Source organism: Qipengyuania aurantiaca (assembly GCF_019711375.1).
Lineage (GTDB): Bacteria > Pseudomonadota > Alphaproteobacteria > Sphingomonadales > Sphingomonadaceae > Qipengyuania > Qipengyuania aurantiaca.
On sequence record NZ_CP081295.1, the window covers coordinates 2481657 to 2594970 of the forward strand.

Sequence of the window (113314 nt, forward strand, 5' to 3'; positions counted from 1 at the left end):
CCGCAACCTCTATTCCGATTACGAGATCTGGCGCGATTTCCCCTATGAGTACGAGTTCGACCGCCTCGCTATCGACGTGATCAACGGCGGCCCGGCCTTGCGCGAATGGGTGGACGACAGCGAAGCCGAACCGGGCGATCTCGAAGCCATCGCCCATGCTGACGAGGAAAGCTGGCGCGAAACCATCGCGCCGCACTTGCTCTACGGTTGATCGTCAGTTGAGCTTGCGCAGCTTCACCTCGTCTTCGACCTGAGGAAGTGGGCGGACGTCGGTAGTGTCCTGCCGCAAGACCATCACCGCGCAACCGTCGATACTCTGGTCGACCGCCGCGATAAAGTAAGCCTCATCGGGCGAAGCCGGCGTGGCATCCAGTTCGGGCTGGCCGTTGGCGGAGCGTACCTTCGTTATACGATCGTCACAGTTGGGCTGCTCCGCTTCTGCTCGCGGTTCAAAATCTTCGGCATCGCGTTCCGTCGGTTCAATCAACTCGGTCTGGGCGAGCGCAGCGCTGGCGATGAGGGAAAGGGCACCAAGAGCTAGCAGTTTCATCCTGTCTCTCCTTCGAGCCCGTTATGCCAAAGTTACCTCTTCATCTCAATCGCCTGGCGGCTTTACCGGCTGCACGAGGCTGACCAGCACGAAACTGATCAGCATGAGCAGGTACCAGCTGCCGAGCTTGGCTAGGCTGACCATTTCCCAACCGTCCTCCTGCCCCGGATAATTCCAGGCGTTGGCGAAGGTGGCGATGTTCTCCGCAAACCAGATGAAAAGCGCGACGAGGAGGAAGCCCAGCAGGAGCGGCATCCAGCGGTGCACGCGCCAGTTGCGGAAGTGGACTCTGGTCTTGCGGAACAACCAGAAAGTGATCGCGAAGAGCAGCAGCCGGATGTCCGGCAGCCAGTGGTGCACGAAGAAGTTGACGTAAATCGCCGCGGCCAGCGCATAGGTTGCCCAGCGCGGCGGGTAGGCCGAATAGCGGAAGTCGAAGATGCGCCAGACGCGCGCGATGTAGCTGCCGACGCTGGCGTACATGAAGCCGGAGAACAGCGGGACGCCGGCGATGTGGAGGAAGCTGTCCTCGGGATATATCCACGAGCCGGCAGCGGTCTTGAACAACTCCATCACCGTGCCGACGACATGGAAGATCAGGATGACTTTCGCCTCGTCCCAGGTTTCCAGCCGGAATAGCAGCATGCCGACCTGTATCGCCAGCGCCGCCAGCGTGAGGAAATCGTAGCGATGCAGCGCGGCGTCGTCGGGGTAAACGAAGTGGGTGAGGAGCAGCAGAGCCAATAGCAGCGCGCCGAACAGGCACGCCCAGGCCTGCTTGAAGCCGAACAGCAGGAATTCGTAGAGCCACAGCTTCCAGCCGCTACCCGGATCAAATGTCTCGAGGCGCTGGCGGATGCCCTCGAAGCGGGTGTGCCTGCGACCGTTGGCTTCAGTCATCCCGGTTGTATTCGCGCGACAGGTGCTTCCTCGTGTGCCGCTCGTATCTGCGATCCTCGCGTTCGGCATAGGCGCGAAAGCCCGTCCACAGCACGAAGCCTCCGTAAGCCAGGCCGGGTATGCCGAACAGGATCATAAGCACGAAAGCGATCTTCACATATCCGAGCGATGCGGCTGCGATGATCGGAAACAGGGGCAGAAGTCCTAGGGCCGCGTCGGGCTCGATACCGTGCAGGCCAGCGGACCTTCGGTTTGAAAAGATCTTGCGGCGGATGGCTTTGCGCCGGGAGGCCAGGAACTCGCCGATCATTACCCCTGCTTGCGACTCAATTCGCGCATGGCGTCGTCCAGCCCGTCGAGCGTGAGCGGATACATACGGTCGTTGACGAGGTGCTTCATGACCTTGGTCGACTGCGAATAGCCCCACTGCTTCTCAGGCACGGGGTTCAGCCACACGGTGGCGGGATAGGTGTTCACAACGCGCTGCATCCAGGTGGCGCCCGCTTCCTCGTTCATATGCTCGACGCTGCCGCCCGGATGGGTGATCTCGTAGGGGCTCATTGCCGCATCGCCGACGAAGACGACCTTGTAGTCGTGCCCGTATTTGTGGAGCACATCCCAGGTCTTGGTCCGCTCCTGCCAGCGGCGGCGGTTGTCCTTCCAGACGCCCTCGTAAAGGCAATTGTGGAAGTAGAAGAATTCGAGATTCTTGAACTCGCTGGTCGCGGCGCTGAACAGCTCTTCGGTGACCTTGATGAAGGGGTCCATCGATCCGCCGACATCGAGGAAGAGCAGCAGCTTGACCGCGTTATGCCGTTCGGGTCGCATGCGGATGTCGAGCCAGCCCTGCTTGGCTGTGCCGCGGATCGTCGCATCCAGATCGAGCTCGTCCGCCGCGCCCTCTCGCGCGAAGCGGCGCAGGCGGCGCAGCGCCATCTTGATGTTGCGCGTGCCCAGTTCCTTGGTGTTGTCGAGGTTCTTGAACTCGCGCTTGTCCCACACCTTGATCGCGCGCTTGTGCCGGCTTTCCCCGCCGATCCGCACGCCTTCCGGGTTGTATCCCGAATTGCCGAAGGGCGAGGTGCCGCCCGTACCGATCCACTTGTTGCCGCCCTGGTGGCGCTTTTCCTGTTCCTCGAGGCGCTTTTTCAGCGTCTCCATGATCTCGTCCCAGTCGCCCAGGCTCTTGATCTTCTCCATCTCTTCTTCGGAGAGGAATTTCTCGGCCACCGCTTTCAGCCAGTCTTCCGGCACGTCGACCGGGTTCTGGCCGTAATCGGTCATGATGCCCTTGAAGACCTTGGAGAAAACCTGGTCGAACCGGTCGAGCAGGCCTTCGTCCTTCACGAAGGTGGCGCGGCTGAGGTAATAGAAGCTTTCGGGCGACTGGCCGATGACCTGCTTGTCCAGCGCTTCGAGCAGCGTGAGATGCTCCTTGAAACTGGCCTGGATCCCTGCGGCGCGGAGCTCGTCGACGAAATTGAAGAACATGCCGTTTCCCTATCGCGGCGCGGTCAGCTGCGCCACCCTTTATCATTTCCTGTAAAATCCCGACAAACTTAACGGTCCGCTAACCATTCTTCCCTAGGAGGCATCCTCGAAGAAGACCAAAAAGGGGGTCGGGTTTATGGAAGCCAGTGCAATCGACGTGAAAGGCGCCTCCGCGCTTGAGCGTATTCCCGAAGCATGCGGCAAGGTTACGGTCGGCTGTTCCGATGTTGCCGGTATCGTCCAGGCGGTGCTCGACAGCTCGGGAATCCTGCGTGCCGAACACGTGGAACTGCAAGGGACCGTCAAGGAATTGGAAGCGGACCAGCGCAAGGTCGCCGAAGCGAGCGACGAGGCGCGTATCCTCTCGGCCCGGGCGATCGAACGCCTCAACATGGGCACGAGCCAGATCCAATCCTCGCTTTCGCAAATCACCAACCTGCTCGACCTCGTCGAAACTCTGGCGACGCATGTCACCGGTTTCGCCGCGGCGATGGACCAGGTGAAGCGCTGTTCACAGGACATCGAGCAGATTGCCGAGACGACCAATATCCTCGCGCTGAACGCCACCATCGAAGCGATGCGCGCCGGCGATGCAGGCCGCACTTTCGCCGTGGTTGCCAACGAGGTGAAGACGCTCGCCGGCGAAACCCGCAAGGCCACCGACGAGATCGCCGAAGTGATCGAGACGCTGGGCAGCGAGGCTTCGACCGTGATCGAACGTATCGAGGCGGGCGCCAAGGCCTCCAACGAGGCCAAGACTTCGGTCGCCAGCATCGATGCCACCATCGCCGGCGTCAGCCAGTTGGTGGAAGAAGTCGACCAGCAGAACGACCAAATCACCCGCGCCACCGGCATGATGACCGAACACGTCGACCGCGTCTCGGCCGTCATCGACAGCTTCGACCGGGCGGCCAATGAGAACGAGCAGCGTCTCGAAACCGCGCATGAGCGGATCGAGGAGCTGGAACTCACGGCAAGCGAAATGTTCGACCGCATCGTACAGGCCGGACTTTCGCCGCAGGACAGCGCGATGGTGGAAGCCGCGCAGAAGCGCGCGCGCCAGGTCGAAGAACTCGCCGAAAAGGCTATCGCCGAGGGTAAGCTCTCGCTCGATCAGCTGTTCGACCAGAACTATGTGCAAATCGAGGGCAGCAACCCGATCCGCTATCGCACGGGGCTGATGGACTGGGCGCATGATCACTGGCGCCACGTGCTCGACGATGCCGCCGAAGGCGACAGCCGCGTCATGGCCGCCGCCTGCACCGATATGGCTGGCTACCTGCCGACGCATCTTACGCGCCATTCGCAGGCACCGACAGGCAATTACGAAGTCGATGTGCGCAACTGCCGCAACGGTCGCAAGATCCTCGACCCGATCGATCAGCGTGCCAAGAACAGCAGCGCGCCTTACATGATGGCGGTCTATCGCCAGGAAAACGACGGCAAGACCTATCGCGTGGTGCGCAACGTCTATGTTCCGGTCACCATCGGCGGGCGTCGCTGGGGCGATTTCGAGCTCGCCTACAGCTTCGGCTGATGCCTCAAAGTTACTCCAAGAAAAAGGGCCGGGAAGCGCAGTGCTTTCCGGCCCTTTTTGTGTGCGACGAAGCCGGTCACGTCTGGCGGCGCGCCATGAATGCTAGGCGCTCGAACATCATCACGTCCTGCTCGTTCTTGAGCAACGCACCGTGGAGCGGCGGGATGGCCGAGTTTGGGTTGCTGTCCTGCAGCACGTCGAGCGGCATGTCCTCGTTCAGCAGCAGCTTGAGCCAGTCGAGCAGTTCGCTGGTGCTGGGCTTTTTCTTCAGGCCCGGGACTTCGCGCAGCTCGTAGAAGATTTCCATCGCCTTGCTGACGAGGTTCTTCTGGATGTCGGGGAAGTGGACCTCGATGATCTCGCGCATCGTGTCGCGGTCGGGGAACTTGATGTAATGGAAGAAGCAGCGGCGCAGGAAAGCGTCGGGCAGTTCCTTCTCGTTATTCGAGGTGATGACCACGATCGGGCGTTCCTTTGCCTCGATCCGTTCATGCGTTTCGTAGACGTCGAAGCTCATGCGATCGAGTTCCTGCAAGAGGTCGTTCGGGAACTCGATATCGGCCTTGTCGATCTCGTCGATCAGCAGCACGGGCAGCTCGGGGGAGGTGAAGGCCTCCCACAGCTTGCCCTTCTTGATGTAGTTGGAAATGTCGTGAACGCGCTCGTCGCCCAGCTGGCCGTCGCGCAGGCGGGCGACCGCGTCGTATTCGTACAGGCCCTGCTGCGCCTTGGTGGTCGACTTCACGTTCCACTCGATCAGCGGGGCGTTCAGCGCCTTCGATATTTCATGCGCTAGCACCGTCTTGCCGGTGCCCGGCTCTCCCTTCACCAGCAGCGGGCGGCGCAGCGTAACCGCGGCGTTCACCGCAACCTTCAGGTCCTCGGTGGCGATATAAGATTGGGTGCCTTCGAAACTGGTCGGTTCTGACATCGGTTTTCCCTTGCAACTTTCCGAGCAGCGTTAGGGGGCGGGCACGGTAAGGGCAAGGGGGCGTTGTAACCGCAATAGGCGCTGCGCCGAAGGAGGGTTCATGCCGACCGAGAATATCACCATCCCCACCGACGCGGGCCATGAGCTGACCGGCTCGCTGGAGCTGCCCACTGGCCTCGTGCGCGGTGCGGCGCTGTTTGCGCATTGTTTCACCTGTACGAAGAACAGCAAGGCAGCGGTGGCTATCTCCCGTGCCTTGGCGCGCGAGGGTATTGCGACACTGCGCTTCGATTTTACCGGGCTGGGCGGCAGCGGCGGGGATTTCGGGCGTGCGGGGTTTGCCGTGGATGTGTCCGACCTCGTCGCGGCGGCGGAGGATGTGCTCGACCGCTTCGCCCAGCCGATCCTCCTCATCGGCCACAGCCTCGGCGGCGCGGCCGTGCTGGCGGCGGCAGACGATATCGGCTTCGACAAGATCGCTGCCATCGCCACCATTGGCGCCCCTTCCGACATTCCCCATGTCCTCGCCAATATCGAGGGCGATATCGAAGCCATCCGCGAGGCGGGGCAGGGCGAGGTCCGCATTGGCGGGCGCGAATTCACGCTGGGCCGCGAATTTGTCGAGAAAGTCGAGAACACCGACCTTCTTGCCGAGGTCGCACGGCTGCGCAAACCGCTCATGTTCCTCCATTCGCCCATCGACGATGTGGTCGGGATCGAGCACGCCAGCGCGCTGTTCCAGGGGGCCAAACATCCCAAGAGCTTCGTCAGCCTCGAAGGCGCTGACCACCTGCTGCTGTGCGAAGAGGACGCCCAGTTCGTCGCCAGTGTCATCGCTGGCTGGGCGCACCGCTATCTACCCATGCGCGAGGACTGGCCGATGCCGGAAAAGGGCGTTGTCACCTGCATGGGGCACGGCAAGTTCGGCACGGAGATTCACACCACCTCGCACCGCTTCATTGCGGATGAGCCGAAGTCGTACGGTGGCGACGATACCGGACCCACGCCCTACGACCTGCTGCTGGGCGCGTTGGGGGCTTGCACCTCGATGACGATGAAGATGTACGCCGACCGCAAGGATTGGCCTCTGGAAGGTGTCGAGATCCACCTCACGCACTCGCGCGACCATGCGAAGGACTGCAAGGAGTGCCTCGCGGAAGAAGACGGGATGCCCCACCAGCTGCTGACGCGCGAGATTACGATTACGGGCGACAAGCTGGATGCGGACCAGCGGCAGCGCCTGCTTGAAATTGCGGACAAATGCCCGGTTCACAAGACGCTGGAAGGCCGCATTTCGGTCGAGACGCGGCTGGTCGATTAGGAAGGGTCGGTCTTCACCATGAAGCGGTGGCTGGTTCCGGCCTCGCACTCGAGCTGCTCGAGACTGGTGCCCAGCGACCGCGTGATCGCCTTGATGATCCGCATGCCGAGCCCCGTTCCGGTGGGAGCCGCGCCCTGGACTATGCCGCCGCCATTGTCGCTGACCGTGACGCTGTAGCCATCGTCCAATGCGGCAAGGACGACATCGACGCGCCCCTTTTTGCCTTCGCCGAAAGCGTATTTGGCCGCATTGCTGACCAGCTCATTCACCACCACGCCGACATTCACCGCATCGTCTGGCGAGACTTCGACGTGATCGGAAGCGTAGGTCAGTTCCACACAGTCGTCGGTTTCGGACATGTTGGAGCGAAATTCCTCCACCAGCGTGCCTAGATATTCATCGAGATCGATCGTCGTCAGATCGCCGCGAGTGTAGAGGTTCTGGTGAACCTTTCCGATCGCCTTGATACGGTTCTGGGTCGCCTCGAGCGCGTCCTTGGCATCTTTGGAATCGGTCTGGTTCGCCTGCATGGCGACGAAGCTCTGCACCATCTGCAGCGAGTTGGAGACGCGGTGGTGTACCTCGCGCACCAGCATTTCCAGCCGTTCGTTGGCTTCGCGCAAATTCGCTTCGACCTCGCGCTTTTCGCGTTCCAGCCGGTCGCGGGCAAAGGCCTGCCGAAAACGGCTGTCGAGCAGGTCGAAGAAGCTGTCACCCACCGTCTTCACCACGAAATCGGTCGCGCCTGCGTGGATCGCCTCGACAGCTACGGCGGTGTCGCTGTCGCCGGTCACGAAGACGACGGCGGGATGGCCCTCCAATTTCACGATATCGTCCAGCATCTGGCGGCCGCTTTTGACCGGCATATGGTTGTCGATCGCGACGAGGTCGTATTTCGTGCGCGCAATGCAGGCGAGGCCTTCTTCCGCGCTTTCGGCGGTCTCGACGTCGAAACCGCGTTTGCCCAGAGCGCGCTGGATCAGCCGCCGCAGACCGGCGTCGTCGTCCACATAAAGGATCTTTTTCGGTTCTATTGATCGTCTGCCGAAGGGACCTGGATCACGGAAAGGAACAGGCCAAGCTGGCGGATGGCGTCGGCGAAACTCTCATAGTTCACCGGCTTGGTGATGTAGACGTTGCAGCCCAGATCGTAGCAACGCTGGATCTCGACCTTGTCGTCGGTGGTGGTCAGCACGACGACGGGGGTGCGATGCAGCTTTTCGTCCTGCTTGATCTTTTCGAGGATCGACGTCCCGCTCATGTCGGGCAGGTTGAGGTCGAGCAGGACCAGCGCCGGGCCGCCGTGCGCCGGGCCGCTGGGATCGTTGAAGAGATACTCCAGCGCCGTCGTGCCATCGGTGAAGTGGTTGATGTCGTTCGAAATACCGGCACGGCGGATGTTCTTTTCGATCAGGCGTGCGTGGCCTTCGTCATCTTCGATCATGACGATGCTGACAGTTTGCTGGGAATTCATGCAAGTGCCTCCTGGGCAACGAAATTTGCGGGCAGGGAAAGCCTGAATCTAGAGCCGCGGTCAAGTTCTGATTCGACTTCGATCGTCCCGCCCAGACGATAGGCGAGGGCGCGGACATTGGCGAGGCCGAGGCCTTCGCCCTCCCGGTCCTGCGTACCGGCGCGGCGGAAAAGCTCGAAAATCCGTTCCTGATCTTCAGGAGCGATGCCGCGCCCGTTGTCGATCACATCGATGCGCACTGTGCCGACGGCCTTGCTGCCTTCGACGATGATTTCGCCCGCGCGGTCGGGGCTGGAATACTTGATCGCGTTCTCGATCAGGTTCTGGAGGATCTGCTCGACCGCGATCCGGTCGCTTTCCAGTTCGGGTATCGATTTCACTTCGACGGTTGCGCCGGCATCTTCCGCAAACTGGTGAATGGAATCGGCGATGGCCTGCACGAGTTCCTCCATGTCGAGTGTCTCGGGCTGGAGCTTGCGTCGGCCCTGTCGCGACAGTTCGAGTATGGAATTGATCAGCCGGTCCATCTTCTCGGTCGAGGAGCGGATGAAGCCGAGGGCTTCGGGGAGGTCCTCGTCGACAGCGAGCCAGGTTGCCTCGTCACGCAGCTTCGGATGAGCCTCGTATAGCTCTTCCAGATGTTCGCGAATGATCTTGCGCGCTTCGTCCAGTTCGGCCGTAAAGCCGAGCACGTTCACTAGCGGCGAGCGCAAATCGTGGCTGACGATATAGGCGAAGCGCTGGATTTCTTCATTCGCGCGCATCAGTTCCGCCGTACGGTTCTGCACAGCCTTCTCGAGACCCAGATTGGCATCGCGCAGGCCAACTTGCGCAGCTGCAAGCTCGCGGTTGTAGCGCAAGACCACGAGCACTGCGCTGATCAACACGCCAAGCAGGAGCAGCAATGCGATGCCCCCGACCACGTAGAACAGCTTGAGACTATCGAGCTGCGCCCGGTTGCGGCGGACGAGTTCTTCCGCTTCGAAAGCCGACATTTCTTCGGCGATCTGGCGAATCTCCTGAGTGATAAGAACGCCGGTGTCCTCGTTGAAATCGAGGTTGCGCGCTTCGGCAAAGGCTTCGTCGGGAGCGCTGAACATCGCGTCGATCAACACGGTGCGCTGCGCGTTGAGCGTCTTGATCTGATCGAGCCGCTCGCGCTGCTCCCTCATCTCAAGCATGTCCTCTAGCCGCGCCTGTTCGGTCTCGAAATCGGTGCTGGCCTCGCGCACGGTGCGGGCGAAGGCAGGGTCCGGTTGCAACAGGAAGCCGCGGCGTCCGGCGGAAATTTGCTCGTTGTAGGTGGCGAGGCTGTCGATCGCGGCCTGGCGCTCCAGGACAAGCTCGACCTCATCGGTATCCTCCGAGATCGAACCCAGGGTGACAATGGCGGCGATGATCGCGATGGCCAGCAGGCCAAAGCCCACCCCCAGGAGGGAGAGCACCCGGCGGCGGCCGATCTTCTCGTAACGTTGGCGGACGGCCTCGGGCATATTGTCTCTTCTGTCAGGGACTTATAAGAGGGCCGTTAGCGCGGTTATGCCGAAGAAGAAAGCCAGCATGAGAGCCGTGGCAAGGCGCCAAGCGAAGGATGCCGCCGCCATTCCGCGCTCCATGGCGAAATGCCAGATGACACCACTGGCCAGCAGCGCCACCGCGACTACGATCAGAGGCGAAAGCCCGAGCACGCCGCGCACAATTGCGAACAGGACCGGTTGCGCGATGATTTGCAGGAGCAGCGCACCGGCGAACCACACGATGGGAACGGGGCGATAGGTCGCATCGACGCTCGCCCAGTCCGGCACAGAGGCGTCAGGGCGCGAGATGCGGCGGTCGTCGTAGACGATGTCGTCTTCGCGCGGGTCCTTGTTAGGCCCCTCAGGCATCGATCATGTCCCGGTCGAATTCGCCCGCATTGTTCTGAATGAAGTTGAAGCGGTGTTCGGGGTTGCGGCCCATGAGCTGGTCGACGAGTTCTTTCACCACTGCGCGCTGCTCGAATTCGGCGGGTAGGGTGATCCGGATAAGGCTGCGCGTGTCCGGGTCCATAGTGGTTTCCCTGAGCTGCGCGGGGTTCATTTCGCCGAGGCCCTTGAAGCGGCCCACCTCGACCTTCTTGCCCTTGAAGACGGTCTCTTCCAGTTCCTTGCGATGCTCGTCGTCGCGGGCATAGCGGCTCTCCTTGCCCGCGGTGAGGCGGTACAGCGGCGGCTGGGCCAGATAGAGGTGCCCGTTCCGCACGATGTCGGGCATCTCCTGGAAGAAGAAGGTCATCAGCAGCGTGGCGATATGCGCCCCGTCGACATCGGCGTCGGTCATGATGATGATGCGGTCGTAGCGCAGGTTTTCCGCGTCGCAATCCTTGCGCGTCCCGCAGCCCATGGCGAGGCTGAGGTCGGCGATTTCGCTGTTGGCGCGGATCTTGTCGGCGGTGGCCGAGGCGACGTTGAGGATCTTGCCGCGGATCGGCAGGATCGCCTGCGTCTTGCGGTTGCGCGCCTGCTTGGCGCTGCCGCCTGCCGAATCGCCTTCGACGATGAAGAGCTCGGTTTCGCCGTCGCCTTCGCCCGAACAGTCGGTGAGCTTGCCGGGCAGGCGAAGCTTCTTGGCGTTGGTCGCCGTCTTACGCTTGATCTCGCGTTCCTGCTTGCGGCGCAGGCGCTCGTCCATCCGCTCCATGACCTGACCCAGCAGCGCCTTGCCGCGCTCCATGTTGTCGGCGAGGAAATGGTCGAAATGGTCGCGCACCGCGTTCTCGACGAGGCGGGCTGCCTCGGGCGAGGTCAGGCGGTCCTTGGTCTGGCTCTGGAACTGCGGATCGCGGATGAATACGCTGAGCATGACATCGCCGCCGACCATGATGTCGTCGGCGGTCAGGTCCTTGGCCTTTTTCGTGCCGGTTAGTTCGCCAAAAGCGCGTAGCCCCTTGGTAATTGCAGCGCGCAGGCCCTGCTCGTGCGTCCCGCCGTCGGGGGTGGGGACGGTGTTACAATACCAGCTGGTCGAGCCGTCCGAGTAGAGCGGCCATGCAATCGCCCACTCGACGCTGCCCTGTTCGAGGCCGTCGGCTTCGGGAAAGGCCTGCTTGCCCGCGAAGGGCTGCGCGGTGACACATTCGCGCCCGTTCAGCTGCTCTGCAAGGTGGTCGGCAAGGCCGCCGGGGAATTTGAACACCGCTTCTGCGGGGACCTCTTCGGAGGCGAGGCTCTCGGCGCATTTCCAGCGGATTTCCACGCCTGCAAAGAGATAGGCCTTGGAACGGGCAAGCTTGAACAGGCGCTTCGGATTGAACTTGCGGTCGCCGAAAATCTCGGTGTCGGGAATGAAGGTGACCGTGGTGCCGCGGCGGTTGGGGGTCGGCCCCAGTTCCTCGATCCCGCCCTTCGGCGCGCCCTTCGAGAATTCCTGCGCGTAGAGCGTCTTGTCGCGCGCTACCTCGACACGGGTGTAATCGGACAGCGCGTTGACCACGCTGACGCCGACCCCGTGCAGGCCGCCGCTGGTGGCGTAGGCCTTGCCCGAAAACTTGCCGCCCGAATGCAGCGTGGTGAGGATCACCTCGAGCGTCGACTTGCCCGGATATTTCGGATGCTCGGCCACCGGCATCCCGCGCCCGTTGTCGGTGATGGTGACGCGGTTGCCTTCCTCGAGGCGCACCTCGATCCGGCTCGCATGGCCCGCGACCGCCTCGTCCATCGAGTTGTCGAGCACTTCGGCGACGAGATGATGCAGCGCCCGGTCGTCGGTCCCGCCGATATACATGCCGGGGCGGCGGCGCACGGGTTCGAGGCCCTCGAGGACCTCGATCGAGGAAGCGTCATAATCGCCGGAGGATGTCGGCGTGTTTTCGAACAGATCGTCGGACATGACGACAGGCTATATCGCGCTCACGCCCCCCGGCAAGAAGGGCGGCGAGGTTATCCGCCTGTCAGAAGCCCCGCGGAGCCGCTGCGACCACGTCGACATCGCCATTCCCCACGCGGCGCACTTCCATCGCGCGCTCGACGACGCCGTTGCGCTGGAAGCGGAACGGTCCGTCCATCCCGTCGAACCCGCCCGACTGGAACAGGACATCGGTGGGGAAGGGGCGACCAAAACGCCAGTCACGCGCCGCGCGCAACGTCAGCAGGACCGCGTCGTAGCCAAGCGTGGCGACCCGGTATGGCTGGCCGCCGAAGCGTTCTTCGTAGCTGCGCACAAACCCGGCGTAGCGCGCATCGCTGACGGCCGAGAAGATCGCGCCGCGCAGGGCCGAGGAGCGCAGGACAGCGCTATCCCCACTCCACCGGTCGGTGCCGAGAATCTGCAATCCGTCGAACTTCACCGCTTCCCCGCCACGGATCGAGGCCGTGCCGCCATCGGCAATCAGGACCGCGTCGAAGCCGCCCCGTTGGCGCAGGCGGCCGCCGGCGCTGACGACGGAGGTGTTGGTGCGGGCGTAGCGTTCGCTCGCCACCAGGCTCCCGCCGTGGGCGGAGAGCGCGGAACGCAGCGCCGCTTCGGCGCGGTTTCCGTAGTCGCCGTCCGGCGCGAGGATCGCGAAGCTGCGCGCACCCCCGTCACGGGCGTACTCGACACTACGCGATATAGACTGCTCGGGCACATGGCCCATCACGAACACGCCCGGTCCGGCCACGCTGGTATCGTTGGAGAAGCTGATGATCGGGACGTTTGCCGGTGCTGCTTCGGCGCGCACGGAAACGACATTGCTGCCAAGCAGCGGACCGAGGATGAGCTTGTTGCCATCGGCCAGTGCCGCGCGCGCCGCGGCCTGCGGACCCTGCGCGGTGTCATAGGTCGTGATACGCAGGTTGCTCGCCTCGGTATCGAGGATCGCCATGGTGGTGGCGTTGGCAATCGCCTGGCCGACTTCGCCGTTCTGGCCCGACAGCGGCACGAGCAGCGCCACGCGGTGCAGGCCCTGGTCCTGCGGCAGGCTGGTCGCGCTCGGTTCGGGCGTAGGCGTGCCCGTCGTCGGCGTATCGCCTCCCTTGGGAATGATCGAACAGCCCGAAAGCAGGACCGCGCCTGCGGCCATCATCATGTTGCGCCGGGTGACAAATGCTCGGTTCATTCTTGCCGCGTCCCTCGAATGTGGTTCATGGGGGGAGGGTGAGCGACAGCGCCCAACCTCTTCCTGACGGCCTTACACCCGGTCTTTACCTTGTTGCCACCCCTATCGGGAATCTCGGCGATATCACCCTACGGGCCGTGGACATCCTGTCACGCTGTGATGGCGTGGCGTGCGAGGATACGCGGGTGACGGGCAAGCTTTTGAAGCACCTCGGCATTTCCAAGCCGCTGTGGCGTTACGACGATCACAGCGAGCATCGCGACCGTGGCCGTCTGGTCGAATCGATGCGCACCCGTGCGGTGGCGCTGGTGAGCGATGCGGGCACCCCGATGATCTCCGATCCGGGCTACCGCCTGGTCAACGATTGCCGGGCCGAGGGGATACCCGTCACCAGCCTTCCGGGCGCGTGCGCTGCTGTGGTCGGCCTGACGCTGGCCGGGCTGCCGAACGACCGCTTCCTCTTTGCCGGTTTCCTCCCGGCCAAGGATAAGGCGCGGCGCGAGACGCTTGAGGAGCTCGGCGCCACAGATGCCACGCTGGTCTTCTACGAGACCGGGCCGCGCCTCCTCAAATCTCTGGCCACGCTCAAGGAGATCATGCCCGAGCGCGAGATAGCCGTCGCGCGCGAGCTTACCAAGCTGCACGAGGAATGCCGCCGGGGGCTCGCCGACGGGCTGATGGCCTATTACGACGCGCATCCGCCGAAGGGCGAGATCGTCCTGCTTGTCGGCCCGCCTGAAGAACACGCGCCGAGCGATGCCGATGCGGACACCATGCTGCGCGAGGCCATGCAGACGATGAAGGCCAGCCAGGCCGCCGCGAAAGTCTCCAAGGCGACAGGGCTCGACCGCAAGACGCTCTATGCCCGCGCGATGGAGATGAAATCGGAATGAAGCGCCAGCGGGCCGAACAAAGCGGTCGCGACGGCGAAACGCGCGCCGCGTTCTGGCTGAAGGCCAAGGGCTGGCAAATCCTCGATAGCCGCGTGAAGACTCCGGCGGGCGAAATCGACCTCGTCGCGAAACGCGGGAAACTGGTCGCTTTCGTCGAAGTAAAGTGGCGCAAAAAGCGCGAGGAACTCGACCACGCGATCGACCAGCGCCGGCTCGCCCGGGTCGCCGCGGCGAGCGAGGCGGTGGCGCATCGCTATGCGGGAGAGGGCGAAGATATTCGCGTCGACGTGATCCTCCTTGCGCCCGGCGCGTTCCCTCGCCACATCGCCAACGCCTGGCAGCCCTGAAGGAAGTTTCATGACCCTACGCGTCGCCGTCCAGATGGACCCGCTCGAAAGCATCAAGATCGCGGGCGACAGCAGTTTCGCGCTGATGCTGTCCGCGCAGGAGCGCGGGCACGAGGTCTGGCATTACGACGTCTCCAGCCTCGCGTGGCAGAGTGACGGCACGTCTGCCGGGAAGATCACGGCCCATGCCGCGCCGGTCACGGTGCAGCGGGTGGAGGGTGATCACTTCACCGCCGGGGAGCGCCGCCGGATCGACCTCGCTAGGGACATTGATGTCATCCTGATGCGGCAGGACCCACCGTTCCATCTCGGATATATCAGCGCCGCCTTCCTGCTCGACCGGTTGAAGGGCACGACACTGGTGATCAACGATCCGCGCGAGGTGGTGAACGCGCCGGAAAAGATGTTCGTGCTCGACTACGCGCGGTTCATGCCGCCGACGATGATCGCGCGTCATCTCGACGATCTGAAAGCCTTCCAGCAGGAACACGGTTCGGTCGTCATCAAGCCGCTTCACGGCAATGGCGGCAAGGCTATCTTCCGGCTCGACGCGGACGGGACCAATCTCTCCGCGCTGAGCGAAGTTTTCGACCTGACCTGGCCCGAACCGCACATGATTCAGCCCTTCCTTCCCGAGGTCTCCGAGGGCGACAAGCGGATCGTGCTGGTCGACGGTCATTTTGCAGGCGCAATCAACCGTTTCCCAGGCGAAGGTGAGTTTCGTTCGAACCTTGCGCAGGGCGGCCATGCGGAGTCGGCCACGCTGACGGCGCGCGAGGAGGAAATCTGCGCGGCGATGGGGCCGGAGCTCAAAAAGCGCGGCCTCGTTTTCGTGGGGATCGACGTCATCGGCGGGAAATGGCTGACTGAGATCAATGTGACCTCGCCCACCGGCATCGTCGCCATCGACAAGTTCAACGGCACCGACACGGCGGGGCTGATCTGGGACGCGATCGAGCGCCGTCACGCGGCCATGTAATCAGTCCTCACGCTCGCGCGGGTGGGCGTTGCGATAGGTATCGAGCAGGCTGGCGGCATCGACCTTGGTGTAAATTTGCGTTGAGCCGAGGCTGGCATGGCCGAGAAGTTCCTGCAGACTCCTGAGATCGGCTCCCGCTCCGAGCAAATGCGTGGCGAAGCTGTGCCGCAAGGCGTGGGGCGTTGCCGTATCGGGCAGGCCGAGGGCACGCCGGGCGCGGGCGGTCGCCTTTTGAACCACACCCTGTGACAGCACGCCGCCTTTGACGCCGCGAAACAGCGGGTCCTCCGATCCCAGCGGCCAGGGACATTGCTTGGCGTAAGTGGCGACCGCGTCGCGGACGAGCGGCAGGAGCGGGACGACGCGCTGCTTGTTGCCCTTGCCGGTAACGGTGAGCGTTTCGCACAGCGGCAGGTCGCTGCCCTTGAGCGACAGGGCCTCGGATATCCGCATGCCGGCTCCGTAAAGCAGCAGCAGCACCGCCCGGTCGCGCGCGCCGACCCAGCCGTCGGCAGCCAGTTCCTCGACCGTCTCGGCAAGGCCCATGGCATCATCGGGGGTGACGGGGCGCGGGAGGCCCTTCTTGAGGCGAGGCCCGCGCATCCTCGGTGCGTCGGTCTGCTCGTGGCCAGCCTGCGCGCGGGCAAAACCGATGAAGGATTTGAGCGCCGACAATTCCCGCGCGGCCGATGCGTTGGACAAGCCATCGCTGCGCCGCGAGGCGAGGTGGGTGCGGAGTTCGCCCGCCGAGAGTTCGGCGACTTGGTCGAATTCCTGGAGGTCGAGGCGGGAAAGCAACCGCTCGGCCGCCTTGTGATAGGCGCGGACCGTGTGCGGCGAGCGGCGCAGGCCGAGCGCCAGATGATCGTGCCACGCGCCGAGGACGTCCTGACGGCTCAAGGGCTGACCAGTTCCGCCGGGACGATTTCTCCGAGCAGGGCATCGAGCAGAGGCATACCGGCGTCGGTGACGAACAGGCGCTCGCCCTCCATCCAGACGAGGTCGAGATCGCCGTACAGCGCCAGCTTGGCAGGTTCGACAAGCTGCGCCCGTTCGACCCCGAAGCGATCCTGCAATTCGCGCAGGTCCACGCCCTCTGTCAGGCGTAGGCCCATGAGCATCGCCTCGCTCGCCTGTTCGCGCAGTCCCAGCACGCGATGCTCGGCAATCCCGTCGCCCTGCGCGGTGACTGCGGCGAGGAAGTTCTCCGGCTTCTTGTGCCGCGTCGTCGCCACGCCCCCGCGACGCCCATGCGCGCCGGGTCCGATGCCGTGGTAATCGCGATAGCGCCAGTAGGTGAGATTGTGGCGGCTTTCTTCGCCCGGCCGCGCATGGTTGCTGATCTCATAGGCGGGCACGCCGGCTGCGGCGGTCATCTCGCGGGTGAGAGCGAAGAGATCGGCCGCCGGATCGTCGTCCAGAGGATCGAACACTCCGCGCCGGACATCTGTCGCGAAACGGGTCGAGGGTTCGATGGCCAGCTGGTAGAGCGAGAGGTGCGAGGTGCCGAGCGCGAGGGCTTCGGACAATTCCTGACGCCATTCGTCCTCGGTCTGGTCGGGACGCGCGTAGATAAGGTCGATCGACACGCGCTCGAACAGCTTCTGCGCCGTCTCGGTCGCTTTCAGCGCCTCCTCGACACCGTGTAGTCGCCCGAGGAATTTGAGCACATCGTCCCGCAGCGATTGCACGCCCAGCGAGACGCGGTTGATCCCCGCACCCGCCAGATCGGCGAAATTGGCCGCTTCGACCGAAGAAGGATTGCCTTCGAGCGTGATCTCGATGTCCTCGGCAAAGCCCCACAGACGCTCGGCCTCGCGCAGCAGTGACGCCACCAGCGCAGGCGCCATGAGCGAGGGCGTTCCTCCACCAAAAAAGATACTTACGAGCGGTTCTTCGCTTTTCGTCGCAGCAAATTCCGCACGCATATCGGCGAGCAGGGCGGTCTCCCAAGCGGCCATATCAGTGCGCTCGCGCACATGGCTGTTGAAGTCGCAATAGGGGCATTTCGCGAGGCAAAAAGGCCAGTGGATGTAGAGCGAACGGGCCAAGGGGTGCCTTCACGTCAAATTAAGCAGGACCACGCCAGAAAAGCGGCATGGACGGGTCAAAAATCATCATCGCGGCAGGCGCCGCCATCGCTGCGCTATGTGCCACGGGAATTGCTGTGGCCGCAAGCGCGAGGGAAAGCGCGTCACCGGCGCAATATCGGGCGCAGGAACGCTATGACAACCGCATGAGCGACCGCCTCGCCGTGCGGATGCTCGACGCCCACAACCGCGAGCGCGAGCGGCTCGGCCTCCCGCGCCTCAAGTGGAACCGCGCGCTCGAGCATGAGGCGAAGCAATGGGGCCACGAGCTGGCTCGCAAAGGGCGGCTCGAACACGCCGACCTGCGGACGCGTAATTCCACCGGCGAGAACCTCTGGATGGGTAGCCAGGGCCAGTGGGATGTGATCGTCGGGCTCGACATGATGATCGACGAGAAGAAGCACTACACCCACGGCAATTTCCCCGAGATCTCGCGCACCGGGAAATGGGCCGACGTGGCGCACTACACCCAAATCGTGTGGCGCGACACGAAGGAAGTCGGCTGCTCTGTGGTCAACGACCGCGGGTGGGACGTGCTGGTCTGCCGCTACTGGCCGGCCGGCAACGTCTGGGGTCAAAAAGCTTACTAACTAGCCGAACTGCTCGGCGACCAGCTTGGCAAAGGCATCGGCCCGGTGGCTGATGGCGTGCTTCTCTTCCGGTGCGATCTCGGCGAAGGTTTGTTCGCGGCCCTTGGGCATGAACACAGGGTCGTAGCCGAAGCCCAACTCTCCGCGCGGCGGCCAGGTCAGCGTGCCGGGCGCGGTCCCTTCATAAACGGCCTGCTCGCCATCCGGCCATGCTAGCGCAAGCACGCAGTGGAAGGCGCAGGAGCGGTCGACATCGGCGCCCTTCTGCTGAAGCATCCCTTCGACCTTGCCCATGGCCATATACCAGTCACGGCCCGGCTCGCCCTCGAAATGCTGCCGCTCCGCCCAGTCGGCGGTGTAGACACCGGGTCGACCATCGAGCGCATCGACCGACAAACCGCTGTCGTCGGCAAGGGCCGGAAGGCCCGAGGCTTCCGCCGCAGCCCGCGCTTTCAAGAGCGCGTTCTGGACGAAGGTTGTCCCGGTTTCCGGCGGTTCGGGCAGGCCCAGCGAGCCGGCAGAGATGCACTTCACCCCGTACGGAGCGAGAAGCGCGGAAATCTCCTTCAGCTTGCCTGCGTTGTGCGTGGCAATCACAAGGCTGCCCGAACTGATGCGGCGTGTCATTTGCGCGTGGCCTCGTCCTGCGCGCGGAAAATGTCCGCACAACCCATCTGGGCGAGGCGGAGGAGGCGGAGAAAAGCTTCCTCGTCATAGGGCGCGCCCTCGGCGGTGGCTTGTGCCTCCGCGATCTTGCCGCCTTCGATCAGCACGAAGTTCGCATCCGCATCGGCATTGCTGTCTTCGGGATAGTCGAGGTCGAGCACAGGCGTGCCCTTATAGATGCCGCAGGACACGGCAGCGACCTTGGCGGTGATCGGGTCTTCCACGATGTCGCCCGACTTCATCAACTCGTTGACGGCAAGGCGCAGCGCGACCCAGGCGCCCGATATCGAGGCCGTCCGCGTGCCGCCATCGGCCTGGATGACGTCGCAATCAAGCGTGATCTGGCGTTCGCCGAGCTTCTTGTGATCGACCACGGCGCGCAAGCTCCGCCCGATAAGGCGCTGGATTTCCTGCGTTCTTCCGCTCTGCTTGCCCTTGGCAGCCTCGCGCTGGCCGCGGGTGTGCGTGGCGCGCGGGAGCATCGAGTATTCGCCCGTGACCCAGCCTTCGCCCTTGCCGCGAAGCCACGGTGGGATGCGTTCTTCGACGCTTGCCGTGCACAGCACCTTGGTCTCGCCGAAGCTGATCAGGCAGCTGCCCTCGGCGTGCTTGGTGTAACCGGTTTCGATGGTGATGGCGCGCATTTCATCGGGCGCGCGTCCTGAAGGTCGCATGGGATTCTCCTGTCACCCCCGACCGCTCAGCCTGAGCCTGTCGAAGGGTCGTACTGTTTTTGTGAGCACTCGCTAGAAGAAAGTGCGGCACTTCGACAAGCTCAGTGCGAACGGAAATTGAGATTGTCGACGACTGTGCTTAGGTGGTTTTCATGAATTCCCCACCGCTCACCGATCTGTCCGACCGCGCTCGCGAGATTTTCCGGCTTGTGGTCGAAGGCTATCTGGAGAGCGGGTCTCCCGTCGGGTCGAAAGCTCTGGCGGGGCCGAAAGAAGATGGAGGCGGCGGGGTAAACCTGTCGCCCGCTTCCATCCGCTCGGTGTTGGCGGAGCTGGAACAGCGCGGCCTCCTTGCTGCCCCGCACACCAGCGCGGGCCGGATGCCGACCGACAGCGGACTGCGCCTCTTCGTCGATGCGATGATGCAGGTGGCCGAACCGTCGGCGGAAGAACGAGCCGCGATCGAGCAGCGGATCGCGCAGCCCGGACCGATCGAGCGCGCTCTGGAGCAGACCAGTGCCTTGCTATCCGATCTTTCGGGCGCAGCGGGCATGGTGATGGTACCGCGCCGCGAACCACGCCTAGCGCAGGTTTCGCTCACCGCGCTCGACGCCAACCGCGTGCTCGCCGTGCTGGTGGGCGAGGACGGGCAGGTCGAGAATCGAATCCTCGCGCTGCCCGCCGAAGCGCTGGGAACCTCGCTCGAACAGGCGAGCAATTTCCTCACCGCCAAGGCCGCCGGACGCACGCTGGCCGAGGCAGCGGCCTTGGTCGAGCGCGAGATTGCAAGCGAGCGAAGCGCGCTCGACGAAGCCAGCCGCGATATTGTTGCGCGCGGTATCGCCATGTGGTCCGAGGACGCTTCGCATCGCCCGGTGCTCATCGTGCGGGGGCAGGCGAACCTGCTCGACGAAAGCGCGCTCGCCGATATCGACCGGGTACGCTCGCTGCTCGACGACCTTGAAAACAAGCAATCGGTCGCGACCCTGCTTGAAAACGCGCGCGAAGCGGAAGCCATGCGCATATTCATTGGCAGCGAGAACCGGCTGTTCTCGCTCTCCGGCTCGTCAGTGATCGCCGCGCCCTATCGCGACGCGCAGGGAAAGGTGGTCGGTGTGCTCGGCGTGATTGGCCCCACGCGGTTGAATTACGCGCGCGTCGTCCCCATGGTGGATTTCACGGCCCGATCCTTGGGCAAGAGAATAGGCTGACAGGGTTTTTCAAGTGACCAATGAGAACACGAACGAACCGCAGGACAAGGCGGTCGATGAAGAAGTAGCGCGCGAGATGGAAGGCGTGCCCGAGCATCTGCGCGACGATGGCGGCGAGGATGAAGATGCCGCCGATGTGGCGCTCGACGATGCGCTCGCCAGCCTGCGCGGCGATCTCGAGAACGCGAAGCAGGAAGTGCTTTACGCCCGTGCCGAAACGCAGAACGTGCGCCGCCGCATGGAAAAGGACGTGCAGGACGCGCGCAATTACGCCGCGACCGGTTTCGCCCGCGATATCCTGAGCGTGGCGGATAATCTCTGCCGTGCGCTCGACGCCATTCCCGCCGAGCAGCGCGAAGACGAGAAGCTGAAAGGCTTCATCGCCGGTATCGAAGCGACCCAGCGCGAGCTGGAAAAGGTGTTCAACCAGAACGGCATCACGCGCATCGCCGCCAAGGGTATGCCTCTGGACCCCAACCAGCACCAGGCAATGATGGAAATCCCGACCGCAGACGCGGAGCCGGGGACCATCGTGCAGGAAATGCAGGCCGGCTACATGATCAAGGATCGCCTCCTGCGTCCGGCCATGGTCGGCGTGGCCAAGAAGCCGGACTGATATTCACGACATCGGGAGAGAGACGATGAGGACTGCCCTTTTGACGAGTGCGGTCCTTGCCGCCTCTGCCTTGGCCATGCCGCTCGCCGCGCAGGACAGCGCGGACGAGCGGGTGATGGCGCTCGCCGACGAGTATTACGACTACAATCTCGCCGAATACGGCATGACCGAGACCGAGAGCGGCAGCACCGAATGGGGCGACCGTTTGTGGAGCGTGACGCCCGAGGCGCAGCGTGAGCGTGCGCTCCGCTATGCCGATATTCTCGACCGCCTTGAGGGAGTGGACCGCAGCGGGCTGTCCGAAGAGGCACGGACCAATGCGCTGGTGCTCCAGACCTTGCTGGAAAGCGACATTGGCGACGCTCGTTTCGACGAGTGGCAAATGCCTTTCGACAGCGACAGCAATTTCTGGTCCTACCTCGCCGGGCGCAGTGCGTTTTCGACCGTCGAGGATTACGAGAACTACATCGGCCGGATGCGCGATTTGCCGCGTTATTTCGCCGAGCAGACTACTAACGCGAAAATCGGTCTTGCACGCGGGTTCAGCGTGCCGCGTGTCACACTCGAAGGGCGCGATGCATCGATCGAGGCGTATGTCGTCGACGCCCCCGAGATGAGCCCCTTTTGGGCGCCGTTCGACCAGATGCCGGAGCGTTTCTCTGAAGAGGACAAGGCCCGGCTGACAGCGGCAGGCAAGGCCGCCATCGCCGAGAGCGTGACACCCGCTTATCGCGACCTGCTCGACTTCTTCCGCAACACCTACTTGCCGCAGACCCGCACCACGCTAGGGGCCAGCGAATTTCCCGAAGGCGAGGCCTATTACGCCCAACAGATCCGCCAATACACCACGCTCGACCTGAATGCCGAAGAGATCCACCGGATCGGGCTTGAAGAGGTCGCGCGCATTACGGCCGAGATGGAAAAGGCAAAGGGCGAGGCAGACTTCACCGGCTCGCTCGCCGAGTTTATCACCTTCCTGCGCACCGACGCGCAATTCGTTGCCGATACGCCCGACGAGCTGATGGGCGTGGCCGCCTACACCTCCAAGCGTGTGGACGACAAGCTGGGCGAATTTTTCGGCTTCCTCCCGCGCTATCGCCATGGCCTTCGCCCCGTCGATCCGGCCATTGCGCCATTCTACACCGCAGGGCGCGGAGGGCTGGAGTATTGCCAGATCAACACGCACGACCTGCCGTCGCGCCCGGTCTACAACATCCCCGCGCTCACCATGCATGAATGCGCGCCCGGCCATTCCTTCCAGGCGGCCATTGCGCTCGAACGGGATGACGCACCGCGCTTCCGCCGCCAGACCTATTTCTCCGGCTTCGGGGAGGGGTGGGGGCTCTACACCGAATATCTCGGCAACGAGATGGGCATTTATCGCACGCCTTACGAACGCTTCGGACAGCTATCCTACGAGATGTGGCGGGCGGCGCGGCTCGTGATCGACACCGGCATCCACCACTATGGCTGGAGCCGCGAGCAGGCAGTCGATTACCTGTCGAGCCACACGGCGCTATCCGACCGCGAGGTCGGGACCGAGATCGACCGCTATATCAGCTGGCCAGGGCAGGCGCTGGCCTACAAGCTGGGCGAAATGACTATCCGCCGCGTTCGCGAAAAGGCCGAAAAGGCGCTTGGCGAGGATTTCGATATCCGCAAATTCCACGATGTGGTGCTCTCGCTCGGCTCGGTGCCGCTGCCGGCCCTCGAAGAGCGGATCGACGCCTTCATCGCCGATGGCGGGCAAGGCCTGCCCGGAGTGACTTACGAATAAGCCACCCCGGACAGGACAGGATCAGGAAACCACCTGTGCGCGATTTTCGTCGCGGTGTTTCTTGAGGTATTTCATGAAGGGCGTGCCGCCGGTGCCGACATCGGGATCGTTGCCTGCGATCGAACCGGCCTGCTTGTTTATGTAGCTCGCCGCATATTCGAGATGCCGCGTGCGGAAGCGGGCCGACTGTTCGAGACAGGCGTTGAAGGCGTTCTTCAGCTCCTGGTTGTCGCTCGCGCTGACGAAATCGCGAAGCGTCGAATGCTTTGCGAGATCTTCGATAAAGCGGCGATGCTCGACCGGGCGGTACTGGTGCAATTCGTCGAGGAACTGGCGCAGCGGGTCGTCGCTATGGCCGACCTGGAACAGCGCATCCATCGCCGGGACGATGCTGGATTGCGAACCCGTCTGGCCGCGGAAGGCCTGCGGCTTGCCTTCGTACCGGTCCATCCCTTCGTAGATGAGGCCGCCACCTTCCAGCGCGGGGTTGTTTGCCCAGCCGTGAATGTAGGGGCGCACGCGGTGGAAATAGATATAGGGATCGCACTGCTCGGGCATCCGGGCGAAGTGCTCGTAGATACGCTCCCAGGCCTCGTCCATTTCCTTAAGCCGCCGGGTCGCCTCGACCTCGTCGCCATCCTTCGCCAGCGTCACCAGCCGCGCGGCGTTGTCGAGCAGCACACCCGCCTCGGCCTCGATCGCGACATGGACGAGCACGAACCAGTTCTCATCCGCTCCGCACAGGAAGTTCTGGTGCATGGCGATATTGTCGAGCGTGATCGGCCCCGACTTGTCGAGCCGGTACCAATTGTCGAGGACATAGCCGGAGTAGGGCAGCAGGGGCGCCTGCCCGAGCCGGTCGGCAAGCGCGCACATCGGGCGCGAGAGGTTTGCCGGGAGATGCCGGGGCGGGGTCGCCTCGCCCCAGACATAGGCTTGCACGAGGAAGGAATAATGCACCATGGCCGTGCGGACCTCTTCCTCCGCTGCCGTCTGCGCCCATTCGCCGATATCGGGATCGGGGAGGGCGTCGAGCCAGTGCCGCACGCGGCCTGAGGTCAGCAGTGCGGAGAGTTTTTCGGCGGCTTCGACAATCGGTGCGAAGCGTTCGGGAAGAGTGATTTCATCGATTTCGTAATGCGAAAGATAGCCGCGTTCGCGGCTCATACCGTAGTCTTTAAGCTCCATTTTGATGACTCATCGCCGGGCGCGGGTTGGGCCGCCCGGTCAACGCGTGCATTCGTATCCATTGTAACCGGTTGGCTCAAGCCAGAGTAGTGGAAAACTCCGCGATGACGTAAGGTCAGCCCGTCGCACCGGGAAAGCGGACGAGGAGGTCGTAGGCAGCCGGGTCGGATGCTCCGGCCAGCTTTACCCCGTTCCGAAGCCAGAACGCGTGTTTCACGATTTCGGCCTGTTGTTCGATCCCGTAGCGTTCGAGCGCCCAGCCGGGCTTGAGCGAGTAGTCATAGCGCGCCCACGGCATCCGGTGGGTGACGAGATACCACTGGCCCTTGGTCTGGACCTGCCAGACATGCACCAGCTCGTGGATCAACAAGCCTTGGCGCATTACGCCCTCGCGCGAGAAATCCTCGCAATAACTCTCTGAGTTTGGGTGAAAATGCAGGTGGCCGCGCGGGGCCATCGTGATCTTGCGGGGCTGAAACGGAAACCACTTCCGTCGCCGGATCGTGACACGCGGATAGTCGATCGCATCGCCGAAGACCGTGCGCGCAAGGGCGATTTCGCCCGGGGTGAGGGGCCGCTCTCCGCCCACCGGACAGGTGGACGGGACCGGCTCCTCGTGACTTTCGACCCCGAGCGTATCGCGAAGATCGTTCAGCGATCGTCCCCTGCCGCCTGGATTTCGGCGGTGAAGGTGTGGCGCTTGCCGCCAGCGGCCACCAGCGTGACCTCGGCTGTTCCGCCAGCGGTCATATCCTCCGCCAAGTCGAAGACCATGACATGCATGCCACCCGGCGCGAATTCGAGGCTTCCACCGGGTTGAATGGTCTGGGGATGTGCCTCACCCATGACCATCTTTTCGCCTTCCATCATCGACTGGTGGATTTCCGCGCGCCCTGCGCCCGTAACCTCGGCGTTGCGGAAGGTCACGCTGCGCTCGCCCGCATTGCCGAGATCGAAATAGACGGCAGCGGGATTGCCGCTGACAGGTGGGAGGACCAGCCGCGCGTTTGTGATCTCGATCCCGGCGATCGCGTTCGCGTCGACAGCCTCTGCGGGCTGCTCTGGCTCCCCACCGCAAGCGGCAAGCGGGATCGAGGCGCCGGCGAGCATCAGCGCGGCAATAATCGGTTTGTTCATGGCAATTTCCCTCCTGTGACAGGCGCAAAAAACTAGCGCAGGCCATCCCTTGTGCCAAGGAAAAGCGCTCCTATATCGCCCCTGTAATACACCGTTTTATCGAGCTGCCGACCGGTTTTGCCGTTCAAGGGAAACCAGCTGCGCAGCGTCCAATGACTTGAAACAGATGGGGAAACCATGAGCAAGATTATCGGTATCGACCTTGGCACCACCAATAGCTGCGTCGCCGTGATGGACGGCGGCAAGCCCAAGGTCATCGAAAACTCCGAAGGCGCGCGCACGACGCCCTCGATCACCGCGTTCACCAAGGATGGCGAGCGTCTGATCGGCCAGCCGGCCAAGCGCCAGGCGGTCACCAATCCGGACAACACCCTCTTCGCGATCAAGCGCCTCATTGGCCGCCGGTTCGACGACCCTATGACCAAGAAGGACATGGAGCTGGTCCCCTATGACATCGTCAAGGGTCCGAACGGCGACGCATGGGTCGAAGCTGCCGGCGAGAAGTACAGCCCCAGCCAGGTTTCGGCCTTCATCCTCCAGAAGATGAAGGAAACGGCCGAGGAATATCTTGGTGAAAAGGTTTCCAAGGCGGTCATCACCGTTCCGGCCTACTTCAACGACGCCCAGCGTCAGGCGACCAAGGATGCCGGCAAGATCGCTGGCCTCGAGGTCGAGCGCATCATCAACGAGCCGACCGCGGCGGCGCTGGCCTATGGTCTCGACAAGGACGACGGCAAGACCATCGCCGTTTACGACCTTGGCGGCGGTACTTTCGACGTCTCGATCCTCGAGATCGGTGACGGCGTGTTCGAAGTGAAGTCGACCAATGGCGACACCTTCCTCGGCGGTGAAGACTTCGACAGCGCGATCGTCGAATGGCTGGCCGACCAGTTCAAGAAGAAGGAAAACATGGACCTGCGGAGCGACAAGCTCGCGCTGCAGCGCCTCAAGGAAGCGGCCGAGAAGGCGAAGATCGAGCTCAGCTCGGCGCAGACCACGGAAGTGAACCTGCCTTTCATCACCGCGCGAATGGAAGGTGGCTCGTCCACCCCGCTGCACCTTGTGGAAACCATCAGCCGCTCGGACCTCGAAAAGATGGTCGGTGACCTCATCAAGCGCACGCTCGAGCCCTGCAAGAAGGCTCTCGCGGACGCAGGCATCGACAAGGGCGGCGTGGACGAGGTCATCCTCGTCGGCGGTATGACCCGTATGCCCAAGGTGCGCGAAGTCGTAGAAGAGTTCTTCGGCAAGAAGCCGCACACCGGCGTGAATCCCGATGAAGTCGTGGCCATGGGTGCTGCCATCCAGGCCGGCGTCCTCCAGGGCGACGTCAAGGACGTGCTGCTGCTCGACGTGACCCCGCTTTCGCTGGGTATCGAAACGCTCGGCGGCATTATGACCAAGATGATCGATCGCAACACGACGATCCCGACCAAAAAGAGCCAGACCTACTCGACTGCCGAGGACAACCAGCAGGCGGTGACGATCCGCGTGTTCCAGGGCGAGCGCGAAATGGCGAGCGACAACAAGCTGCTCGGCCAGTTCGACCTCGTCGGTATCCCGCCCGCACCGCGCGGCGTGCCGCAGATCGAAGTCACCTTCGACATCGACGCCAACGGCATTGTCAACGTGTCGGCCAAGGACAAGGGCACCGGCAAGGAACAGCAGATCCGCATCCAGGCATCGGGCGGCCTGTCCGACAGCGACATCGACCAGATGGTGCAGGACGCGGAAAAGTTCGCGGATGAGGACAAGAAGCGCCGCGAAAGCGCCGAAGCCCGTAACCAAGCCGACAGCCTCGTCCACGCGACCGAAAAGCAGCTCGAAGAGCATGGCGACAAGATCGACGCATCGCTGAAGAGCGAAGTGGAAGAGAAGGTCGCAGCGCTCAAGACCGCGCTCGAAGGCGACGATGCCGCTGACATCAACGCCAAGGCCCAGGACCTGTCGCAGAGCGCGATGAAGATGGGCCAGTCGATCTACGAGAAGGAGCAGGCGAACGCCGGTTCCGACGCTCCGGAAGGCGGCGACGCCGGTTCGGAAGCAGCTCAGGAGGAAGAGGTGGTCGACGCCGAATTCTCCGAAGTCGACGAAGACGCGAAGAACTGAGACGCCTGATGAGAACTCCGCCCCCACCGGTGCAACTGCGCTCCGGTGGGGGTAAGTTTTAGGGCGGGGATTGTAATGTCAGCTACCGAAATCGATTTCTACGAAGTGCTCGGCGTCAGCCGCGATGCCGATGGCGCGGCCATCAAGAGCGCCTATCGCAAGCTCGCGATGAAGCATCACCCGGACAAGAACCCGGGCTGCACCGAGAGCGAAAACACCTTCAAGGCGATCAGTGTCGCCTATGATTGCCTGAAAGACCCGCAGAAGCGGGCGGCCTATGATCGCTATGGCCACGCGGCCTTCCAGAACGGCGGAGGCCCCGGCGGTGCGCATGGCAACGCCGATTTCGGCGATATCGGTGACATCTTCGAGACCATCTTCGGCTCCGCCTTCGGGGGCGGCGGTGGGCGAGCCCGCCCGCGGCGCGGGGCGGACCTGCGCTACGATATGGAAATCGGGCTAGAAGACGCCTTCCACGGCAAGTCGACCGAAATCGAGATCGAAGTCAGCAAGGCCTGCGACACCTGTCACGGATCGGGCGCGCAGCCCGGCACCCATGCGCGCACCTGCAATCTGTGCGGCGGGCAGGGCAATGTCCGCGCGAAACAGGGCTTTTTCGTGGTCGAACGGCCGTGCCCCAACTGCCATGGAGCAGGCGAAGTGATCACCTCGCCCTGTCGCGACTGCCGCGGCGAAGGGCGCGTGGACGTGCCGCAGAAGCTTGAGGTCGACATTCCTCCCGGCGTCGACACCGGCACGCGCATCCGGCTTTCCGGCAAGGGCGAGGCAGGACCGCGCGGCGCGCCTGCGGGCGATCTCTACATCTTCGTCCATGTGAAACCGCACGAGATATTCCAGCGCGAAGGCACCACGCTCGCCACGCGTGTCCCGATCAGTTTCACCAAGGCCGCGCTCGGCGGGTCGATCGAAATCCCCGGCCTCGACGGCGAGGAACTCACTCTCGAAATTCCGGCAGGCATCCAGTCGGGCAAGCAGCTGCGCCAGCGCGGCGCAGGCATGCCGGTCTTGCAGGGGCGCGGACGCGGGGACATGGTGGTCGAGATCGCGGTCGAAACGCCGACCAAGCTCAGCAAGGAACAGCGGACGCTCCTCGAACAGTTCCGCGAGCTGGAAACGGGCGATGAATGCCCGCAGTCCAAGGGCTTTTTCGACAAGATCCGCACCGCTTTCGGCGGCTGATCACTTGCCCAGGCGTTCGAGCACTTCCGATCGGATTTGCCCGATCAGCTCCGCTGAACAGCGATAGGCACGGGCTTCCTCGTCGAGAATGGCGAGGAATGCCCGACGCTTGTAAGAACGCACGCGGTCCGGCTCTGCATCGCCCGGCGTAGTCGAGAAGACGAGATCGATCATCCGCTCGGCCCCGTGCAGGCGGCCCCATAGATAATCGTTCTCGCGATAAGCCCGGCTGAAGAAGGCGCCGAAATTGTAGAATTCGGTCCCGCGCAAGGTGGCTGCCGTGCCGCCTTCTCGGATGCTCTTCGCATCGTCCGGGCTGATCCGGTCGACCTTGACGGGGTCGAACTCGGTAAGCCCCTCGTTGCGCAGCAGCGGCAGGGTCGCGACATCATAGAATGGGAAGCCGAGATAGGCGAACAGCATCCGGCGCTTGAGGTTATCGGGCATGTCCGCAAGCGCCTCGGCCAGCATTTCTTCCGCCCTGTCGTCGATCTCGGGCAGCAGGCGCTTGTGTTCGACATGGTCGAGCAGGGCCGCCGGATTGGCTAGGACATTGCCGGCGATCTTACCAAATTCCTCGCCCAGCGCGCTGACATGCTCCTTTTCGAAATAGAGCGCGAGGATTTCGAAAATCGCGTCACGCCCCTTTTCCAGCGCATCGTCGGGAATCTCGGGGTCCGCCTCCCAGTCGCGGGCGAGCCGTCGGGAAAGCAGGCGCAGGCGACGAATGCGAAAGCCGATGTCGTGCTCACGGAAGAAGGTGATGGCCTCAGGCGTCGCGCCGCCCTTCGGATTGGCCAAAGTCGCGAGACCCCGCCGCTGCAATTCGCCGCGCAGTACCTCCGACACCGGCGTATGGTCGCGCAAGTGCAGGGAAGGGGCGGCCTCCCATGCCAGCTTAGCAAGGCGGGTGACGATACCGCTCAGCTTGGACTGGGCGTAGGAATGGAAGGCGTAGCCCGCCTGTTCGGCCGCCGCCTGCTGGGCCTTCTGTCGCCAGGCCTTGAGGCGCTTCGGCGTCGGACTGTCGAGGAACAGCGTGTATCCGAACAGCTTCTCGACCGTACGCTCGACCTCGGGGCGTAGCGCCGCAACGATCCTTCCCAGCCGTTCGGCTTCGCGGCTTTGTTCTTCCAACTGCTCCAGATTGTCGCGAATGGGCTGCTCGCGCGGGATGGTGGAGAGCGATCCGAAGATGGCCGAGAAGAACCCAACGTCTTGCTTGCCGCGAGCATGCCTCTCGCTGAAGCGATCGGGCTGGGGATCGACGTAGACGAAGCGGCGGTCGACCTCGCGCTGCGCAGGGCGTCCGCTCAGGGCGGCCATGGCGCCTCCAAAGGGTTTGTTCACCAGCACCGAACCGTCGATCAGCGAAACGCTTTCCACCCCGTCGCGCATGACGTGGACCGGCATTATGCGTTCGAGGAAGGCATCGCGCGTGTCCCATTTCCGCTCGCTTTTTTTCGCAAGCCGATCGATTTCGTCGACCTTCAGCGGGGGAAAGGCGCCGGGGAAACTCGCCGTGGCACGCGCGGCGAAGACCAGTTCCAGCGGGTTGGCGAAATCCTCGCCGCCAGTTCGCGGCGTCTTGCGGCGCATGGTGATCGGCAGGCGATGCTCGCTGTCTTCGACCACCGGGGGGCTGTGGAGATGCAGAAGTTCCAGATAGCCGTGGAAGTCGGTCGTGGTGACGAAGAGGTCGAGCGGATGACCCGGCGGCAGCAGCGGCGCCTCGGCCTCGGTCTCGGCCATGGCGGTGAAGGCGCGTTCGAGCAGGCGGGAGAAACCGAGCCCGGAGAAGGGCGGTTCAAACCAGCGCCCGCGGATCAAATGCGAGACCTTGCGCCGCACCTCGTCGCGCGTTTCCGGCGCGACCTCGGTCGAGATTTCATTGCCCGGCCGCGACAGAAGCCAGCTTGCGAGCGGCTGCGCCCACATCTTGCCGCCCGACCACCGCAGTTTCGCATCGGGATCGGTCAGCTCGTCGACATCGGCCACTTCGAGCCACAAATCGGTCAGCGGCTCGAGGCTCTGCCCCGAATAGATGGCCTGCGCGAGGAAGACCGCATTGATGCCGCCCGCGCTCGCACCGCTCATGATGTCGGGCAGGACGCGCAGGCGCAGCTGATCGTCCGCCTCGATCTCGCGCAGCAGGTCTAGATAGACGTCGTGCACGCCGCCGCGCGGATCGTGGCCGACATGCAGATCGCGGCTTGCCCGGGCCAATTGCCACAGCTCGCGCGTGACCCCGTGCATATAGACCGCAAGGCTGACCCCGCCGTAGCAGACAAGCGCGATCCTCAGTTCCTTCTGCCTCATCGCTTTTGCTTGTGCACAGGCGGAGGCGGAAAGGCAATTGCGTTCCATAAATGTTCTGTTAGTGAATTGGCATGGCCAAGCCGAAGAAACGCTATGTTTGCCAAGCCTGTGGGTCGGTGTCGCACCGCTGGCAGGGGCAGTGCGCCGATTGCGCTGAATGGAACACGCTGACCGAAGATGCGCCGGCGACGGTGTTTTCCATGAAGCACGATCTGTCGAGCGGGGGGCGGGCCGTGGAGTTCGTCGATCTCGACAAGCCGGGCGAAATGCCGCTGCGTCAGAAGACGGGGCTGGCCGAGTTTGACCGCGCACTTGGCGGGGGGCTGGTGCCGGGCAGTGCGATCCTGATGGGCGGCGATCCGGGAATCGGCAAATCGACGTTGCTGCTTCAAGCTGCGGCCAAAGTCGCGCGCGAAGGGCACAGTGTGGCCTATGTCAGCGGCGAGGAGGCCTCGGGACAGGTCCGTATGCGGGCCGCGCGCCTAGGGCTGTCCGATGCGCCGGTGAAGCTGGCGGCAGCGACCAGCGTGCGCGATATCCTGACCACGCTCGGCCAGATGGAGACGCCCAAATTCCTCGTAATCGATTCGATCCAGACCATGCATTCGGACACGATCGAGGGCGCGCCCGGCACGGTCAGCCAGGTGCGCGGCTGCGCTTTCGAGCTGATCCGTTACGCCAAGGAAAACGGCGTCGCGTTGGTGCTGGTCGGCCATGTCACCAAGGATGGCAATATCGCGGGGCCGCGCGTGCTCGAACACATGGTCGATGTGGTGATGAGCTTCGAGGGCGAACGCAGCCACCAGTACCGCATCCTGCGCGCGCTCAAGAACCGCTTCGGCGCGGTGGACGAGATCGGCGTCTTTGCCATGGCGGGGGACGGGCTGGAGGAGGTCGAGAACCCTTCGATGCTGTTCCTGTCCGGCCGCGATCAGCCCATGGCGGGCAGCTCGGTCTTCCCCGCGATGGAAGGGACCCGCCCGGTGCTGGTCGAGATCCAGGCGCTGATCGTGCGGTTGCAATCGGGGGCGACCCCGCGCCGGGCGGTGGTGGGCTGGGACAATGGCCGGCTCGCCATGCTGCTCGCGGTGCTGGAGTCCCGCTGCGGCCTCTCGTTCAGTACGGCAGAAGTCTATCTCAACGTGGCGGGCGGCTACCGCCTGTCCGACCCTGCGGCCGATCTCGCCGTGGCGGCCGCCTTGGTCAGCGCGCTGGCCGACAAGCCGCTCCCGCAGCGCAGCGTCTGGCTGGGCGAGGTGAGCCTTGCCGGAGAAGTGCGCCCGGTGGCCCATGGAGGGGTGCGCTTGCGCGAAGCGGCGAAGCTTGGCTTCGACAGCGGCTTCGGTCCGACGGATGCAAAGAACGGCTCGCCCGAACTGCGCTATGCGGAGCTGGGACAACTCTCGAACCTCGTTGACCGCGTGATGAGCAGTTAATAGACCGCCAACCTGTAGGGGTTAATAGGGTCTTATGACGGGTTTCGACTTTCTCGTATTGCTTATCGTGGGCGTCGCCGCCGTTGGCGGCTATATGCGCGGCTTCCTGCAGGAAATCCTGTCGCTCGCATCCTGGCTCTTGGCAGCCTTCGCCATCCGCTTTCTCCATACGCCGCTGACGCTGGCAATGCAGGACTTTATCGGAGCCGGGGTCACGACTTCTGTTCTCGCCTTCACCTTTTTGCTGCTGATTCCCTATGCCGCGATGAAGGTCATCGCGAACAATGTAGGTCAGGCGTCGCGCGGTTCGGTCCTCGGCCCGATCGACCGCGTACTGGGCTTCGGCTTCGGCGCGCTCAAGGGCTTCGTGATTTGCGTCATTGCCTTCTCCGTCCTCGTGCTCGGCTATGATGCGGTGTGGGATTATCGCGGACGGCCCGTCTGGATTACCACGGCGCGCAGCTATGAAGTGGTGGACGCAGGTTCACGCTCGCTGGTCGAAGTGCTGGCGCAGCGCCGCGCGAAGTTGCGCGGCGAAGAAGCGGCCGCAGCGGCCGAAGAGACGCCCGAAGAAGCCCCAGCCCAGTGAGCGGTACGCCTAGGGCCGCGCTTTATTCCCCGGAATTGCTGGCCCTAGCGGTCGAGTTGGCGAATTATCCCTATGATCCGACAGCTCCGTCTCAGGGCGAGGCCCATTCGCGAAGTTGTGGGAGCACAATCCGGCTTTCAGCGTCTGACGACACGTTAGGCTTGCAGGTCACGGCGTGCGCGGTGGGACAGGCTTCCGCTGCTATCTTCGCGCGCCATTTCGCCTCCGCCGACACCGCCAGCATTGCACCTGCGAAGGTCCAGATCGAAGCGTGGCTGACCGGCACAGGTGAGCAGCCCGACTGGCCCGACATCCAAATGCTCGCCCCCGCGCTCCCATATCCCGGCCGCCATGGCGCGATCCTCTTGCCGTGGAGAGCCGCGCTCGACGCGCTTTCCAAGGGTGGGGCGGGGCGCTAAGTCCCTTCGCCACATCGCGAAAGAGAGGGGAGCGAGAACAATGGCAGGGGCAGCAGCCTTGCAGAGGGAACCGACCGAGAAGGAAATCCGCCTGGTCATCGCCGCGTCGAGCGCGGGGACAATCTTCGAATGGTACGATTTCTTCATCTACGGAACCCTTGCCGGCCTGATCGGTGCGGCCTTCTTCCCGAGTGGTAACGAGACGCTGCAAATCCTGCTCGTGTGGGCCGGCTTTGCCGTCGGTTTCGGCTTCCGCCCGCTCGGCGCAATCCTGTTCGGCTATCTCGGCGACAGGCTGGGGCGCAAATACACCTTCCTCGTCACCGTCACCCTCATGGGTATCGCGACCGCTGGCGTCGGCCTGATCCCCAGCGCGGCGAGCATCGGCCTTGCCGCCCCCATCATCGTGATCGGTCTTCGCATCCTGCAAGGCCTTGCACTGGGCGGTGAATACGGCGGCGCGGCGATCTATGTCGCGGAGCACGCTCCTCCCGAAAAGCGTGGCTTCTACACCAGCTTCATCCAGGCCAGCGTTGTGGGCGGCTTCGTCCTCTCGATCATCGTGGTCCTCGCCTGCCGCGCAATCATCCCGGCGGACGACTTCGCCGAATGGGGCTGGCGCATTCCCTTCCTGCTGTCGATCGCGCTGCTCGGTATCTCGCTGTGGATGCGCCTCAAGCTATCGGAAAGCCCGGTGTTCCAGGCCATGAAGGAAGCGGGAGAAACCTCGTCGAACCCGTTCAAGGAAAGCCTGACCTACCCGGGCAATCCCAAGCGCATCTTCGTGGCGCTGTTCGGCATCACCGGTATCCTGACCACGATCTGGTACACCTCCTTCTTCTCTTCGCTCAGCTTCCTGCGCCGCGATATGCGGGTGGATGAAAGCACGGTGGAATGGATCCTGCTGATCGCCGGCTTCATCTCGATGAGTTTCTACATCGTGGTCGGCAAATGGTCCGACCGGGTGGGCCGCAAGAAACCGATCATCATCGGGGCGATAGCCACGCTGGCGCTGCTCTTCCCGATCTTCTGGACGATGGGCAGCCTTGCGAATCCCGGTCTCGCGCAAGCGGCAAAGGACAATCCAGTGGTCGTCACCGGCCAGAATTGCACCACCGATCCCTTCGCCGACCTGTTCGACCGCGAGCAGAGCGGCTGCGGCAAGATCCTCGAAACACTGACCGCGAGCGGGGTCGCCTATACCGTCGAGGAGGGCGAGACGCTCGGCCTGACCGTGGGCGGGGAAGAGGTTGCGCTCGGCGCGAACTGGGCGGGCGATCCGGCCGCGCGCCGCGACGGGTTGCAGGACGCGCTTTCGAGCCGTGGCTTCGACTTCTCCAAACAGAGGCCGCCGCTCGCCAATATTCTCGGCATCGGGGCGCTGCTGCTGGTGTGCGGAATGCTGTCGGCGCTGACTTATGGCTCGGTCGCCGCGCTCCTGACCGAGATGTTCCCTGCCAAGATCCGCTACAGCTCGATGTCGATCCCCTACCACATCGGCGCTGGTTATCTGGGCGGGTTCCTGCCGCTGATCGCCGGGATCATCGTGGCACGCACGGGCGACGTCTATGCAGGTCTCTGGTACACGATGGCGGTGGTGGCCTTCGGGCTCATCGTGGCCTGGTGGGGCCTGCCCGATGGACCGCCGACGGACTTCGAGGAATCGAACGAGCTGCCTCCCGTAGGCCCGGCCACACCGTGATCGCCGCTTGAGCAGCCTTCCGCCCCCGACTCTCAGGCTCGACCTCGATCGCGAGGCGTTGTCTGCCAACTGGCGCGCGCTCGACAAGATGTCGGGATCGGCGAGGGCTGGCGCGGCGGTGAAGGCCGATTGCTACGGCCTCGGCGTGGAGCATTGTGTGCCGGTGCTGCGCGATGCGGGATGCCGGGACTTCTTCGTCGCCCATTGGAGCGAGGTGGCTGCGGTCATCGAGCACGTCGAGGCTGCGCAGGTCGCGGTGCTGCATGGTCCGCTCGATGCGAACGAGGCGGCCTATGCGCGCGAAACCGGTGCGCTGCCGGTCATCGACTCTCTCCGCCAGGCGAAGCTCTGGGAGGAAGGCGGGGGAGGGCCATGCCACCTCATGGTCGACAGCGGCATCAACCGCCTCGGCATCTCGCCACAGGAAATTTCGGACCCCGTTGTGCAGGCGCTCGATGTGCAGGTGCTCCTGAGCCATCTCGCCTGCGCGGACGAAGACAGTGCGATGAATGCGCAGCAGCTCGAGGCTTTTCGCGATGCGATCCAGCGTATCGAGCACCGCGAGGCGAGCCTCGCCAACAGCGCGGGGATCGCGCTCGGCAGCAACTACCATTTCGACCTGACCCGCCCAGGCCTTGCTCTTTATGGCGGTGTGCCGAGGCCGGAACTGGCCGATCACATCCGGCAGGTCGCGTATCCCAAAGCCGCCATCATCCAGACCCGTAAGCTCTCCGCCGGCGACTGTGTCGGCTACAACGCTACCTTCACCGCTCCTTCCGAAATGCGGGTCGGCGTTCTGTCGCTTGGCTATGCCGATGGCATCCTGCGGAGCTGGGGCGGGGCGGCGTTTCGGAGCTGCGAGAAAACGCTTCCGATCCTTGGCAAGGTGTCGATGGACATGATCGTTATCGACCTCTCCAACGCTCCCGAACTGGGTGAGGGCGACTGGGTCGTATTGCCCTACCATCTGCCCGATGCTGCGCAGCAAACCTCTCTAACGCAATACGAATTGCTCACTGTTCTGGGTAACCGCTTCGCCCGCTGAGAGCATGTGTTGCGCTGCACATTGTGCAAGTGCTAAGCGTGGCTGCAACGCACAATGGGGAGATAAAGCGACATGGCCAAGCGGACCGCCGAGGGCGAACCGATCATCATCAAGAAATACGCCAATCGGCGGCTCTACAACACCGATACTTCGAGCTACATCACGCTCGATGATCTGGCCAAGATGGTCCGCGACAATGTCGATTTCCAAGTGGTCGACGCCAAGACCGGTGACGATATTACGCACACGATCCTCACACAGATCATCGTCGAGGAAGAAAGCCAGGGCGGCCAGCAGATGCTCCCGGTCAGCTTCCTGCGCGACCTGATTTCCATGTACGGAAATTCGATGCAGTCGATGATGCCGAGCTATCTCGAAGCGAGCATGGCCAATTTCCGCAAGAACCGCGAACAGCTGCAAGCCGCCTTTGCCAAGGGCATCGAGGCGAACCCGCTGGCCAAGATGGCCGAAGCGAACCTCAAGATGATGCAGAACGCGGCCGAAGCCTTTATCCCAGCGACCCGCCGCAATGTCGACAACGCCAAGAAGGATGCCGACGGCGAACTGGCCGAGATGCGCAAGCAGATGGCCGCGATGCAGAAGAAGCTGGACGAGCTTAGCAAATAATTGCATCGGCGCGCCGCCGACCCTCAAGCAAGATACAGGAATTCCCGTGGCCCAGATCCGCCATGCCCTCACCGCCCGCCGCGCCGACGATTTCGCGGCCTGGTATCAGGAAGTCATCTCCGCGGCCGAAATGGCGGAGGAATCGGGTGTGCGCGGCTGCATGGTCATCCGCCCCTGGGGCTTCGGCATCTGGGAGCGTATGCAGCGCCTGCTCGACGACCGTATCAAGGCGACGGGCCACGAGAACGCCTATTTCCCGATTTTCATCCCGCTCTCCAATTTCGAGCGCGAGGCCGAGCATGTCGAAGGCTTCGCCAAGGAAATGGCGGTTGTCACCCACCACCGGCTGATTGCCGGCAAGGACGGCGGGCTGATCCCCGATCCCGAAGCCAAGCTGGAAGAACCGCTGGTCGTGCGCCCGACTTCGGAGACGATCATCGGCGATGCGATGGCACGCTGGGTGCAAAGTTGGCGCGACTTGCCGCTCAAGCTCAACCAGTGGGCCAATGTCGTGCGCTGGGAAATGCGCACCCGCATGTTCCTGCGCACCAGCGAATTCCTCTGGCAGGAAGGCCACACCGCCCATGCTAACGAGGCGGAGGCGAAGGAACACACGCTGCGTATGCTCGAAGTCTATCGCGCCTTTGCGGACGAAGACCTCGCGCTCGCCGTGGTGACGGGCGAGAAGTCGGAGAACGAGCGCTTCCCCGGCGCGGTCGAAACCTGGTCGATCGAAGCGATGATGCAGGACGGCAAGGCGCTGCAGGCGGGTACCAGCCATTACCTCGGCACGAATTTCGCCAAGGCCAGCGGCATCAAGTATCAGAACAAGGAGGGCGGCGAGAGCCTCGCCCACACCACGAGCTGGGGCGTGTCGACCCGCATGGTGGGCGGCGTCATCATGACACATGGCGACGACGATGGGCTGCGCCTGCCGCCCAAGATTGCGCCTCAGCAGGTCGTGATCCTGCCCATGCTGCGAGACAAGCCTGAAGATGAAGCGCTTATCGAATATTGCGAGGCCCTGCGTGCCACGCTCGCCAGCCAGCTGGTGCTGGGTGAGCCGTTGCGTGTGCTCCTCGACACGCGCCCCGGCAAGGCGGCGCAGAAGCGCTGGGACTATGTTCGCAAGGGCGCGCCGATCATCGTCGAGGTCGGTGGCCGCGACATGGAGAACGGCGTCGTCTCAATGCTCCGCCGTGACCGCCTGTGGGACGAGGAAACCGGCAAGCCCGCCTTCCAGACCCCCTCGCGCGAAGTCGCCGGGCAGACCATTCCCGATGTGCTCGCCGACATCCAGTCCGCGCTGCTGACTGAGGCAAGCGAACGCCGCGATGCGAATATCACGCGCGGCGTGACCGATTTTGCCGAGGTGGAAAAGCACTTCGCTGCCTCGCGCTATTCGGGCTGGGTCGAAGTCCAGTGGTCGAAGCCCACCGGCGCGGCGCTGGAAAAGGTCGTGGAACGCCTAAAGGAGCACAAGCTCACCATCCGAAATGTGCCGATGGACGCGGCACCGGTGGACGGCGTCTGCATCTTCTCCGGGGAACCGGCGACCGAGCGCGTGTTGCTGGCTAAGGCTTACTAGCTTGAACTGACGGCGGTTTTGCCCGACACCGGTCGGCATGAAGAAATTTCTACCGCTGCTCGCTGTCTTCGCAACGCCAGTCCAGGCACAGGACAGCCAAAACCAGGAAGAGGCCGACCGACTATACGACGAGGTCGCGCCCTTGATCGATACCGGGACACGGCTTCCGGGCCCTGCGATTGATGCGGTGGACCCCGCCGTATCCGTGTCCGAGGATCGCCTGCGCGCCGATATCGACACTCTTGTCGGTTTCGGAACCCGGCATACGCTTTCCGAACAGGACAATCCCACGCGCGGCATCGGCGCAGCGGTCGACTGGGGTCTCGCCGAGTTCGGGCGGATTTCCCAAAGCTGCGATGGCTGCCTCGAAATCGTCGCGCCTGAGCGGATCGAAGAGGGCCGCCGCCTGCCGCGCCCCACGCGTATTCGCAACGCCGTCGCCATTCAGCGCGGGAGCGAGAGGCCGAACGAGGTCGTGATCGTTCAGGCGCATATCGACAGCCGCGCGACCGATGCGATGGACTGGGAAAGCGATGCGCCCGGCGCCAACGATGACGGTTCCGGCACCGTGCTGGTTCTCGAAGCGGCGCGCGCGCTGACCCAGCGGCAGTATCCCGTCACCATAGTCTATGCTCTCCTGTCGGGCGAGGAGCAGGGTCTCTACGGTGGCCGGCTCATGGCCGATTACGCCGCGGAGCAGGGTTGGCAGGTGAAGGCCGTCCTCAACAACGACGTCGTCGGCAACAGCTGCGGCAGCGACGGCTATTGCGACCCCGACCATGTGCGCGTCTTTTCGGAAGGTCCGCGCGCCGATCTGACCGATCCCATCCGAGCCGCGCAGCGCCGCGAGGGCGGGGAGAACGACAGCCCGAGCCGCAATCTCTCGCGCTGGCTGGACAATCTCGCCGACGAAACCGAGGGCGGCCTCGATGTGCGTCAAATCTGGCGGGTGGACCGCATGGGGCGCGGCGGCGACCAGATACCTTTCATGGAGAAGGGCTATCCCGCCATCCGCATCGCGGTCGCGGTGGAGGATTACGAACACCAGCACCAGGACCTGCGGGTCGAGGATGGCGTGACCTATGGCGACACGGCGGACGAAATGGATTTCGATTACCTGGCGAAGGTGACCCAGTTCAACATCCGCGCGCTCGACAAATTGGCGCGCACCCCTGCGCCGCCCGCTGCAGCGGCACAAGCCGCCGTGCAGACATTCACCGACGTCTCGTGGAGCGAAGTACCCGGCGCCATCGGCTACACCGTCTGGCATCGCCGCACGGACGAACCCTATTGGCGCGAGGAACCGGTGATCGAAAACGTCGTCGCCACCAACGCGCGGCTCGATGGCGTGCGGGGGGATGACTGGATCTTCGGCGTCAGCGCAACCGGTGCCGACGGCATCCGCAGCCCCGTTTCCAGCGCGGTCCCGGCCGGACAATTCGCGCCGATCCCGATGGAAGAGGATGACAGCGAGTAGGTCCGTCCCCATATGGGCGTCATGAAAAAACAGAACAGGACCGGGCGGCCGCAGGGGCTGCCCAGCAAAGAACAGATAATCGAATTCATCCAGAGCTCCGACAAGCCGGCCGGCAAGCGTGAAATCGCCAAGGCCTTCGGCATCAAGGGGCAGGAAAAGATCGCGCTGAAGAAGCGCCTCAAGGACATGGCCGAAGAAGGCCTGATCGACGGCAAGAAGACAGCCTTCCACAAGATGGGCGGCCTGCCGAAGGTGACCGTGCTCAAGGTCGTCGAGATCGACGATGGCGAGCCTATCGCGATTCCCGAAAGCTGGGACCCCGATGCCCCGAACAAGCCGCCCCGCCTGGTGGTCAAGGAAAGCAAGAAGCTCGCGGCGCTGAAGCGTGGCGACCGGTTCCTCGGCCGTACGGAAGAGCGCGGGAAGGGCTGGATCGCCCACCCGATGAAAAAGCTGCCTGCGCGCACCGAAGGGCTGATGGGCGTCGTCGAGATGGACGGCAGCGGCAAGCCCTGGCTGGCCCCGGTGGACAAGCGCGTGCGCAACTCCTCGCCCATCGGCGACCTCGGCGAAGCGAAGGAAGGCGAGCTGGTGCTGGCCGAACCCATGGGCAAGTCGCCCCGCGCGAAGGTCAAGGTGGTCGAGGTGATCGGCGACCCGCTGGCGCCCAAGAGCTTCAGCCTCATCGCCATCGCCAAGCACGGCATCCCGCACATCTTCCCGCCCGAAGCGCTGGAAGAGGCGCAGACCGTCGCCGATCTCCCGCTCAGCGAAGAGAGGCGCGAAGACCTGCGCGATGTGCCTATCGTCGCCATCGATCCCGCCGATGCGCGCGATCACGACGACGCGATTTGGGCCGAGCCTGACGGGGACGGGGGCTACAAGGCAATCGTCGCGATCGCCGACGTGTCCTTCTACGTCCGCCCCGGCGGCAAGCTCGACCGAGAGGCGCGAAAGCGCGGCAATTCAGTCTATTTCCCCGACCGCGTCGTGCCGATGCTGCCGGAAATCCTCTCCGCCGATGTCTGCTCGCTGGTCGAGAACGAAGACCGTGCGGCTATGGCCTGCCACATCCGCATCTCGCCTGAAGGCAAGGTGACGAAGTGGCGCTTCACCCGCGCCATCGTGCGGCTCGCGGCCAACATCGCCTATGAAGACGCGCAGAAAGCCATCGATGATGGCAGCGCGGACGAGACGCTCAAAAACCTCTGGGGCGCTTGGAAGCTGCTGTTCAAGGCACGCCAGGCGCGCGACCCGCTCGACCTTGAATTGCCCGAGCGGCAGGTGCGCCTCAACGACGAGGGCCAGATCGAGGAAATTGCCGTTCGCGAACGCCTCGATGCGCACCGCGTAGTGGAAGACTTCATGATTGCCGCCAATGTCGCGGCGGCCAAGGCGCTGGAGGAAAAGGCCGCGCCGGTCGTCTACCGCGTTCACGAGACGCCGAGCCGCGAAAAGCTGGTGGCGTTCAAGGAATATCTCGCCAGCCAGGGCAAGAGCTTCGCCATGGGGCAGGTTATCACGCCTGGCCTGTTCAACCGTATGCTCAAGGACATCGTCGATCCGGCGGAAAAGGCGCTGATCATGGAGGCGGTGCTGCGCAGCCAGACGCAGGCCTATTACGGGCCGGCGAATGCGGGGCACTTCGGCCTCGCGCTGGGCAGCTATGCGCATTTCACCTCGCCGATCCGTCGCTATGCCGACCTGCTTGTGCACCGCGCGCTGGTCGACGCTTACAAGCTCGAACAGCCCAAACCCAAGGGTGCCATTCCCGACGCATCCGGCCTCTCCGACCGCGACCGGACAGCGCTGGGCCAGATTACCGACGCCATCAGCCAGACCGAGCGCCGCGCGATGGAGGCCGAGCGCGATACCATCGATCGTTATGTGGCCGCATGGCTTTCGGGCCGCGTGGGCGAGGTCTTCGACACGCGGATCACCGGGGTTCAGGGCTTCGGCTTCTTCGCCACTATCGAAAACCTCGGCGGTGACGGGCTGGTCCCGATTTCCACGCTCGGCCGCGAATACTTCCGCTATGATGAAGGCGCGCGCGAGCTCGTGGGTGAGGATACCGGCAAGACCTACGCCGTTGGCGACCGTTTGAAGCTGAGGCTTGCCGAATCCAACGCGCTCACCGGGGCGCTCAAGTTCGAATTGCCCGAAAGCGAAGGAGGCGCGCCGATCGAGAAACGCGGCGAGCGCCTCCAGCACAAGAAGAAGCCGCTGAAGAAAGGCAAGGGCGCACCCCGCCAAAAGCACGCGCAGGGTCCGCGCGGGCGTCCGGGGAACATCCGCCACCAAGGGCGAAAAAAGAAGTAGGCGGAACGGCCAAGGGGCTGTCCTCATTGGTTGGGCAAAGGAGAACCTATCCCATGCTCATCCCCGGACAGCCCGTCCCCGAACTCGATCTGCCGCTGACCATCGATGCCCGCTTCGAATTATCGAAGCAGGATCCCGAGGCCTTCACCATGCTGGTCTTCTATCGCGGCAAGCATTGCCCGATCTGCAAGAAATACCTCATCGAACTCGGCGGCAAGCTTTCGGGCTTCACCGGCAAGGGCATCAATGTCTTCGCCGTGTCGATGGACAGCCCCGAACGCGCCGCGGTTTCCCATGAGGAATGGGATACGGGAGACGTACCGCTCGCGCATTCGATGAGCGAGGAGAAGGCCCGCGAATGGGGCCTCTACATTTCCGAAAAGCGCGAGGGCAGTGAAGAGCCCGATACTTTCAGCGAACCGGGCCTGTTCCTGGTGAAGCCCGACGGGACGCTGCATTTCGCCGTGGTCCAGAATGCTCCGTTCACGCGCCCCGATCTCGACGACCTGCTGAGCGGCCTGACCTATACGCTGGAAAACGATTACCCGACGCGCGGCACGCTGACCTGACGCGTTAGGCGAGCTCGTCCAGCTCTTCCTTGCCCAGGTTTCCGGGGACAAGGTAGAGCGGGCAGGGCAGGTTCGCGGCGTGGGCGGCGAAGTGGCCGACGAGGGGGTTCTTCCCCTCACGCGCCGTGCCCAGAACCAGCGCGGCGATGGAGCCGTGTTCTTCCAGGTAGTTGCCGATCACTTCGGCAGGCGATCCCGGGCGCACGGCGATGACCGGCATCTTGCCCATTTCGCCGAAGATATTGCCCGCCGCGTTGTTCGCCATGACCTCGGCCCGTTCGCGCGCTTCCTGCTCGATCGTAGCCTGCACGCCGCCGAAGGCGTTGAAGGTCTGCTGCGGCACCAGCGCGAGGATGTGCACCGATCCGCCGGTCTTCATCGCGCGCAGCGAGGCGAAGCGCAGGGCCTGCTTGGCCTCCTCCGTTTCGTCCATCACGACGAGGTATATTCGCATAAGTCCGGCTCCCTCCGAAGGGCACCGACTACAAGCTAATTCGTATTCTGCGCAAGGACCTTGCGGGTCACGGCCAAATTGGCCAGAGACCCCTCAAACAATTCCCAGCGAGGACGTAACGTCAAAACATGCCCACGCCGATCAAGATGCCCGCCCTTTCGCCCACCATGGAAGAGGGCACGCTCGCCAAATGGCTGGTGAAGCCGGGCGACACCGTTTCCGCCGGCGACATCATGGCCGAGATCGAAACCGACAAGGCGACGATGGAATTCGAAGCCGTGGACGAGGGTACGATCGCCTCGATCATGGTCGATGAAGGCACCGAGGGCGTGAAGGTCGGCACGGTCATCGCCATGCTCGCCGAAGAGGGCGAGGATCTGGACGAGGCGGCCAAGGCGGCTCCTTCGGGTGGCGAGGCGAAGGCCGAGGAAGCGCGCGAAGAAAAGGTCGAGCAGGAAGAGAAGCGCACCGAAGCTCCGACTCCCGCTTCGGCTCCAGCAGCTGCGAAGAGCGATGACGGCACGCGCATCAAGGCTTCGCCGCTTGCCCGACGCATTGCCGAGCAGAAGGGCCTCGATCTTTCGACCATCACCGGCTCGGGTCCCAATGGCCGCATCGTGAAGGCCGATGTCGAGGACGCGAAGCCCGGCGCTTCGCCTGCAAAGGAAGCCGCCGCCGCACCCGCGCCGGCTAAACCCGCCACCATGGGCGGCGATCTCGATGCGCCTTACGAAGCGCAAAAGCTCAACAACGTCCGCAAGGTCATCGCACGCCGCCTGACCGAGGCGAAGCAGACCATCCCACACATTTACCTTACCGTGGATGTACGCCTCGACGCGCTGCTCAAGCTGCGCAGCGAACTCAACAAGAGCCTCGAGGCGGATGGCATCAAGCTGTCGGTCAACGACCTCCTGATCAAGGCGCAGGCCCGCGCGCTGCAGCGCGTGCCGCTGTGCAATGTCAGCTTCCAGGGCGACGAGCTTTACCAGTACACCCGTGAGGATATCTCGGTCGCCGTCGCTGCGCCTTCGGGTCTGATCACGCCGATCATCCGCGATGCGGGCCGCAAGGGCCTCGCGCAGATCAGCACCGAGATGAAAGAGCTTGCGGGCAAGGCGCGCGACGGCAAGCTGCAGCCGCATGAATTCCAGGGCGGCACCGCCTCGCTCTCCAACCTCGGCATGTTCGGCACCAAGCAGTTCGACGCGGTGATCAACCCGCCGCAGGCGATGATCCTCGCGGTCGGAGCAGGCGAGCAGCGTCCGCACGTCATCGACGGCGCCCTGGGTGTAGCCACCGTGATGAGCGCCACCGGCAGCTTCGACCACCGCGCCATCGACGGCGCGGACGGCGCGCAGTTCATGCAAGCTTTCCAGCAGCTGGTCGAGAACCCGATGGGGCTGGTGGTCTGATCTTCTCAAGGAGCAGGCATATGAGGTTTCTGATCTGTACGGCGGGCGCGATAGCGCTTGCCGCATGCTCGCAGGGCTCGGATGAACCCGCGACACCCGTCGCCGGACCGTCGTCAACTGCGGCCGCATCCTCCGCCGACGTCGATCCGCGCACGATTAATCCCGATTACACCGGACCGATTCCGCTGGCGATCAAGGTCGGCGGTGACGGCCCCGATATGGATGCGTGCGGCACCTACGCCGAGGTTGTCGCGTACGATTCGAGTGGCGAGGACATTCCCTATGTCCACGACGCCCCCAGCGCTTCCACCAAGGCGCGCGACAAGTTGAGCCCCGGCCAGGGCGTCCAAGTCTGCGCTGCCCAAAATGGCTTCAGCGGGATCGTCTATCCTCGCGACGATCAGGACGCCGCGGATTGCGGCATCGGCAGTCCCGTTGCGACCGAGCAGAACTACACCGGCCCCTGCCTCGCGGGCTGGGTCGAGAGCCGTTACCTCGAAATGATCGCGGGCTGAGAGATGGACAAACGCCAGCCCCTCATCCGTGTCACGGCCATGCCTGCCGACACCAACCCCTATGGCGGGGTGTTCGGCGGGTGGCTAATGAGCCAGATGGCGCTTGGCGCAGGCTCGCTCGCAAGCCGCGAGGGGAAGGGCAAGGCGGTGGTCGTCTCGGCAACCGATTTCGCCTTTCCCGGCGCGATGCAGGTGGGTGACGAACTCTCGGTCTATTGCGAGATCGCGGCGACCGGAAACACCTCGCTCACCATCACTGCCGAAGCCATCGCCCGCGAACGCAATGGCGAGGCCGAGACCAAGGTCGCGCAAGGAATATTCAAATTCGTCCTGCTGGACGAGGATAACAGGCCGCGCGCGGTGAACGCCGCCGCGCTTTCGGCAAACGATTAGAGAGACTTATGGCTGACACCAATTACGACGTCATCGTTCTCGGCTCCGGACCCGGCGGCTATGTCGCGGCGATCCGCTGCGCGCAGTTGGGCCTGAAGACCGCCATCGTCGAACGCGAACTGCTCGGCGGCATCTGTCTCAACTGGGGCTGCATCCCGACCAAGGCGCTGCTGCGCTCGGCCGAGATCCTGCATTATGCCCAGCACGCCAAGGACTATGGCCTCAAGATCGCAGGCGCAATCGAGGCTGACCTCGAAGCGGTGGTGAAGCGCAGCCGCGGGGTGGCGAAGCAGCTCAACCAGGGCGTCACGCACCTGATGAAGAAGAACAAGATCACGGTGCATATGGGTGAGGGCACACTGACCGGCCCGACCAGCCTCACCGTGAAGGGCGAGAAGGGCGAGGAGAAACTTACCGCCAAGCACGTCATCGTCGCCACCGGCGCGCGTGCCCGCGACCTGCCGTTCGCCAAGGCCGACGGAAAGCGCGTGTGGACCTATCGCCACGCCATGACCCCGCCGGAAATGCCGAAGAAGCTGCTCGTGATCGGCTCGGGAGCAATCGGCATCGAGTTCGCCAGCTTCTACAACGACATGGGCTGCGACGTGACCGTGGTCGAAATGCTCGACCGCATCGTGCCGGTGGAAGACAAGTACGTCTCGGCCTTCCTCGAGAAAAGCCTGACGAAGCAGGGCATGACCATCATGACCGGCGCGGGCGTGGAAGCGCTCGATGTCTCCGACAAGGGCGTGAAGGCCAAGATAAAAGACAGCAAGGGCAAGGTTTCCGAGACCGAGTTCACCCACTGCATCACCGCCATCGGCATTGTCCCGAATACCGAGAACATCGGGCTTGAAAAGCTGGCCGAAATGGACCGCGGCTTCATCCAGATCGACGATTACGGCCGCACCAAGTCGAAGGGCCTCTGGGCCATCGGCGATTGCACGCCCGGCCCGTGGCTGGCGCACAAGGCGAGCCACGAGGGCGTCACCACTGCCGAGGCGATTGCCAAGGAACTCGGCAACAAGGACGTCCATCCGCATCCGCTCGACCGCGGCAACATTCCGGGCTGCACCTATTGCCATCCGCAGATCGCCAGCGTCGGCCTGACCGAGGCGAAGGCCAAGGAAGCGGGCTATACCGTCAAGGCGGGCACCTTCCCGTTCATCGGTAATGGCAAGGCCATCGCGCTGGGCGAGGCAGAAGGCTTCGTGAAGACCGTCTTCGATGCCAAGACCGGCGAACTGCTCGGCGCGCATATGGTCGGCGCGGAAGTGACCGAGATGATCCAGGGCTTCGTCGTCGGCAAGACACTGGAGACAACGGAAGCAGAACTGATGAACACCGTCTTCCCGCATCCCACCATTTCGGAATCCATGCACGAGAGCGTACTTGCGAGCTACGGGCGCGCGTTGCACATTTAGGAATTCGGGCTACCCCGAACCCGTTCGGGCTGAGCTTGTCGAAGCCCTGTACTTCACTGTGGAGTTGGGCAGGTAGAAAAGGACGGACCTTCGACAAGCTCAGGGCGAACGGAAATGGAGGGCATGAGTAAACAGTGACCGGTTTCCTGATCCTCGCCTTCCTGATCCTGGTCGCCGGGGTGGTGGCGGTGCCGCTGGCGAGTCGCTTCGGGCTTGGGTCGGTGCTCGGCTATTTGCTCGCAGGAATGGCGATCAGCCCGATCTTGCTGGGCCTGAATGTCGACGTTGAGGCGCTGCAGGTCTTCGCCGAATTCGGCGTCGTGATGATGCTCTTCATCATCGGCCTCGAGATGGAACCCAAACGCCTCTGGGCTATGCGCGGCAAGCTGCTGGGGCTGGGCGGGGGGCAAGTCCTCCTCACCACGCTCGCCATCACCGGCATTGCGCTTATCGACCAGCAGCCGTGGCAGACGGCGCTCGCCATAGGCATGGTGTTGGCGCTCTCCTCGACTGCCATCATCGTCCAGACGCTTACCGAGAAGAACCTCATGAAGAGCGAGGGTGGAGAAGCCAGCTTCTCGGTCCTGCTGGTGCAGGATGTCGCGGTCATCCCGATACTCGCGCTGCTCCCCCTGCTCGCCATGCCCGAACTCTATAGCAGCGCGGCAGGTCATGGCGAGGGCGGCCACGGAGGTCTCGACCTGACTGCCAGCATGCCGGTCTGGCTGGCCGCACTCTCGCGCATCGGAGCCGTTGCGGCCGTGGTCGCCATCGGAATTTACGCCATCCGGCCTCTCTTCCGCTACATTGCAGGCGCGAACCTGCGCGAATTGTTCACCGCTGCTGCGTTGGTGGTCGTCATCGGAATTGCGCTGCTGATGAGCCTTGTCGGCCTCTCGCCCGCGCTCGGCGCTTTCGTGGCCGGCGTCGTCCTAGCGACAAGCGAATATCGCCATGAACTCGAAAGCGACATCAACCCTTTCAAGGGACTGCTGCTCGGCCTGTTCTTCATCACCGTCGGTGCCGGCATCGATTTCTTGCTGGCAGCGGAGATGTGGCAGGACGTCGTCTTCTGGGCGAGTGTAACCATTGCTGCGAAATTCGCCGTGCTTTTCCTCGTGGGCTGGCTCTACGGATTGCGCAAACAGGCCCTCTGGCTATTCGCGCTCAGCCTGCCGCAAGCGGGCGAGTTCGCGTTTGTCCTTATTCCCTTCGCGGTCGGCACAGCTGTCCTGCCGCAGGCGCTGGCCGATGAGTTGCTCCTCATCGTCGCGCTGACGATGCTGGTCACGCCGCTACTGTTCATCCTTTACGACAAGGTCATCGCACACGCCTATTGCTCCGACGGCGAAGGGCGCAAGGCCGATGCCATCGAGGAAGAAAACGAAGTCATTATCGCCGGGCGCGGGCGCATGGGCGGAATTATCGACCGTATGCTGCAAGCGGCGGGATATTCGACCACCGTCATCGACTATGACAGCAAGCAGCTTGAAATCGTGCGCAAATTCGGTTTCCGCACCTACTTCGGCGATGCGACCCGGCCCGACCTGCTGCATTCAGCCGGTATCGAGAAGGCGAAACTTCTGGTGGTGGCGCTGGACGAACGTGATCAGATCGATCGGCTCGTGCAGCATGTCCTGAAGAACTACCCGCACGTCCATATCACCGCACGTGCTATCGACCGAAACCATGTCTACGAGCTTTGGGCATACGGCTGCCGCGATGTCATCCGCGAAACCTACGACAGTAGCCTACGTATGGGCCGCTCTGCATTCGAGGCTCTGGGCATGGATCGCCAGCAAGCCATGGCCGCGCGCGACGCATTCGAGGCGATGGATCGCAAGTTCATGCCGGAAGTCGCAGACCTCTATCGCCTCGACATTCCCTATCACGAGAACGAGCCGCTGATGGAAAAGGTCAAGGAATTGCGCGGGCAATGGGACCCCATCCTGCGCGAGCAGATGGACGATATCCTCGAAAGAGATGGCTGACGCGCAATTTGCCGCGCGAATTCATCACTTTGCCGCAATCGCTGTGGCTACCTCCTCGTCCGAGCGTTTCATTTGCGAGGAGTAGTGCCATGGAATTCGAAATTCACGACGACCCGCAGGGTACCGACGAAGACGATGAATGCACCGCCGATGGTGGTCTGGTCGAAGATCATATCGCGCTGAAGAACCAGTCGAGCGTCCGGCCGGAGGATTATCCTGCCGAACACCGCCGCGACAGCTACGTTATCACGCCGCAACAAGCGGGCTGATCACAGTGGTCTGCTGGCGGACAGGGTAGGATAGGCCTGCGCTTCGCTTCGGCCGTCTTCGGCGCTGTGGCGCCTCCGACTTCAAACCCCGTGGGTTCTTTCCGCACCGCAATTCCGCCATCATCACCCGCTCTTGCGAGCGAGAAATGCTGGCGGACAGGGTGGGATTCGAACCCACGAAGGGCTTGCACCCTTGCCGGTTTTCAAGACCGGTGCATTCAACCGCTCTGCCACCTGTCCGCGTAGCGCAACGGGCGCTAGCGCCGCTCACACAAAATGTCACCTAACAATATCGGAACTCATGCCGGACCTGCCGCGTAAGCCGTTCATGACACTTGCCATTCATAATCAGCCTGCGAGAGTGCCCGCATGAGCCTTCGCAAAATCCTCCTCGCCGCATCCGCTTCGCTACTTGGGCTGCCTGCCGCCCCCTTGGCCGCGCAAGATATGTCGTTTGACGCCTATCTCCAGCTCCTCATGGCGCGCGCGCGTGCCGAGGGTGTCAGTGAAGCGACGCTGAGCCGGATGACGCAGGGGCTCACTCCCAATCAGCGGGTCATCGAACTCGACCAGACACAGCCTGGTTCTTCGTCCTCCCCCGGTTATCCGCCGCTCGCTCCCTATATCGCAACCCATGTAGACAGCGCGCGCGTTAGCGGCGGCAGACGGGAATTTGCCAATTACCGCAGCGCTCTTTCGCGGATCGAGCGTGAATACGGCGTCCCCGCTGAAATCATGGTGGCGATCTGGGGACACGAGACGGCTTATGGCCGCGTGAAGGGCGGCTTCGACCTTTCGCAGGCGCTGGCCACGCTGGCCTGGGAAGGGCGGCGCCGCGATCTTTTTTCCGCCGAATGGGTCGACCTTATGAAGGTGGCCGACAAAGGTTATTCCCGGAGCGAGCTCAAGGGCAGCTGGGCCGGGGCTTTCGGCAATCCTCAATTTCTGCCCAGCGTCTATCTGCGCCTCGCGACCGATGGTGATGGCGATGGCCGCGCCGACATCATGAACAACAGCGTCGATGCGCTTGCCTCTATCGCGAATTACTTCCGCGACGCCGGTTGGCGGGAAGGCCAGCCCTGGGGCGTGCGCGCCTATTTGCCATCGGGTTTCGATGTCGATCGCTACAAGACCGAGCTCGTCGGCCCTGTCTGCCCGCGCGTCCATGAGCGGCATAGCCAGTACAAGACCGCCGCGGAGTGGCGCGCTCTTGGAGTACAGCCGCAGGTTCCGCTGGCCGAGAACACTCTCGTCACCCTCTTCCAGCCTGACGGACCGGGCACGCCTGCCTGGCTGCTGACGAGCAACTACCGCGTGATCCTCGAATACAATTGCTCGAATTACTATGCGATGAGTGTGGGTCTTCTGGCAGATGAAATCGCGCGCTGATGATCGGGCGGGGGATAGGCCTCTCGCCCCCTCGCCATCGCGCAGCCGCGTGGCTATAACTCGGAAAGACTGACACTCTCGATAGGGAACGCTGCCGAAGGGCGGCGCAATGCGTTTGCTTCAATCGATCACGCGATCTTTCGCCTGCGTGCTGGCCGCCGGTCTGCTCTGCTCAGCGCCTGTGATCGCGCAGGAGGAGGATGCACCAGCGCCACCCTCTGCCGATATCGCGCCGATTGCCTATTTAATCGATTTGACCAGCGGCCAAGTGCTTTTCGAGCGCGAGGCCGACCGGCGTTTCATGCCTGCTTCGATCACCAAGGTGATGACGACCTTCCTCGCATTCGAGTGGATGGAAGAGGGCAAGATCGTGCCCCAGCAGGCCTTCACCATCCGGCCCGAAGTGTGGAGGAAATGGAATAACGTGGGCTCGACCATGTTCCTGCCGCACGATGCCCGGGTCACGGTCGACGACCTGGTGCACGGCGTCACCACGGTTTCGGCCAACGATGGCGCTGCAGCGCTTGCCGATGGCGCGGCCGGGTCGGTCGAGGGCTGGGTCGAAGCGATGAACGCCAAGGCCGAGGAGATCGGCATGGCGGACAGCCGCTTCGGCACCCCCAATGGCTGGATGGACGAGGGGCGCACCTTCACGACCGCCCGCGATCTTGTCACTCTCGCCACCGCCATGGTCCGCAGGCATCCGACGAAGTATCGCCATTTCGTCGGCAAGCCCGCTTTCACCTATAACGAAATCACCCAGCCCAATCACGACCCGATCAGTGGCGTGGTGCCGGGCGCGGACGGGATCAAGACCGGTTTCACTAACCAGGCGGGCTACGGCTTTCTCGGTTCGGCAGAGCGCAACGGTCGCCGCCTTGTTATGGTTGTCGCTGCCAGCCCGCGCGCGCGTGATCGCAACAGGGCGGCCCGCGATCTCATCGAATGGGGCTTTGGCGCCTTCGAACAGCATCGCCTGTTCGCGCCGGATGTACCGGTGGCTCTTGCGGAGGTGCAGGGTGGAAGCAGCCGCCAGATCGCTCTGGTTTCGCAATACGGCGTCTATGTGGACATGCCGGAGGGCGTGGAGAACGAACCGAAGCTGTCGGTTGAATACGAAGGTCCGCTGCGCGCTCCGATCGGGAAAGGCGAACGTGTGGCTACGCTGACGATCTCGGTACCGGGAATGCAGGATCACCGGATCCCCCTCGTCGCGCGCGACGCGGTCGAGGAAGCGGGCCTTGGCGCGCGCATTTTCAACGGCATGCTGGGCTGGATTTCGTGACGAGGGGCAAGTTCATCGCCTTCGAGGGCGGGGAGGGGATGGGTAAATCCACCCAAGCCCGCCTCCTTTGCGATGCCCTGGAACAGCGCGGCATCGAGGCCGAACTGACCCGCGAGCCGGGCGGCACCCCGGGAGCCGAGGCCATTCGTGAACTGCTGCTCCACCCGCCCGGCGAAGGCTGGGGCGCGCAGGCCGAGGCACTGTTGTTTGCCGCGGCGCGAGCTGATCATGTCGCGCGGCTGATCCGTCCCGCAGTGGAGGCTGGGCGATGGGTTGTCTGCGACCGTTTCCTCGATTCCAGTCGGGCCTATCAAGGCAGCGCCGGAGAGCTTGGCGACGAGCAGGTTCGCACTTTGCACGCGATTGGAAGCGGCGGGTTGCTGCCCGACCTGACCATCGTGATCGGTGCCGACGGAGACGAAGTCTCCGCGCGTCTCCGCGCTCGCGACGGGGATACATCCGATGCGATTGGGGGCAGGGACGAGACCTATCATCGCTCCGTTAACGAGGCTTTCGAGCGCTTTGCAGAGGAAGAGCCGGAACGCTTCGCGCGGATCGACGGGACTGGATCGATCGAGGGCGTGCACGCGCGTATCATGACGGCACTGGCGGGGCTCCTGCCGTGACGCTGGTCGGTCACGAGGCCGCATGGGAGGCGTGGCGCGCAGCCTTGTCGGGCGAGCGCATGCATCACGCATGGCTGCTCGCAGGCAAGAAGGGGCTGGGCAAGGCAAGCTTCGCGCAGGCCGCAGCGCGCGAATTGCTGGGGGCACCAGCGCAAAGTGAGCATCCCGATATCCTCACCCTGACCTATGGCCCCAAGAACAAGGACGAGGCCAAGAAGCGCGACGACGGCAAGCCGTACGAACTGGCCCGCGGGATCAAGGTTGATCAGGTACGCGAGGTCCAGCGCCGCCTGACCACCCGCCCGACTATGGGCTCGAAACGCGTTGTCATCATCGATCCGGCAGACGATATGGAGGTCTCGGCTTCCAACGCCCTGCTCAAGAGCCTCGAGGAACCGCCTCAGGGCACCTATTTCCTGCTCGTCGCGCACAGTCCCGCGCGCCTGCTCCCCACGATCCGCTCGCGTTGCCGCACTGTGCGCTTCCCGGCGCTACCCGCCTCGGCCATGGACGAGCTGTTGCGCAACCTTGCGCCCAAGGCCGACATTGCCACCCGCGACGCTGCGATAGCGGCGGCGGCAGGTTCGCCCGGTGCGGCGCTCGCCTTCGTCGAACTGGAACTCGGCAAGGCAGCGCAGCTCATGCGCCGCATCGTGGATGAGGGGGACCGCGACTTTTCGTTGAGGGGCCAGCTCACAGGCGTGATCGGCGCACGTCAGGACATCCCGCGCCTCCAGGCGGTGCTCGACCTCGCCCGCGCCATCCTTGCCGAGCGCGTGACCGGCAGCGCCGGCGATCCGCGCAAGCTGGTCGACACGCATGCCGAACTCGTGCGCCTCACGGGCGAGCAGCCGACCTACAATTTCGATCCCGGCCTGCTCGGAATGGAAATAGGAACCTTGCTCGCGACTGCAGGCGCGGCTAGCGAGCGCGGCAATGGCTGACCCTTATTACATCACCACCGCGATCCACTATCCCAACGGCAAGCCGCATATCGGCCATGCCTATGAAACCATCGCGGCCGACGTCATCGCACGCTTCCAGCGCCTAATGGGCCGCGACGTGCGCTTCCAGACGGGCACGGACGAGCACGGCCTGAAAATGGCGCAGAAGGCGCGCGATCTGGGCAAGACCCCGCGCGAACTGGCCGACGAGATGTCGGGTGCGTTCAGGGACCTCTTCGACCGGCTCGACATCACCTACGACCGCTTTATCCGCACCACGGACGAGGACCACCACGAGGCGAGCCGCGCCATCTGGGAAGCGATGGAGGCGAAGGGCGACCTTTATCTCGATCGCTACGAAGGCTGGTATTCGGTCCGTGACGAGGCCTATTACGACGAAAAGGAACTGAAGGAAGGTCCGAATGGCGAGAAGCTGTCGCCGCAGGACACTCCGGTCGAATGGACCGAGGAGGAGACCTGGTTCTTCCGCCTGTCGAAATACGCCGAGCCGCTGCTCGAACTCCTGAACACGCCCGGCTTCCTCGAACCGGCAAGCCGCCGCAACGAGATGATTGCCTTCGTCGAGGGCGGCCTCAAGGACCTCTCGGTCAGCCGCACGAGCTTCGACTGGGGCGTGAAGGTCCCCGACGCCGACAACCATGTGATGTATGTCTGGGTCGACGCGCTCACCAATTACATCACCGGCGTCGGCTATCCCGATGGCGGCGAAATGTGGGAAAAATACTGGCCCGCCAGCCTGCACCTGATAGGCAAGGACATCGTCCGCTTCCATACCATCTACTGGCCGGCCTTCCTGATGAGCGCGGACATCCCGCTGCCCAAGCAGGTTTTCGGCCACGGTTTCCTGCTCAACCGCGGCGTCAAGGAGTCGAAGTCGGCGGGCAACGTGACTGATCCCAATGAGTTGATCGACCTCTTCGGCGTCGACTCCCTGCGCTACTTCCTGATGGCGGAAGTCGTCTTCGGAAAGGACGGCAGCTATTCCGCCGAAGCGCTTGTAAACAAGGTGAATGCCGAGCTTGCCAACAGCTTCGGCAACCTCGCCCAGCGCACGCTTTCCATGATCCACAAGAACATGGGCGGCAAGCTCGATACGTTCGAGACCAATGGCGACGACAAGACGCTGCTAGCCACCGTGCAGGAGGCCTGCCGCGAGACCCTGCCGCGCGAGTTCGAGGCGCTCAATTTCAGCGTCGGCATCGAGGCGTGGCTCAAGGCCGTCTTCGCCTGCAACGCCTATGTCGATGAGCAGGCGCCCTGGGGCCTGAAGAAGACCGATCCCGAGCGGATGACGGCTGTCCTCCAGACGCTCTTCCTCGCCATCCGCGACCTTGCGATTGCAATTCAGCCTGTCGTGCCCACCAAGGCGGCGGCCGTGCTCGACCAGCTTGGCGTCACGCGTGAACGGCGCAGCTATGCCGATCTGTCCGACGAGGGATGGTTTGGTGCGCTCGTCGCTGCGGGCCATGTTGTCGAAAAGCCAACACCCGCTTTCCCGCGCCTCGAAATGCCGGAAGCCGAGGACGCGTGATGCTGGTCGATAGCCACTGCCACCTCGAATACGAAGGGCTGGCCGAAAACCAGTCGGACGTGCTCGACCGCGCGCGTGGGGCAGGGGTGGGGGCTTTCCTCAATATCTCGACCAAGCAAAAGGAATGGGGGCAGGTGGTCGGCACGGCCAATGCTCGGCCCGATGTCTGGGCGAGCGTGGGCATCCACCCCCATCACGCCGACGATCACCAAGACCTTACCCGCGAAGAACTGCTGGAAGCGACCCGCGATCCCCGCGTTATTGGCATCGGCGAGACCGGCCTCGATTATTATTACGATCATTCGGACCGCGCGGCGCAGCAGCGGCTGTTCCGCATGCATATCGAGGTCGCGCGCGAGACCGGGCTTCCGGTCATCATCCACACCCGCGACGCCGAAGACGACACGCTGGCGATCCTCACCGAAGAAATGGGGGAGGGGGCCTTCCCGGCGCTGATCCACTGCTTCACCGCCTCGGCGGAATTCGGCGAGGCCGTGCTTGCCTTGGGCCTGTCGATCTCGATCTCCGGGATCGTGACCTTCAAGAACGCGAAGGACTTGCAGGAGGTCGCCAAGACCGTCGCGCAGGACCGCTTGCTGGTCGAAACCGACAGCCCCTTCCTCGCGCCCGTTCCGCATCGCGGAAAGCCCTGCGAGCCTGGCTTCGTGCGCGACACTGCCAGCTTCATCGCCGAGCTGCGCGGCGAGACGCTGGAAGAGCTTGCCGAGTACACCACAAGCAACTTCTACCGGTTGTTCAGCAAGGCTGCTTCGTGAAGCTCCTCATGCTCGGTTCGGGAACGTCGGCCGGCGTCCCGCGCGTGGGCAACGACTGGGGCCAATGCGATCCGAACGAGCCGAAGAACCGGCGCTCCCGCGTTTCGATCATCGTCGAGAACGATGCCGGCCAGCGCATTCTGGTCGACACGGCAACCGATCTTCGGGCCCAGCTTCTCGCCAACAATATCGAGAAGGTCGATGCGGTTTTCTGGACCCACGACCACGCCGACCACTGTCACGGGATCGATGACCTGCGCGCCATGCGCTATGATCGCAGCAATCCGCTGCCGGGTTTCGCGGGCCGGGTGACCTGTGAGCGACTGCGTCGCCGGTTCGACTACATTTTTGAAGGTCAGTTCGGCTATCCGACCATCGTGTACCTGAAAGAAACATCGCAGGCTCAGATGGTCGCAGGCTTCACTTTCGATGATGTCGAAATGCCCCATGGTCCTGTCAAAAGCACCGGTTTTCGGTTCGAGGCCGATGGCAAGAGCATAGTGTACGCGACAGACTTCAGCGAAATCACGCCAGCGATGGTGAAGTGCTTCAAGGGCTGCGACTTGCTCGTGGTCGACTGCCTTCGGGAACGTCCGCATCCCACGCACGCGCATCTGGAGATGGCTTTGGACCTCGCTCGGCGCGTAAAGGCGAAGCGCACCGTGCTCACACATCTCGACAAGTCGATGGATTACGCCACAATCAGCGCCAAGGTGCCGAAAGGTGTCCTTGTCGGGTATGACGGTCTGGAGGTCGCGGTATGAATATGGACGGCGGAACGATTGCCTGGGCGGCGCTTATGAGCGCTTTGGCCGTGGCGTATCTCATGGGCATGAAGCGGGACCAGAACCTTAGCGGTAATCGGATGCTGAAGATCGCGCTGATCTGGGTAGGGATCATCGGAGGAGCTTATCTCTTGGTAAGGGCCTTAACCGCGATGAGCTAAGGATTGCCCGCACCCCGATTTAACATAATATATATTATCGTCCTAATGGTTTGAGTTCGGGGTTTAGCTTCCCGATAAACCGCCCTATCGCTTCTCCCATGTCCGAACAGTTAGACCGTCTGCTTCGCATCATGGCGCGCCTTCGCGATCCCGCAACCGGTTGCGAATGGGACACCGCGCAGGATTTCAGCACGATCGCGCCCTACACGATCGAGGAAGCTTATGAGGTCGCCGACGCCATCGAGCGGTCCGACATGGAGGACCTGCGCGGCGAACTTGGCGATCTGTTGTTCCAAGTCGTGTTCCACGCACGCATGGCCGAGGAAGGCGGCCACTTTGCCTTCGCAGATGTGGCCCGTACCATCAGTGACAAAATGGAAGCCCGGCATCCCCATATTTTTGGCGATGAAGGCGGCGTGATGGAGGAAAGCCGCTGGGAAGATCTCAAGGCCGCCGAGCGCGAAGCTTCCGGTGCGAAAGGCGCTCTTGACGGCGTGGCGCTCTCCTTGCCTGCGCTGCTGCGAGCCCAGAAGCTTCAGAAGCGAGCGGCGCGACATGGATTCGACTGGCCGGATCACGAAGGGCCTCGCGCTAAGGTTCTTGAGGAAATCGAAGAACTTAGTGAAGCAAGGGGCGATTTAATCGAGGAAGAGGCCGGCGACTTTCTGTTCGCTGCGGTCAATCTCGTGCGCGCGTACGGGATCGACGCGGAAGGCGCATTGCGAGCGGCCAATGCAAAATTCGAACGGCGTTTCCGCGCCATGGAGGAACTTGCGGGCGGCGATTTTGCGACCCGCGATCTCGAGGCGCAGGAGGAACTCTGGCAGGAGGTCAAACGCCGCGAAAAAGCGACGTCATAGGCTCTCGAACTGGCCCAGCTCCTTTGGGTTGAGCCGCACCACAAAGCGCCTCAAAGGCCCCGAAGCGCCCTCGCCCGCATCCTCTTCGACCAGCACTTCGCCATGCGCGTGAAGCCAGGCAATGCGCCTGCCGTCGCTGGCCGGAACCTCGAATTCACGCACCGAAGCTTTCGCCGTGAGCATCTCCCCGAGTTGGGCGAGAAGTTCGGGCACCCCCTCCCCCGTCATGGCAGAAATGCGGATGATGTCCTCGCTGTTGTCGGCCAGCTGCCCCAGCTCATAGGCCTTCTCGCCATCGAGAAGGTCCCACTTGTTCCACACTTCGAGGATCGGGATGGAGGATGTCCCGTCCTCACCATCGATAACATCGAGGTCCTTCAGGACGCGCAGGACTTGCGTCTTCTGCGCCTCTGCCGATGAGTTGGAAATATCGCGAACGTGGCAGATCACATCGGCCGCCGTGACCTCTTCCAAGGTCGCCCGGAAGGCGGCCACCAGCTGGGTCGGCAGGTCCGATATGAAGCCGACCGTGTCGGACAGGATCGCCTTTTCGACGCCCGGCAGCGAGATGGCGCGCATGGTGGGGTCGAGCGTGGCGAAGAGAAGGTCTTCCGCCATCACTTCGGCGCCCGTCAGGCGGTTGAACAGCGTTGACTTCCCCGCATTGGTATAGCCGACGAGCGCAACAACCGGCCACGGGGCGCGTTCGCGGCGCTCGCGGTGGAGGCCGCGGGTCTTGCGCACCTGCTCCAGCTCCTTGCGCAGCCGGCCCATACGCTGGCGGATCATCCGGCGGTCGGCCTCGATCTGGGTCTCACCGGGTCCGCCGAGGAAGCCGAAGCCGCCGCGTTGGCGTTCGAGGTGCGTCCAGCTGCGCACGAGGCGGCTCTGCTGGTAATCGAGATGGGCGAGTTCGACTTGCAGGCGGCCTTCCGCCGTTGCCGCGCGTTCGCCGAAGATTTCGAGGATCAGTCCGGTGCGGTCGATGACCTTGCGGCCAAGTTTTTCTTCAAGGTTGCGCTGCTGGATCGGGCTAAGCGCGCCATCGACGACGACCAGCTCGGCTTCGTTCTGTTCGCAGGCGATGCGGACATTCTCGACCTGCCCGGCGCCGAACAACAGGTTCGGCCGTACTTCTCGGACCGGCAGGACAAAGCTGTCCTCGATCTCGATCCCGATGGCGAGTGCAAGCCCCTCGGCCTCGCGCAGACGGTTCTCCGCGTCGAGATCGTAGGCTTGCCCGCGAATATCGGGACAGATGACAAGGGCTTTCGCGCCGCGCGAAACCTCGCCGAGAAGGTCGTCGTCGAAACTCAGTTGTCGTCCTCGTCCCAATCCTCAGTCAGGTCGACCGGGGTGGCGGGCTGGATGGTGGAAACCGCGTGCTTGTAAGCGAGCTGGACGTAGCCATCACGCTCGAGCAGCATGCAGAAAAGGTCATAGGCGGCGATCTTGCCCTGCAGCATCACGCCGTTGACGAGGAACATCGTAACCTGCGCTTCCGCCTCGCGTACGCGGCTGAGGAAGACGTCCTGCAGCAGGCGTTGCTTCGCACCCGAACCCTGGCTGGCGAACTGGTCCGCCTCGATGGGCTGGCCGGGCATGATGGTGCTGACCGCGTGCTTGTAGACAAGTTGCGACTGGCCATCGCGGCGAAGAAGGATCGAGAAATTGTCGAACCAGGTGACAATGCCCTGAAGCTTTACGCCCTTCACCAGGAAGACCGTGACGGGCATCTTGTTCTTGCGCAGAAGGTTGAGGAAAGCGTCCTGCAGGCTGGGCTGCTTGCCCTTGGGTTCAGGCGGCTTGGGCGGACGAGGCCGTGCCGAGAGTGTACGTTCGCCAGACATCTTCGTGTCTCCTGTTGTTGGCGGCCGCTGAGACGGTCCGCGATCTGGACGCTCCCACCGCGTCCGGGCACCGGGTTTTTAGTCCGGATTTGAAACGCAATGTGGCAACAGGAGGTCCCGTCCGCAATAAATAAATGATTTTCGGACAGGACGCTGGAATTTGGAGTGCTTATTTGCGGTCGGATCCTTTGCGTTCCGCCATGCCGAGAAGCTTCAGTTTCCGGTGCAGGGCCGAACGTTCCATGCCGATGAAACTGGCCGTTTTCGAAATATTGCCGGAGAAGCGGCGGATCTGGATCGTGAGATATTCTCGCTCGAAACTCTCGCGCGCTTCGCGCAGGGGCGCGCCCATGAGCGCGGCCATACCGGCGTTGCCGCTGGTCTTGCCGCCGGAAATCTCTTCCGAAAGCATTTCCGCCTCGACCGTTTCGAGCTGTTCGCGCGGGGTGAGGATAATGGTGCGCTCGACCACATTGCGCAGCTGGCGGACATTGCCGGGCCAGTCATAGGCTTGCAGAGCCGCCATCGCTTCCTCGCTGATTGCGGGCGGACGAATGCCCTGTTCGGCGGCGTACCGGGCGAAGAAATACTCGGCCAGCGCCGGAATATCGTCGCGGCGCTCGGCGAGCGAGGGGATCTCCACCGGCACGACGTTGAGACGGTAGAAGAGATCTTCGCGGAAGTTCTTCTCTTCCATTTCGCGCGCAAGGTCGCGTGCGGTCGAGGAGACAACCCGCACGTCCACGCCGATCTGGCGGGTGCCGCCTACCCGCACGAAGCTCTGTTCGGTCAGGACGCGCAGGATGCGGGCCTGCGTGGAGAGCGGCATGTCGGCGACCTCGTCGAGGTAGAGCGTTCCACCATCGGCGGTTTCGAGCAGGCCCGGGCGCACCAACTTGCCGTCCGCTTCCTCTCCGAACAGCTCCTCTTCGAACCGTTCGGGGGTGATGCGCGCGGAATTGACGATCACGAAGGGCTTGTCCGCCCGGCTCGACCAGCTGTGGAGGAGCCGTGCAGCGACTTCCTTGCCCGCCCCGCCCGGACCGGTGATGAGCACGCGGCTGCCGGTCTGCGCGACCCGCTTGAGGGTGGCGCGCACGGTGTTGATGACGGCGGAATTGCCGGTAAATTCCCCGCCCTCGCCCAGACCTTCGCGCAGACGCGTGTTTTCGCGGCGCAGGCGTTCGGTTTCGGTTGCGCGTTCGACGAGGTGAAGCAGACGCTCGGCCTCGAAGGGCTTTTCGATGAAGTCCATCGCGCCGCGGCTGACCGCGCTGACCGCAGTGTCGATGTTGCCATGGCCGGAGAAAATGATGACGGGCAGCTCCGGCTCGCGCACCTTGATCGCGTCGAGCACCTCGAGGCCATCCATGTCGCTGCCGTGGAGCCAGACATCGAGCAACACGAGGCTGGGCCGCTTCTCGTCGACCGCCTCCAGCGCAGAAGCGCTGTCGCCGGCCGTGCGGCATTCGTAACCCTCGTCGCTGAGGACGCCGGCGACCAGTTCGCGAATGTCGCGTTCGTCGTCGACGATCAGGATATCCAAGGCCATAGTCAGCTTCCCATTCTTTCTTCGGTGGGGGCGTCCGCTTCGTCCTTGCGGGCAAGTTGCGGATCCCGGGCGAAGCGCAGCGTGACGCGCGTTCCGCCTCCGTCGACGGCGGAGAAGCTCATTTCCCCGCCGTGTTCTTCGACGATCTTGTTGACGATCGCGAGCCCGAGGCCGGTGCCCTTGGCGCGCGTCGTGACATAGGGTTCGAGAATGCGCTCGCGATCCTGCGGCAGGCCGATCCCGTTATCGGTCACCGAGACAGTAACGGCGTGCTCGTCCTCGATAACCTCGATCCCGATCTTTCCGCGATAGTCTGGCTCGGCGTGGACGCTGCGCGCCTCGATCGCTTCGGCAGCGTTTTTCAGGATATTCGTCATCGCCTGACCCAGCTGGTGGCGATCGGCCTGGATCAGCAGCGGTCCTTCTACCTTTGTCGCCAGCCCATAGTTTACCTCCGGATTGGCGACTTCCTGCAGGAAGAGCGACTGGCGAATAATGTCGAGCGCGTCCTCCGGGCGGAAAACGGGCTTGGGCAGGCGGGCGAAGCTGGAGAACTCGTCGACCATTTTTCTGAGGTCGCCGACCTGGCGCACGATGGTGCTCGTAAGTTCGTCGAACAGCTCGCCGTCCTGCTCGATCTGCTTGCGATAGCGTCGCTTGAGCCGCTCGGTCGCCAGCTGGATCGGAGTGAGCGGATTCTTGATTTCATGCGCGATGCGGCGCGCGACGTCGGACCAGGCCGCCTGCCGCTGGTCGAGCAACTGGCGCGTGATGTCCTCGAAGGTAATCACATGGCCATCGCCCTCGGGCACGATCTTCACGGCCAGCGTCATCAACTCACCCTGACGGCTGTGACTGACGATGCCGCGGTCGAGCCCGGCGATGACCATGGCGGTGATCTGCGGCGCCATCTCGTCCAGTGTTGCGGGTGTAGCCCCGCCCTGCCCACCTTCGAGCAGCGTATTCTGCGCGGGCGCGTTCATCAGCAGCACCCGGCGCTCGCCGTCTATGGTGATGACGCCGGCGCTGACCGATTCCAGAACCGCCTCGATGAAGCTGCGCCGGTCTTCCAGTTCGGCGTTGGCCGAAACGAGCGCGTCGTTCTGCTTTTCCAGCTGCGCGGTCATGCGGTTGAAGGCGCGGTTGAGCAGGCCGATCTCGTCGGCCCCCGTGCGGCCCTCGACCCGCATACCGAAATTGCCCGCACCGACCTTGCGCGCCGCGGCGACGAGGTCGGTCAGCGGTTCCACTTGCCGGTCGGCGAAGCGCAGGGCGAACCAGACGGCGATCCCGACCAGCGCGAGGCTGACGAAGAAAAGCGCAAGATTAAAGCGAAGCTGCAAGGCCCGCGCGCGGGATGTTAGCTCCTCATAGGCGCCCGAGATCGAGCGGGCGCGCTCCCAGCTGCGGAAGCTCACCCCTTCGGTATCGCGCGCCGTGTAGAGATAGATGCCCGCCACGCGGTCGATCGGTGCCAGCGCTTCGATCCGTTCCGGGCTGCCGCGCACCGCCACTGGCTCCCCGCTGCGCAGCGCGGTGAGGCTTTCCTCGGTAAAGGCGACGGGATCGCTGCCCTCGGAGATGTTGTAGAGCACCGCGGTACGCGCGCTGCCATCGGGCATGGCCTGGAGGATGGCGCTTTCGACCACGTCGCGCGGCTGCGCCTGGTATTCGTAGACCAGCATGAAGCCGGGATCGGTAATGGAAATGCGCTGGAGGTTCGTGCGCATATCCATCGCCATGGAGATCGTCTCTTGCGCAAGGTCGAGCTGGTTGTCGTCGTAATAGCTTTCGGCCAGCGCGTTGGCGTTCTCCATCAGGCCGCGCGAATTGTCCGAGAACCAGAAGTCGACGCCCGACTGGAACAGCACGGCAGCAAAGGCGGCCACCAGCAAGGTCGGGACCGCAGCGACCATCGAGAAGAAGAACACGAGGCGGACGTGGAGTCTTGCCGTGCTTCCCGCCGCGCGGCGCAAGGCTAGGCGCCTTCCGGCGAGAACCAGCAGCGCCATGGCCGGGATGAGCGTCCCGATCAGCAGCACGGCAACCTGTCCACTGGGCAGAAGTCGACCGTCCGGCGGGGCGGCCGAGAACGCCGCCACGCTCGTGCCGACCATCGCAATGAAGGACGTGACGGCAATTATTTCGAGCAGGGTGAAGAGGTTTGCGCGGCGCGACGTCACAAGGAACCGGCGCCACCAGCGCGGGCTCCTGCGGGTCTGGGGGGAGGCCTGCGTCGCCATCGTGGCGCTCTTACATCGCCACTGTTGCAATTTTGCAAGTATAAAAGCGACGAAATGCCATTCAGCTCCGCCGGGCGAAGTCCTCGGGCCGGATGGCAAGCTCTCCCAGCTTCTTGCGCAGCGTATTGCGATTGATGCCGAGAAGCTGGGCAGCGCGCAGCTGGTTACCCTGCGTTTCGCGCAAGGCGTGTTCGATCAGGGGCTTCTCGAATACGGCCAGCGCCTCGTGATAGAGATTGCCCGGCGCAGGCCGTGCATCGGCCAACCAATCGTCAAGCGCCGTCTCGATCGCCGAGCCCTGCCCTTCCTCCGTCCGGTAAGGTGTGGTGGGCAGGATATCGCCGACAAGATCCGCGCCGATCAGCTCGTCGCGCGCCATGAGGGCGAGGCGGAACACGACGTTGCGCAATTCGCGGACGTTGCCGCGCCAGTCGTGGGACGAAAGCGCCGCGACCGCCGCCTCGTCGATCCGGTGTTGCGGCAGCCCCTCGTCGCGCGCCTGGGCGAGAAAGTGGCGCGTAAGAGCGCCGATATCTTCGCGCCTCTCGCGCAACGGAGGCAGGTGGATGGGCACCACATTGAGGCGGTAATAAAGGTCTTCGCGGAACCGGCCGTCGGCGATCATGGGCACAAGATCGCGATTGGTCGCCGCGACAATGCGCACATCGACCGCGATTTCCTGCCGCCCTCCCACGCGCCGGATCCGGCCCGACTGGAGCGCGCGGAGCAGGCGGGTCTGCGCTTCGGCAGGCATATCGCCGATCTCGTCGAGGAAGAGCGTGCCACCGTTGGCCTGTTCGAACTTGCCGATCGCCTGGCTATGCGCGCCGGTGAAGGCTCCGCGTTCGTGGCCGAACAGCTCGCTTTCGAGAAGTTCGTGCGGGATTGCCGCCATGTTGACTGCGACGAACGGACCGGTGCGGCGCGCGCCGAGCTGGTGGATTGCCTCGGCCACCAGTTCCTTGCCCGTCCCGCTCTCGCCGGTGACTAGGACCGTGAGGTCGTTGCGCAGGACGCGCGTGATCATGCGGTAGACGTCCTGCATCGCGCGGCTGCGACCGATCAGCGGCAGCTCGCCGCCCTCTTCTGCCTCGCCGCTCGCTGCCGGTTTCGGCGAACGTGCGGCGGCCTGGTGGACAGCCTGCGTCAACTCGTCGAGGTCGAAGGGCTTGGGGAAATATTCAAAAGCGTCGCTGTCGCTGGCGCGCACGGCGGTGTCGAGCGTGTTCTGCGCGGAAAGGACGATCACCGGCATGTCGGGCGCCGCTGCGTGAACGCTGGCGATGCCGTCCAGCCCGTCGCCATCCTCCAGCATGATGTCGGTCAGCATCACGGCGAAGCTGCCGTTCGCGAGCAGCGCGTCGCGCTGGGCGATGCTGGTGCAATGTTCCAGCTCGAAGCCCTCGTCGCGCAGGGCTTCGGTGATGACGGTGGCGATGGCGCGGTCGTCTTCGACTAGCAGGATCTTGTGGCTCATGACGGCGCCCTGTCGGCAACGGGTAGGTTTATGCGGAAGTGCGTGAGGCCTGCGCGCGCATCGCGTTCATGCGAGATGCGCCCGCCCATGTCGCGTAGCAGCTTGCGGACCAGCGCTAGGCCGAGGCCCTGTCCGTGCTTCTTGCCCGATACGAAAGGCTCGAAAACGTGGTCCTGAAGATCGCTGGGAAGCCCCGGCCCGGGGTCGGTGACGGTGATTTCGATCGGCAGGCGCGTTGCCTTGCCGAGACGGATGGCCGAGAAAACCAGCCCGCTCACAAAACGCGTGCGCACCGAAACCTGCGCGCCCTCGAGGTCAGCGCAGGCATCGCAGGCGTTGGCGAGCAAGTTAATGAGGACCTGCTCCAGCGCGCCCTGGTCTGCCTCGACCGGGGGCAGCGAAGGGTCGAATTCCTCGACCAGTTCGCACCCGTCCTCGCGGCCCGCGCGCACGGTCGCCATTGCGTTGCGGATCGCTTCGTGGAGATTGCAGGGGCCGGTTTCGATCGGTTTGCGGCTGCCAAGCTGCTGCATGCGGTCGATTAGCTTGGCGATCCGGTCCACCTCGCCTTCGATCATGCGGGCAAGTGGACGGTCCTTGTCGCTGGCGCGGCGGGCGAGCAGCTGGCTCGCCCCGCGGATGGCCGAAAGCGGGTTCTTGATCTCGTGGGCGAGCACCGCCGGGGCGCGCAATTCGACGCGCTCCTCGCCATCCTCGTCATTCCCTTCCTGCCCCACTTCGGACAGCGTCACCACGCGCCAGCCCGGATGGGTGTGCATGGGGGAGCTGGTGAAATTGACCCGCCGCGCTTTCTGGCCCGCCTCGATGGCGATGCCGCGCGCGATCACCTGCGCATCGAAATTGCGCAGGCTGTCACGAAGCCTACCATCATCGATACCGACGACATCCGCGAATTCCGCGTCGAGCAGTCGGCCGGCGCTGCGGCCCAGCAATTCCTCGGCCGCGGGATTGGCCTGCCGGATGCGATCCTCGCTATCGAGCAGGAGGACGGCGAAAATCAGCCCGGAAATCTGCGCATCGGCATCGGGTGCGCCCGGGCTGGCGCTCATGCGGCGCGCCTGCGCAGGAACGGCTCGTAGAAACGCTCCAATTCCCCAAGGACTTCAGCGGTATCGTCGATGAAGTTCACCCGGTTACGGAACTCGGCCGAGCCGTGCATTCCCTTGGTGTACCAGCCGAGGTGCTTGCGCGCGATCTTGACGCCAACCTGCTCGCCATAGAGTTCGAGCATGTCGCGGTAGTGTTCCACCACCACTTCGTATTGCTCGTCGAAACTCGGACTTTCGAGGCGTTCCCCGGTGTGCCACCAATGCATGACCTGCGCCAGCAGCCACGGCTTGCCGTAAGCGCCGCGTCCGATCATCAGCCCGTCAGCGCCCGACTGGTCGAGCGCCTTGGCCGCATCGTCGATGGTGCAGATATCGCCGTTGACGATGACGGGGATATTCACCGCGTCCTTCACCTTGCGGACGAATTCCCAGTCGGCGCTTCCCTTGTACATCTGATTGCGCGTGCGGCCGTGAACGGTGACCATCTTCACGCCCAGATCCTCGGCAATGCGCGCAAGTTCGGGCGCGTTGAGATCGGCGTGGTCCCAGCCCATCCGCATCTTGACCGTCACGGGCACGTCCACCGCCTTGACGGTGGCTTCCATTAGCTTGGTTGCCAGCGGCACTTCGCGCATCAGGGCGGAGCCGGCGAGCTGGCCGACAACCTTGCGGACCGGGCAGCCGAAATTGATGTCGATGATATCGGCGCCATTGCCCTGCTGGAGCTTGGCGGCCTCCGCCATGCTCGACGGGTCGCAGCCGACCAGCTGCATCGACACCGGCTCTTCGATGGGGTCCCATGCTGCCTTCTGGACCGACTGGCGCGTTTCGCGGATTGCCGCTTCGCTCGCGATCATCTCGGTGACGTTGAGGCCAGAGCCGTATTTGCGCACCAGCTTACGGAATGGCAAGTCGGTGACGCCCGTCATGGGCGCCAGGATGACCGGCGTGTCGATGGCCACATTGCCGATATGGATCGGCTTCGGCGGGGCCGGCGGTTGGGTGATTGCGTTCATGAGTGCTGGTGTGCCTAAATATTGGGCAGGCACATAGTGCGTTGCAGCGAAAACCTCAAGCCGCTAGCGGCGCACATAGCTATGCAGGACGAGAGCCCCCTTCCCTCCTTCGCCGCAATCGTGGTCGCCGCGGGCAAAGGGCTGCGCGCAGGCCAGCCGTTGCCCAAGCAATACGCCCTATGGCGGGGGAAGCCGGTGCTGAGGCATTCGGTCGAGGCCTTGCTGGAAGCGGGCGCCGCTCCGCTGGTCGTCGTCATCCCCAATGGCGGCGAGGACGCGACCTCCATAGCTCTCGAAGGGCTCGACGGGTGGCAAATGGTGGTGGGCGGAGATACCCGCCAGGGATCGGTCGCCAACGGGCTCTACGAGATCGGAGTAGCTGAGCGCGTCCTGATCCACGATGCCGCGCGCCCCGATTTGCCTCGTGAGGTCATCGCCCGACTTCTCGAAGCGCTCGCCAACCATCCCGGCGCCATCCCTACCCTCCCCGTCGTCGACAGCCTCGCGATAGACGAGAGAGGCGTGATGGCCGGAAGCGGCGAACGCGAGAGACTGCGCCGCGTGCAGACACCGCAAGCCTTCCGCTTCGATGACATCTTCGCCGCCCACCGCGCGTGGGAGGGCGAGCCCGATGCCGGAGACGATGCGCAGGTCCTTCGCGCAGCAGGCGGCGCGGTTGCCCTAGTCGAGGGCCACGAACGCCTGAAGAAACTCACTTTCGCGGAGGATTTCGTGTCCGACCTACCCCCCGTCCGCATCGGCAGCGGTTTCGACGTCCACAAACTCGCCGTGGGCGAAGAACTCTGGCTGGGCGGCGTGAAGATCGATCACGACAAGGGCCTTGCCGGTCACAGCGACGCCGATGTCGCGCTCCACGCCATTGTCGATGCCCTGCTCGGCGCGATTGCCGACGGCGATATCGGGAGCCACTTCCCGCCGTCCGATCCGCAATGGAAAGGCGCGAGCAGCGACCGGTTCCTTGCCCATGCCGCCAAACTCGTCGACCAAGCGGGCTATCGCACGGGCAATGTCGATCTCACGATTATCTGCGAAGCGCCCAAGATCGGGCCGCACCGCGAGGCCATGCGCGCGCGGATCGCCAAACTGCTCGGCGTTGACATCGGCGCCATATCGGTGAAGGCGACCACCACGGAACGGCTCGGCTTTACCGGACGCGGCGAAGGAATTGCCGCGCAGGCCGTCGCCACGGTGATCCGCGACTGACGCAATCGAGGTGGGCATGACGCTCGAAACCCTTCTTCCCGACGATATCGAGGACCTCGCGCGCCGCGTGATCGAGGCCAATATGGCCGAGGGCCGCAAGGTCGCCATCGCGGAAAGCTGCACGGGCGGCCTCGTGTCGGCTGCGCTGACGGAGATTCCCGGATCCTCCGCCGTCTTCGATCGCGGCTTCGTTACCTATTCGAACGAAGCGAAAATGGAGACGCTCGGCGTCCCGCTCGACATTATCGAGACGTTCGGCGCCGTTTCGGTCGCCTGCGCCTGGGCGATGGCCAAGGGAGCGCTTGCCCGGAGCGAAGCGGACGTCGCCATTGCGATCAGCGGGGTGGCAGGGCCGACCGGGGGGACGAAATTGAAGCCCGTCGGCACGGTGGTCTTCGCGCGGGTGAAACGCGGAGAGGAAGGCGAACCGGAAGGCGAACTCAGGAAGTTCGATCCGACCTCGCGCGCCGATATTCGCCGGCAGGCGACGGTCTGCGCTCTCGAACTGCTAATGCCCTAGAGGTTGGCGGCGGCGTTTTCGCGGCCGTACAACTCGTCCGCGCGCTTCTCGAACGCTTCCACCATCTTGCGGAAAGCGCGGTCGAAATACTGGCCCGCCAGCGCTTCGAACACGCTGGAGCGGAAGGTGAAATCGACGCAGAAATCGATCTCGCAGCCGCCATCGGGCAGACAGCGGAAGTTCCAGTTGTTGTCGAGATCCTTGAGCGGCCCGTCGACGTAAAAGACTTCGAGATGCTCTGGACGGTTCTTGACCACACGCGAGGTGAACTTCTCGCGGATCGCCTTGAAGCCGACCAGCATGTCAGCGACCATTTCGGTCTCACTGTCGCTGCGCACGCGGGTCGCGACGACCCATGGCAGGAACTTGGGATAATTGGCCACGTCCGCGACCAGATCGAACATCTGTTCGCAGCTGTAGGGAAGGCGCCGCGTCTCGCGAATGCCGGGCATCAGGCGGACTGCCTCGCGCGCTCCTTCGCGAGCCGCTCTTCGCGCGCGGCCTTCATCACGGCGAAATCGTCGCCTGCGTGATAGCTCGAACGGGTCAGCGGGCTTGAGGCGACCTGCAGGAAGCCCTTCGCGCGCGCGATCGAACCGTAGGCCGCGAATGCCTTGGGCGTAACGAAATCCTCGACCTTGGCGTGTTTCGGCGTCGGCTGGAGATACTGGCCCATGGTGATGAAATCGACGTCCGCGCTGCGCATGTCGTCCATCACCTGGTGCACTTCGAGGCGCTGTTCGCCGAGGCCGAGCATGATGCCCGACTTGGTGAAGATCAGCGGATCGTGGCTCTTCACCTCTTCCAGCAGGCGCAGCGAGGCGTAATAGCGCGCGCCGGGCCGGATCGTCGGATAGAGACGCGGCACGGTCTCGAGATTGTGGTTGTAAACGTCCGGATCCGCTTCGCAGATCTTTTCGACCGCCGCGCGCATCTTGCCGCGGAAATCGGGGGTGAGGATCTCGATGGTCGTGTCCGGCGTCTCGCGGCGCAGGGCCTTGATCACCTTCACGAACTGGTCCGCGCCCCCATCGGGCAGATCGTCGCGGTCCACCGAGGTGATGACGATGTGGTTCAAACCCATCTGGCCCGCCGCGATAGCGACATTCTCCGGCTCCATCGGATCGACGATCCGCGGCATGCCGGTCTTCACGTTACAGAAGGCGCAGGCGCGGGTGCAGACATCGCCGAGGATCATCACCGTGGCGTGCTTCTTGTCCCAGCATTCGCCAATGTTCGGACAAGCCGCTTCCTCGCACACGGTGTTGAGCGAGAGGTCGCGCATCAGCTTGCGCGTCTCGTGGTAGCCCTTGCTGACCGGCGCCTTGACGCGGATCCAGTCGGGCTTGCGCTGCTTCTTCGGCTGTTCGCCGTCCGGCTTCGGAGTGGAGGAAAGATCGTTCATTGCGCCGCCCATCTAGGCGCGAAGCCGGTTTGCCGCAACCTTGCATAGCTATGTGCGCGAAGGACGATTCGAGGGCTTGCCTCGCCTGCACTTTCGGGGCAGCAGCACGAGCCATGAAGACATTCGAACAGATGATCGACGGCTATCGCAATTTCCGCGCCACCGAGTGGCAGGAAGAGCGGACCCGGTGGCAGCAGCTTGCCGAAGGCCAATCGCCGCAGGTCATGGTGATCTCCTGTTCGGACAGCCGCGTCGATCCGGCGCAAATCCTCGATGTCGCGCCGGGCGAAATCTTTGTGGTTCGCAATGTCGCGGCGCTCGTGCCGCCCTTCGAAACCACGCCCGGTCGCCACGGCGTTTCGGCTGCCGTCGAATTTGCGGTGCAGTTCCTCAAGGTGCGCGAGATCGTGGTCATGGGCCACGGCCTGTGCGGCGGGTGTCAGGCGGCGCTGACCCAGGACCTCCACGGTAACGAAATCGGTGAAGGCGGTTTCGTGGCGCACTGGGTGGACATGCTGGACGAAGCACGCGAACCGATTGCCGCGAAATACGGCACCTCGGGCCGCGAGGCGGAACTGGCGATGGAACTGGAAGCGGTGAAGGTCAGCCTCACCAACCTCATGACCTTCCCCTATGTCTCCGAAAAGGTGGCCAGCGGCGAGCTGGCGTTGCGCGGTGCGCATTTTGCAATTTCGGATGGCATCCTGCGCCTGCTCGACCGCGACAGCGATGAGTTCTCGCCAGCGGAGTGACTTGCGCTTGCAGCCTGCGCCGCCCATGTGAGCGCGCATGGCTGAAAAAGAACTCAAAAACATCGCCCTGCTGATCGACGCGGATAACACGACGCCGCGCGGGATCGACCCGGTGCTGACCGTCATGGCCGAGCTGGGCCAGGTCAACATCAAGCGGGCCTATGGCAATTTCACGAAGAAAAACCTGTCGGGCTGGGATAAATACAGCCACAAATTCGGCATCCTGCCTTACCAGCAATTCGACATGACGACGGGCAAGAACGCCACCGACATGGCCATGACGATCGACGCGATCGATCTGCTCTACCAGGGCAAGGTCGATGGCTTCGGGATCATGAGCTCGGACAGCGACTTCACCCCCCTCGCCACCCGCCTGCGGCAGGATGGGCTGATCGTTTACGGCTTCGGCAGCAAGAGCAAGACACCCGACGCCTTCAAGAGCGCCTGCACGCGTTTCATCGACATCGACGCCCTGATCGCCGGCGCGTCGGACGAACCGGCCCCTGCCAAGTCGAGGGACAAGGCGGAGAAGTCGACCATCGACGACGAGCTCGTCGAATTGCTCGGCACCGCGTGGAAAGCAGCCAGTCGCGACGAGGATGGCTACGCGCAAATGGGTGAGGTCGGCAGTCTTGCCGGCAACCGATCCAGCTTCGACGTGCGCAATTATGGCTTCAAGCGACTGTCGGACCTGTTCCAGGCCATGGACCAGTTCAAGGTCGAACGCCGCGACAACGGGCTCTACGTCAAACGCCTTCGTTAGACAGCAAAACGGCGCGGATCCGCCAAGGACCCGCGCCGCTTCTATTGGCTAAAACCTGTTCGCTTATATGCCGCTCTTCTGGGCCGCGTAGATGGCCCAGAGGTTGGCGATGTCCTGTCGAGCGCCTTCGACCTTGCCGAAGGTTTCGACCGCTTCGGCGTACTTGCCCTGGTCGTACTGGGCGATACCGAGACGAGTGAGAACCATCGGAGTCTCGACCCCGCTCATGCCGAGCGCCTTGGTGTAAAACTCTTCGGCTTCGGCCGGCTGGTCGTAGCTGAGGAAGGTGTCACCCGCGACGACCAGCGTCTTGAGGGTTACGCCCGGCTTACGCGCATCGGCGGCGAGGTTGGGCAGGTCCGACTTGTCGCTGGCCACACGGCCCGCCGCTTCCTTGCGCGTTTCCACAAGGTACGGATCGGTCGCGTCAATCACGCCCAGCGCCTTGCCTTCGTCGATCACCGCCACGACTTCGCCCGGATAGCGGCGCGGGTCGAGCACTTCGACATATTCCGACAGCACGCGCGCATCGTTGTAGATCTTGGCGCGGCGCGACAGGCGAAGCAGGTCGAGCACTTCGGGGTTGGCGTAGTTGTTGGCGTTCAGGGTGATGATCACCGCGTCGCCCCACACCACGTCAGTAGGGTAGTTCTGGGCAAGCAGACGGACATACTTCGGCGTCTGGGCATTAATGCCATTCTCATAGGCCGTCGACAGGCCCTTGCGAATCCAGGTCTCGGGGATCGTGCCGCCAGCGGTCTGACGCGCCTCGATCTGGCTGTCGAGATAGGCGAGGCCTTCTGCGTAGTTACCCTGATCGAAATAGAGGTCGGCGATCATGGTGTGCATCTGATCGGCGCCGAACGAACGCTGGCTGCCGTCGGTCATCGTCGCGTTGAAGGTGTAGTTCGCAGCGATCGCGCGCTCGAGAGCGGCACGGGCGGCGGCGACATTGTCCTGATCGCGGTAGGCCTGATAGGCGGCAAAGCTCAGCTGGCCTTCGAGGGTCGCATCGACGAGGCCGCTTTCCAGCATCAGTTCGATGCCCTTCAGGCGCATGTCCGCATCGTCCGTGTCGTTACCGAGGTTGAGCATAATACCGCCGGTGGCGCGCTTTTCGTCCGGGCTGGACGATGCCGCCACGAGCGCGGGGATCAGAGCCTTGGCGGCCTGGAGATCCGGGGCCTCGGATTTGATAATGGCGTCAACCGGCTGATAGGCCGCAACGAACTCCTTCGAGTATTCGGGCTTGCGCTCCTTTTCCTTGTCCTGCTTTGCGAAGGCAGGAACTTCGAGCGCGGTTACGCCAAGCGCACCGGTAGCGGCCAGGACAAGCGCCATGGCGATCGAGGAACCGGGGCGCGAAGCCTTGGTGATGCGGGTGAAGATCATTCGTGAACTCCCAAGAGTGGATTAGGGGGGGTAAGCGCCACGCAGGGCGTGTATTCAACTCATGCGTGCGGCCAATGCCGCGTCTGCGCTCTCATTGCAAACTGTCTAGGCGAAACGCGGTGAACAGCGATTGAATACGGCCACGGCCCACGGTTCAGGGTTCCATGGGGCCAAGGCGATACCCATATGTGGAAAAAGCGCGCAGGAAGCGGCTTTGGTTCCCTCCATCGGTGGCGCTCCGAGGGCAATTCGCCTAGGCTCACCGGTCTGAATACCTGTCAGAAACAGCATATGGATTACCCGAGTTTTGGCTGACGACATCGACACGATCGATACCCCCGTTCCGGGCGGCGAAGAACATACCCGCATCGACATCGTCGAGGAGATGAAGACGAGCTATCTCGATTACGCAATGAGCGTGATCGTGAGCCGTGCGCTGCCCGATGTACGCGATGGCCTGAAGCCGGTGCACCGCCGTATCCTGTATGCCAGCAACGAAGGCGGTTTCGTCGCCGGGCGTCCGTTCCGCAAGAGCGCGAAGATCGTCGGCGACGTGATGGGTAACTACCACCCCCACGGCGACGCCGCGATCTACGATGCGCTTGCCCGCATGACGCAAAACTGGTCGTTGCGCGTCCCCCTGATCGACGGTCAGGGGAACTTCGGATCGATGGACCCCGATCCGCCGGCTTCCATGCGCTACACCGAGGCGCGCCTTGCCCGCGTTGCCAATTCGCTGCTCGACGATCTCGACAAGGATACGGTCGATTTCGCCGATAACTACGACGGATCGCGCCGCGAGCCGACGGTTCTACCGGCGCGCTTCCCGAACCTGCTGGTCAATGGAGCCGGCGGCATCGCGGTCGGCATGGCCACGAACATCCCGCCGCACAATCTTGGCGAAGTGATCGATGGCTGCTTCGCCTATATGGACAATCCGGCGATCACGAACGAGGAACTGTTCGAGATTATCCCGGGCCCCGATTTCCCGACTGCACCACTCATCCTCGGCAAGTCCGGCGCCCGCGCTGCCTACACCACGGGCCGCGGTTCGATCCTGATGCGTGCGCGGCACGAAATCGAGGAAAAGCGGGGCGATCGCAAGTCGATCGTCCTCACCTCCATCCCCTTCCAGGTCGGCAAGAGCGGTCTCGTCGAGAAGATCGCCGAAGCGGCCAAGGACAAGCGGATCGAGGGTATCTCGGACATTCGCGACGAATCCAGCCGGCAGGGCGTGCGCGTGGTCGTCGATTTGAAGCGCGATGCCTCGCCCGAAGTCGTGCTCAACCAGATCTGGCGCTACACCCCTGCACAGTCGAGCTTTCCGGCCAATATGCTTGCCATCAGCGGCGGCCGCCCGGAAGTCCTGACGCTGCGCGAATTCATCCAGGCCTTCATCACCTTCCGCGAGGAAGTGATCACCCGCCGCACCAAGTTCGAACTGAACAAGGCGCGCGACCGGGCGCATATCTTGCTCGGCCTGGTGGTCGCGGTTTCCAACCTAGACGAAGTGGTCGCCATGATCCGCGGCGCGCCCACGCCTGCCGAAGCGCGCGCCCGCCTCCTCGCCAAGGAATGGCCCATCGGCGACATCGCGCAGTATATCGCGCTGGTCGAAGCCATCGAGCCGAGCGACGAGCAGACCGGCGGCACCTATCGCTTGTCGGAACGCCAGGTAAAGGCGATCCTCGACCTGCGCCTGCACCGCCTGACCGCGCTTGGCCGGGACGAGATCGGTGACGAGCTCAAGGAACTCTCGCTCTCGATCGAGGAATATCTCTCGATCCTCGCCGACCGCGTGAAGCTCTACGGCGTGATGCGCGGCGAGCTGGAGGAAATCAAAGCGGCCTATGCCACGCCGCGCGTCTCCGAAATCGCACCTGCATGGGACGGTATCGATGACGAAGACCTGATCGAGCGCGAGGAAATGGTCGTGACCGTCACTCACGGCGGCTACATCAAGCGCACCCCGCTTGATGCCTTCCGGGCGCAGGCTCGCGGCGGCAAGGGTCGCAGCGGCATGGCGACGAAGGACGAAGATGCCGTCGTCGAAATGTTCGTAACTTCGACGCACAACCCTGTGCTATTCTTCACGAATACCGGCCGCGTCTACCGTATGAAGGTGTGGAAGTTGCCCGAAGGCGGGCCGCAGACCAAGGGCCGCCCCATGGTCAACCTCCTGCCCTTGGGCGATGACGAGCGGGTGACAAACGTTCTCTCCCTCCCCGAGGACGAGAACGAGTGGGCCAAGCTCAACATTGTCTTCGCCACCGAACAGGGCATGGTGCGCCGCAATTCGATGGACGCCTTCACCAATGTGCCCAGCAACGGCAAATACGCCATGGGCTTTGTCGAAGGCAGCGGCGACCGACTGATCGGCGTCGAGCTTCTGACCGAGGACCAGGAAATCTTCCTTGCTTCGGATTCGGGCAAGGCGATCCGTTTCTCCGCCACCGATGCGCGCGAGACCAAGAGCCGAACCGGCATCGGCGTGCGCGGCATGAAGCTGAAGGAAGGCCAGAAGGTCGTCTCGATGGCCGTGCTCGATGCGGGCGAGCGCGACACCGAAGTCCGCGAGGCTTACCTGCGCGCGGCCGAATGGAAAAACAATGAGAACGAGCACACGCTCGATGCCGAAAAGGTCGAGGAAATGGCCGAGGCCGAGGAGTTCATCCTCACGCTCACCTCGCGCGGTTACGGCAAGATCTCCTCGGCTTATGAATACCGCACCATCGGTCGCGGTGGCATGGGCCTGACGAACATTGGCGAGCCGAGCAGCAACCCCGATCGCAACGGTCCGGTCGTCGCCAGCTTCCCGGTCACGCATGGTTCGCAGCTGATGCTGGTCACCGACCAGGCGAAGCTGATCCGCCTCCCGATCAATTTCCGCTACCTTCTCGAAAACGGTTTCGAGAACCACGAAGGATACTCGATTTCCGGCCGCGGTTCCTCGGGCGTCCGCATCTTCAACGTGGCCAAGGGCGAACAGATCGTCGGCGCCGCGCTGATCGACGAAACCGAAGAACCGGAAAACGAGGCCGAGGAACTGGTGCAGGACGAGATTGCCGCACGCGGAGGCCTCAACAAGACCGAGCCCTACACCACGGCGCATTCGGACAAGAACATCGAGGACGAGCCGGGGGGCTGATAGCCTCCCGGTAACAGTTCAGACCTTGCCCTTGCGCAAGGTCTGGACGACGCCGGTCGCGATCAGGAACTGGCCGCCGTAATAGAGCGGCCAGACCAGCCATTCGGCCATGTCGCGCGACATATGCCCGGCCTCACGCGCGAAGATGACAAGGTCGCTCACCACGAACAGCACCGCACCCACCCCGACACGGTAGCGGGGAAAACGGCTCGTCCAGGCCGCAGCCGCCATCGTGCCGACAATTGTGGCGTAGAGGGCTGCAAGGATCCAGTTGTCGAGCGGATAGGTGATCATGCCGGCAAGGACCGGCGTGAACACGAGCAGCGCAAGGCCTGCGCCAAGCTGGCTCCCGGTCGGCTCTGCCCGGCGGTTGGTCATGTAGAGCCAGATCGCCACGAGATGACCGGCAGCAAAGATCGCTCCGCCGACGAGGAAACTGAACTCCAGCACCACGTCCGCAAGCGCGCCCAGTGCCATGACCACGGCAATCAGCGCTCCGTCTCGCCCCCGTCCGCGATGGGCGGCGTAAACCGCAAGGAAGCCGACCCCGGCCCCCTTCCACAGGGCGAGCCAGCTGCCACCGACCTTTCCGTCCATGACGAAGAAGTACGAAATGCCGAACAGCAGGCTCAGCAGGAGGTAGGGCCGGTGATCCAGAAGAGCGCGTTTTGGCATCTTCGCGTCTATTCCCTTGATAGGGGCCGGGTGCAAGCACTAGGTGGCGCGCGATATGACACATGACATCCACATCATCGGCGGCGGCCTTGCGGGAAGCGAAGCGGCCTGGCAGCTCGCGCGGCGGGGTTTCAAGGTCCGCCTTTCCGAAATGCGCGGCAGCGGCGAGATGACCCCGGCCCACCAGACCGATGGCCTTGCCGAACTCGTCTGCTCGAACAGCTTCCGTTCGGACGACAGTGACAAGAACGCGGTCGGCCTGCTGCACCACGAAATGCGGAGGCTCGACAGCCTCGTCATGCATGCGGGTGAAGTCGCGCGGGTTCCGGCGGGCAGCGCCATGGCTGTCGACCGCGATGTCTTTTCCGCCGAGGTCCAGCGCACGCTCGACGAGCATCCCAATGTCACCGTCGTGCGCGAGCGGGTCGATGCCCTCCCCTCATCCGGCCCGACCATCGTCGCGACCGGCCCCCTGACTGCGCAATCGCTGGCCGAAAGCATCGTGAAGTCGACCGGGCAGGACCGTCTCGCCTTCTTCGACGCCATCGCGCCTATCGTTCACCGCGACAGCATCGACATGTCGAAATGCTGGATCCAGAGCCGCTGGAACAAGCGCACCGAAGCCTCGAACGAGGATGGCGATTACATCAACTGCCCCATGACGAAGGAGCAATATCTCGACTTCCACCAGGGCCTGATGGACGGCGAGAAGACCGAATTCCGCGAATGGGAAGCCGACACGCCTTATTTCGACGGTTGCATGCCGATCGAGGTCATGGCCGCGCGCGGTGTAGAAACGCTGCGCTACGGTCCGATGAAGGGTGTCGGGCTCGACAACCCCTACGACACGAGCGAGGAGCATCCGCAGGGACGCTGGCCCTATGCCGTGGTCCAGCTGCGCCAGGACAACAAACTCGGCACGCTGTGGAACATGGTCGGCTTCCAGACCAAGCTCAAATACGGCGCGCAGATCGAGCTTTTCCGCACCATTCCGGGTCTGGAGAACGCCGAGTTCGCGCGGCTTGGGGGCCTGCATCGCAACACCTTCATCAATTCGCCACTCGTGCTCGACCGCCAGCTGCGCCTGCGCGGGGGCGAGCATATCCGCTTCGCCGGCCAGATCACCGGCTGCGAAGGCTATGTCGAAAGCTCGGCCGTGGGGCTGATGGCGGGCATGATGGCAGCAAGCGAGCTTGCGGGCCAAGACTGGTCCCCTCCCCCGCGCACCACCGCCTTCGGCGCGCTGCTGTCGCATATCACGGGCGATGCGGAGGCCGACACCTTCCAGCCCATGAACGTCAACTTCGGCCTGTTTCCGCCGCTCCACGAGGTGAAGAAGAAACAGCGCAAGGAAGCCTATACCTCGCGCGCCAAGGCGGATTTCCGCGTGTGGATGGACGGGCTGGAGGCGGTTCCCGCCTGATCAGCAGGCGCAGCTGCGCTTTTTCGACGGTTTCGGCTTGGTGGTGGCGAATTCGCCCGGCGAAAGTTCGCGGTCGCCATTGGCATCGGCGCCTTCGAATTTGTCGACGGTCGCCACGGCCCATTCCTCGAAGGTCAGTAGGTTGTTGCCATCCTTGTCGAGCTTGCGGAAAGCCTCGGAGCGGGTGGAGAGCATCTCGCTGCGCGTGATCCGCCAGTCGCGGTTGCGATCGTAGCGGAAGAAGCGGCGCTGTTCCTTGGTCAACTCGCTCGCTTCGGGCGGCGCGGGGCCTTCCATGTCGCCCGGATCGGTGATCGGAAGAAGCTCGGGATCGGGCAAGTTGTCGGCGAGCGAGACCAGTTCGGGCGGGGGCGCGGCGGCCTCCACCTCGGCCCTGCCCTGCCACCAGAACAACCCCACACCCATCAGCGTGAGTGTCACGAACGAACCGGTCACAAAGGCTTTCACCGGCAGAGCTCCCCTTCTGCGTGAGGAGCCTACCTACCCTAAGTCCCGAAAATTCCAAGCCTTAGCGCCACGAGAGGGCTCATTCGGTCGCCGAACATGGGCTTGCCGCCGCGCATGATGGCACGCCGGGCCAGTCCACCGATCATGGCAAGCGGTCTGAGTTGGCGAGGCAAGTATGGCAAAGGCGTCGCTACAGAAGCGTCGGGGAGGCCGAAGGCCGAGAGATCGGCTCGAGCCCAGGTCTCGGCGTGAACGGCGGTGTCGGCGGCTGCGGCGGAGTGGCCTGCCCTTCGCGCGATTTCACCAAACACAGCTTCGCGTCCGGCTGCAAATCCCTTTGCCGCCTCTCCAGTCGGCGGCAGGTCGCCGATCAGTTCCTCCCACCCATCGATGAGAGCGATCGGCGCGGATCGTTCGTTGCCCCACTCCTTCAGGAGCGATCCGAGGAGCGGGTCAGGCGGCATGTCGACACGCTCGCGCGATAACTCGTCGCGCCACCATGCGAGGCGCAGTTGGGCAAGCGCAGGTTCGCTGGCGGTCAGGCAGATGCGACCGAGCCGCGCGTCGAGCCGCAACGCGCTTTCCAGCAGTCCCCTCACCGGTGGGCGCGTCGAAGCCAGCACCAGCCCGGCCCAATCGGGCAGTTCATTCTCAGCGGTTTCGATCACGTCCGCGACTTCGGAGGCGCGCCCTCTCCTGTCAAGCGGTGCGAGGGCGCGAAGCAGCCTAAACGGCCTCTTAACCACTCCTGGTGCATGAATAGAAAGGAACCCGCCTTTTATAAGGCACATTCGGATCGAACCGTTCGAGGGCAGTTGAGATTATGGGGCTTACCACATTCATGAAGCGGCTAAAGGCCGACACGAGCGGAAACGCTCTCATGCTGGTTGCCATGGGCGCACCGGTCCTGTTCGGATCGGCCGGTCTCGGCGTCGATATGGCGCAGTATTACCTGTGGAAGCGCGAGATACAGTATGCCGTTGATCAAGGCGCGCTGGCGGGCGCATGGGCGCGCGGCAACGGCGATACTGGCTATCAGTACAAGACTCGCGCCAGACAGGATTTCTACATCAATCTTTCGGAAACGAAGGACTATCTGCTCACGCATCGAATCGAATTAAAAGACCTCGATGGCACGGACGATAGCGTCTATATGCATGCCACGGTTTCTGCGAAACTTCCGTTCACCAATGTCGTGATTGGCGAAGGCATGACCATCGCCGTCCAGGCTCAGGCTGTTTGGGAAACTTCGCCGCAGTATACTGCCTGCCTTTATTCCTTGGACCCGACATCGCCCAAGACGATGTGGTTCCACGGCGACCCCACGGTTGACGCTGCGTGTGGTGTCGGCGCACGTTCGACAGCCGATGGCGCAATCGTTACCGATGGCGGCGGCGACCCGCAGAATATCAATTGGGTGGTTGCCGGCGGAACTATCGACGATAGCGCGGATGCCTTCGCCAACTCACAGGTCATCGAAAACTACGACGATATGCTCGACCCCTGGGAAGGCCTCTCGCCGCCCACCCCCTCGACCAACGCGAACAACGGCACGCTCGACTGCGGATCGAAAAATGCGCCGACCTGGACGGCCGACGTCACACAGACTGACAAGGTTTCGTACAAATATTATAGGGGCAAGAACAAAAACGCGGCCAAGGACGCCGGCGCGATCACCTACAATGGTGATGGTTCCATTCCTCCTTCGGAAACGACTTATGAAACCATTCAGGATGCTGAATTCACCAGGAAACCCCTTGATTACACGGGGCCTGCCGTAACGACCAGTCTTACGCAGATCGCCGGCAGCGGGCCGGACAAGATCTTCATCGAGAAGATCACGGTGTCCACATATGTGTACACCGACCTCGTCGATCTTACCGGTGCCGAAGTCGCCATCGGACCGGCAACCTATACAGGTTTCAATGTGACCTGCGACACCATCCTCGCTCCGGGTGTCTACACCATCAATGGCGGTGTATTTAAAGTAAACGCAGGCGTGAACCTGATCGGTACTGGCGTGATGTTCGTCCTGACCAATGGCGCACAGCTGGACATCAACGGCACCGGCCATGTCTATCTCACTCCAATGGATCAGCAGCAGCTGGTTACTCTCGCAGAGGTCAGCGCCGAAGACGCTGCGAAAATGGAAAACATGCTGATCTTCGAAGACCCCACCTCGCCGGGCTCTCAGAGCAGCAAAATCACCGGCGGCTCTGCCTTCGACCTCAATGGCATCGTGTACATGCCCAACAGCAGCGTCACGATGGCCGGCAACATGACCGCAACCGCGGAATGCCTGATGATCGCCAGCAAGACCCTCAAAATTGGTGGTACGGCCGATCTCACCACGCTTTGCCCCGTCGGCAGGACTCACGACGTCGTTGTCGGCGAAGGCCGCACCCGCGTGAGGCTTGTCCTGTGATCCGGCTCCTGCGCAAAGTGGCAGCGCTTCGCCGCGATGAAAACGGCGCGGTGGTAATCGAGACCGCGATCGTCCTCCCGGTGCTCGTGCTGATGGCACTGGGCGGGTTCGAGGTGAGCCGCATTGTCTCGCGCGAAAGCGAATTGCAGGCAGCCGTCGCGGAAGCCGCCGCAGTCGTGCTAGCAACCTTTCCGGAAGAGCAGGAAGAACTCGACCAAATCGAAAAGATCATCGAGACGTCGACAGGTCTCCCTCACGGCAAGGTTAGGCTTATAAAGAGGTATCGATGCAATGCGGATACTACACTGAAGTCCGATGTCACGGCTTGTCCGACTGGCGCCGTCATATCCGAAATCATTCAGATCAACATCTGGGACACCTATTATCCCATTTGGACCGAGTTCGGCGTCGGTAGGAAAGTGGGGTATAACATCATGCGAAGGGTTCAAATCTCATGATTTTGGAACAGCTGACGTCGCTGCGTGAAGACAAACGCGGTACCGCCATCATCGAATTCGCATTGCTGGCTCCTATTGTACTCGGACTGTTTTTCGGCATAATTCAGATCGGCATCTCGATGCAGGCCTATAATTCCATGCGCAGCGTAGCCTCTGACACGGCCCGCTATGCCGTGGTCGAGTACATGAACGAAAATACGATCAGCGATGCGACAATCGCCACCAAGGCGAAATCCATTGCGACAAGCGCACCCTACCTGATGAACAATTCCGTCGCGATCACAATAACCCCGGTCACGACGCCGCGGGTGCACGGTACGCATGAGAAGACGTTGCAAATCACCTACACGCCGCCCGATGTGCTGCCGTTCTTCAACTTCACCAGCAAGCAGATGAGCTATTCGCGTCCCATTTTCGTGATCGACGAGTGATCAAGTAGCAACAAATCACACGAAAAAGCCCGCCGCCGGAATGTCCAGCGGCGGGCTTTTTTGCTTTCCGCATGACAGCGATCAGTCGCGGTAGCAGACCTTCTTTACCGCCTTCACGATCCGCGGCGTGTCGATCAGCGCCAGCTTTTCGAGGTTTGCGGCATAGGGCAGCGGCACGTCTTCGTCGCACACGCGGGTGACCGGGGCATCGAGATGGTCGAAGCCGTCCTCCATGCAGATCGCGACGATTTCCGAAGCGATCGAGCAGGTCGGCCAGCCTTCCTCGGCAATGACCATGCGGTTGGTCTTCTTGAGGCTTTCGAGCACCGTTTCCTTGTCCAGCGGACGCAGCGTGCGAAGGTCGATGACCTCGGCGTCGATGCCTTCGTCCGCCAGTTGCTCGGCCGCTTCCAGCGCAAGGCCGACGGCAATCGAGTAGGCGACGATGGTGACGTCCGCACCTTCGCGCACGATCCGCGCCTTGCCGATGGGCAGCACGTGATCGTCAAGCTCGGGCAGCTCGAAGCTGCGGCCGTAGACCAGCTCGTTCTCGAGGAAGACCACCGGATCCTCGCAGCGGATGGCCGCCTTCATCAGGCCCTTGGCGTCATAGGCATCATAAGGCGCGATGACGATCAGGCCGGGGACGCTGGCGTACCAGGGGCCGTAGTTCTGGCTGTGCTGCGCGCCGACGCGGCTCGCCGCCGCATTGGGGCCGCGGAACACGACTGGGCAACGCATCTGGCCGCCGGACATGTAGTTGGTCTTGGCCGCCGAGTTGATGATGTGGTCGATCGCCTGCATGGCGAAGTTGAAGGTCATGAACTCGACGATCGGACGCAAGCCGCCCATCGCCGCGCCCGTGCCGATTCCGGCAAAGCCGTACTCAGTGATCGGCGTATCGATCACGCGCTTGGGGCCGAATTCGTCGAGCAGGCCTTGCGTCACCTTGTAGGCGCCCTGGTACTGGGCAACTTCCTCGCCCATCACGAAGACACGTTCGTCGCGCCGCATTTCTTCGGCCATGCCGTCACGCAGAGCCTCGCGAACGGTGATGGTCTGCATGTTGGTGCCGTGCGGAATCTCGGGGTCCTTCACGCCCGACTTCTTGGCCGGCTTGGCGATTTCCGCCTCGCTGCCCGCGCCCGATGCATCGGGACAACCGACGTCCTTGCCCTCGCCCGGCACATCGTCGACCGGTGCGGCAGCCGCGGCATCGGAGACATCCTCGCCCTCGCCCGCCAGCATCGCGATTACCGTCCCGACCGCGACATTCTCGGTCCCTTCGGCAACGAGGATCTTGCCCAGCGTGCCTTCGTCGACCGCTTCGAATTCCATCGTCGCCTTGTCGGTCTCGATCTCGGCGATGATGTCGCCGATCTCGATCGTGTCACCTTCCTGCTTGAGCCATTTGGCGAGCGTGCCCTCTTCCATGGTGGGCGACAGGGCAGGCATCTTGAGTTCGATAGCCATGGCTCAGTACTCCTCCACCAGGACGTCGGTGTAGAGTTCGCTCGGATCCGGCTCGGGCGAGTTCTCGGCGAAATCCGCCGCTTCGCTCACGACCTTGCGGATGCCCTTGTCGATGGCTTTCAAGTCTTCCTCGCTATTGCCCTGTTCGATCAGGATCTTTTTCAGGCCCTCGATCGGGTCCTTGTGTTCCTTGACGTCCTGCACTTCCTCGCGCGTGCGGTACTTGGCCGGATCGGACATGGAGTGGCCGCGATAGCGGTAGGTTTCGCATTCCATGAGCACCGGGCCACGGCCCTCACGCACATGCTTGAACGCGATCTCGGCCGCCTGGCGCACTTCGAGCACGTCCATGCCGTTGACCTTCATGCCTGGGATGCGGAACGCGGTGCCGCGGCGGTAGAACTCGGTTTCGGCCGAGCTGCGGCTGACCGCTGTGCCCATCGCGTACTGGTTGTTTTCGATGACGAAGACGATCGGCAGCTTCCACAAGGCCGCCATGTTGAACGTCTCGTAGACCTGGCCCTGGTTGGCCGCGCCGTCACCGAAGTAGGCGAGGCACAGGCCGCCATCCTCGTTGTACTGATGCGCGAGCGCCAGCCCGCCACCAAGCGCGACCTGCGCGCCGACGATGCCGTGCCCGCCGTAGAACTTATGCTCGGTCGAGAACATGTGCATCGACCCGCCCTTGCCCTTGGAGATACCGGCTTCGCGCCCGGTAAGCTCGGCCATGATGACCTTGGGATCGATACCGTAGGCGAGCATGTGGCCATGGTCGCGATAGCCGGTGATCACGCTGTCGAGCTTCTCGGTCAGGGCGGACTGGAGGCCGACGGCAACCGCTTCCTGTCCGATATAGAGATGGCAGAAACCGCCGATCAGGCCGAGGCCATAAAGCTGGCCAGCGCGTTCCTCGAAACGGCGGATCAGCAGCATCTGCTCGTAGAAGTGGCGTAGCTGGTCGCCCGAAGCGTCGTACCGCTTGTACTTTTCGAGCTCTTCCTGGAGCGAATGGAGCGCGAAATCGGGGTTTTCCGAGGGGCTGCGCGGGGCTTCTTTCTTGGGGGCCTTGGCCAAAACGTATCGTCCCTTTTCCTGTCGGGAAATTCTCTCGCTGCGCCTATAGGCACAGCGTTACGGGCAGCGCAACACGATGCGGTGCCTGCATACGAAAACCTTACGGAAAAGCGGGGGTTCCGAGCCGTTCAGCCCGTCAGTCGTCGATCTTGATCACGACTTCGTCGGGGTGGACGACGTTGAGCTGGCTGCGCAGCAATTCGCCCACCATATCCGGATCGGCATGATCCGGGTGTAGCAGCGCCACCTTGTTCTGGAGCGCGGCGCGTTCCTTCTGTAGCGTTTCGAGCTGGGCCTTGCGCTGATCGAGCAGGCGCAGGTTCTCGCTCCACGCGAGAAGGCCCGAAGGTCCGGCCATAGCGAGGCCGCCGAGCGCAAGCATGACGACGAGCGCAGCGTTCTGCGTCGTCTTCTGCTTTCGCACACCGTCGATTCTGTGGCCCCGCCTCATGTTTCCACAGAATCACAGTTAACACGGTTGCGCAAGGGGATTTGTCTCCGTGTCCCACCGGCTTGCGACGGACGGAACCGCCTCATCTGCCAAGCCGTTGAAACCTTGACAGTGGCCGAAGTGCGGCCTAACTGGTTTCCATTGAAACTAATTGCCAGTCAGAGGATTTCCATGCCCGACCTTTTCGAAAACCCCATCGGCCTCGACGGCTTCGAATTTGTCGAATTCTGCGCGCCAAAGAAAGGCGTCATCGAACCGGTTTTCGAAGCCATGGGCTTCATCAAGGTTGCCACGCACCGCTCCAAGGACGTGGACCTGTGGCGCCAGGGCGGCATCAACCTCATCCTCAACTACGAACCGCGCAGCGCAGCCTGGTATTTTGCGCGCGAGCATGGTGCCTCGGCTTGCGGCATGGGCTTCCGCGTCCGCAACGCCAAGGAAGCGTATGAGGAGCTGCTCAAGCGCGGGGCAGAGCCGGTCAGCGTCGAAACCGGCCCGATGGAACTGCGCATCCCCGCCATCCGCGGTATAGGTGGCGCGATCGTCTATCTGATCGACCGCTATGCCGAGCAGGGCGAAGAGGGCCTGTCGATCTATGACATCGACTTCGAATATCTCGACGGGGTCGAAAAGTGGCCGGTCGGCGCGGGTTTCAACGTGATCGATCACCTGACGCACAACGTCTACAACGGGCGCATGAAGTACTGGGCGGATTATTACGAAACGCTCTTCAACTTCCGCGAAATCCGCTTCTTCGACATCAAGGGCGAGTATACCGGCCTGACGTCGAAGGCGCTCACCGCACCCGACGGCAAGATCCGTATTCCGCTCAACGAAGAAGGCGAAGGCGGCAAGGGCCAGATCGAGGAGTTCCTCAAGGAATTCAACGGCGAAGGCATCCAGCACATCGCCCTGATCTGTGACGATCTCATCAAGTGCTGGGACAACCTCAAGGAACTGGGTGTTCCTTTCATGACCGCCCCGCCCGAGACCTATTACGAGATGTTGTCCGAGCGGCTGCCCGGCCATGGCGAGAATGAGAACGAACTCAAGGCGCGCGGCATTCTGATGGACGGCACGACCGAAGGCGGCACCCCTCGCCTCCTCCTGCAGATCTTTGCCGAGGCGCAGGTCGGCCCGGTCTTCTTCGAATTCATCCAGCGCAAGGGTGACGACGGCTTCGGTGAAGGCAACTTCAAGGCGCTGTTCGAAAGCATGGAACGTGACCAGATCAAGCGCGGCGTGCTTAGCGTGGAAGATGCCAAGTCGGTCGAAGCGGAGCCGGCAGAGTAGTCCTGAGGATTTTTCCGTTCGTGCTGAGCTTGTCGAAGCACCGCTCTTCCTTTGAGAGCGACGGTTCAGAAGAAGTACGGCCCTTCGACAAGCTCAGGGCGAACGGATGAGAGGTTTTGAAATGACCGATCAGGCATCACACCCCGTAAAGCTGGGCGGCGTCCACCACGCCGCCTACCGCTGCAAGGACGCGAAAGAGACCGTCGAGTGGTACGGCAAGGTCCTGGGCATGGACTACACCACGGCCTTCGCCGAGGACCACGTGCCGTCCACCGGGGAATACGATCCCTACATGCACGTCTTCCTCGACGCGGGTAACGGCAACATCCTCGCCTTCTTCGAACTGCCCAACCAGAAGGACATGGGCCGCGACGAGAATACGCCGCAGTGGGTCCAGCACCTCGCGTTCAAGGTCGACAGCGAGGACGAACTCCTAGCTGCCAAGGACCATGTCGAGAGCCTCGGCATCGACGTCCTCGGCCCGACGCATCATGGAATCTTCAAGTCGATCTATTTCTTCGACCCGAACGGCCACCGCGTGGAACTCGCCACCGACATCGGCACTGACGAGCAGTATGCGGAGCTTAAGCGCGTGGCTCCCTTGATGCTGGAAGAATGGAGCGAGACCAAGAAGGCCCCGCGCCATGCCGACTGGCTGCACGAACTGGCTCGCAAGGAACACGGTCAGGGCTAACGCCCGTTAACCGCCAATTTCTGCGCTTTTGGAACCCGCTGCGGTGCACAACGTTGCTCCGCAAAGGGAGCCTTGCGTGAATTACATCCAGACCTTGCGTGAACAGCTGCAATCCATGGGCGAAGGGTTCATCGAATCCTTGCCCAGTATCGCGATCGCGCTGTTCATCATCCTGCTGACGTGGATCATTGCCCGGTTCGCCGTGCGCATTTCCGACATGATCGTCGGCCGGACAGAAATCCGCGCCAGTCTGAAGGCGCTGGTCGATACGGCGGTCCGCCTCACCATCTGGGTACTCGGTCTCTTCATCGCGGCCGTCGTGGTGATGCCCGACCTGACGCCCGCCAGCCTGCTCGCAGGCCTCGGCATTGGCGCGGTCGCCATCGGTTTTGCCTTCCAGGACATCTTCGAGAATTTCTTTGCCGGCATCCTCATCATGCTGCGCGAGAAGATGCAGATCGGCGATATCATCGAATGCGAGGGTATCACCGGCAAGGTCGAGCACATTACCCTGCGCGAAACGCATGTCCGCAAATTATCGGGCGAACTGACGGTCGTACCCAACTCGATCCTGTTCAAGAACCCGGTCGAGATCCTGACCGATGTCGAACAGCGACGGCACGATGTGGTGGTGGGCGTTTCCTACGATACCAATCTCGACCACGCCGCCGACGTGATCCGCCGCGCGGTGGAGAATGTCGACGACGTGCTCGCCAGCAAGGGCATCGACATTTTTGCGCAGGAGTTCAACTCCAGCTCGGTCGATTTCCTCGTGCGCTGGTGGGCTGGTTCCTCGCCCCGTTCGGGCTGGGAAAGCAAGGACAAGGTGGTTCGGGCGATCAAGGCGGCGCTCGACGATGTCGGGATCGAGATCCCCTTCCCCTATGTCACCCACACTTTCAAGGAAACGGTGCCGGTCAGCCAATTGGGTGACAGCAGCAAGCGCACGCCCTAAGGGTTGCAAACAGAAACGGGAATCGCGCGTGGCCATTGCCTGTCCGCGCTCCCGTGCAACCGGGGAGAGACGGCCATGGACATCCTTCGCACACCGGCAGAGCGCTTTGACGACATTCCCGACTATCCCTTCGCGGAGAACTGGTTCGAGGTCGACCTCGGCAACGGGCAGACAGCACGCCAGCACTATGTCGACGAAGGGGACAAGGGCGCCCCGCCCGTCCTTCTGTTCCATGGCGAGCCGAGCTGGTCCTTCCTCTATCGCAAGATGATCCCGATCTTGGTCGACGCGGGGTTCCGCGTGCTCGCGCCCGACCTCATCGGTTTCGGCAAGAGCGACAAGCCCGACGACATCGCTTTCTTCACCTACGAGCTTCATGTCGACTGGCTCAAGCAATGGCGCAACGCGGTCGAACCGCGTCCTGCGGCGCTGTTCTGCCAGGACTGGGGCGGCTTGCTGGGCCTGCGCATGGTGGCGCACGATCCCGACCTCTTCGACTGCGTCGTCGCCAGCAACACCTTCCTGCCCGCAGGCGGCACGCCCTCACAGGCCTTCCTCGCCTGGCGCGAGTTTGCGCGCTCTTCGCCCGATTTCCGCATCGGTCCGCTGCTCGACCGCGCTACCCAGACGCCGCTGACCGAGGCCGAAATCGCCGCTTATGACGCGCCCTTTCCTGACGAGCCATCGAAGGCCGCAGCGCGCGCCTTCCCTTCGCTCGTTCCCGTCGAGGATGGCATGCCGGGCGTGGCCGAGAACAAGGCCGCCTGGCCCGCGCTCGCCGCGTTCGACAAGCCGTTCCTCACGCTTTTTGGCGACGAGGACCCGATCACCAAGGGCAGCGAGAAATTCCTGATCGACCGGATCGAAGGCGCCGCCGGGCTCGACCATCGCACACTCAGCCCCTGCGGCCATTTCTGCCAAGAAGACCAGCCCGAAGCGCTGGCACAGGGTGTGATCGACATGGCGCGCAAGGCAGGCCACCTCGCGTGACCACAGCCTCGCGGCTGACCGCGACACAGGAATACTCGCTCGCCTTCGCCGCCGCGGTGGTGACCGCGAACGCCTATTACATCCACCCGATCATCGGAGACGTAGCGGCGCATTTCGGGGTCAGCGAGGCGCGGATCGGGCTGGTCCCGGCGCTGAACCAGATTGCGCTGGCCGTTGGGATCCTCTTGCTCCTGCCGCTGGGGGACCGTTATTCGAACCGCCGCCTGACGATCCTTTTCGCAAGCGGGCAGACCATTTCGCTGGCCATCATGACACTCGCCCAGAGCTTCGTCGGCTTTACGGCGGGCTCGACGCTGCTCGGCTTCTTCACCATCGCGCCCTACCTCCTTCCCGCCTACGCCTCGAAGCGGGTCGCGCCGGAGCGGCTTGGCCATGTCACCGCCCTGCTGACCGCCGGAGTAATTCTCGGCATCCTTATCGCACGGGTCGGTGCCGGCTGGGTGGCCGAGCATTACGGCTGGCGCCTAGTCTATTGGATTGCCACCGGACTGATGCTCGCCGTCACCCTCGCCCTGCCCCGGCTGATGGAAGGCGGCGAGCGGGACCGCGGCGGCGAGAGCTACTGGGCGCTTGTCTTCTCGGTATTTGCCTTGGCGCGCCGCCATCGCGAAGTCCTGCTGTCCGGCGCGATTCAGGCACTGAATTTCGCACAGTTCATCGCCCTGTGGCTGGCGTTGGCGCTTTACCTGACGGCCCCGCCACTCGGTTACGGGACGGACGTCGTCGGCTATCTTGCCGCCATTGCGGCGGTGAGCATTCTGTCCACCCCGCGCCTCGGCCGCTGGGCCGACCGGATCGGCGCCCGGCGCGCGCGCTTCGTTTTCGCCTGCATCCAGCTTGTGGGCATCGCGCTCTTCTGGCCGCTCGGCGGATCGCTCTGGGGGATAATCATCCCCCTCGTCATCGTAAACCTCGTCGGACCCGGGATCGACGTGACCGGTCGCATGACGTTCCTCTCGCTCGAGCCTGATCTCAGGACCCGTCTGACAACGGTCTATATCGTCCTGATGTTCATCGGCGGCGGCATCGGCAGCATCGGGGGAACGGCGGTCTACGGCAGATTCGGCTGGGCCGGTGTCTGCATCGCGCTCACGGCCTCTTCGGCATTGCTGACCGTGCTGTGCTGGGTGGCTGCCAAGAAGGGGAAGTAGGTGGTGCGCCCGACAGGATTGGCGCCTGCGGCGCCGTCTTCGCTTCGCTCCGACTCCGAACGAGGCACGAGCCTGAATGGGTAGACCACACGAGGCGGCCCTTTACAGGACCGCCTCGTGTGGTGTCCCCGACAGGATTCGAACCTGTGGCCTTCGGATTAGGAATCCGACGCTCTATCCGACTGAGCTACGGGGACTTACCAAGGACGCCATAAGGTGAGGACATTTGGCTTGCAACGCCCGACAGGATTGTCCTCCACTGCGTTCCCGACGCCTTCGTACTGCGTCCTTCGGCTCCGAACCTGTGGCCCCCAGATTAGGGAAGCGAAGCTGACCGAAGGTCTATCTGGTGCTCTATCCGACTGAGCAACGGACGCCCCGGGCACGCTGTATAGCGACTTGAAGTGAGGTGACAATCAGTTGAGTTCGTCGGGTTCGGCGATCGGGAAAAGGATTGGGGCGACGGAAATGCCTTCTGCTGCCAGGTCTTCGGCTTCCTTGCGGGTGGCCTTGCCGTGGATCGGTGCTTCGGCCTTCTCGCCGTAATGCTGCGAGCGCGCTTCGTCGGCGAACTTCTCGCCGACATAAGTACTGCTTTTCAACGCCTTGGCCTGCGCTTTTGCCAACTGCTTGAGCGCCTTTTCCACCTCGGGCGGCATGGGCGCGTTGGAGAGCTGGGTCTCCTTCGCAGTAGGGACTTTCGCCTCGACCGTATTGCCCTTCGCCGGAACCGCCGGAGCCATGGGCGCCTTGCCAACAGTCTTGCTGCCGCATTCCGGGCAGTCGACAAGGCCACGCGCCCGCTGGCTGTCATAGTCGGCGGAGGAGCCGAACCAGCCTTCGAAACGGTGGCCGTCGTCGCAGTGGAGGTCGTAGACGATCATCGGCGCGCTAATTGGCGATTTCGCGGCGATTGGCAAGGCTCGGGACCTGGGCGCGCACTTCCGCGATCCGCGCGGTGTCGATTTCGGCGCAACCGAGGCCTGCGCCCTCGCCTCCCATGTCGAGGCCAATTTCGCCCCAAGGGCCAACGACGAGGCTGTGGCCGTATGTCCGCCGCCCGTCCTCATGCTCGCCCACCTGCGCGGCGGCGATGACATAGGCGCTCGCCTCGATCGCGCGGGCGCGCTGGAGGACGTGCCAATGCGCCTCGCCGGTAGGCACGGTGAAGGCGGCCGGTATCGCGATGGCGTCGCAGCGCGCCCTACCGAGCGCTTCGAACAGCGCAGGAAAGCGCAAGTCGTAGCAGACCGCCAGGCCCAATCTGCCAATCGGCGTTTCGACCGTCACCACCTTGTCTCCCGCGCGATAGGCGTTGGACTCCCGCCAGCTCTCGCCGCTGGCAAGATCGACGTCGAACATGTGGATCTTGTCGTAGCGCGCCATGATTTCCCCGGCAGGGTCGATGACGAAGGACCGATTAGCCCACTTGCCCTCGCCCGTATCGATGGCGAGCGAGCCAAGGCAGGTCCAGACGCCCTCTTTCGCGCAGGCTTCGCGAACCCGCGCCAAGACGCGATCGTCCTCCTCGCGCTTGATCGAAGCGGCAGCACGTTTCCGGTCGCGGTCGAGCAGGCCTGACATTTCGGGCGTGAACAGTATCGCCGCGCCCTCGCCTGCCGCCTTGGTGACGGCGTCAGCGATAGCGTTGCCATTGGCCACGGGATCGATGCCCGTGGTCATCTGCAGGACGGCGATGCGGGTCATTCAGCCTGCGAGAAGCGCGTCGAGCTTGCCGGCCCGCTCCAGCGCGGCGAGCTCGTCCGATCCGCCGACATAGGTGTCGCCGATGAAGATCTGCGGCACCGTGCGCGCCTCTGGTGCACGCTCGAGCATCTCCTCGCGCATGGGGCCGCCCATGGTGATGTCGTGCTCGTGGTAGTCTGCACCCTTCTCGTCGAGCAGGCGCTTGGCGCGGAAGCAATAGCCGCAGCCGAACTTGGTGTAGATGTCGATATGAGGCTGGCTCATGGGAATTCCTTGTTGTCTCGGCGGGTGTGGATAGGGCCACGTCCACCGGCTTGAAAGCGTTTTTCGAGCGCCTATCTTGGTCCTGTCGTCACACGCAGTGGCGGCGTGGGAGTGCCGGTTTCGGGCTCCCGTTACATATTCAAATTGCTCACTGGAGGATTTGTTTCGATGAACCGTTTTGACACCACCCCCTATCGCCGTTCGACCGTCGGCTTCGACCGCCTGTTCGACCTGATGGAACGCCAGGCGCGCAACGCCGGGGGCGACAATTACCCGCCGTTCAACATCGAGCGCCGCGACGAGGATGAGTACCGCATCACTCTCGCCGTCGCCGGGTTCCGTGCGGAAGACCTCGACATTACCGCCCAGCAGAACCTGCTGGTGATCCAGGGACGCAAGCGCGACGACCAGCCCGAAGGTGAGATGCTGCATGTCGGCATTGCCAACCGCGGCTTCGAGCGCCGCTTCGACCTTGCCGACTACGTTCGCGTCGAGAACGCAGACCTCAAGGACGGCATGCTCGTGATCGACCTCGTGCGCGAAGTGCCCGATGCGATGAAGCCCAAGAAGATCGCAATCGGCGGCGCGAAGACGCTGGAAATCGTCAAGGACGACGACGACACCGCCGCGGCCTGATTTCAAGGCTTCGATAACAGAAAAGGGCGGCACCCCAGGCGGGTGCCGCCCTTTTTCGTGACCACTCAAAAGGAAAGGGGGTGGAGCCCTAAGGCACCACCCCCGCGACGACTAGCGCCGCCAAGCCTCGGATTCGGCCGTCCGGGTCGCAGAAGACGACCGGGTTCGAGGCAAGCCCCACCGCTTGCGCGAAGCGTTTAATCCTTGCTCCTCAACGGCTTTTGCCCGCTGAGTCGAGACTTTCCTGCCGCAATAATGTCAAAAGATAAACCCGCGCGCAGACCGTTGCAGGAAGCAACCTGTCGCGTTTTTACAAGCTCGCCAGCACGAACCTAACGATTACAGGTGTTTACCCGAGGGGAGCGCGCGGGAAAAAAATTTTCAGACGAGGCGCGCCTGTTCGAGTGCCGCTCCAATAAAGCCTGCAAACAGGGGGTGCGGGTCGAACGGTTTGGACTTCAGTTCGGGGTGGAACTGCACGCCCACGAACCAAGGATGGTCGGGGCGCTCGACGATCTCGGGCAGCAATCCATCGGGCGACATGCCAGAGAAAATCAGGCCCTGCTTCTCGAGCGGCTCGATATATTTGCCGTTCACCTCGTAGCGATGGCGATGGCGTTCGGAGATGTCGGTCTGGCCGCCGTAGATCGACGAAACATGGCTGTTTGCCGCGAGCTTCGCGTCATACGCGCCGAGGCGCATGGTCCCGCCAAGATCCCCGCCCGCTTCGCGGGTCTGGAGACCTTCTTCGGTCATCCATTCGGTGATGATGCCGACCACCGGTTCTTCGGTGCTGCCGAACTCGGTCGAGCTCGCCTTGTCGAAGCCGGCGTTGCGCGCGCCTTCGACGCAGGCCATCTGCATGCCGAGACAGATGCCGAGGAAGGGCACCTTGCGTTCGCGAGCGAAGCGCACGCTGGCGATCTTGCCCTCGCTGCCACGCTCGCCGAACCCGCCGGGGACGAGGATGCCGTGCATCGGTTCGAGCTGGGCGGCGATATCCGCATCGCTCTGCTCGAAGACCTCGGCGTCGATCCACTTGATGTTGACCTTGACGCGGTGCGCCATGCCGCCGTGAACAAGCGCTTCGTTGAGCGACTTGTAGGCGTCCTGCAGGCCGACATACTTGCCGACGACGCCGATGGTGACCTCGCCTTCGGGGTTCGAGTGGCGGTCGACCACATCGTACCAGCGCGAGAGGTCCGGTTCGGGCGCATCGGTGATGCCGAAGCCGCGCAGGACCTCGGTGTCGAGTCCTTCCGCGTGGTACTGCAGCGGGACCGAATAGATGGAGGGTGCGTCGAGCGCAGGAATGACGGCTTCCTTGCGCACGTTGCAGAAGTTGGCGATCTTCTGACGCTCGCCATCGGGAATGGGGTGTTCGGCGCGGCACAGCAGCACATCGGGCTTGATGCCGAGGCTGGCCAATTCGCGTACCGAGTGCTGCGTCGGCTTGGTCTTCAGTTCGCCTGCCGCAGCAATGTAGGGCACCAGCGTAACGTGGACGCTGAGCGACTGCATCGGCTCGAGCTCGTTCCTCAGTTGGCGGATGGCTTCCATGAAGGGCAGGCTCTCGATGTCGCCCACCGTGCCGCCGATTTCGCACAGGATGAAATCGTGATCGTCCTGGCCGGCGAGCGCGAATTCCTTGATCGCGTCGGTCACGTGCGGGACCACCTGCACGGTCGCTCCGAGATAGTCGCCGCGGCGTTCCTTGGCGATGATCTGCTGGTAAACCCGGCCGCTGGTAATGTTGTCGCCTTGGTGCGCCGAGACGCCGGTGAAGCGCTCGTAATGGCCGAGATCGAGGTCGGTTTCCGCCCCGTCGTCAGTCACATAGACCTCGCCGTGCTGATACGGGGACATCGTGCCCGGATCGACATTGAGGTAGGGGTCGAACTTACGAATGCGGACCTTGTAGCCACGCGCCTGGAGGAGGGCAGCGAGCGATGCTGCCATGAGACCTTTGCCAAGCGAGGAGACCACGCCGCCGGTGATGAAAATATACCGCGCCATGGGAGTCGGGCCTTAAGCGTGCGTGTTGAGTCGGCGCAAGGGAAAAGGCGCGCAAAAAGGCGCGCCATCCACAAGCGCTAGCGAAATGGGAAGCCGGAAGGCTTATTCGGCGAGCGGGTCGTCGTTGGGTGCGGGCGCTTCTGCAGGAGCTGCGGGAGCCGCCGGGCCGCCGAGCGGATCGCTTTCCACCGGGGTAACGTTGCGATCAAGCGTCGATTCGATCATGGTCGAGCCTACGCCTTCCACCGCCATGGCAGCCAGCGCGATCGAAAGCGCCACGAACAGCACGGCCAGCCACTTGGTCGAACGGGTCAGGAAGTCTGCCGCGCCGCGTGCGCTCAGCATCCCGCTGGGGCTGCCGCCGATCCCGAGACCGCCGCCTTCGCTGCGCTGCATCAGGATGACGGCGATAAGGGCTGCTGCGACAATCGCCTGGACGACGGTGAGGAAGACGAACATGGACTGGTTACTCTATCGCTGGAATTTCGTGGGCTGCATCTAGGCGCAGCGCGCGTTCAGGGCAAGCTTGGCCCGGATCGGATGGTCAGGCCTCTTCGGTTTCCGACGCGGCGACCACGATGCCGAGGAAGCTTTCCGCCGAAAGGCTTGCCCCGCCGACGAGCGCGCCGCCGACTTCGGGAAGCGAGAGGATTTCCTTCGCGTTATCGGGCTTGACCGAACCGCCGTAAAGGATGCGCACCTGGGCGGAGGTCTCCTCTCCATAGGTCTCGTCGAGAAGGCCGCGAATCGCCTTGTGCATCTCTTCAATGTCCTTGGGCGTCGCAGTCTTGCCGGTGCCGATGGCCCAGACGGGCTCATAAGCCACCGTCAATCGCTCGGCGGCGTCTTCGATCTTGGGCAGGCTCGCCTTGAGCTGCTTCAGCACGAAGTCGACCGCATCGCCTTCGTCGCGGGTCTTCAACGTCTCGCCGCAGCACAGGATGATGCGCAGGCCAGCTTCGAGCGCGCTTTCGATCTTGGCGTTGATTTGCTTGTTGGTCTCGCGGTGGTCCGCGCGGCGCTCGCTATGGCCGAGGATGACGAACTTGGCGCCGGCGTCGGCAACCATGCTGGCGGAGATGTCACCGGTATGCGCGCCGTCTTCACCGGCATGGCAATCCTGAGCGCCAATGCCGATCTGCTCGGCTTCGCGGTGGACAGCGTGGATCAACGTGTAAGGAGGCGCCACGGCCACTTCGGCCTTCATGTAACGCTGCGCCGCACGGTCGATCGCGCGCGCTTCCGACAGCATGGCGCGCGTGCCGTTCATCTTCCAATTGCCAACGATGTAGGGCCGTTCGGCCATAGAGTTTTCTTCCTGTCGTTAATCGGTGCGCAGCGAGGCGCCTATATAGGGCGTGCGTCGCGTCCCGCTAGACGTGGTTTGATATTAGGTCAAAAGCCGAAGCGACCTGTTGCGGCGAGGCCGCATGGCGGATAAAGCGCGCTGCTCAAACCGGCGATGCGCGATTGTCCCGCCATGGGAACGCGGCGCGCCCTAAGCATAAGAAAAGGCCTTCTCGCAAGCCATGCTCACCTTTTTCCGGAATTTCTTCAAAACGAAGATCGGTCTGGCGATCGTCCTCGCCTTCCTCGGCCTGATCGCCTTTGCCTTTGCCAGCATGGACGTCTCCAACACCGGCGCGTTCGGCGGCGTTGCCGGCGGAGACAGCGTGGCCGTTGTCGGCGATCACAAGATCGGCACGGCGGAATTCAACCAGGCGATGGATGACGAACTGCGCCGCGCGCGTCAGGAAAACCCCGAAGCCACGATGCAGACCCTGATTGCCGAAGGCGCCATCGATCGCGTGCTCGACAATCTGATCGACCGCTACGCGCTTCTCGCATGGTCCGAAGAGAACGGCTATCGCGCCGGTGACAATCTTTTGAACAGCGAAATCCGCACCATTCCGGCTGCACGAGGGCCTAGTGGGAATTTCGACGAGGCCGCCTATGCCGCTTTCCTGCGCAACAACAATCTGACCGACAGCATGCTGCGCCAGCAGCTGCGTACCTCGCTCTATTTCCGCCAAGCCGTCTTTCCCGGCATCTATGGCGCCCAGCTGCCGGATTCGATCGCGCGGACATACGCGCGAAGCTTCAAGGAACGCCGTTCGGGGTCGATCGCCACCATCTCGGCAGCTCTCTTTGCTCCGCAGGGCGATCCGACTACCGAACAGCTCAACGCCTTCTACACGGAAAATCGCGCACGTTTCGTTCGTCCGGAACGCCGCACCTTGCGCTATACCACCTTCGACAGCGCGGCGCTGGGTGACAGCATCAATCCCACCGATGAAGAGATCGCCGCCTACTACCGCGACAACGCGGAGGAATATGCAGCGCGGGAAACCCGCAGCTTTACCCAGCTGATCGTCCCCACGCGCGAAGGCGCCGAAGCGCTTGCCGCACGTGTCCGTGGCGGCGAGAGCTTTGCCCAGGCAGCCAGCAGCTCCGGCTTGCGCACGACGCAGCTTGAAGGCCGCGAACGCGCGCAAATCCGCTCTTCTGCTTCGGCCGCAGTCGCCGACGCCTATTTCTCCGCGGCCGAGGGCGCGGTCACGACGCCGGCGCGCAGCTCGCTCGGCTGGCATATCGCCCGCGTCACCTCGGTGAACGAGCAACCGCAGCAGTCGCTTGCCGATGCGCGCGCATCGATCGTAGAAACGCTGAGCGAAGAAAAGCGCCAGCGTGGCATCGCCGAACTCGCCGTCAGCATCGAAGACCGCCTTTCGGACGGCGCTTCGCTTACCTCGATCGCATCGGAGCTGAGTCTCGAACTGACGACGACCCCGCCGATCACCGCCTCGGGCCAGTTCTATGGTACGCCTGGCCGCATTCCCCAGCTGCTCGCCCCCGCTCTGGAGTTCGCGTTCCAGATTGACGAAGGCGAGCCCGAAATCGGGGCGCTGGCCGATCAGGAAACCTTCATCCTCTACGAGGTGGCGGACATCGAACCTTCCGCGGCGGCTCCGCTGGCAGAAATTCGCGACGAGGCCATCGCCGAATGGCGTCGCGTGCGCGGTGACGAAGGCGCCGAAGCCGCTGCCGACCGCATTCTTAAGCGCGTGGAAGGCGGGGCCAGCCTCGCCGAGGCCGTAGCGGCCGAAGAGAAGGCGATTTCTGCCCCGCAACAGGTCAATTTCAGCCGCGAAGAGCTTGCACGGATGGGCAACAACAGTGTTCCGGCCCCGGTCGCGCTAATGTTCGGCATGGCGCAAGGCACGGCCAAGAAGCTTGAAGGCTCTCGCGATCAGGGCTGGTACGTGGTCGACCTCGACACAATCACTCTTGAAGAACTGGAAGAGAACGACCCGCTCATCGGGCAGGCGAAGAACCAGGTCGCGCAGGCGTGGAGCAATGAGTACGGCACGCAGTTGATCGCTGCCATGCGCGCTAGCCTCGGTGTCGAACGCAACGAGGAAGCGATTGCGGCCGTGCGCCGCCGCCTCCTCGGCGAAGCCAACTGAGGCCCCGCTTGGCCGGCCCGCTGGAAGGTCGCGCGCAGGCCCTTGAGGCGCTGGGTAAGGTGCGCCCTGCCCTCGTCTGGAGGAAGGTTGTTGCGGATACTGTCACCCCGGTAGGAGCGGCTTTAAAGCTGATCGTCGAGGGACGAGGCGACTTCCTGCTTGAATCGGTCGAGGGTGGCGAGGTGCGCGGGCGTTACAGCCTGCTTGGCCTCGATCCGGACCTGGTGTTCCGCGCGCAGGGCGACAAGGCCGAGATCAATCGCGAGTGGCAGCGGAATCGCGGTGCCTTTGCCGAGAGCGATGATGGCGCGCTCGCGGCCATGCGGTCGCTGCTGGAGGAATGCCGGATCGATGTGCCCGAAGGCCTGCCGCCGGCGCTGGCGTGCCTTGTCGGCTTCTTCGGGTATGAGACCATCGGACTGGTGGAGAAACTGCCGCGCCCCGACCAGCAGGCTCTCGATGTCCCGGACATGCTGTTTGCACGCCCGACGCTGGTGCTGGTCTTCGACAGTTTGAAGGACACGCTCTTCTGCATCGCCCCGCTCTGGCCCGGCAAGGGCGAGCCGGAGGCGCAGATCGCCGCCGCGGAAGAACGGATCGACACCGCACTGGCGCGGCTCGACGGGGCGCTCGAACGCGGCGAGACCCACCCGGACGTCGCACAGGCGCCCCTTCCCGAACCCTCGCCAGTGATGGACGAAGCCGACTATGCGGCCATGGTCGCCCGCGCCAAGGACTATATCACGGCAGGCGACATCTTCCAGGTCGTGCTCTCGCAGCGGTTCACAGCACCTTTCGGTCTGCCACCGATTGCGCTTTATCGCGCGCTGCGCCGGGTGAATCCTTCGCCCTTCCTCTATTTCCTCGACCTGCCCGGTTTTGCCGTAGTCGGTTCAAGTCCCGAAATCCTCGTGCGCGTGCGCGATGGTGAGGTCACGGTCCGCCCGATCGCAGGCACGCGCCCCCGCGGGACCAACGCCGAGGAAGACCGCGCGGCGGAAGCCTCGCTGCTAGCCGACCCCAAGGAACGCGCGGAGCACCTGATGCTGCTCGACCTCGGGCGCAACGACGTGGGCCGGGTCGCTTCGAGCGGCAGCGTCACCGTCACCGACAGTTTCGCGGTCGAGCGATACAGCCACGTGATGCATATCGTCAGCAATGTCGTCGGTGAGCTGGACCCGTCGAAGGACGCCATCGACGCGATGTTCGCAGGCTTCCCCGCCGGCACGGTTAGCGGCGCGCCCAAGGTGCGGGCCTGTGAGATCATCGCCGAACTCGAACCGGCGACACGCGGCCCCTACGCCGGCGGCGTCGGCTATTTCGCGCCCGACGGTTCGCTCGACAGCTGCATCGTCCTGCGCACGGCCGTGGTGAAGGACGGCACGATGCATGTGCAGGCCGGCGCCGGGATAGTCGCCGACAGCGATCCCGCCTATGAACAACGCGAGTGCGAAGCCAAGGCCGGCGCGCTCTTCGCAGCAGCTCGCGAGGCAGTCCGCCTCGCCCAGGAACCCGGTTACGGACAATGAAATACGCTTTTCTCGCCCTTCCCCTGCTTGCCCTCACCGCATGCGAGCCCGCGCCCGAGGGCGAGCCGGTCACGCGCACCCGCATCGACGGTCAAGCCGGCCCGCCTGCGCCCGCGCCTGCCGCAAGTGAAACCGCTTCGGGCACCACGCAGGTCGAAAGCGCCTGCCGTTCGATCATTTTCGAGGACACCCCTCTCACCCATTGCCTCGCGAGCCCCGCGCGGCACCGGGTTGCCATGGACCTCGGTCCTTCTGGCGGCGAGCCCTATCGCAGCCTCTCCGCCTTATCGCGCGCTCGTGAGGGCGCAGGCATCGCGTTTGCCATGAACGCAGGGATGTTCGACGAGGAGGGCAAGCCCATCGGCTATTACGTCGAAGGCGGCGAGCGCCTCCAGACGCTCAACACCGCCGATGGCGAGGGCAATTTCCACATGGCGCCAAACGGAGTGTTCTTCGGCACGGGCGACACGTGGGAAGTCCGCAGCACCGAGGACTTCCTTGCCAATGTGCGCGAAAGGCCCGACTTCGGCACGCAATCGGGGCCGATGCTGGTGGTCGATGGCAAGCTTCACCCCGAAATCTCGCATGACGGGGAAAGCCGCCTCGTACGCAACGGCGTTGGGGTGGACGAGAAGGGGCGCGCCCATTTCGTCATCTCGAATGCCGCGATCAGCTTTGGCAAGCTCGCGCGCTTCTATCGCGACGAACTCAACGTGAAAAACGCGCTCTATCTCGACGGTAATGTCTCGGGCCTCTGGAACCCGGCGACCGACCGCCTCGACACCGGCGCACCGATCGGCCCCATCGTGGTCGTCGAGAAAAAGGGACAATCCGATGATTGAGTATGAGCGCGGCCTTTATCCGGAGATCGAACCCTACGAGACCGGCATGCTCGACGTCGGCGACGGCCACTCGCTCTATTACGAGCGCGTCGGCACGCCGGGCGGCAAGCCCGCGGTGTTCCTCCACGGCGGACCGGGTGGCGGCATGTCGCCCAGCCACCGCCGCCAGTGGGACCCGGAGCTCTACGACGTCCTTCTCTTCGACCAGCGCGGCTGCGGCAAATCGCTCCCCTTCGCCGAGATCGAGCACAACGACACCTGGCGTATCGTCGAGGATATCGAGAAGCTGCGGGCGATGTGCGGCCACGAGAAATGGCAGGCGTTCGGCGGCAGCTGGGGCGCGACCCTCGCCCTTGCCTACGCCCAGACCCATCCGGAGCGCGTGAGCGAGATCGTCCTGCGCGGCGTGTTCCTCGCCCGGCAAAAGGAAAAGGACTGGCTCTACACCTACGGCGCGTCCGAGATCATGGCCGAGCAGTGGGACGATTTCGCCGGCCTCATCCCCGAGGAAGAGCGCGGCAATCTCGTCCAGGCCTATTACGACCGCCTCACCAGCGACGACGAACCCACCCGCCTTGCCGCCGCGCGCGAATGGTCGCTGTGGGAAGGCAATGTCGCTACGCTGCTGCCCGACGAAGAACTGCTCGACAGCTTCGGCGATCCGGCCAAGGCCGTCCCCTTCGCCCGCATCTGCGCCAAGTTCTTCCTGCAGGACTTCTTCTTGGAAGAAGCGCAGCTCCTGAAGAACGTCGACAGGATCAAGCATATTCCCGGCATCATCGTGCAGGGACGTCACGACATCTGCACCCCGCCCACCTCGGCATGGGAGCTGAAGAAGGCGTGGCCCGAGGCCGAGCTGTGGATCGTCCACGATGCGGGCCATTCGGCGGGCGAACCGGGCATTATCGACGGCCTCGTGCGCGCGACCGACAAGCTGGCGGGTAAAGCCTGAACACCCCCGCCGTTCGCCCTGAGCTTGTCGAAGGGCCGTACTTCAGCTTCAAGATCATTTCGGTAAAGAAGGACGGTGCTTCGACAAGCTCAGCACGAACGGATTGAAGCAGATTCTCGCGGGGAGAAGCTTTGCTTGCTTGATAGCTGCGTTCGTGAAAGCCATTGACCGAATTAATGACCGCCAACCGATCCATCCTCGTCATCGACAATTACGACAGCTTCACCTTCAACCTGGTCCATTACCTGATGGAACTGGGGGCTGAGGTGGAGGTGGTGCGTAACGACACTATCACCGCCGGAGAAGCGCTGGCCAAGGACGCGGCGGGATACCTCATCTCGCCCGGCCCCTGCACACCCAACGAAGCGGGGATCAGCCTCGACCTCGTGGCGGCCTGCGCGGAGGCGAAGAAGCCGCTGCTCGGCGTATGCCTCGGTCACCAGTCGATCGGGCAGCATTTCGGCGGCCGGGTGGTGCGCGGCGGGCTGATGCACGGCAAGACCAGCGATCTCACTCATGACGGCACCGGTGTCTTTGCCGGGCTGCCCTCCCCCTATACGGCGACGCGCTACCATTCGCTCGTGGTCGAGGACATTCCCGACTGCCTCGTGGTCAACGCCACCAGCAAGACACCCGGTCTCGACGGCTCGAGCGTGATGGGCTTCCGCCACCGCGACCTGCCCATCCACGGGGTCCAGTTCCATCCCGAGAGCATCGCCACCGAGCACGGCCACGCCCTCCTCGCCAATTTCCTCGAACTGTGCGGGATTGCAACCAAGGTGCCAGCATGAAGACGCTTCCCTCCGCCGACACCCATCTCACCGAAAGCGACGCGCACGAGATTTTCGGCTGGATCCTCGACGGCGAAACGAGTGACGAGGAGATCGGTCGCTTCCTCGTCGAAATGTCCGCCCGCAGCGAGACTTCGGAGGAAATCGCCGGAGCCGCACGGGCCTTGCGCGAACGGTTGATCCCCATCGATGCACCCGATGGCACGGTCGATTGCTGCGGCACCGGCGGCGACGGGCACCACACGCTCAACGTCTCGACGGCAGTCAGCCTGCTGGTCGCGGCGTCCGGCGTGCCGGTGGCGAAGCATGGCAACCGTGCCGCCAGCTCCAAATCGGGCGCGGCGGACACGCTGGAAGCGCTCGGTCTCGATATGGAAGCGGCGGGAAGAACCGCCGAGAAGACACTGAACGAACTGGGTATTTGCTTCCTCTTCGCCAAGAACCACCACCCGGCCATGGGGCGTATCCAGCCCATTCGCCAGAAGCTGGGCATGCGCACGATCTTCAACCTGATGGGGCCGCTGTCGAACCCCGCTGGCGTCACCCGCCAGCTCATCGGCATCGCGCGTCCGGCCTATGTGCCGATCTACGCGGCGGCCAAGGCGAAACTCGGCACCGAGCGCACCTTCATCGCCTCGGGCGACGAGGGGCTGGACGAACTCAGCCTCGCAGGCGGCAACGAGCTTGCCGACGTGGCGGGCAATGATTTCGAGATGCGCCGCGTCGTTGCGGTGCAGGCCAACCTGCCGCACGCGCCGGTCGAGGCGATCCGCGGCGGCGATCCCGCCCATAACGCCAAGGCCCTCGAAGCGCTGCTGATGGGCGCGCCCGGCCCCTATCGCGACGCCGTCCTGTTCAACACCGCCGCAACCCTGATCGTTGCCGGCAAGACCAGCGACTGGACTGAAGGCGCCGAAATGGGCGCCGAGGCGATCGATTCCGGGAGGGCCAAGCAATTGCTCGCCGACTGGATTGCGCTGGCCAAATGAACAAGCTCGAGCAGATTTGCGCGACCAAGCGCGAGGAAGTGGCCGCGCGCAAGGCCGAACGCAGCCTTGCCGACCTCGAAGGGCTGGCCAGCGAACAGAGTGCCCCGCGCGCCTTCCTTGCCGCGCTGGAGCAAGCGCAGGGCGCGGGCTTCGGCCTGATCGCGGAGATCAAGAAAGCCTCGCCCTCCAAGGGCCTCATCCGTCCCGACTTCCAGCCCGCGGATCACGCGCGCGCCTATGCGGCAGGCGGTGCTGCCTGCCTTTCGGTCCTGACCGACGCGCCCTATTTCCAGGGCCACGAAGATTACCTGATCGCGGCGCGGGCTGCCTGCGATCTTCCCGTGCTGCGCAAGGATTTCATGGTCGATCCCTGGCAGGTCACCGAGGCGCGCGCCATCGGGGCGGATGCGATCCTGATCATCGTGGCCGCGATCGACGACACGCAGATGGCAGAGATCGAAGCGGCTGCCTTCGAGCAGGGAATGGACGTGCTGGTCGAGGTCCATGACGCCATGGAACTGGAGCGCGCGACGCGATTGAAGTCACGCCTTCTCGGGGTGAATAACCGCAATCTCAAGACCTTCGAGACTGATCTTGCCACGACGGAGGAACTTGCACGGCTTGCTCCGACCGATCGCTTGCTGGTTGGGGAAAGCGGTATCTTCACGCACGACGATTGCCAGCGGCTCGCCCGTTCGGGCGTGCGGAGCTTCCTCGTCGGCGAAAGCCTCATGCGGCAGGACGATGTCGAGGCGGGAACTCGCCGCTTGCTCGAAGGCTGATGCCCTGTCCTACCGTGGGAAACTGTGGCATGCAGTGGCCATGAACTCGATCTCCAGACACTCATTGGCGGCGGCAGAAGGCTCGCAAAAGCACCTTGCCGCGACGGTGAAGTTTTCTTCGCCAGGACCGTGCTCCATGCGCTCCATCGTTCAGCTTTACGGGGTCGTTCGATGAACAGACTTACTCATCTCGACGAGAACGGCGCGGCGCGCATGGTTGACGTGAGTGCAAAGCCCGAAACCGAGCGTACGGCCACGGCCGAGGGGCGGATTCGGATGCGGACCGATGCGCTCGAGGCGATGCTCGCTGGCGATGTACCCAAGGGCGATGCCCTCGCCACGGCACGGATTGCCGGCATCATGGCCGCCAAGAAGACCGGCGAACTCATCCCGCTTTGCCATCCTCTCGGGCTGGAAAGCGTGACCATCGAGTTCGAGCGCGAATCGGACGCGATCCGCGTCACCGCCAAGGCCGGATTGATCGGAAGGACCGGTGTCGAAATGGAGGCAATGACCGCCGCCAGCGTCGCTCTGCTCACGCTCTACGACATGGGCAAGGCGCTCGATCGCGGTATGGTGATCGAGGGTGTCCGCCTCCTTGCCAAGAGCGGCGGCAAGTCCGGCGAATGGCGCGCAGCGGACTGAAACGGGAACGCCTGTTCTTGCCCAACTGCCTCCAAAACGGCGGGATTGCTTGACTTGGCAGAAATGGTTGCCTAATTGTTCCACATTCGTTCACAGGGTTGTGAACAGATAATGTGACAAGGACCATGGGGAGAACCCGATGCTGACTGCCAAGCAGCACGAACTGATCCGCTTCATCCAGCAGAAGCTGGAAGAAACCGGCATTTCGCCTTCGTTCGAAGAGATGAAAGAAGCGCTCGATCTCAAGAGCAAGTCGGGCGTGCATCGCCTGATTTCCGCCTTGGAAGAACGCGGCTTCATCCGCCGCCTGCCCAACCGGGCGCGCGCGCTGGAAGTGATCAAGCTACCCGAGGATTCGGTCACCAGCCCGTCCAAGCCGGCAGCACCCGCCAACGACACGGTCGTCGCGGCGCACGCTCCGAAGGCGGCGGCTCCGGAACCCGCCAACGACATCATAGAAGTGCCGCTGCACGGACGGATTGCCGCCGGTGCTCCGATCGAGGCAATCGAGGGGCAGGCTTCGATGCCAGTCCCCGCGGCCCTGCTCGGCCCGGGCGATCACTACGCGCTCGAAGTCAGCGGCGATTCCATGATCGAGGCCGGGATTTTCGATGGCGACTTCGCCCTCGTAAAACGCGCCGAAACCGCACGCGATGGCGAGATCGTGGTGGCGCTCGTGGATAACGAGGAAGCGACGCTCAAATACCTGCGCAAGGAAGGCGCCATGGTGCGCCTCGATCCCGCCAATGGGGCCTATGAGCCGCAGGTCTACGAAGCAGGTCGGGTAAAAGTGCAGGGCAAGCTTGCTGGCCTTTTGCGCCGGTATCACTAAGCATGAGGTGGCGAGAATTGACCAGGGGGCGTTCCTGCGGAAGCGCCCCTTAGTCGTCCAAGCCGCCTTTCCACCAGCCATGCTCGCCTTGATGCATTGACACAGTCTCGACCCCTCCGGCCTCCAAGTCGATAACGGTTCCTCCACGCTCCTTCAGAAAGCGTCCGTCCGCTTTGAGCCAACGCGGCTGGCAACTGCGCGGCAACCAGCGGTCGGCGATCACTAGATCAGCCCTCTCGCACGCCGCGGCCAGCTCCCGCTCGTCGAGCCGCTCCCGGCTGCGGGCAACCAAGAGATGCCAGACCCGCTCGCCGCCCTCCATCGGCAGGGTGCAGAAGTCGGCACTGCACCGCGCCCCAGGCCAGTTGGCCATGGGCATCGACGCCGCTTCGACTCCCGCCAGTTCTGCAAGGCTGTCGTGCCCAAAGGAGCCCGGCTTGTCCCGCAGCATGAAGAGACGACCGTCACGATCGACCAGCCCCACATCCCGCCCATCACGCGAAATAAGAACGTCGGGCGCCGATGCCGTTGCCAGCAAAAGACCGCCGACCGCAGCAGGCAACAACCCGAGCAAGCGCGCCCTCCCGCGCCACAAGGCCAGCCAAAGACCGCCCGCGACGAACAGGAGCACCGTGAACAACCCGATATGCGGCACCAGCTTCACCGCCCCCGGTTGCGCTGAGGTGGTATGCGCGAGCAGCAAAAGCAGGTCGAGCGACTGGCCGGCGAGCCACCAGAACGGCGCGCCCAATCCGACCAGGTCGAACAGCAGCGCGGCGGCAATCAGGGGCATCGACACGAATGTCACGAGCGGGATCGCCAGGACGTTGGCAAAGGCCCCGTACAAGCCCGCGCGGTGGAAGTGGAAAAGCACGATCGGCATCAGCGCAATCTCGATCACCAAACCGGTCACAAAGAGCATCAGCATCCGCCTTGAGAGCCATCGCGTCCGGCTCTCTTCGCGCGGGGCAAGAAAGTCTTTCACCGGGCGCGCGTTGTGCAAAGCGACGATAGCGAGAACCGCCGCAAAGCTCATCTGGAAGCTGGGCCCAACCAACGTCTCCGGCCAGAGCAGGAGCACGACCGCAGCGGCAACTGCAACCATGCGTAGCGACAACGGCTCGCGCCCGAGCGCGAGCGCTATGAGTACCAGGATCGCCCCGATGCAACTCCTCACCGTCGGCACCTGCGCCCCGGTCAGCAAGGTGTAACCAATACCCGCGAACGCCGCGAATGCGGCGGCGACAAGGGGCAATCGCAACCTAAGGGTGATCCATGGCGACAGTGCAAAGAGCTTGATCGCAAGGAAATAGGCCGCAGCAATCACTGCACTCACATGCAGACCGCTGATCGCCAAGAGGTGAGTAAGCCCCGCGTCCCGCATGGCGACTTCGTTATCCTCCGCGATGGCGCCGCGATCCCCGCTGGCAAACGCAGCGGCGATGCTGCCCGCCGATCCGTCGAGATTGTCCCGGACATGGGCGGACAAGAAGCGCTGCGCCCTCGCGATAAGCCCTGTGTCCTTCCCGGCCTCCTCCACAATCTCGATCTCGCCTACGAGGGAGCCAGTGGCCGCGTATCCCTCGAACCACGCGGCGCGCGCAAAGTCGTATCCGCCGGGCAGGAGCGGCGGAGAAGGCGGCATCAATCGCGCGCGAAGGCGGACACGCGCGCCCTCGTCCAACCCTTCGATCGCCTTATCCAAGGGAACGTTGACCCGCAGCTTCATAGCTCGGCCTTCCGTGGCATCGCGGGTGGCAAGGACGAGCCGGTAACGCCCCTCGGCGGGTTGCTCCTGCTTGGACAAAATCCGCGCATCGAGCGCCATCAGGGTAGGCCGGTCGATCGGTTCTGCTCCGACGATATCGGACCTCGCCCAGACCACCGCCAACCCTGCCGCGAATGCAAGGCTGAGGCCGGTCAGCGCCAAGCGAAGATGTGCCCTCGCATCCTCCCCCTTCCATAGCGCCTGAGCAGCCAGAGCAATCAACGAAGCTAGCACGCCGGCCAGAACCCACTGCCAAGGCGTGTGAAGGACGAACCAGCTCCCCACGCCAGCAGCGAAGGCCACCACCAGCCACGGGGCGCGATCAAACCCGGAAGTGCCGAGAAAGCTCTCGAACGCGTCGCCAAATCTGGACATTGAAGCGCGCATGCGCCAAGGGCGCTGCACTGCAGCATTCTCGGATAAATCCGTATCGCTGATCGGAACCAGCGGCGTCCCCTGCGTCGCCATGCAAGTACCTGAAAGGAAAGAGCAAGGAATGGCAAGCGAAACCGGCAAACAGGTCGTCACGCGGTTCGCCCCCTCGCCCACCGGCTTCCTCCACATCGGCGGCGCGCGCACCGCGCTGTTCAACTGGCTCTATGCCCGCCACCACGGCGGCCGCGCGCTCCTGCGGATCGAAGATACCGATCGCAAGCGCAGCACGCAGGATGCCATCGACAAGATCATCGAGGGGCTCGACTGGCTCGGCCTCGATTACGACGACCCGCCCCTGTTCCAGTCCGACCGTGCCGCCCGCCATGCCGAGGTAGCCAACCAGCTTCTCGAGGCTGGTCACGCCTACAAGTGTTACGCCACGCCCGAAGAACTCGAGGCAATGCGGGCCGAGCAGCGCGCCAACAAGCAGCCCATGCGCTACGACCGTCGCTGGCGCGACCGCGACGAGAGCGAGGCACCGGAAGGCGCACCCTATGTGATCCGCCTCAAGGTCCCGACCGACGGCGAAACCGTGATCGAGGACGAGGTCCAGGGCAAGGTCACGGTGCAGAACGCCGAGATCGACGATTACGTGTTGCTGCGCGCCGATGGTACGCCCACCTACATGCTCGCCGTCGTGGTGGACGATCACGATATGGGCGTCACGCATATCATCCGCGGCGATGACCACCTGAACAACGCCTTCCGCCAGCTCCCCGTGATCCGAGCTATGGACGCGATTGAAGGCGGTTGGCCGGACCCGGTCTACGCCCATGTCCCGCTCATCCACGGAGCCGATGGCGCCAAGCTGTCCAAGCGCCACGGCGCGGTAGGCGTGGAAGCCTATCGCGACGAGGAAGGCGTCCTTCCCGAAGCGCTGTTCAACTACCTCCTCCGCCTTGGCTGGGGCCATGGCGACCGCGAGGAGATCACGCGCGGTGAAGCGGTCGAACTGTTCGATCTCGATGGCGTGGGCAAGAGCCCTTCGCGCTTCGACATCAAGAAGCTGCAGAACCTCAACGGGCATTACATCCGCGAGGCGGACGATGCGCGGCTCGCCAAACTGGTGGCCAAAAAGCTCGGCGGGAATGCCGACGAGAGGCTTCTGACCAATGCCATGCCGGTCCTGAAGCCGCGTGCCAAGAGCGTCGACGAACTCGTTGAAGGCGCAGCCTTTCTCTTCAAGCAACGCCCGCTGGAAATGACCGAGAAAGCCGCCGGGCTGCTCGACGACGAGGCACGCGTCCGCCTGGCTGGCCTTTCGGAGCGCCTCGCACAGGAAAATAACTGGACATTGGAGGCTCTCGAAGCCACTACGAAATCGTATGCCGAACAGCTCGAACTGGGCCTCGGCAAGCTGGCGCAGCCCATGCGGGCGGCGTTGACGGGCACGACCACGTCGCCCGGAATTTTCGATGTACTGGTCCTGCTGGGCAAGGAAGAGTCGCTGGCGCGTATCGACGCGCAGGCCTCGCCCGCAGGCAAGGAATAAGACGGACCAAGGAGACACGCGTGGCCGACAAGCAGGCAACTCTCAATCTCGGCGATCAGGCCCAGGACTTCCCCGTATTGGAAGGAAGCGTCGGACCCGACGTTATCGACATCCGCAAGCTCTACGGGGCGACCGGCAAGTTCACCTACGATCCGGGCTACAAGTCCACTGCGAGCTGCGAAAGCGCGCTCACCTATATCGACGGTGAAGCCGGCGTCCTGCTGCACCGCGGTTATCCGATCGGCCAGCTCGCCGAACACTCCAGCTTCATGGAGGTCGCCTACCTCCTGCTGAACGGCGAACTGCCGAACCAGACCGAGCTCGACGATTTCGACAACACGATCACGCGCCACACCATGGTGCACGACCAGCTGCGCCAGTTCTACCAGGGCTTCCGCCGCGATGCGCACCCGATGGCCATCATGTGCGGCGTTGTCGGCGCGCTGTCCGCGTTCTATCACGACAGCACCGACATCTCCGATCCCGAACAGCGCAAGATCGCCAGCCACCGTCTCATCGCCAAGATGCCGACGATTGCGGCGATGGCGTACAAATATGCGGTCGGCCAGCCCTTCATGCAGCCGAAGAACGACCTCAGCTACACGGGGAACTTCCTGCGCATGACCTTCGGCGTTCCGGCCGAAGAGTATGAAGTGCACCCGGCAATCGAAAAAGCGATGGACCGGATCTTCATCCTCCACGCCGATCACGAGCAGAACGCCTCGACCTCGACCGTGCGCCTTGCCGGTTCGTCGGGCGCAAACCCCTTCGCCTGCATCGCGGCCGGCATCGCCTGCCTGTGGGGTCCGGCGCATGGCGGCGCGAACGAAGCGGCGCTCAACATGCTGCAAGAAATCGGCTCGCCCGATCGCATCCCGCACTACATCGAACGCGCCAAGGACAAGAACGACCCGTTCCGCCTGATGGGCTTCGGTCACCGCGTCTACAAGAACTACGACCCGCGCGCGACGGTCATGCAGCAGACGCTGCGTGAGGTGTTCGAGGCGCTCAACGTCAGCGACCCGGTCTTCGAGACCGCACTCCAGCTCGAAGAACTCGCGCTGAACGACGATTACTTCAAGGAAAAGAAGCTCTTCCCGAACGTGGACTTCTATTCGGGCATTATCCTGAATTCGATTGGCTTCCCGACGACCATGTTCACCGCGCTCTTCGCCCTCGCCCGCACCGTGGGCTGGGTCGCGCAGTGGAACGAAATGATTTCGGATCCCGGCCAGGTCATCGGCCGTCCGCGCCAGCTCTACACCGGCCCGACCGAGCGCGATTACCCGCCCATCGGCCAGCGCTGAGCTCGCTAGAAACGATATGGATCAGGGGCGCTTCGGCGCCCCTTTTTCGTGGCCTCAGCCCGCGACTTAGGCGCCAGCTGGGACCGACAGGGTGAAGCGAGCCCCCTGCCCCGGAGCGCTCTCCACCGTCAGGTCGCCGCCCATGGCGCGCGCTATCCGGCGCGAGATATAAAGACCGAGGCCCGAGCCGCCGTCCTCACCACGCCCCAGACGTTCGAACTTTTCGAACACCTTTTCCTGCTGCTCTGAGTCCAGCCCATGCCCTTGGTCTGCGACGGTGATGGTCGCTTGCTCGCCAATCTCGTCGAGGCGGATCCACACGCGGCTCTTCTCGGGCGAATAGCGGATGGCGTTGCCGATGAGGTTAAGCAGCACCTGCAGGACCCGCCGGAATTCGGCGACCGCCCGCTGGCTCTCTCCCTCCGGCGGAGGATCGAGGGTTATCCCCCGTTCCGCAGCGCGAACACCAAGGATGCCACAGGCCCGTCGCGCCACATCGGCAAGATCGATACGGTCAGGCGCGGTGGAGAAATCCTCTGCTTCCACGACCTCGAGATCCGCCAAATCGTCGATCAAGCCAAGCAGATGCTGGCCGGCGCTGGCGATATCGGCAGCGTATTCGCTGTATTCGTCCCTCAGCGGCCCGGCGAGCTTGGTGCGAATAGTCTCCGCGTTGGCGATGATGCGATTGACCGGCTGTCGGAGCACGGGCGTCAATTCACGGCCCAACGAGGGTGTCCGCGGTTGTCCTGCACTCCCTTGCGGAGCCAGCGGCGCACTCGCGCTGAGGTGGAGCACGAAACCGCCGCTGCCCGGATTGCGCTGGCCCAGCGGCTCAAGGAAAGCGGTCCACTCGCGCGTCGAACCTTCGATGCGGCATGTCGATCCGTCCAGCAATTGCCAGTGCATCGGTTGCTCATGCGTATCACCCGCCAACGAGACAAAATCGGTCCAAGGGCGACCGGTTCCCTGCCCGGCGGCCTGCGCGAATTCCACGAGATCCGGGGCATCTGTCTCGATGGACAGCAGGTTCTGATCGGCGTCGAGGCGCGCGGTGGATTCGGCGAGGTGGCGGCTTATCTCTGCGCGCTTCTGGGCTATGTCGTCCTCAGCAATCGGTGCTCGCGGTTCGACCTGCCAGTCTGCGATGGCAATCTCGCAGCCGCCATCCCCATCTTCGGCGGGTGCGATATCAGCCCAGGCCGTCACCACTTCGTCGCCGACCACCGCCGTGAACGGGCGCGAGACACGCAAACCATATTCGCGCGCCTTCACGACCAAGGCGAGCAGCTCCGGCACGGCGAGCGTCTCGCCGGCTCCGCCGCCGCTTGCACGGTTGAGTTCGGCCAGCTTGCCGTCGGCTTCGACCAGTCGGTCTTCCGCGTCGGTCTTTGCACGCGCGACATATTGGATGCCGATGCCCGCCATTACCCGCGCTCCACCCGGTTGGCGGCGTCCGCAAGCAAGTCACGGGCTTCGACTTGCTCGATCTCCTCCAACCCGGCGAGCGGCGCCGCAGACGGATGAAGGCTCAGCAAGACCTCATCGATCCGCTCCGGCTCCAACCCGGCCGCACGTAGGCCAAGCGCAAGCCGGACGGCCTGTCGTTCGTGGCTCGAAAGCACGGCCAGTTCGCGGGATTGGCCTGAACGCGCCGCAAGGGCGCTGAAGAAGAGAGCCGCGCCGGCCTCTTCGATTACCAAAGCCTCCTGCCCCTTCGGCCCACTGACGAGGCGCGCGAAGAGCGCAAGCCTGCCGGCGCTTTCATCATAGGATTGCCGAATCCGGCTCTCGGCGCGAGCGACTGCATCGCTGCCTGTTTCTCCGCAATAGCCGCGCCAGGCGACCAGCGCTTCATGAAGCAGGTCGACCGGAAGCTCCGCGAGCGCCAGTTCCATACGGCGCTGCCCCTGCACGAAGCGCGCCTGTGCGGCCAGCGCGGCCATGGCGGCGCTGGAAGAGGCGGAATCGGAAGCTCCGATCAGACGCTGGAAGAGCGGCGACAGCACAGGATCGAGGCCCGCTTGCGCCTTCAAGCGATCGGTAAGCTGCCATTCCAGCGCCAGCGCATGGCAATGCGACAGAAGCGCGGGACAGGTCTGGAAATGGTCGGCCAGTGCCGCGCCGTGCCGCTCCGCAAAGGCATCGCTGCCCAGCTCGCCGGTCGCCTCGGCCTGGAGGCGCAGGATCTGGCCGGCAAGATCGGAAAGCATGCCGCGCACACGTGCAACGATCTCGTCGCTAAAAAGCGAGTGGTCGGGCGCGGACAGGAGATGGCCGAGAATGGGCCCGATACCGGCCAGCATGGCATCGCCCTGCAAGAGCGCGTCTCGCAAGCTTCCTGCGCCGGGTTGCCCCGGTCCGTCCATGGCTATCGCCCGATCCATAGCTCGCGCTTTACCGGACTGTAGTTAATTCGCCGTTAGTCCCCGCGAAAGGGCGCAAAAAACCGGGTGAGGAGTACCAGCAAGGCGAGGATCGCCGCCGCCTCGTGCGCATATCCAAGAAAGGCAGGCGCGGTCAGCAGGCAGCCGAGCAGGATGCGGTCGCCATAAGTCGCGCGCCACTTCTCGCTCGCATGGCGATGGCTGAGGCGCAGCAGGCCGAACAATGTCAACGGCACGAAGGCTCGCATGAAGCCGAGCGGCTCCGGTGCCGAAACGATGAGCAGCAAGATGAAAACCGGGTCGATCAGGTAGTCGAGCACCCGATTGAGCAGCGAGCGGTCCTTCGCCATGCGATTTAGACTCGACACACGCCCGACCACTTCGGCCATATGGCCAAA

Annotated in this window: 109 protein-coding genes and 3 tRNA genes (2 of these 112 only partly in view); 63 read left to right on the forward strand and 49 right to left on the reverse strand. The window is 63.4% G+C overall.

What is annotated here, in order from left to right; genetic code table 11:
* Positions 1-211: the end of an exo-beta-N-acetylmuramidase NamZ family protein gene (locus tag K3148_RS12090; RefSeq protein ID WP_221425015.1), read on the forward strand. 992 nt of this gene lie to the left of the window's left edge; 211 of the gene's 1203 nt are visible here — the last part of the coding sequence; its start codon lies beyond the left edge, outside the window; its stop codon occupies positions 209-211.
* A 3-nt stretch (positions 212-214) separates the two neighbouring features.
* Here the strand turns inward: K3148_RS12090 and K3148_RS12095 are convergent, their stop codons facing one another.
* From K3148_RS12095 to K3148_RS12110, 4 genes are read right to left on the reverse strand one after another with little or no spacing between them, the layout of a single operon-like run.
* Entirely contained in the window at positions 215-550 is a 336-nt protein-coding gene (locus K3148_RS12095; protein ID WP_221425016.1) for a hypothetical protein, read from the reverse strand.
* A gap of 45 nt (positions 551-595) precedes the next feature.
* Entirely contained in the window at positions 596-1450 is an 855-nt protein-coding gene (locus K3148_RS12100) for a DUF817 domain-containing protein (protein WP_221425017.1), read from the reverse strand.
* Entirely contained in the window at positions 1443-1760 is a 318-nt protein-coding gene (locus tag K3148_RS12105) for a hypothetical protein (RefSeq protein ID WP_221425018.1), read from the reverse strand. The genes K3148_RS12100 and K3148_RS12105 overlap by 8 nt, the downstream gene beginning before the upstream one ends.
* Positions 1760-2941: a vWA domain-containing protein gene (locus K3148_RS12110; protein ID WP_221425019.1), complete on the reverse strand. Its 1182-nt coding sequence runs from the start codon at positions 2939-2941 to the stop codon at positions 1760-1762. Before K3148_RS12110 ends, K3148_RS12105 begins: the two co-directional genes overlap by 1 nt.
* A 136-nt stretch (positions 2942-3077) precedes the next feature.
* Here K3148_RS12110 and K3148_RS12115 point away from each other — a divergent pair, with 136 nt between their 5' ends.
* Positions 3078-4478 carry a methyl-accepting chemotaxis protein gene (locus tag K3148_RS12115; RefSeq protein ID WP_221425020.1) on the forward strand — a complete coding sequence of 467 codons (1401 nt, stop codon included), beginning with the start codon at positions 3078-3080 and terminating at the stop codon, positions 4476-4478.
* A 76-nt stretch (positions 4479-4554) separates the two neighbouring features.
* Here K3148_RS12115 and K3148_RS12120 read toward each other — a convergent pair whose 3' ends face one another.
* The gene (locus tag K3148_RS12120; protein WP_221425021.1) at positions 4555-5409 is read right to left on the reverse strand and encodes an AAA family ATPase; all 855 of its coding nucleotides are present in this window, start codon (positions 5407-5409) and stop codon (positions 4555-4557) included.
* Between the two features lie 100 nt (positions 5410-5509).
* Between K3148_RS12120 and K3148_RS12125 the strand changes: the two genes are divergently transcribed.
* On the forward strand, positions 5510-6730 hold the full coding sequence (locus K3148_RS12125; protein ID WP_221425022.1) for a bifunctional alpha/beta hydrolase/OsmC family protein: 1221 nt from the start codon (positions 5510-5512) through the stop codon (positions 6728-6730).
* Here the strand turns inward: K3148_RS12125 and K3148_RS12130 are convergent.
* The 6 genes from K3148_RS12130 to K3148_RS12155 all read right to left on the reverse strand — a co-directional run bounded on the left by K3148_RS12130 (position 6727) and on the right by K3148_RS12155 (position 13278).
* On the reverse strand, positions 6727-7740 hold the full coding sequence (locus tag K3148_RS12130) for a histidine kinase dimerization/phosphoacceptor domain -containing protein (RefSeq protein ID WP_221425023.1): 1014 nt from the start codon (positions 7738-7740) through the stop codon (positions 6727-6729). The genes K3148_RS12125 and K3148_RS12130 overlap by 4 nt on opposite strands.
* A 20-nt stretch (positions 7741-7760) precedes the next feature.
* A complete protein-coding gene (locus tag K3148_RS12135; RefSeq protein WP_221425024.1) occupies positions 7761-8204 on the reverse strand; it encodes a response regulator in 444 nt (147 codons plus the stop codon).
* Positions 8201-9697, reverse strand: a complete 1497-nt coding sequence (locus tag K3148_RS12140) for a sensor histidine kinase (protein ID WP_221425025.1) — start codon at positions 9695-9697, stop codon at positions 8201-8203. Before K3148_RS12140 ends, K3148_RS12135 begins: the two co-directional genes overlap by 4 nt.
* A 21-nt stretch (positions 9698-9718) precedes the next feature.
* Entirely contained in the window at positions 9719-10090 is a 372-nt protein-coding gene (locus K3148_RS12145; RefSeq protein ID WP_221425026.1) for a hypothetical protein, read from the reverse strand.
* On the reverse strand, positions 10083-12071 hold the full coding sequence (gene parE, locus K3148_RS12150) for a DNA topoisomerase IV subunit B (RefSeq protein WP_221425027.1): 1989 nt from the start codon (positions 12069-12071) through the stop codon (positions 10083-10085). Before parE ends, K3148_RS12145 begins: the two co-directional genes overlap by 8 nt.
* Positions 12072-12132: 61 nt before the next feature.
* On the reverse strand, positions 12133-13278 hold the full coding sequence (locus K3148_RS12155) for a penicillin-binding protein activator (RefSeq protein WP_247711576.1): 1146 nt from the start codon (positions 13276-13278) through the stop codon (positions 12133-12135).
* A gap of 38 nt (positions 13279-13316) precedes the next feature.
* Between K3148_RS12155 and rsmI the strand changes: the two genes are divergently transcribed.
* The 3 genes from rsmI to gshB are packed head-to-tail and all read left to right on the forward strand — an operon-like array spanning position 13317 to position 15497.
* On the forward strand, positions 13317-14171 hold the full coding sequence (gene rsmI / locus K3148_RS12160; RefSeq protein WP_221425028.1) for a 16S rRNA (cytidine(1402)-2'-O)-methyltransferase: 855 nt from the start codon (positions 13317-13319) through the stop codon (positions 14169-14171).
* The gene (locus tag K3148_RS12165; protein ID WP_221425029.1) at positions 14168-14518 is read left to right on the forward strand and encodes a YraN family protein; all 351 of its coding nucleotides are present in this window, start codon (positions 14168-14170) and stop codon (positions 14516-14518) included. Before rsmI ends, K3148_RS12165 begins: the two co-directional genes overlap by 4 nt.
* Positions 14519-14528: 10 nt before the next feature.
* Entirely contained in the window at positions 14529-15497 is a 969-nt protein-coding gene (gene gshB / locus K3148_RS12170) for a glutathione synthase (RefSeq protein WP_221425030.1), read from the forward strand.
* Here gshB and K3148_RS12175 read toward each other — a convergent pair whose 3' ends face one another.
* Together K3148_RS12175 and hemW are read right to left on the reverse strand one after the other, a co-directional pair.
* On the reverse strand, positions 15498-16397 hold the full coding sequence (locus K3148_RS12175) for a tyrosine recombinase XerC (protein WP_221425031.1): 900 nt from the start codon (positions 16395-16397) through the stop codon (positions 15498-15500).
* Entirely contained in the window at positions 16394-17548 is a 1155-nt protein-coding gene (gene hemW, locus K3148_RS12180) for a radical SAM family heme chaperone HemW (RefSeq protein WP_221425032.1), read from the reverse strand. Before hemW ends, K3148_RS12175 begins: the two co-directional genes overlap by 4 nt.
* A gap of 47 nt (positions 17549-17595) precedes the next feature.
* Here hemW and K3148_RS12185 point away from each other — a divergent pair, with 47 nt between their 5' ends.
* The gene (locus K3148_RS12185; protein WP_221425033.1) at positions 17596-18177 is read left to right on the forward strand and encodes a CAP domain-containing protein; all 582 of its coding nucleotides are present in this window, start codon (positions 17596-17598) and stop codon (positions 18175-18177) included.
* On the opposite strand, the gene rdgB is transcribed toward K3148_RS12185, so the two are convergent.
* Complete coding sequence (gene rdgB, locus K3148_RS12190) at positions 18178-18804, reverse strand: RdgB/HAM1 family non-canonical purine NTP pyrophosphatase (protein ID WP_221425034.1); 627 nt, start codon at positions 18802-18804, stop codon at positions 18178-18180.
* Entirely contained in the window at positions 18801-19517 is a 717-nt protein-coding gene (rph, locus tag K3148_RS12195) for a ribonuclease PH (RefSeq protein ID WP_221425035.1), read from the reverse strand. The genes rdgB and rph overlap by 4 nt, the downstream gene beginning before the upstream one ends.
* 152 nt (positions 19518-19669) lie before the next feature.
* On the opposite strand from rph, the gene hrcA reads away from it, so the two are divergent.
* Genes hrcA through K3148_RS12210 form a run of 3 tightly spaced genes read left to right on the forward strand, consistent with a single transcriptional unit; the run spans position 19670 to position 23121 of the window.
* Complete coding sequence (hrcA, locus tag K3148_RS12200; RefSeq protein ID WP_221425036.1) at positions 19670-20728, forward strand: heat-inducible transcriptional repressor HrcA; 1059 nt, start codon at positions 19670-19672, stop codon at positions 20726-20728.
* 13 nt (positions 20729-20741) lie between these two features.
* Positions 20742-21344 (forward strand): nucleotide exchange factor GrpE, encoded by a 603-nt coding sequence (gene grpE / locus K3148_RS12205; RefSeq protein WP_221425037.1) that lies wholly within the window; start codon positions 20742-20744, stop codon positions 21342-21344.
* 25 nt (positions 21345-21369) lie between these two features.
* The gene (locus K3148_RS12210; protein ID WP_247711577.1) at positions 21370-23121 is read left to right on the forward strand and encodes a DUF885 domain-containing protein; all 1752 of its coding nucleotides are present in this window, start codon (positions 21370-21372) and stop codon (positions 23119-23121) included.
* A 21-nt stretch (positions 23122-23142) separates the two neighbouring features.
* Here K3148_RS12210 and K3148_RS12215 read toward each other — a convergent pair whose 3' ends face one another.
* The 3 genes from K3148_RS12215 to K3148_RS12225 form a co-directional block, all read right to left on the reverse strand.
* On the reverse strand, positions 23143-24309 hold the full coding sequence (locus K3148_RS12215) for an indoleamine 2,3-dioxygenase (protein WP_221425038.1): 1167 nt from the start codon (positions 24307-24309) through the stop codon (positions 23143-23145).
* Positions 24310-24424: 115 nt separating this feature from the next.
* Positions 24425-24898 (reverse strand): vgr related protein, encoded by a 474-nt coding sequence (locus K3148_RS12220; RefSeq protein ID WP_221425039.1) that lies wholly within the window; start codon positions 24896-24898, stop codon positions 24425-24427.
* A gap of 62 nt (positions 24899-24960) precedes the next feature.
* Positions 24961-25446, reverse strand: coding sequence for a copper chaperone PCu(A)C (locus K3148_RS12225; RefSeq protein ID WP_221425040.1), 486 nt, complete (start codon positions 25444-25446; stop codon positions 24961-24963).
* 177 nt (positions 25447-25623) lie between these two features.
* Between K3148_RS12225 and dnaK the strand changes: the two genes are divergently transcribed.
* Both dnaK and dnaJ read left to right on the forward strand, forming a co-directional pair.
* On the forward strand, positions 25624-27555 hold the full coding sequence (gene dnaK / locus K3148_RS12230; protein ID WP_221425041.1) for a molecular chaperone DnaK: 1932 nt from the start codon (positions 25624-25626) through the stop codon (positions 27553-27555).
* A gap of 75 nt (positions 27556-27630) precedes the next feature.
* Complete coding sequence (dnaJ, locus tag K3148_RS12235) at positions 27631-28755, forward strand: molecular chaperone DnaJ (RefSeq protein ID WP_221425042.1); 1125 nt, start codon at positions 27631-27633, stop codon at positions 28753-28755.
* On the opposite strand, the gene K3148_RS12240 is transcribed toward dnaJ, so the two are convergent.
* A complete protein-coding gene (locus K3148_RS12240; protein ID WP_221425043.1) occupies positions 28756-31074 on the reverse strand; it encodes a patatin-like protein in 2319 nt (772 codons plus the stop codon).
* Positions 31075-31145: 71 nt separating this feature from the next.
* Here K3148_RS12240 and radA point away from each other — a divergent pair, with 71 nt between their 5' ends.
* The 10 genes from radA to K3148_RS12290 all read left to right on the forward strand — a co-directional run bounded on the left by radA (position 31146) and on the right by K3148_RS12290 (position 42845).
* Positions 31146-32510 (forward strand): DNA repair protein RadA, encoded by a 1365-nt coding sequence (gene radA / locus K3148_RS12245; protein WP_221425044.1) that lies wholly within the window; start codon positions 31146-31148, stop codon positions 32508-32510.
* Between the two features lie 34 nt (positions 32511-32544).
* Positions 32545-33099 (forward strand): CvpA family protein, encoded by a 555-nt coding sequence (locus tag K3148_RS12250; protein WP_221425045.1) that lies wholly within the window; start codon positions 32545-32547, stop codon positions 33097-33099.
* 182 nt (positions 33100-33281) lie between these two features.
* Positions 33282-33518 (forward strand): hypothetical protein, encoded by a 237-nt coding sequence (locus K3148_RS14000; RefSeq protein WP_345719534.1) that lies wholly within the window; start codon positions 33282-33284, stop codon positions 33516-33518.
* Positions 33519-33558: 40 nt separating this feature from the next.
* Entirely contained in the window at positions 33559-35220 is a 1662-nt protein-coding gene (locus K3148_RS12260; protein WP_221425047.1) for an MFS transporter, read from the forward strand.
* A 7-nt stretch (positions 35221-35227) separates the two neighbouring features.
* Complete coding sequence (gene alr, locus K3148_RS12265) at positions 35228-36265, forward strand: alanine racemase (RefSeq protein WP_221425048.1); 1038 nt, start codon at positions 35228-35230, stop codon at positions 36263-36265.
* A gap of 72 nt (positions 36266-36337) precedes the next feature.
* Positions 36338-36892 (forward strand): polyhydroxyalkanoate synthesis repressor PhaR, encoded by a 555-nt coding sequence (phaR, locus tag K3148_RS12270; protein ID WP_221425049.1) that lies wholly within the window; start codon positions 36338-36340, stop codon positions 36890-36892.
* 46 nt (positions 36893-36938) lie between these two features.
* Entirely contained in the window at positions 36939-38480 is a 1542-nt protein-coding gene (proS, locus tag K3148_RS12275; RefSeq protein ID WP_221425050.1) for a proline--tRNA ligase, read from the forward strand.
* 37 nt (positions 38481-38517) lie between these two features.
* A complete protein-coding gene (locus K3148_RS12280; RefSeq protein ID WP_247711578.1) occupies positions 38518-39957 on the forward strand; it encodes a M20/M25/M40 family metallo-hydrolase in 1440 nt (479 codons plus the stop codon).
* A gap of 21 nt (positions 39958-39978) precedes the next feature.
* Positions 39979-42276, forward strand: a complete 2298-nt coding sequence (rnr, locus tag K3148_RS12285) for a ribonuclease R (RefSeq protein WP_425594639.1) — start codon at positions 39979-39981, stop codon at positions 42274-42276.
* Positions 42277-42329: 53 nt separating this feature from the next.
* Positions 42330-42845 (forward strand): peroxiredoxin-like family protein, encoded by a 516-nt coding sequence (locus tag K3148_RS12290; protein ID WP_221425052.1) that lies wholly within the window; start codon positions 42330-42332, stop codon positions 42843-42845.
* A gap of 4 nt (positions 42846-42849) precedes the next feature.
* On the opposite strand, the gene K3148_RS12295 is transcribed toward K3148_RS12290, so the two are convergent.
* Positions 42850-43299, reverse strand: a complete 450-nt coding sequence (locus K3148_RS12295; protein WP_221425053.1) for a universal stress protein — start codon at positions 43297-43299, stop codon at positions 42850-42852.
* Positions 43300-43427: 128 nt separating this feature from the next.
* Here K3148_RS12295 and K3148_RS12300 point away from each other — a divergent pair, with 128 nt between their 5' ends.
* From K3148_RS12300 to K3148_RS12325, 6 genes are all read left to right on the forward strand, one after another.
* Positions 43428-44711 carry a pyruvate dehydrogenase complex dihydrolipoamide acetyltransferase gene (locus K3148_RS12300; RefSeq protein ID WP_221425054.1) on the forward strand — a complete coding sequence of 428 codons (1284 nt, stop codon included), beginning with the start codon at positions 43428-43430 and terminating at the stop codon, positions 44709-44711.
* A 20-nt stretch (positions 44712-44731) separates the two neighbouring features.
* Positions 44732-45226: a hypothetical protein gene (locus K3148_RS12305; protein ID WP_221425055.1), complete on the forward strand. Its 495-nt coding sequence runs from the start codon at positions 44732-44734 to the stop codon at positions 45224-45226.
* A 3-nt stretch (positions 45227-45229) separates the two neighbouring features.
* A complete protein-coding gene (locus K3148_RS12310) occupies positions 45230-45619 on the forward strand; it encodes an acyl-CoA thioesterase (protein WP_221425056.1) in 390 nt (129 codons plus the stop codon).
* 8 nt (positions 45620-45627) lie between these two features.
* Complete coding sequence (lpdA, locus tag K3148_RS12315; RefSeq protein ID WP_221425057.1) at positions 45628-47043, forward strand: dihydrolipoyl dehydrogenase; 1416 nt, start codon at positions 45628-45630, stop codon at positions 47041-47043.
* Positions 47044-47177: 134 nt separating this feature from the next.
* The gene (locus K3148_RS12320) at positions 47178-49034 is read left to right on the forward strand and encodes a monovalent cation:proton antiporter-2 (CPA2) family protein (RefSeq protein WP_221425058.1); all 1857 of its coding nucleotides are present in this window, start codon (positions 47178-47180) and stop codon (positions 49032-49034) included.
* 89 nt (positions 49035-49123) lie between these two features.
* Positions 49124-49303 carry a hypothetical protein gene (locus K3148_RS12325; RefSeq protein ID WP_221425059.1) on the forward strand — a complete coding sequence of 60 codons (180 nt, stop codon included), beginning with the start codon at positions 49124-49126 and terminating at the stop codon, positions 49301-49303.
* Between the two features lie 150 nt (positions 49304-49453).
* Here K3148_RS12325 and K3148_RS12330 read toward each other — a convergent pair.
* Positions 49454-49543, reverse strand: a tRNA-Ser gene (locus K3148_RS12330).
* A gap of 129 nt (positions 49544-49672) precedes the next feature.
* Between K3148_RS12330 and K3148_RS12335 the strand changes: the two genes are divergently transcribed.
* The 9 genes from K3148_RS12335 to mazG all read left to right on the forward strand — a co-directional run bounded on the left by K3148_RS12335 (position 49673) and on the right by mazG (position 57681).
* Positions 49673-50692, forward strand: coding sequence for a lytic murein transglycosylase (locus K3148_RS12335; protein ID WP_221425060.1), 1020 nt, complete (start codon positions 49673-49675; stop codon positions 50690-50692).
* A gap of 109 nt (positions 50693-50801) precedes the next feature.
* Positions 50802-51977, forward strand: a complete 1176-nt coding sequence (locus K3148_RS12340) for a D-alanyl-D-alanine carboxypeptidase family protein (RefSeq protein WP_221425061.1) — start codon at positions 50802-50804, stop codon at positions 51975-51977.
* Entirely contained in the window at positions 51974-52603 is a 630-nt protein-coding gene (tmk, locus tag K3148_RS12345; protein WP_221425062.1) for a dTMP kinase, read from the forward strand. The genes K3148_RS12340 and tmk overlap by 4 nt, the downstream gene beginning before the upstream one ends.
* Positions 52600-53547 carry an AAA family ATPase gene (locus K3148_RS12350; protein WP_221425063.1) on the forward strand — a complete coding sequence of 316 codons (948 nt, stop codon included), beginning with the start codon at positions 52600-52602 and terminating at the stop codon, positions 53545-53547. Before tmk ends, K3148_RS12350 begins: the two co-directional genes overlap by 4 nt.
* Positions 53540-55099: a methionine--tRNA ligase gene (metG, locus tag K3148_RS12355; protein ID WP_221425064.1), complete on the forward strand. Its 1560-nt coding sequence runs from the start codon at positions 53540-53542 to the stop codon at positions 55097-55099. The genes K3148_RS12350 and metG overlap by 8 nt, the downstream gene beginning before the upstream one ends.
* Complete coding sequence (locus tag K3148_RS12360) at positions 55099-55875, forward strand: TatD family hydrolase (RefSeq protein ID WP_221425065.1); 777 nt, start codon at positions 55099-55101, stop codon at positions 55873-55875. Before metG ends, K3148_RS12360 begins: the two co-directional genes overlap by 1 nt.
* Positions 55872-56639 carry an MBL fold metallo-hydrolase gene (locus K3148_RS12365; RefSeq protein ID WP_221425066.1) on the forward strand — a complete coding sequence of 256 codons (768 nt, stop codon included), beginning with the start codon at positions 55872-55874 and terminating at the stop codon, positions 56637-56639. Before K3148_RS12360 ends, K3148_RS12365 begins: the two co-directional genes overlap by 4 nt.
* Positions 56636-56821 (forward strand): hypothetical protein, encoded by a 186-nt coding sequence (locus K3148_RS12370; protein ID WP_221425067.1) that lies wholly within the window; start codon positions 56636-56638, stop codon positions 56819-56821. Before K3148_RS12365 ends, K3148_RS12370 begins: the two co-directional genes overlap by 4 nt.
* Before the next feature lie 98 nt (positions 56822-56919).
* Positions 56920-57681 carry a nucleoside triphosphate pyrophosphohydrolase gene (mazG, locus tag K3148_RS12375; RefSeq protein ID WP_221426719.1) on the forward strand — a complete coding sequence of 254 codons (762 nt, stop codon included), beginning with the start codon at positions 56920-56922 and terminating at the stop codon, positions 57679-57681.
* Here mazG and hflX read toward each other — a convergent pair.
* From hflX to dusB, 7 genes are all read right to left on the reverse strand, one after another.
* Positions 57676-59016 (reverse strand): GTPase HflX, encoded by a 1341-nt coding sequence (gene hflX / locus K3148_RS12380; RefSeq protein ID WP_247711580.1) that lies wholly within the window; start codon positions 59014-59016, stop codon positions 57676-57678. The two genes, mazG and hflX, sit on opposite strands and share 6 nt — an antisense overlap.
* Entirely contained in the window at positions 58995-59531 is a 537-nt protein-coding gene (gene hfq, locus K3148_RS12385) for an RNA chaperone Hfq (RefSeq protein ID WP_221425068.1), read from the reverse strand. The genes hflX and hfq overlap by 22 nt, the downstream gene beginning before the upstream one ends.
* Before the next feature lie 169 nt (positions 59532-59700).
* Entirely contained in the window at positions 59701-61083 is a 1383-nt protein-coding gene (gene ntrX / locus K3148_RS12390) for a nitrogen assimilation response regulator NtrX (protein WP_221425069.1), read from the reverse strand.
* A gap of 2 nt (positions 61084-61085) precedes the next feature.
* Positions 61086-63326 carry a sensor histidine kinase gene (locus K3148_RS12395; RefSeq protein WP_221425070.1) on the reverse strand — a complete coding sequence of 747 codons (2241 nt, stop codon included), beginning with the start codon at positions 63324-63326 and terminating at the stop codon, positions 61086-61088.
* Between the two features lie 61 nt (positions 63327-63387).
* The gene (ntrC, locus tag K3148_RS12400; RefSeq protein ID WP_221425071.1) at positions 63388-64803 is read right to left on the reverse strand and encodes a nitrogen regulation protein NR(I); all 1416 of its coding nucleotides are present in this window, start codon (positions 64801-64803) and stop codon (positions 63388-63390) included.
* Positions 64800-65873: a two-component system sensor histidine kinase NtrB gene (locus K3148_RS12405; protein WP_221425072.1), complete on the reverse strand. Its 1074-nt coding sequence runs from the start codon at positions 65871-65873 to the stop codon at positions 64800-64802. The genes ntrC and K3148_RS12405 overlap by 4 nt, the downstream gene beginning before the upstream one ends.
* Complete coding sequence (dusB, locus tag K3148_RS12410; protein ID WP_221425073.1) at positions 65870-66889, reverse strand: tRNA dihydrouridine synthase DusB; 1020 nt, start codon at positions 66887-66889, stop codon at positions 65870-65872. The genes K3148_RS12405 and dusB overlap by 4 nt, the downstream gene beginning before the upstream one ends.
* A gap of 81 nt (positions 66890-66970) precedes the next feature.
* Here dusB and K3148_RS12415 point away from each other — a divergent pair, with 81 nt between their 5' ends.
* Both K3148_RS12415 and K3148_RS12420 read left to right on the forward strand, forming a co-directional pair.
* Positions 66971-68113, forward strand: a complete 1143-nt coding sequence (locus K3148_RS12415) for a bifunctional 2-C-methyl-D-erythritol 4-phosphate cytidylyltransferase/2-C-methyl-D-erythritol 2,4-cyclodiphosphate synthase (RefSeq protein WP_221425074.1) — start codon at positions 66971-66973, stop codon at positions 68111-68113.
* A gap of 16 nt (positions 68114-68129) precedes the next feature.
* Entirely contained in the window at positions 68130-68633 is a 504-nt protein-coding gene (locus K3148_RS12420; protein WP_221425075.1) for a CinA family protein, read from the forward strand.
* On the opposite strand, the gene K3148_RS12425 is transcribed toward K3148_RS12420, so the two are convergent.
* Positions 68630-69085, reverse strand: a complete 456-nt coding sequence (locus K3148_RS12425; protein WP_221425076.1) for a type II toxin-antitoxin system RatA family toxin — start codon at positions 69083-69085, stop codon at positions 68630-68632. The genes K3148_RS12420 and K3148_RS12425 overlap by 4 nt on opposite strands.
* Positions 69085-70038, reverse strand: coding sequence for a lipoyl synthase (lipA, locus tag K3148_RS12430; protein ID WP_247711581.1), 954 nt, complete (start codon positions 70036-70038; stop codon positions 69085-69087). The genes K3148_RS12425 and lipA overlap by 1 nt, the downstream gene beginning before the upstream one ends.
* A 113-nt stretch (positions 70039-70151) precedes the next feature.
* Here lipA and K3148_RS12435 point away from each other — a divergent pair, with 113 nt between their 5' ends.
* Positions 70152-70790, forward strand: a complete 639-nt coding sequence (locus K3148_RS12435) for a carbonic anhydrase (RefSeq protein ID WP_221425078.1) — start codon at positions 70152-70154, stop codon at positions 70788-70790.
* 37 nt (positions 70791-70827) lie between these two features.
* Positions 70828-71553, forward strand: coding sequence for an NYN domain-containing protein (locus tag K3148_RS12440; RefSeq protein WP_221425079.1), 726 nt, complete (start codon positions 70828-70830; stop codon positions 71551-71553).
* Between the two features lie 63 nt (positions 71554-71616).
* Here the strand turns inward: K3148_RS12440 and K3148_RS12445 are convergent, their stop codons facing one another.
* The gene (locus tag K3148_RS12445) at positions 71617-72945 is read right to left on the reverse strand and encodes a hypothetical protein (RefSeq protein ID WP_221425080.1); all 1329 of its coding nucleotides are present in this window, start codon (positions 72943-72945) and stop codon (positions 71617-71619) included.
* Between the two features lie 307 nt (positions 72946-73252).
* Between K3148_RS12445 and gyrA the strand changes: the two genes are divergently transcribed.
* Positions 73253-76093 (forward strand): DNA gyrase subunit A, encoded by a 2841-nt coding sequence (gyrA, locus tag K3148_RS12450; protein ID WP_221425081.1) that lies wholly within the window; start codon positions 73253-73255, stop codon positions 76091-76093.
* Between the two features lie 18 nt (positions 76094-76111).
* Here the strand turns inward: gyrA and K3148_RS12455 are convergent, their stop codons facing one another.
* A complete protein-coding gene (locus tag K3148_RS12455) occupies positions 76112-76768 on the reverse strand; it encodes a lysoplasmalogenase family protein (protein WP_221425082.1) in 657 nt (218 codons plus the stop codon).
* Between the two features lie 55 nt (positions 76769-76823).
* Between K3148_RS12455 and trmFO the strand changes: the two genes are divergently transcribed.
* Positions 76824-78191, forward strand: a complete 1368-nt coding sequence (gene trmFO, locus K3148_RS12460; protein WP_221425083.1) for a methylenetetrahydrofolate--tRNA-(uracil(54)-C(5))-methyltransferase (FADH(2)-oxidizing) TrmFO — start codon at positions 76824-76826, stop codon at positions 78189-78191.
* Here trmFO and K3148_RS12465 read toward each other — a convergent pair whose 3' ends face one another.
* Complete coding sequence (locus K3148_RS12465; protein WP_247711582.1) at positions 78192-78659, reverse strand: EF-hand domain-containing protein; 468 nt, start codon at positions 78657-78659, stop codon at positions 78192-78194. It lies immediately after the preceding gene.
* A 38-nt stretch (positions 78660-78697) separates the two neighbouring features.
* A complete protein-coding gene (locus K3148_RS12470; RefSeq protein ID WP_221425084.1) occupies positions 78698-79327 on the reverse strand; it encodes a hypothetical protein in 630 nt (209 codons plus the stop codon).
* A 173-nt stretch (positions 79328-79500) separates the two neighbouring features.
* Here K3148_RS12470 and K3148_RS12475 point away from each other — a divergent pair, with 173 nt between their 5' ends.
* The 3 genes from K3148_RS12475 to K3148_RS12485 are packed head-to-tail and all read left to right on the forward strand — an operon-like array spanning position 79501 to position 81973.
* Positions 79501-81084: a TadE/TadG family type IV pilus assembly protein gene (locus K3148_RS12475; protein WP_221425085.1), complete on the forward strand. Its 1584-nt coding sequence runs from the start codon at positions 79501-79503 to the stop codon at positions 81082-81084.
* Positions 81081-81542 (forward strand): TadE/TadG family type IV pilus assembly protein, encoded by a 462-nt coding sequence (locus K3148_RS12480; protein WP_221425086.1) that lies wholly within the window; start codon positions 81081-81083, stop codon positions 81540-81542. Before K3148_RS12475 ends, K3148_RS12480 begins: the two co-directional genes overlap by 4 nt.
* A complete protein-coding gene (locus tag K3148_RS12485) occupies positions 81539-81973 on the forward strand; it encodes a TadE/TadG family type IV pilus assembly protein (RefSeq protein WP_221425087.1) in 435 nt (144 codons plus the stop codon). Before K3148_RS12480 ends, K3148_RS12485 begins: the two co-directional genes overlap by 4 nt.
* Before the next feature lie 81 nt (positions 81974-82054).
* On the opposite strand, the gene K3148_RS12490 is transcribed toward K3148_RS12485, so the two are convergent.
* The 3 genes from K3148_RS12490 to K3148_RS12500 all read right to left on the reverse strand — a co-directional run bounded on the left by K3148_RS12490 (position 82055) and on the right by K3148_RS12500 (position 84971).
* Positions 82055-83446 (reverse strand): pyruvate dehydrogenase complex E1 component subunit beta, encoded by a 1392-nt coding sequence (locus tag K3148_RS12490; RefSeq protein ID WP_221425088.1) that lies wholly within the window; start codon positions 83444-83446, stop codon positions 82055-82057.
* Between the two features lie 3 nt (positions 83447-83449).
* The gene (pdhA, locus tag K3148_RS12495; protein ID WP_221425089.1) at positions 83450-84520 is read right to left on the reverse strand and encodes a pyruvate dehydrogenase (acetyl-transferring) E1 component subunit alpha; all 1071 of its coding nucleotides are present in this window, start codon (positions 84518-84520) and stop codon (positions 83450-83452) included.
* 136 nt (positions 84521-84656) lie between these two features.
* A complete protein-coding gene (locus K3148_RS12500; RefSeq protein WP_221425090.1) occupies positions 84657-84971 on the reverse strand; it encodes an FtsB family cell division protein in 315 nt (104 codons plus the stop codon).
* Positions 84972-85142: 171 nt separating this feature from the next.
* On the opposite strand from K3148_RS12500, the gene hppD reads away from it, so the two are divergent.
* From hppD to K3148_RS12525, 5 genes are all read left to right on the forward strand, one after another.
* Complete coding sequence (gene hppD / locus K3148_RS12505) at positions 85143-86264, forward strand: 4-hydroxyphenylpyruvate dioxygenase (RefSeq protein WP_221425091.1); 1122 nt, start codon at positions 85143-85145, stop codon at positions 86262-86264.
* A gap of 121 nt (positions 86265-86385) precedes the next feature.
* Entirely contained in the window at positions 86386-86958 is a 573-nt protein-coding gene (locus K3148_RS12510) for a VOC family protein (protein WP_221425092.1), read from the forward strand.
* A gap of 76 nt (positions 86959-87034) precedes the next feature.
* Entirely contained in the window at positions 87035-87913 is an 879-nt protein-coding gene (locus K3148_RS12515) for a mechanosensitive ion channel family protein (protein WP_221425093.1), read from the forward strand.
* Between the two features lie 75 nt (positions 87914-87988).
* Positions 87989-88903: a haloalkane dehalogenase gene (locus tag K3148_RS12520; RefSeq protein WP_221425094.1), complete on the forward strand. Its 915-nt coding sequence runs from the start codon at positions 87989-87991 to the stop codon at positions 88901-88903.
* Complete coding sequence (locus K3148_RS12525; RefSeq protein WP_221425095.1) at positions 88900-90075, forward strand: MFS transporter; 1176 nt, start codon at positions 88900-88902, stop codon at positions 90073-90075. Before K3148_RS12520 ends, K3148_RS12525 begins: the two co-directional genes overlap by 4 nt.
* A 120-nt stretch (positions 90076-90195) precedes the next feature.
* On the opposite strand, the gene K3148_RS12530 is transcribed toward K3148_RS12525, so the two are convergent.
* The 5 genes from K3148_RS12530 to grxC form a co-directional block, all read right to left on the reverse strand.
* Positions 90196-90272: transfer RNA gene (locus tag K3148_RS12530), tRNA-Arg, on the reverse strand.
* Positions 90273-90310: 38 nt separating this feature from the next.
* Positions 90311-90452 (reverse strand) — tRNA-OTHER (locus K3148_RS12535).
* A gap of 39 nt (positions 90453-90491) precedes the next feature.
* Positions 90492-90959 (reverse strand): DUF1178 family protein, encoded by a 468-nt coding sequence (locus K3148_RS12540; protein ID WP_221425096.1) that lies wholly within the window; start codon positions 90957-90959, stop codon positions 90492-90494.
* Positions 90960-90966: 7 nt separating this feature from the next.
* Positions 90967-91782 (reverse strand): carbon-nitrogen hydrolase family protein, encoded by an 816-nt coding sequence (locus K3148_RS12545; RefSeq protein WP_221425097.1) that lies wholly within the window; start codon positions 91780-91782, stop codon positions 90967-90969.
* Positions 91783-92046: a glutaredoxin 3 gene (grxC, locus tag K3148_RS12550; RefSeq protein WP_221425098.1), complete on the reverse strand. Its 264-nt coding sequence runs from the start codon at positions 92044-92046 to the stop codon at positions 91783-91785. It abuts the gene before it with no gap.
* 168 nt (positions 92047-92214) lie between these two features.
* Here grxC and K3148_RS12555 point away from each other — a divergent pair, with 168 nt between their 5' ends.
* A complete protein-coding gene (locus K3148_RS12555) occupies positions 92215-92682 on the forward strand; it encodes an Hsp20 family protein (protein ID WP_221425099.1) in 468 nt (155 codons plus the stop codon).
* Positions 92683-93063: 381 nt separating this feature from the next.
* Here K3148_RS12555 and pyrG read toward each other — a convergent pair whose 3' ends face one another.
* The 3 genes from pyrG to tpiA all read right to left on the reverse strand — a co-directional run bounded on the left by pyrG (position 93064) and on the right by tpiA (position 96004).
* Positions 93064-94698: a CTP synthase gene (gene pyrG, locus K3148_RS12560; RefSeq protein ID WP_221425100.1), complete on the reverse strand. Its 1635-nt coding sequence runs from the start codon at positions 94696-94698 to the stop codon at positions 93064-93066.
* Between the two features lie 102 nt (positions 94699-94800).
* A complete protein-coding gene (gene secG / locus K3148_RS12565) occupies positions 94801-95157 on the reverse strand; it encodes a preprotein translocase subunit SecG (RefSeq protein WP_221425101.1) in 357 nt (118 codons plus the stop codon).
* Positions 95158-95242: 85 nt separating this feature from the next.
* On the reverse strand, positions 95243-96004 hold the full coding sequence (gene tpiA, locus K3148_RS12570; RefSeq protein ID WP_221425102.1) for a triose-phosphate isomerase: 762 nt from the start codon (positions 96002-96004) through the stop codon (positions 95243-95245).
* Positions 96005-96227: 223 nt separating this feature from the next.
* Here tpiA and K3148_RS12575 point away from each other — a divergent pair, with 223 nt between their 5' ends.
* From K3148_RS12575 to lexA, 9 genes are all read left to right on the forward strand, one after another.
* Positions 96228-98165 carry a peptidylprolyl isomerase gene (locus K3148_RS12575; RefSeq protein WP_221425103.1) on the forward strand — a complete coding sequence of 646 codons (1938 nt, stop codon included), beginning with the start codon at positions 96228-96230 and terminating at the stop codon, positions 98163-98165.
* Between the two features lie 8 nt (positions 98166-98173).
* Positions 98174-99694 carry an anthranilate synthase component I gene (trpE, locus tag K3148_RS12580; RefSeq protein WP_221425104.1) on the forward strand — a complete coding sequence of 507 codons (1521 nt, stop codon included), beginning with the start codon at positions 98174-98176 and terminating at the stop codon, positions 99692-99694.
* Positions 99691-100536 carry a phosphodiester glycosidase family protein gene (locus tag K3148_RS12585; protein ID WP_221425105.1) on the forward strand — a complete coding sequence of 282 codons (846 nt, stop codon included), beginning with the start codon at positions 99691-99693 and terminating at the stop codon, positions 100534-100536. The genes trpE and K3148_RS12585 overlap by 4 nt, the downstream gene beginning before the upstream one ends.
* The gene (gene pip / locus K3148_RS12590) at positions 100529-101488 is read left to right on the forward strand and encodes a prolyl aminopeptidase (RefSeq protein WP_221425106.1); all 960 of its coding nucleotides are present in this window, start codon (positions 100529-100531) and stop codon (positions 101486-101488) included. Before K3148_RS12585 ends, pip begins: the two co-directional genes overlap by 8 nt.
* A 176-nt stretch (positions 101489-101664) precedes the next feature.
* Positions 101665-102279, forward strand: a complete 615-nt coding sequence (locus tag K3148_RS12595; RefSeq protein WP_221426722.1) for an anthranilate synthase component II — start codon at positions 101665-101667, stop codon at positions 102277-102279.
* On the forward strand, positions 102276-103268 hold the full coding sequence (gene trpD / locus K3148_RS12600) for an anthranilate phosphoribosyltransferase (RefSeq protein WP_221425107.1): 993 nt from the start codon (positions 102276-102278) through the stop codon (positions 103266-103268). Before K3148_RS12595 ends, trpD begins: the two co-directional genes overlap by 4 nt.
* The gene (gene trpC / locus K3148_RS12605; protein WP_221425108.1) at positions 103265-104050 is read left to right on the forward strand and encodes an indole-3-glycerol phosphate synthase TrpC; all 786 of its coding nucleotides are present in this window, start codon (positions 103265-103267) and stop codon (positions 104048-104050) included. Before trpD ends, trpC begins: the two co-directional genes overlap by 4 nt.
* A gap of 171 nt (positions 104051-104221) precedes the next feature.
* Positions 104222-104695: a cyclic pyranopterin monophosphate synthase MoaC gene (gene moaC / locus K3148_RS12610; protein WP_221425109.1), complete on the forward strand. Its 474-nt coding sequence runs from the start codon at positions 104222-104224 to the stop codon at positions 104693-104695.
* Between the two features lie 139 nt (positions 104696-104834).
* Complete coding sequence (gene lexA, locus K3148_RS12615) at positions 104835-105527, forward strand: transcriptional repressor LexA (RefSeq protein WP_221425110.1); 693 nt, start codon at positions 104835-104837, stop codon at positions 105525-105527.
* Between the two features lie 49 nt (positions 105528-105576).
* Here the strand turns inward: lexA and K3148_RS12620 are convergent, their stop codons facing one another.
* Positions 105577-107763, reverse strand: coding sequence for a ComEC/Rec2 family competence protein (locus K3148_RS12620; protein WP_221425111.1), 2187 nt, complete (start codon positions 107761-107763; stop codon positions 105577-105579).
* A gap of 28 nt (positions 107764-107791) precedes the next feature.
* Between K3148_RS12620 and gltX the strand changes: the two genes are divergently transcribed.
* Both gltX and K3148_RS12630 read left to right on the forward strand, forming a co-directional pair.
* On the forward strand, positions 107792-109222 hold the full coding sequence (gene gltX / locus K3148_RS12625; protein ID WP_221425112.1) for a glutamate--tRNA ligase: 1431 nt from the start codon (positions 107792-107794) through the stop codon (positions 109220-109222).
* A gap of 20 nt (positions 109223-109242) precedes the next feature.
* Positions 109243-110529, forward strand: a complete 1287-nt coding sequence (locus K3148_RS12630; RefSeq protein ID WP_221425113.1) for a citrate synthase — start codon at positions 109243-109245, stop codon at positions 110527-110529.
* A gap of 66 nt (positions 110530-110595) precedes the next feature.
* On the opposite strand, the gene K3148_RS12635 is transcribed toward K3148_RS12630, so the two are convergent.
* The 3 genes in view from K3148_RS12635 to K3148_RS12645 are tightly spaced (at most 35 nt apart) and all read right to left on the reverse strand, a layout consistent with a single transcriptional unit that may run on beyond the window.
* Positions 110596-111957 (reverse strand): sensor histidine kinase, encoded by a 1362-nt coding sequence (locus K3148_RS12635; protein WP_221425114.1) that lies wholly within the window; start codon positions 111955-111957, stop codon positions 110596-110598.
* The gene (locus K3148_RS12640; RefSeq protein ID WP_221425115.1) at positions 111957-112916 is read right to left on the reverse strand and encodes a hypothetical protein; all 960 of its coding nucleotides are present in this window, start codon (positions 112914-112916) and stop codon (positions 111957-111959) included. The genes K3148_RS12635 and K3148_RS12640 overlap by 1 nt, the downstream gene beginning before the upstream one ends.
* A gap of 35 nt (positions 112917-112951) precedes the next feature.
* A protein-coding gene (locus K3148_RS12645) for a hypothetical protein (RefSeq protein ID WP_221425116.1) crosses the window boundary here: on the reverse strand, positions 112952-113314 show its 3' portion. The gene runs 816 nt beyond the window's last position; only the last 363 of its 1179 coding nucleotides appear in the window; the start codon falls outside the window, past its right edge — the gene reads right to left on this strand; its stop codon occupies positions 112952-112954.

Excerpts from the sequence above, each read along its gene's own strand:
- K3148_RS12095 (WP_221425016.1), bottom strand. The coding sequence starts at position 550 with ATGAAACTGCTAGCTCTTGGTGCCCTTTCCCTCATCGCCAGCGCTGCG.
- K3148_RS12100 (WP_221425017.1), bottom strand. The coding sequence starts at position 1,450 with ATGACTGAAGCCAACGGTCGCAGGCACACCCGCTTCGAGGGCATCCGC.
- K3148_RS12105 (WP_221425018.1), bottom strand. The coding sequence starts at position 1,760 with ATGATCGGCGAGTTCCTGGCCTCCCGGCGCAAAGCCATCCGCCGCAAG.
- K3148_RS12110 (WP_221425019.1), bottom strand. The coding sequence starts at position 2,941 with ATGTTCTTCAATTTCGTCGACGAGCTCCGCGCCGCAGGGATCCAGGCC.
- K3148_RS12115 (WP_221425020.1), top strand. The coding sequence starts at position 3,078 with ATGGAAGCCAGTGCAATCGACGTGAAAGGCGCCTCCGCGCTTGAGCGT.
- K3148_RS12120 (WP_221425021.1), bottom strand. The coding sequence starts at position 5,409 with ATGTCAGAACCGACCAGTTTCGAAGGCACCCAATCTTATATCGCCACC.
- K3148_RS12125 (WP_221425022.1), top strand. The coding sequence starts at position 5,510 with ATGCCGACCGAGAATATCACCATCCCCACCGACGCGGGCCATGAGCTG.
- K3148_RS12135 (WP_221425024.1), bottom strand. The coding sequence starts at position 8,204 with ATGAATTCCCAGCAAACTGTCAGCATCGTCATGATCGAAGATGACGAA.
- K3148_RS12140 (WP_221425025.1), bottom strand. The coding sequence starts at position 9,697 with ATGCCCGAGGCCGTCCGCCAACGTTACGAGAAGATCGGCCGCCGCCGG.
- K3148_RS12145 (WP_221425026.1), bottom strand. The coding sequence starts at position 10,090 with ATGCCTGAGGGGCCTAACAAGGACCCGCGCGAAGACGACATCGTCTAC.
- parE (WP_221425027.1), bottom strand. The coding sequence starts at position 12,071 with ATGTCCGACGATCTGTTCGAAAACACGCCGACATCCTCCGGCGATTAT.
- K3148_RS12155 (WP_247711576.1), bottom strand. The coding sequence starts at position 13,278 with ATGAACCGAGCATTTGTCACCCGGCGCAACATGATGATGGCCGCAGGC.
- K3148_RS12165 (WP_221425029.1), top strand. The coding sequence starts at position 14,168 with ATGAAGCGCCAGCGGGCCGAACAAAGCGGTCGCGACGGCGAAACGCGC.
- gshB (WP_221425030.1), top strand. The coding sequence starts at position 14,529 with ATGACCCTACGCGTCGCCGTCCAGATGGACCCGCTCGAAAGCATCAAG.
- K3148_RS12185 (WP_221425033.1), top strand. The coding sequence starts at position 17,596 with ATGGACGGGTCAAAAATCATCATCGCGGCAGGCGCCGCCATCGCTGCG.
- rdgB (WP_221425034.1), bottom strand. The coding sequence starts at position 18,804 with ATGACACGCCGCATCAGTTCGGGCAGCCTTGTGATTGCCACGCACAAC.
- rph (WP_221425035.1), bottom strand. The coding sequence starts at position 19,517 with ATGCGACCTTCAGGACGCGCGCCCGATGAAATGCGCGCCATCACCATC.
- hrcA (WP_221425036.1), top strand. The coding sequence starts at position 19,670 with ATGAATTCCCCACCGCTCACCGATCTGTCCGACCGCGCTCGCGAGATT.
- K3148_RS12210 (WP_247711577.1), top strand. The coding sequence starts at position 21,370 with ATGAGGACTGCCCTTTTGACGAGTGCGGTCCTTGCCGCCTCTGCCTTG.
- K3148_RS12215 (WP_221425038.1), bottom strand. The coding sequence starts at position 24,309 with ATGGAGCTTAAAGACTACGGTATGAGCCGCGAACGCGGCTATCTTTCG.
- K3148_RS12225 (WP_221425040.1), bottom strand. The coding sequence starts at position 25,446 with ATGAACAAACCGATTATTGCCGCGCTGATGCTCGCCGGCGCCTCGATC.
- dnaK (WP_221425041.1), top strand. The coding sequence starts at position 25,624 with ATGAGCAAGATTATCGGTATCGACCTTGGCACCACCAATAGCTGCGTC.
- dnaJ (WP_221425042.1), top strand. The coding sequence starts at position 27,631 with ATGTCAGCTACCGAAATCGATTTCTACGAAGTGCTCGGCGTCAGCCGC.
- K3148_RS12240 (WP_221425043.1), bottom strand. The coding sequence starts at position 31,074 with ATGAGGCAGAAGGAACTGAGGATCGCGCTTGTCTGCTACGGCGGGGTC.
- radA (WP_221425044.1), top strand. The coding sequence starts at position 31,146 with ATGGCCAAGCCGAAGAAACGCTATGTTTGCCAAGCCTGTGGGTCGGTG.
- K3148_RS12250 (WP_221425045.1), top strand. The coding sequence starts at position 32,545 with ATGACGGGTTTCGACTTTCTCGTATTGCTTATCGTGGGCGTCGCCGCC.
- K3148_RS12260 (WP_221425047.1), top strand. The coding sequence starts at position 33,559 with ATGGCAGGGGCAGCAGCCTTGCAGAGGGAACCGACCGAGAAGGAAATC.
- phaR (WP_221425049.1), top strand. The coding sequence starts at position 36,338 with ATGGCCAAGCGGACCGCCGAGGGCGAACCGATCATCATCAAGAAATAC.
- K3148_RS12280 (WP_247711578.1), top strand. The coding sequence starts at position 38,518 with ATGAAGAAATTTCTACCGCTGCTCGCTGTCTTCGCAACGCCAGTCCAG.
- rnr (WP_425594639.1), top strand. The coding sequence starts at position 39,979 with ATGAAAAAACAGAACAGGACCGGGCGGCCGCAGGGGCTGCCCAGCAAA.
- K3148_RS12290 (WP_221425052.1), top strand. The coding sequence starts at position 42,330 with ATGCTCATCCCCGGACAGCCCGTCCCCGAACTCGATCTGCCGCTGACC.
- K3148_RS12295 (WP_221425053.1), bottom strand. The coding sequence starts at position 43,299 with ATGCGAATATACCTCGTCGTGATGGACGAAACGGAGGAGGCCAAGCAG.
- K3148_RS12300 (WP_221425054.1), top strand. The coding sequence starts at position 43,428 with ATGCCCACGCCGATCAAGATGCCCGCCCTTTCGCCCACCATGGAAGAG.
- K3148_RS12305 (WP_221425055.1), top strand. The coding sequence starts at position 44,732 with ATGAGGTTTCTGATCTGTACGGCGGGCGCGATAGCGCTTGCCGCATGC.
- K3148_RS12310 (WP_221425056.1), top strand. The coding sequence starts at position 45,230 with ATGGACAAACGCCAGCCCCTCATCCGTGTCACGGCCATGCCTGCCGAC.
- lpdA (WP_221425057.1), top strand. The coding sequence starts at position 45,628 with ATGGCTGACACCAATTACGACGTCATCGTTCTCGGCTCCGGACCCGGC.
- K3148_RS12325 (WP_221425059.1), top strand. The coding sequence starts at position 49,124 with ATGGAATTCGAAATTCACGACGACCCGCAGGGTACCGACGAAGACGAT.
- K3148_RS12335 (WP_221425060.1), top strand. The coding sequence starts at position 49,673 with ATGAGCCTTCGCAAAATCCTCCTCGCCGCATCCGCTTCGCTACTTGGG.
- K3148_RS12340 (WP_221425061.1), top strand. The coding sequence starts at position 50,802 with ATGCGTTTGCTTCAATCGATCACGCGATCTTTCGCCTGCGTGCTGGCC.
- metG (WP_221425064.1), top strand. The coding sequence starts at position 53,540 with ATGGCTGACCCTTATTACATCACCACCGCGATCCACTATCCCAACGGC.
- K3148_RS12360 (WP_221425065.1), top strand. The coding sequence starts at position 55,099 with ATGCTGGTCGATAGCCACTGCCACCTCGAATACGAAGGGCTGGCCGAA.
- K3148_RS12370 (WP_221425067.1), top strand. The coding sequence starts at position 56,636 with ATGAATATGGACGGCGGAACGATTGCCTGGGCGGCGCTTATGAGCGCT.
- mazG (WP_221426719.1), top strand. The coding sequence starts at position 56,920 with ATGTCCGAACAGTTAGACCGTCTGCTTCGCATCATGGCGCGCCTTCGC.
- hfq (WP_221425068.1), bottom strand. The coding sequence starts at position 59,531 with ATGTCTGGCGAACGTACACTCTCGGCACGGCCTCGTCCGCCCAAGCCG.
- ntrX (WP_221425069.1), bottom strand. The coding sequence starts at position 61,083 with ATGGCCTTGGATATCCTGATCGTCGACGACGAACGCGACATTCGCGAA.
- K3148_RS12395 (WP_221425070.1), bottom strand. The coding sequence starts at position 63,326 with ATGGCGACGCAGGCCTCCCCCCAGACCCGCAGGAGCCCGCGCTGGTGG.
- ntrC (WP_221425071.1), bottom strand. The coding sequence starts at position 64,803 with ATGAGCCACAAGATCCTGCTAGTCGAAGACGACCGCGCCATCGCCACC.
- K3148_RS12405 (WP_221425072.1), bottom strand. The coding sequence starts at position 65,873 with ATGAGCGCCAGCCCGGGCGCACCCGATGCCGATGCGCAGATTTCCGGG.
- dusB (WP_221425073.1), bottom strand. The coding sequence starts at position 66,889 with ATGAACGCAATCACCCAACCGCCGGCCCCGCCGAAGCCGATCCATATC.
- K3148_RS12415 (WP_221425074.1), top strand. The coding sequence starts at position 66,971 with ATGCAGGACGAGAGCCCCCTTCCCTCCTTCGCCGCAATCGTGGTCGCC.
- K3148_RS12420 (WP_221425075.1), top strand. The coding sequence starts at position 68,130 with ATGACGCTCGAAACCCTTCTTCCCGACGATATCGAGGACCTCGCGCGC.
- K3148_RS12425 (WP_221425076.1), bottom strand. The coding sequence starts at position 69,085 with ATGCCCGGCATTCGCGAGACGCGGCGCCTTCCCTACAGCTGCGAACAG.
- lipA (WP_247711581.1), bottom strand. The coding sequence starts at position 70,038 with ATGAACGATCTTTCCTCCACTCCGAAGCCGGACGGCGAACAGCCGAAG.
- K3148_RS12435 (WP_221425078.1), top strand. The coding sequence starts at position 70,152 with ATGAAGACATTCGAACAGATGATCGACGGCTATCGCAATTTCCGCGCC.
- K3148_RS12440 (WP_221425079.1), top strand. The coding sequence starts at position 70,828 with ATGGCTGAAAAAGAACTCAAAAACATCGCCCTGCTGATCGACGCGGAT.
- K3148_RS12445 (WP_221425080.1), bottom strand. The coding sequence starts at position 72,945 with ATGATCTTCACCCGCATCACCAAGGCTTCGCGCCCCGGTTCCTCGATC.
- K3148_RS12455 (WP_221425082.1), bottom strand. The coding sequence starts at position 76,768 with ATGCCAAAACGCGCTCTTCTGGATCACCGGCCCTACCTCCTGCTGAGC.
- trmFO (WP_221425083.1), top strand. The coding sequence starts at position 76,824 with ATGACACATGACATCCACATCATCGGCGGCGGCCTTGCGGGAAGCGAA.
- K3148_RS12475 (WP_221425085.1), top strand. The coding sequence starts at position 79,501 with ATGAAGCGGCTAAAGGCCGACACGAGCGGAAACGCTCTCATGCTGGTT.
- K3148_RS12485 (WP_221425087.1), top strand. The coding sequence starts at position 81,539 with ATGATTTTGGAACAGCTGACGTCGCTGCGTGAAGACAAACGCGGTACC.
- K3148_RS12490 (WP_221425088.1), bottom strand. The coding sequence starts at position 83,446 with ATGGCTATCGAACTCAAGATGCCTGCCCTGTCGCCCACCATGGAAGAG.
- K3148_RS12500 (WP_221425090.1), bottom strand. The coding sequence starts at position 84,971 with ATGAGGCGGGGCCACAGAATCGACGGTGTGCGAAAGCAGAAGACGACG.
- hppD (WP_221425091.1), top strand. The coding sequence starts at position 85,143 with ATGCCCGACCTTTTCGAAAACCCCATCGGCCTCGACGGCTTCGAATTT.
- K3148_RS12510 (WP_221425092.1), top strand. The coding sequence starts at position 86,386 with ATGACCGATCAGGCATCACACCCCGTAAAGCTGGGCGGCGTCCACCAC.
- K3148_RS12520 (WP_221425094.1), top strand. The coding sequence starts at position 87,989 with ATGGACATCCTTCGCACACCGGCAGAGCGCTTTGACGACATTCCCGAC.
- K3148_RS12540 (WP_221425096.1), bottom strand. The coding sequence starts at position 90,959 with ATGATCGTCTACGACCTCCACTGCGACGACGGCCACCGTTTCGAAGGC.
- K3148_RS12545 (WP_221425097.1), bottom strand. The coding sequence starts at position 91,782 with ATGACCCGCATCGCCGTCCTGCAGATGACCACGGGCATCGATCCCGTG.
- grxC (WP_221425098.1), bottom strand. The coding sequence starts at position 92,046 with ATGAGCCAGCCTCATATCGACATCTACACCAAGTTCGGCTGCGGCTAT.
- K3148_RS12555 (WP_221425099.1), top strand. The coding sequence starts at position 92,215 with ATGAACCGTTTTGACACCACCCCCTATCGCCGTTCGACCGTCGGCTTC.
- pyrG (WP_221425100.1), bottom strand. The coding sequence starts at position 94,698 with ATGGCGCGGTATATTTTCATCACCGGCGGCGTGGTCTCCTCGCTTGGC.
- secG (WP_221425101.1), bottom strand. The coding sequence starts at position 95,157 with ATGTTCGTCTTCCTCACCGTCGTCCAGGCGATTGTCGCAGCAGCCCTT.
- tpiA (WP_221425102.1), bottom strand. The coding sequence starts at position 96,004 with ATGGCCGAACGGCCCTACATCGTTGGCAATTGGAAGATGAACGGCACG.
- K3148_RS12575 (WP_221425103.1), top strand. The coding sequence starts at position 96,228 with ATGCTCACCTTTTTCCGGAATTTCTTCAAAACGAAGATCGGTCTGGCG.
- K3148_RS12585 (WP_221425105.1), top strand. The coding sequence starts at position 99,691 with ATGAAATACGCTTTTCTCGCCCTTCCCCTGCTTGCCCTCACCGCATGC.
- pip (WP_221425106.1), top strand. The coding sequence starts at position 100,529 with ATGATTGAGTATGAGCGCGGCCTTTATCCGGAGATCGAACCCTACGAG.
- K3148_RS12595 (WP_221426722.1), top strand. The coding sequence starts at position 101,665 with ATGACCGCCAACCGATCCATCCTCGTCATCGACAATTACGACAGCTTC.
- trpD (WP_221425107.1), top strand. The coding sequence starts at position 102,276 with ATGAAGACGCTTCCCTCCGCCGACACCCATCTCACCGAAAGCGACGCG.
- trpC (WP_221425108.1), top strand. The coding sequence starts at position 103,265 with ATGAACAAGCTCGAGCAGATTTGCGCGACCAAGCGCGAGGAAGTGGCC.
- moaC (WP_221425109.1), top strand. The coding sequence starts at position 104,222 with ATGAACAGACTTACTCATCTCGACGAGAACGGCGCGGCGCGCATGGTT.
- lexA (WP_221425110.1), top strand. The coding sequence starts at position 104,835 with ATGCTGACTGCCAAGCAGCACGAACTGATCCGCTTCATCCAGCAGAAG.
- K3148_RS12620 (WP_221425111.1), bottom strand. The coding sequence starts at position 107,763 with ATGGCGACGCAGGGGACGCCGCTGGTTCCGATCAGCGATACGGATTTA.
- gltX (WP_221425112.1), top strand. The coding sequence starts at position 107,792 with ATGGCAAGCGAAACCGGCAAACAGGTCGTCACGCGGTTCGCCCCCTCG.
- K3148_RS12635 (WP_221425114.1), bottom strand. The coding sequence starts at position 111,957 with ATGGCGGGCATCGGCATCCAATATGTCGCGCGTGCAAAGACCGACGCG.
- K3148_RS12640 (WP_221425115.1), bottom strand. The coding sequence starts at position 112,916 with ATGGATCGGGCGATAGCCATGGACGGACCGGGGCAACCCGGCGCAGGA.